The sequence below is a fragment of the Bacillus daqingensis genome, from assembly GCF_042654445.1.
Lineage (GTDB): Bacteria > Bacillota > Bacilli > Bacillales > Salisediminibacteriaceae > Alkalicoccus > Alkalicoccus luteus.
The window spans coordinates 57672-141975 of sequence record NZ_JBHSGK010000020.1 but is presented as its reverse complement, the minus strand read 5'-3'; the positions used below and the strand labels follow the sequence as shown (position 1 = coordinate 141975).

73 protein-coding genes, 7 tRNA genes and 1 rRNA gene (1 of these 81 running past the window's edge) are annotated in these 84304 nt (G+C 50.3%); 53 read left to right on the top strand and 28 right to left on the bottom strand.

Annotated features, from left to right (window positions below):
* Positions 1-407 precede the first annotated feature (407 nt).
* The 17 genes from ACFO4L_RS15495 (at position 408) to glmM (ending at position 10844) form a co-directional block, all read left to right on the top strand.
* Positions 408-1214 carry an alpha/beta hydrolase gene (locus ACFO4L_RS15495; RefSeq protein WP_377910567.1) on the top strand — a complete coding sequence of 269 codons (807 nt, stop codon included), beginning with the start codon at positions 408-410 and terminating at the stop codon, positions 1212-1214.
* A gap of 364 nt (positions 1215-1578) precedes the next feature.
* Positions 1579-2094, top strand: coding sequence for a signal peptidase I (gene lepB / locus ACFO4L_RS15490; RefSeq protein ID WP_377910566.1), 516 nt, complete (start codon positions 1579-1581; stop codon positions 2092-2094).
* 147 nt (positions 2095-2241) lie between these two features.
* The gene (locus ACFO4L_RS15485) at positions 2242-3297 is read left to right on the top strand and encodes an Mrp/NBP35 family ATP-binding protein (RefSeq protein ID WP_377910565.1); all 1056 of its coding nucleotides are present in this window, start codon (positions 2242-2244) and stop codon (positions 3295-3297) included.
* A 153-nt stretch (positions 3298-3450) separates the two neighbouring features.
* A complete protein-coding gene (locus ACFO4L_RS15480; protein ID WP_377910564.1) occupies positions 3451-4137 on the top strand; it encodes a KinB-signaling pathway activation protein in 687 nt (228 codons plus the stop codon).
* Positions 4138-4314: 177 nt separating this feature from the next.
* Positions 4315-4431, top strand: a 5S ribosomal RNA gene (gene rrf / locus ACFO4L_RS15475).
* A gap of 86 nt (positions 4432-4517) precedes the next feature.
* A tRNA-Asn gene (locus tag ACFO4L_RS15470) sits at positions 4518-4592 on the top strand.
* A 1-nt stretch (position 4593) separates the two neighbouring features.
* Positions 4594-4669 (top strand) — tRNA-Thr (locus ACFO4L_RS15465).
* A 4-nt stretch (positions 4670-4673) separates the two neighbouring features.
* A tRNA-Glu gene (locus ACFO4L_RS15460) sits at positions 4674-4748 on the top strand.
* Between the two features lie 22 nt (positions 4749-4770).
* Positions 4771-4846 (top strand) — tRNA-Thr (locus tag ACFO4L_RS15455).
* A gap of 6 nt (positions 4847-4852) precedes the next feature.
* Positions 4853-4927: transfer RNA gene (locus ACFO4L_RS15450), tRNA-Gln, on the top strand.
* A 231-nt stretch (positions 4928-5158) separates the two neighbouring features.
* Positions 5159-5234 (top strand) — tRNA-Lys (locus ACFO4L_RS15445).
* Positions 5235-5250: 16 nt separating this feature from the next.
* Positions 5251-5326, top strand: a tRNA-Ala gene (locus ACFO4L_RS15440).
* A 314-nt stretch (positions 5327-5640) separates the two neighbouring features.
* Positions 5641-6204 (top strand): RNA polymerase sigma factor SigW, encoded by a 564-nt coding sequence (gene sigW, locus ACFO4L_RS15435; protein ID WP_377910563.1) that lies wholly within the window; start codon positions 5641-5643, stop codon positions 6202-6204.
* 22 nt (positions 6205-6226) lie between these two features.
* On the top strand, positions 6227-6862 hold the full coding sequence (locus tag ACFO4L_RS15430; protein WP_377910562.1) for a zf-HC2 domain-containing protein: 636 nt from the start codon (positions 6227-6229) through the stop codon (positions 6860-6862).
* Positions 6863-7207: 345 nt separating this feature from the next.
* A complete protein-coding gene (cdaA, locus tag ACFO4L_RS15425) occupies positions 7208-8026 on the top strand; it encodes a diadenylate cyclase CdaA (RefSeq protein WP_377910561.1) in 819 nt (272 codons plus the stop codon).
* Positions 8019-9467, top strand: a complete 1449-nt coding sequence (locus tag ACFO4L_RS15420) for a CdaR family protein (RefSeq protein ID WP_377910560.1) — start codon at positions 8019-8021, stop codon at positions 9465-9467. The genes cdaA and ACFO4L_RS15420 overlap by 8 nt, the downstream gene beginning before the upstream one ends.
* Before the next feature lie 12 nt (positions 9468-9479).
* Complete coding sequence (gene glmM / locus ACFO4L_RS15415; RefSeq protein ID WP_377910559.1) at positions 9480-10844, top strand: phosphoglucosamine mutase; 1365 nt, start codon at positions 9480-9482, stop codon at positions 10842-10844.
* Positions 10845-11649: 805 nt separating this feature from the next.
* Here glmM and ACFO4L_RS15410 read toward each other — a convergent pair.
* The 4 genes from ACFO4L_RS15410 to ACFO4L_RS15395 are packed head-to-tail and all read right to left on the bottom strand — an operon-like array spanning position 11650 to position 16762.
* Positions 11650-12795 (bottom strand): mannitol-1-phosphate 5-dehydrogenase, encoded by a 1146-nt coding sequence (locus ACFO4L_RS15410; RefSeq protein WP_377910558.1) that lies wholly within the window; start codon positions 12793-12795, stop codon positions 11650-11652.
* Positions 12796-13233, bottom strand: coding sequence for a PTS mannitol transporter subunit IIA (locus tag ACFO4L_RS15405; protein WP_377910557.1), 438 nt, complete (start codon positions 13231-13233; stop codon positions 12796-12798).
* A gap of 16 nt (positions 13234-13249) precedes the next feature.
* Positions 13250-15310 carry a BglG family transcription antiterminator gene (locus tag ACFO4L_RS15400; RefSeq protein ID WP_377910556.1) on the bottom strand — a complete coding sequence of 687 codons (2061 nt, stop codon included), beginning with the start codon at positions 15308-15310 and terminating at the stop codon, positions 13250-13252.
* 18 nt (positions 15311-15328) lie between these two features.
* Positions 15329-16762 carry a PTS mannitol transporter subunit IIBC gene (locus tag ACFO4L_RS15395; RefSeq protein ID WP_377910555.1) on the bottom strand — a complete coding sequence of 478 codons (1434 nt, stop codon included), beginning with the start codon at positions 16760-16762 and terminating at the stop codon, positions 15329-15331.
* A gap of 692 nt (positions 16763-17454) precedes the next feature.
* Here ACFO4L_RS15395 and glmS point away from each other — a divergent pair.
* Positions 17455-19257 (top strand): glutamine--fructose-6-phosphate transaminase (isomerizing), encoded by a 1803-nt coding sequence (gene glmS / locus ACFO4L_RS15390; RefSeq protein WP_377910554.1) that lies wholly within the window; start codon positions 17455-17457, stop codon positions 19255-19257.
* A gap of 262 nt (positions 19258-19519) precedes the next feature.
* On the opposite strand, the gene ACFO4L_RS15385 is transcribed toward glmS, so the two are convergent.
* The 5 genes from ACFO4L_RS15385 to ACFO4L_RS15365 form a co-directional block, all read right to left on the bottom strand.
* Complete coding sequence (locus ACFO4L_RS15385; RefSeq protein WP_377910553.1) at positions 19520-20374, bottom strand: EamA family transporter; 855 nt, start codon at positions 20372-20374, stop codon at positions 19520-19522.
* Between the two features lie 120 nt (positions 20375-20494).
* Complete coding sequence (locus ACFO4L_RS15380; protein ID WP_377910552.1) at positions 20495-21349, bottom strand: alpha/beta fold hydrolase; 855 nt, start codon at positions 21347-21349, stop codon at positions 20495-20497.
* A 98-nt stretch (positions 21350-21447) separates the two neighbouring features.
* A complete protein-coding gene (locus ACFO4L_RS15375; protein ID WP_377910550.1) occupies positions 21448-22614 on the bottom strand; it encodes a hypothetical protein in 1167 nt (388 codons plus the stop codon).
* Entirely contained in the window at positions 22607-23995 is a 1389-nt protein-coding gene (locus ACFO4L_RS15370; RefSeq protein ID WP_377910549.1) for a vWA domain-containing protein, read from the bottom strand. Before ACFO4L_RS15370 ends, ACFO4L_RS15375 begins: the two co-directional genes overlap by 8 nt.
* Positions 23996-24150: 155 nt before the next feature.
* Positions 24151-24675 (bottom strand): GrpB family protein, encoded by a 525-nt coding sequence (locus ACFO4L_RS15365; protein WP_377910548.1) that lies wholly within the window; start codon positions 24673-24675, stop codon positions 24151-24153.
* 567 nt (positions 24676-25242) lie between these two features.
* Between ACFO4L_RS15365 and ACFO4L_RS15360 the strand changes: the two genes are divergently transcribed.
* On the top strand, positions 25243-25782 hold the full coding sequence (locus ACFO4L_RS15360; RefSeq protein WP_377910547.1) for a GNAT family N-acetyltransferase: 540 nt from the start codon (positions 25243-25245) through the stop codon (positions 25780-25782).
* 102 nt (positions 25783-25884) lie between these two features.
* Here ACFO4L_RS15360 and ACFO4L_RS15355 read toward each other — a convergent pair whose 3' ends face one another.
* From ACFO4L_RS15355 to ytvA, 4 genes are all read right to left on the bottom strand, one after another.
* Positions 25885-27327, bottom strand: a complete 1443-nt coding sequence (locus ACFO4L_RS15355) for a catalase (protein ID WP_377910546.1) — start codon at positions 27325-27327, stop codon at positions 25885-25887.
* A gap of 384 nt (positions 27328-27711) precedes the next feature.
* Complete coding sequence (gene katG, locus ACFO4L_RS15350) at positions 27712-29913, bottom strand: catalase/peroxidase HPI (protein WP_377910545.1); 2202 nt, start codon at positions 29911-29913, stop codon at positions 27712-27714.
* A 236-nt stretch (positions 29914-30149) separates the two neighbouring features.
* A complete protein-coding gene (locus ACFO4L_RS15345) occupies positions 30150-30458 on the bottom strand; it encodes a hypothetical protein (RefSeq protein WP_377910544.1) in 309 nt (102 codons plus the stop codon).
* Positions 30459-30565: 107 nt separating this feature from the next.
* Complete coding sequence (gene ytvA, locus ACFO4L_RS15340) at positions 30566-31330, bottom strand: YtvA family blue-light photoreceptor (protein WP_377910543.1); 765 nt, start codon at positions 31328-31330, stop codon at positions 30566-30568.
* A 145-nt stretch (positions 31331-31475) separates the two neighbouring features.
* Between ytvA and ACFO4L_RS15335 the strand changes: the two genes are divergently transcribed.
* The 4 genes from ACFO4L_RS15335 (at position 31476) to ACFO4L_RS15320 (ending at position 34557) form a co-directional block, all read left to right on the top strand.
* Positions 31476-32177 carry a class I SAM-dependent methyltransferase gene (locus ACFO4L_RS15335; RefSeq protein ID WP_377910574.1) on the top strand — a complete coding sequence of 234 codons (702 nt, stop codon included), beginning with the start codon at positions 31476-31478 and terminating at the stop codon, positions 32175-32177.
* A 4-nt stretch (positions 32178-32181) separates the two neighbouring features.
* Entirely contained in the window at positions 32182-32733 is a 552-nt protein-coding gene (locus ACFO4L_RS15330) for a hypothetical protein (protein WP_377910542.1), read from the top strand.
* A 169-nt stretch (positions 32734-32902) separates the two neighbouring features.
* On the top strand, positions 32903-33556 hold the full coding sequence (locus ACFO4L_RS15325; protein WP_377910541.1) for a vitamin K epoxide reductase family protein: 654 nt from the start codon (positions 32903-32905) through the stop codon (positions 33554-33556).
* A 188-nt stretch (positions 33557-33744) separates the two neighbouring features.
* A complete protein-coding gene (locus tag ACFO4L_RS15320; RefSeq protein ID WP_377910539.1) occupies positions 33745-34557 on the top strand; it encodes an AAC(3) family N-acetyltransferase in 813 nt (270 codons plus the stop codon).
* 492 nt (positions 34558-35049) lie between these two features.
* On the opposite strand, the gene ACFO4L_RS15315 is transcribed toward ACFO4L_RS15320, so the two are convergent.
* From ACFO4L_RS15315 to ACFO4L_RS15300, 4 genes are read right to left on the bottom strand one after another with little or no spacing between them, the layout of a single operon-like run.
* Positions 35050-36432, bottom strand: coding sequence for an ABC transporter substrate-binding protein (locus ACFO4L_RS15315; protein ID WP_377910538.1), 1383 nt, complete (start codon positions 36430-36432; stop codon positions 35050-35052).
* Positions 36433-36460: 28 nt separating this feature from the next.
* Positions 36461-37264, bottom strand: a complete 804-nt coding sequence (locus tag ACFO4L_RS15310) for a carbohydrate ABC transporter permease (protein ID WP_377910537.1) — start codon at positions 37262-37264, stop codon at positions 36461-36463.
* Positions 37264-38196, bottom strand: coding sequence for a carbohydrate ABC transporter permease (locus ACFO4L_RS15305; protein ID WP_377910573.1), 933 nt, complete (start codon positions 38194-38196; stop codon positions 37264-37266). Before ACFO4L_RS15305 ends, ACFO4L_RS15310 begins: the two co-directional genes overlap by 1 nt.
* Before the next feature lie 26 nt (positions 38197-38222).
* On the bottom strand, positions 38223-39338 hold the full coding sequence (locus ACFO4L_RS15300; protein ID WP_377910536.1) for an ABC transporter ATP-binding protein: 1116 nt from the start codon (positions 39336-39338) through the stop codon (positions 38223-38225).
* 150 nt (positions 39339-39488) lie between these two features.
* Here ACFO4L_RS15300 and ACFO4L_RS15295 point away from each other — a divergent pair, with 150 nt between their 5' ends.
* The gene (locus ACFO4L_RS15295) at positions 39489-39959 is read left to right on the top strand and encodes a GNAT family N-acetyltransferase (protein ID WP_377910535.1); all 471 of its coding nucleotides are present in this window, start codon (positions 39489-39491) and stop codon (positions 39957-39959) included.
* Here ACFO4L_RS15295 and ACFO4L_RS15290 read toward each other — a convergent pair.
* Complete coding sequence (locus ACFO4L_RS15290) at positions 39952-40653, bottom strand: class I SAM-dependent methyltransferase (protein WP_377910534.1); 702 nt, start codon at positions 40651-40653, stop codon at positions 39952-39954. The genes ACFO4L_RS15295 and ACFO4L_RS15290 overlap by 8 nt on opposite strands.
* A gap of 81 nt (positions 40654-40734) precedes the next feature.
* Here ACFO4L_RS15290 and ACFO4L_RS15285 point away from each other — a divergent pair, with 81 nt between their 5' ends.
* Positions 40735-41286, top strand: a complete 552-nt coding sequence (locus tag ACFO4L_RS15285) for a GrpB family protein (protein ID WP_377910533.1) — start codon at positions 40735-40737, stop codon at positions 41284-41286.
* A gap of 9 nt (positions 41287-41295) precedes the next feature.
* Positions 41296-41694 (top strand): cytidine deaminase, encoded by a 399-nt coding sequence (locus tag ACFO4L_RS15280; RefSeq protein WP_377910572.1) that lies wholly within the window; start codon positions 41296-41298, stop codon positions 41692-41694.
* A gap of 3 nt (positions 41695-41697) precedes the next feature.
* Here the strand turns inward: ACFO4L_RS15280 and ACFO4L_RS15275 are convergent, their stop codons facing one another.
* Positions 41698-42132: a small multi-drug export protein gene (locus ACFO4L_RS15275; protein ID WP_377910532.1), complete on the bottom strand. Its 435-nt coding sequence runs from the start codon at positions 42130-42132 to the stop codon at positions 41698-41700.
* Between the two features lie 79 nt (positions 42133-42211).
* Between ACFO4L_RS15275 and ACFO4L_RS15270 the strand changes: the two genes are divergently transcribed.
* From ACFO4L_RS15270 to ACFO4L_RS15260, 3 genes are read left to right on the top strand one after another with little or no spacing between them, the layout of a single operon-like run.
* Positions 42212-42799, top strand: a complete 588-nt coding sequence (locus ACFO4L_RS15270; RefSeq protein WP_377910531.1) for a TetR/AcrR family transcriptional regulator — start codon at positions 42212-42214, stop codon at positions 42797-42799.
* The gene (locus ACFO4L_RS15265) at positions 42796-43368 is read left to right on the top strand and encodes a GNAT family N-acetyltransferase (protein ID WP_377910530.1); all 573 of its coding nucleotides are present in this window, start codon (positions 42796-42798) and stop codon (positions 43366-43368) included. The genes ACFO4L_RS15270 and ACFO4L_RS15265 overlap by 4 nt, the downstream gene beginning before the upstream one ends.
* A gap of 38 nt (positions 43369-43406) precedes the next feature.
* Positions 43407-44066 (top strand): hypothetical protein, encoded by a 660-nt coding sequence (locus tag ACFO4L_RS15260; protein ID WP_377910529.1) that lies wholly within the window; start codon positions 43407-43409, stop codon positions 44064-44066.
* A 447-nt stretch (positions 44067-44513) separates the two neighbouring features.
* Here the strand turns inward: ACFO4L_RS15260 and ACFO4L_RS15255 are convergent, their stop codons facing one another.
* Together ACFO4L_RS15255 and ACFO4L_RS15250 are read right to left on the bottom strand one after the other, a co-directional pair.
* Entirely contained in the window at positions 44514-46298 is a 1785-nt protein-coding gene (locus ACFO4L_RS15255) for a bifunctional metallophosphatase/5'-nucleotidase (RefSeq protein ID WP_377910528.1), read from the bottom strand.
* 557 nt (positions 46299-46855) lie between these two features.
* A complete protein-coding gene (locus tag ACFO4L_RS15250) occupies positions 46856-48640 on the bottom strand; it encodes a bifunctional metallophosphatase/5'-nucleotidase (RefSeq protein WP_377910527.1) in 1785 nt (594 codons plus the stop codon).
* Positions 48641-48892: 252 nt separating this feature from the next.
* On the opposite strand from ACFO4L_RS15250, the gene ACFO4L_RS15245 reads away from it, so the two are divergent.
* The 7 genes from ACFO4L_RS15245 to ACFO4L_RS15215 all read left to right on the top strand — a co-directional run bounded on the left by ACFO4L_RS15245 (position 48893) and on the right by ACFO4L_RS15215 (position 56357).
* Positions 48893-50752, top strand: a complete 1860-nt coding sequence (locus tag ACFO4L_RS15245; RefSeq protein ID WP_377910526.1) for a sensor histidine kinase — start codon at positions 48893-48895, stop codon at positions 50750-50752.
* Positions 50712-51353, top strand: coding sequence for a response regulator (locus tag ACFO4L_RS15240; RefSeq protein WP_377910525.1), 642 nt, complete (start codon positions 50712-50714; stop codon positions 51351-51353). Before ACFO4L_RS15245 ends, ACFO4L_RS15240 begins: the two co-directional genes overlap by 41 nt.
* A gap of 139 nt (positions 51354-51492) precedes the next feature.
* Positions 51493-52944, top strand: coding sequence for a S8 family peptidase (locus tag ACFO4L_RS15235; protein ID WP_377910524.1), 1452 nt, complete (start codon positions 51493-51495; stop codon positions 52942-52944).
* Between the two features lie 306 nt (positions 52945-53250).
* Positions 53251-54744, top strand: a complete 1494-nt coding sequence (locus ACFO4L_RS15230; RefSeq protein ID WP_377910523.1) for a sensor domain-containing diguanylate cyclase — start codon at positions 53251-53253, stop codon at positions 54742-54744.
* Positions 54745-55003: 259 nt separating this feature from the next.
* Entirely contained in the window at positions 55004-55210 is a 207-nt protein-coding gene (locus tag ACFO4L_RS15225; RefSeq protein ID WP_377910522.1) for a hypothetical protein, read from the top strand.
* A gap of 281 nt (positions 55211-55491) precedes the next feature.
* Positions 55492-56169 (top strand): hypothetical protein, encoded by a 678-nt coding sequence (locus tag ACFO4L_RS15220; protein ID WP_377910521.1) that lies wholly within the window; start codon positions 55492-55494, stop codon positions 56167-56169.
* A 20-nt stretch (positions 56170-56189) separates the two neighbouring features.
* On the top strand, positions 56190-56357 hold the full coding sequence (locus ACFO4L_RS15215; protein ID WP_377910520.1) for a hypothetical protein: 168 nt from the start codon (positions 56190-56192) through the stop codon (positions 56355-56357).
* Between the two features lie 87 nt (positions 56358-56444).
* Here the strand turns inward: ACFO4L_RS15215 and ACFO4L_RS15210 are convergent, their stop codons facing one another.
* Positions 56445-57098 (bottom strand): methyl-accepting chemotaxis protein, encoded by a 654-nt coding sequence (locus ACFO4L_RS15210; protein WP_377910571.1) that lies wholly within the window; start codon positions 57096-57098, stop codon positions 56445-56447.
* 367 nt (positions 57099-57465) lie between these two features.
* Between ACFO4L_RS15210 and ACFO4L_RS15205 the strand changes: the two genes are divergently transcribed.
* From ACFO4L_RS15205 to ACFO4L_RS15190, 4 genes are all read left to right on the top strand, one after another.
* Positions 57466-57753, top strand: a complete 288-nt coding sequence (locus tag ACFO4L_RS15205) for a metal-sensitive transcriptional regulator (protein ID WP_168004467.1) — start codon at positions 57466-57468, stop codon at positions 57751-57753.
* Positions 57754-57774: 21 nt separating this feature from the next.
* Positions 57775-57984, top strand: coding sequence for a copper chaperone CopZ (copZ, locus tag ACFO4L_RS15200; protein ID WP_377910519.1), 210 nt, complete (start codon positions 57775-57777; stop codon positions 57982-57984).
* Positions 57985-58087: 103 nt separating this feature from the next.
* Positions 58088-60328, top strand: coding sequence for a heavy metal translocating P-type ATPase (locus ACFO4L_RS15195; RefSeq protein WP_377910518.1), 2241 nt, complete (start codon positions 58088-58090; stop codon positions 60326-60328).
* 393 nt (positions 60329-60721) lie between these two features.
* A complete protein-coding gene (locus tag ACFO4L_RS15190) occupies positions 60722-61816 on the top strand; it encodes an acyltransferase family protein (protein ID WP_377910517.1) in 1095 nt (364 codons plus the stop codon).
* A gap of 514 nt (positions 61817-62330) precedes the next feature.
* Here the strand turns inward: ACFO4L_RS15190 and resA are convergent.
* Entirely contained in the window at positions 62331-62867 is a 537-nt protein-coding gene (gene resA / locus ACFO4L_RS15185) for a thiol-disulfide oxidoreductase ResA (protein ID WP_377910516.1), read from the bottom strand.
* A 77-nt stretch (positions 62868-62944) separates the two neighbouring features.
* Complete coding sequence (locus ACFO4L_RS15180) at positions 62945-63163, bottom strand: hypothetical protein (RefSeq protein ID WP_377910515.1); 219 nt, start codon at positions 63161-63163, stop codon at positions 62945-62947.
* A gap of 117 nt (positions 63164-63280) precedes the next feature.
* Here ACFO4L_RS15180 and ACFO4L_RS15175 point away from each other — a divergent pair, with 117 nt between their 5' ends.
* Positions 63281-63496 (top strand): hypothetical protein, encoded by a 216-nt coding sequence (locus tag ACFO4L_RS15175; protein ID WP_377910514.1) that lies wholly within the window; start codon positions 63281-63283, stop codon positions 63494-63496.
* Positions 63497-63597: 101 nt separating this feature from the next.
* On the opposite strand, the gene ACFO4L_RS15170 is transcribed toward ACFO4L_RS15175, so the two are convergent.
* Entirely contained in the window at positions 63598-64209 is a 612-nt protein-coding gene (locus tag ACFO4L_RS15170) for a TetR/AcrR family transcriptional regulator (protein WP_377910513.1), read from the bottom strand.
* Between the two features lie 132 nt (positions 64210-64341).
* Between ACFO4L_RS15170 and ACFO4L_RS15165 the strand changes: the two genes are divergently transcribed.
* From ACFO4L_RS15165 to ACFO4L_RS15155, 3 genes are all read left to right on the top strand, one after another.
* Entirely contained in the window at positions 64342-67641 is a 3300-nt protein-coding gene (locus tag ACFO4L_RS15165) for an efflux RND transporter permease subunit (RefSeq protein WP_377910512.1), read from the top strand.
* Positions 67642-67983: 342 nt separating this feature from the next.
* Positions 67984-68229, top strand: coding sequence for a hypothetical protein (locus ACFO4L_RS15160; protein WP_377910511.1), 246 nt, complete (start codon positions 67984-67986; stop codon positions 68227-68229).
* Positions 68230-68340: 111 nt separating this feature from the next.
* Entirely contained in the window at positions 68341-70077 is a 1737-nt protein-coding gene (locus ACFO4L_RS15155) for an EAL domain-containing protein (RefSeq protein WP_377910510.1), read from the top strand.
* 24 nt (positions 70078-70101) lie between these two features.
* Here ACFO4L_RS15155 and ACFO4L_RS15150 read toward each other — a convergent pair whose 3' ends face one another.
* Positions 70102-70824, bottom strand: coding sequence for a potassium channel family protein (locus ACFO4L_RS15150; RefSeq protein WP_377910509.1), 723 nt, complete (start codon positions 70822-70824; stop codon positions 70102-70104).
* Positions 70825-70949: 125 nt separating this feature from the next.
* On the opposite strand from ACFO4L_RS15150, the gene ACFO4L_RS15145 reads away from it, so the two are divergent.
* From ACFO4L_RS15145 to ACFO4L_RS15115, 7 genes are all read left to right on the top strand, one after another.
* Positions 70950-71306 carry a SpoIIAA family protein gene (locus tag ACFO4L_RS15145; RefSeq protein ID WP_377910508.1) on the top strand — a complete coding sequence of 119 codons (357 nt, stop codon included), beginning with the start codon at positions 70950-70952 and terminating at the stop codon, positions 71304-71306.
* 694 nt (positions 71307-72000) lie between these two features.
* Positions 72001-72993 carry a LacI family DNA-binding transcriptional regulator gene (locus ACFO4L_RS15140; RefSeq protein ID WP_377910506.1) on the top strand — a complete coding sequence of 331 codons (993 nt, stop codon included), beginning with the start codon at positions 72001-72003 and terminating at the stop codon, positions 72991-72993.
* 118 nt (positions 72994-73111) lie between these two features.
* Positions 73112-74386 (top strand): ABC transporter substrate-binding protein, encoded by a 1275-nt coding sequence (locus ACFO4L_RS15135; RefSeq protein ID WP_377910505.1) that lies wholly within the window; start codon positions 73112-73114, stop codon positions 74384-74386.
* 78 nt (positions 74387-74464) lie between these two features.
* Positions 74465-75325, top strand: coding sequence for a carbohydrate ABC transporter permease (locus ACFO4L_RS15130; protein WP_377910504.1), 861 nt, complete (start codon positions 74465-74467; stop codon positions 75323-75325).
* Positions 75325-76146 carry a carbohydrate ABC transporter permease gene (locus tag ACFO4L_RS15125; protein WP_377910503.1) on the top strand — a complete coding sequence of 274 codons (822 nt, stop codon included), beginning with the start codon at positions 75325-75327 and terminating at the stop codon, positions 76144-76146. The genes ACFO4L_RS15130 and ACFO4L_RS15125 overlap by 1 nt, the downstream gene beginning before the upstream one ends.
* A 12-nt stretch (positions 76147-76158) precedes the next feature.
* Positions 76159-76812 (top strand): hypothetical protein, encoded by a 654-nt coding sequence (locus tag ACFO4L_RS15120; protein WP_377910502.1) that lies wholly within the window; start codon positions 76159-76161, stop codon positions 76810-76812.
* Positions 76809-78476, top strand: a complete 1668-nt coding sequence (locus tag ACFO4L_RS15115) for a glycoside hydrolase family 13 protein (protein WP_377910501.1) — start codon at positions 76809-76811, stop codon at positions 78474-78476. Before ACFO4L_RS15120 ends, ACFO4L_RS15115 begins: the two co-directional genes overlap by 4 nt.
* Before the next feature lie 150 nt (positions 78477-78626).
* On the opposite strand, the gene ACFO4L_RS15110 is transcribed toward ACFO4L_RS15115, so the two are convergent.
* Entirely contained in the window at positions 78627-79874 is a 1248-nt protein-coding gene (locus ACFO4L_RS15110; RefSeq protein ID WP_377910570.1) for a pyridoxal-phosphate-dependent aminotransferase family protein, read from the bottom strand.
* On the bottom strand, positions 79871-81091 hold the full coding sequence (locus tag ACFO4L_RS15105) for a M20 family metallo-hydrolase (protein ID WP_377910500.1): 1221 nt from the start codon (positions 81089-81091) through the stop codon (positions 79871-79873). Before ACFO4L_RS15105 ends, ACFO4L_RS15110 begins: the two co-directional genes overlap by 4 nt.
* Before the next feature lie 167 nt (positions 81092-81258).
* Here ACFO4L_RS15105 and ACFO4L_RS15100 point away from each other — a divergent pair, with 167 nt between their 5' ends.
* Both ACFO4L_RS15100 and allB read left to right on the top strand, forming a co-directional pair.
* Positions 81259-82839 (top strand): PucR family transcriptional regulator, encoded by a 1581-nt coding sequence (locus tag ACFO4L_RS15100; protein WP_377910499.1) that lies wholly within the window; start codon positions 81259-81261, stop codon positions 82837-82839.
* A gap of 206 nt (positions 82840-83045) precedes the next feature.
* On the top strand, positions 83046-84304 hold the 5' portion of the coding sequence (gene allB / locus ACFO4L_RS15095; RefSeq protein WP_377910498.1) for an allantoinase AllB. Its footprint extends 52 nt past the window's final position; the window shows 1259 of its 1311 coding nt (coding positions 1-1259); the start codon lies at positions 83046-83048; its stop codon lies beyond the right edge, outside the window.

Genomic DNA, 84304 nt, shown 5'->3' with positions numbered 1-84304 from the left:
AGGCCGGAGGCCCGGACTACCTGCTTCAGTACCTGCTTCCAAAATCCATCAGCCAGATGCTGTAAAGCACGAGCGAAAGAGGCTCTCCCATGCGGAGAGCCTCTTTTTTTGAGTGAGGAAGAAAGAGGCAGTGGTTTGCATCGCCTTGCTCCCTGGTTCTCAGAATGGTCTGTTCCGTTATAGTTCCCGCTGTGGCATGGCGTTAAGTCGTTCTTAGCCAACGCTGCATGGCACTTGCCTCGCGTTGGGCAGAAGCGATCCATGAATGAAAAAGGAATTTGGTAGTTAATCGATGTCTTTGCCCTTGGGCGCGCCACAACCGCCCACACGTATCGTTCCAGCTGAAAGCAGCTTTGAGTGCGCTGTGAATCGGGTAGGAGGGTATATAGAGATGAGGAGGGAGTACCATGGGAACATTGGTGAAGCTGATCCTGACTGCAGGCGGCGCAGCGGGGCTTCTTTTACTGCTCATTTACCTGTTTCAGGACCGGCTCTTGTTCTTTCCGCAGACGATGTCCGAGCAGGAGGCAGAGCAGACCGCAGCGCGCGAACCACGTGCGGAAACGGTCCAGTTTGAGATGGATGACGGAACTGAACTGCACGGATGGCTCATGCAGGCAGAAGAACAGCCGGGAGAGCAGCTGCTTGTTTATTACGGAGGCAACGGCGAAGAAGTCTCCGGCCAGATCATGGAGATGGCCGGTCCGCTGTCAGACTGGGATGTGCTGCTTGTCAATTACAGGGGGTATGGTATGAGCGGCGGCACGCCAGAGGAAGAGGCGCTCTATCAGGATGCGGAGCATATATTTGAAGAAGCTGCTGCTGGCTATGAGCGCACAGCAATGATGGGAAGAAGCATCGGGACGGCGATTGCAGTGAGAACAGCAGCCATTTTTCAGCCGGATGACGTTGTACTGATCTCTCCTTTTGATCGTCTGGAAGAAGTCGCAGCAGAAGCGTATCCTTTCCTGCCAGTGCGTACACTGCTGCGCTCAGAATTCGATACGGCGTCACGTATCAACGAGCTGGAGCACATGCTCGTGCTCGCCGGAGGCAGTGATCAGATTATAACGCCTGCCCGGACAGAGGCACTGCTGGATGAATATGAGGGAGAGGCAGTCTTTCATCTGCTCGAAGGCAGAGGCCACAATGACCTCCATCTGCACCCGGAGTTCTGGCCGCTGATTGAAGCGTATTTGCAGGAACGTTCATAGAGGAATCATCGTTTGAACTATGTAAAAAATGAGGTAACGGTTTATTTTTTTCATAAAAAAGGAATGGAGCAATAATCACTTATAAGGAGGACGTTCATTATGCTTCGAACTATTTTAATGGTTATTGGTGCGCTGGTTGTTATCAGCTTGATCCTGAGTCTGCTCTAATTGCTATCATCTCTTTATAAGCGTACATAGGGACACTATGTACAAGAAGAGCCCCTTATTCAGGGGTTCTTTTTTATGGGCTTGCAATCTTTCTGTAATTTTTCACAGACTTGAACCGTGTATTTCACGTGGAAATATGCTATTATGATGGGCGAAACTAACGACGTTCACGGAGTGAACAGAGGAGGATGCCGACGTGGCAGAAGAAAAGAAAAAAGGGTCATGGCTCGTACCGATTATTGTAGCTGTGGCTGTGGCGTTTGTTGTGCGTTCGTTTTTTATCGCTCCGTATGTAGTGGAAGGAGCTTCTATGGAACCTTCCTTATATGATAGTGACAGAATCCTGGTAAACAAAACGGCAACGTGGCTCGGTGAATTTGAACGAGGCGATGTCATCATTATAGAAGGTGAAAACAACCGTCACTACGTGAAACGAGTGATCGGCCTTCCTGGTGAAACATTGGAGATGGAAGAAGGGGCGCTGTTTGTTGACGGAGAACAGATAGAAGAACCGTATTTGGATGAGCTTTATGATTACAATGAGACGATTGACGAAGTGACGCTTCCGGAAGGGGAATACTTTGTCATGGGGGATAACCGCGGTAACAGTCTGGACAGCCGAAACGGTCTTGGTCTGATTGATGAAGAGTTTATCGTAGGTCGTTCTACGGTCGTGTTTTTCCCGTTTACAAACGTGCAGATTACAAATTAAATTCGCGTGACCTTCGTGAGCCTTCTCATGAAGGTTCTTTTTGTCAGAAGTGAACTTTTGGAGTGCGCGACACTGAAGCACGGCAGTGTCTGTGTTATAATGGCAGTTGTTGTAATCGAATTCATTCACGTAAAGGAAGGTGTCCGCATGATCACGGAAGAACAAGTCAAAAGCGTGCTCGAGGGCATAAATGACCCTCACCTGCATACATCGCTTACAGAAATCGGCGCCATTAAAGAAATCAAAATAAAAGAAAAGCTTCTCAGTCTCAAGCTGGCGATTGCTCAGCCGGGAACTGCTGAGCAGATGCAGCTTCAAAATGAAGTCGTGACGGCATTAAAAGAAGCTGGTGCTGACTCTGTCGGCCTCCGTTTTGAGAAGCTGTCAGACGACGTCATTGCCCAGTACGCTTCGGAACAGGAAGAAGAGAGCGGATCCCTGTTGGATCGTACAGATAAAACGACGTTCATTTCCATTACAAGTGGTAAAGGGGGCGTCGGAAAATCGACGGTGTCCGTCAATCTTGCTGTTTCGCTTGCTCGTGAAGGGAAAAAGGTTGGAATCATTGATGCAGATATCTACGGCTTCAGCGTGCCTGATATGATGGGAATCGAAGAACGTCCTCGTGTGGAAGGAGAACGGATTTATCCGGTGGAGCGCTTTGGCGTACAAGTCATTTCCATGGGCTTCTTCGTGGAGGACAACTCGCCAATCATCTGGCGCGGTCCAATGCTCGGGAAAATGCTCAATAACTTCTTCAATGAAGTAGAGTGGGATGATCTCGACTACTTGATTCTCGATCTGCCGCCGGGAACAGGAGATGTGGCGCTTGATATTCACTCCATGCTGCCACAGACGAAGGAAATTATCGTCACTACACCGCACGCAACAGCAGCCTTCGTTGCAGCGCGTGCCGGCGCAATGGCGCTGAAAACGGAGCATGAAATTCTTGGTGTTATTGAAAACATGGCGTATTTTGAAAGTAAAACGACTGGTGAAAAAGAATATGTGTTCGGACAGGGCGGAGGCGACAAGCTTGCTGAAGAACTGAAAACGAGCGTGCTGGCACAAGTGCCGCTCGGTCAGCCTGACATGGATCGCGGTGTGTTTGCACCATCGGTTTATGAAGAGGAGCACCAGATCGGGAAAATTTACAGCGAGATTGCGTCAAAGGTAATTGAGCAGACAAAAAAAGACAGCTGATCTGCCCCGGTGTGAGGATCCCCCTCACACCGGTTTTTCGTGGTCGGAATGTTTTGACCGTCAGATTGTGACAAGCCGGTGAAAACGGTGGCGGCGCCTGTGCGGCTTCTGCTACAATGGAGCGTGGACACATATGCGTTAGGAGGAACACGCGTGAATTCGAGAAAAGTCGTTTTTCTATTTAATTCCACGCTGTTAATCGGAACAGGCTTTGGCTTTTTAATGGGCTTTTTCCTCGATTTTCAGACACACATAAATGATCTGGCAAACTTTAATTTTGCCGGCCTGACGGTCGTAGCGATCACGGCTGCGATCTGGACAGTCATCGCTCAGATGGGCTTCTTCGCTTACTTGACGATTCACCGCTTCGGGCTTGGGATGTTCAAATCTGCCTCGTTATGGAATAAGGTGCAGATTGTTCTCATTGCATTTGCCCTGTTCGACCTGATGTTTTTCAGGTGGCTCGTATTTGCGGATGGAGAGAGCATCGTCGGCTATGCGGTTATGCCGATTCTCCTGCTTATTTACAGCTGGATTGTAGCAGTCATCAAGTCCCGTGAAACGAACTACTCCGCGTTCGTACCGACTCTGTTTTTCATGGTTGTTGTGACGACAATTGAGTGGGTGCCGGCGCTGACTCAGAATGACATGACGTTTATCATCAATGCGATTGTGCCTCTGCTCGTTGCGAATACATGGCAGATCCTCGTCCTGCACCGTCTGCACGAACAGCCAAACGGCAAGCAGCCCTCCACAAAGGCAGATCAGGAGCGGGACCGTAAAATTACGGCGGCAACAAAGCAGAAGAAAAAAGGCAAAAAGCAAAAGCGCGCGACATAACATGCGGGGAGGATGAAAACTTGATTATACGCTGGTTTTCGTCCTCCATTCCTTCCTGGAGATCAGGCAGTCATCCGGGAGAGAGAAAAAAATATAAAAAAGTATCACGAACCCCTTGCCAAGCGGACTCACTTTATAGTAATATACTAAATGTCCTGAGGGACACAAACACCATAACCTAGTGACGATAGCGGTGAGGTCACACCCGTTCCCATGCCGAACACGGAAGTTAAGCTCACCAGCGCCGATGATAGTTGGGGGCTCTCCCCCTGCGAAAGTAGGACGTCGCTAGGTCCTTTTTTTCTTTTATACCTTCACGATGATGGACGCCGGTTTCTCCCTGGAGGAGGAGCGAGTGTCAACACGTTTCTATTTTTTATTCCACAGTAGCTCAGTGGTAGAGCTATCGGCTGTTAACCGATCGGTCGTAGGTTCGAATCCTACCTGTGGAGCCATGCTTCCTTAGCTCAGTTGGTAGAGCGCATCCATGGTAAGGATGAGGTCAGCGGTTCAAGCCCGCTAGGAAGCTCCATCATGGCCCGTTGGTCAAGTGGTTAAGACACCGCCCTTTCACGGCGGTAACACGGGTTCGAATCCCGTACGGGTCACCATTTTTCTTTTTTTATGGTGTGAGCTGGCCTAGCTCAATTGGTAGAGCAACTGACTTGTAATCAGTAGGTTGGGGGTTCAAGTCCTCTGGCCAGCACCATAACGCAGGGCTATAGCCAAGCGGTAAGGCATCGGATTTTGATTCCGTGATTCGCAGGTTCGAATCCTGCTAGCCCTGCCATTTTCTTTTCATGGGTGATCGCAAAAGAAAATGGGTAAAGACAGCCTTAAGAACGTAAAAGTGAGTGTACATCTAGTACGCGACAAGAGCGAAGCAGACGAAGAGACATGCAGCTTATCTGCAATCATCAGTTGATTGGAAAGAAGCTGTAGAGATCAAGGATGCAAGGGAAAGAACGAGTGAGAGAGCGAAGCAGACGAAGAGACATGCAGCTTATCTCCAATCAAACGAGAGCCATTAGCTCAGTTGGTAGAGCATCTGACTTTTAATCAGAGGGTCGAAGGTTCGAGTCCTTCATGGCTCACCATTTACATATCACATACGGGGCCTTAGCTCAGCTGGGAGAGCGCCTGCCTTGCACGCAGGAGGTCAGCGGTTCGATCCCGCTAGGCTCCACCATACATATTGTTTGAAGCACTTCGGACGCATCTATCGTCTGAGGTGTTTTTTTGTGAGTCTTAAGCGGAACGAACAAAAAAGCTGGTCAACGAAAATAAAAATGAAACTTTCGATGCGGGTATTCCGTAAATGGACAGGACGGGCAACTCCAGCTCTGGATAACTGCTTTGTTTTTCCATAATATTAGTGATTTTGAATCCCGGTCCCTCGGTGTTTTCTTCCATTTCTCATGGTAAAATGAGAAAGGTATTTTTGAAACCTTATCAGGTTGCAGTCGTAAATGAAGTAACCGCAGCGAAGCGGAGGGTGCAGGGATGGACATAGTAGTAAAAAAAATCGTTCGTGAGGTTAAGCGCGGCAATCAGGATGCGTTCGCTGAGCTCGTGGATTTATATAAGGATAAAGTGTTTCATATTGCGTACCGCATGCTTGGAAATGCACATGAAGCACAGGATGTTTCACAGGAAGCTTTCCTGCGTGCCTACACGAACATCGAGTCCTATGATGAAAACCGAAAGTTCTCCACGTGGATTTTCCGGATTGCGACAAACTTGTCCATTGACCGGATCCGCAGAAAAAAACCGGATTTTCATCTGGAGGATCAAGTAGGCGGCACCGACAACCTGGATTACCACTCCCAGTTTGCAGCAGACATTGATCTGCCTGAAGATCAGGTTGTGAAGCTGGAAATGCAGCAGTGGATTCAGGATGAAATTATGGCACTTCCACCGAAATACCGCTCTGCTATTATACTGAAATACCTGGAAGATCTGTCGCTGAAAGAAATCAGCGAGGTTATGAATCTCCCGGTAGCGACGGTGAAAACCCGTATCCATCGTGGACGGGAAGCACTTCGCAAGCGGCTGGGTCAAGCCTAGCTGCAGAAAGGAGACAGGCGCCATGGCGTGCACACGGGATAAGCAGCAAGTGATTAATCAGTATTTAGATGAGGAAATGACGCTGCTTGAATCAAAACAATTTGAAGAGCATCTTCACTCGTGTCCGGACTGTGAAAAGCATGTTCGGGAACTGAAAAAAACAACCGCCATCATTCAAAGTGCGTCCCATTTTGAAGCGCCGAAGGACTTTACTGCGGGGGTCATGGACAGGCTTCCGAAACAGTCAAAGACAAAGCGCTGGCAGCAGTGGATCCGCAGGCACCCGATCGTGCTTACGGCAGCTGTCTTTTTCCTCGTCTTCGTAACAAGCCTTTCTGCAGGCTTTGGAGCAGAAGAGGAAATCGTCGTCAGAGGCGACGGGCATTTTATTATAAACGAGTCGGAGAGGACCGTTATTATTCCGGAGGGCAGCGCCATTCAAGGCGATTTGTTTATCCGCAATGGAGATGTCGAAGTGAATGGTGAAGTATCCGGCGACATCACCGTCGTCAACGGCCGTCATCTGCAGGCCTCCTCCGCCCAGATCAGCGGTGATATTGAAGAGATCAACCAGACTTTCGAATGGCTTTGGTTCGAAATGAAGACGCTCTGGAATGATGCGGTTCCCTTTCTAACACCAGCATCGGAAGAGGAATAAAACAGGCTGCCTCCTTACATACAGGGGGCAGCTTTTTTCAGTATAGAGGTCAAGACTGGAGAAGCGAAACGAATAGGCGTTATGAACCGGCAGCGGTTAAACGAGTTCTCAGCTGAAGTGACCGGTTTTTTTCTGCGGGTGCAGAGCTTTTTAAGAAATAGGTGCATAGAGAAAATACTGTAAAAGCAAAAGCTTGTCACTTCATTCTACATAAAGAGTGATGAGAATAACCCGCGTGATTCCGGCGAATTTCCCATGGTATTTTACGATAAGAGCCCGGATAACTATGATATAATGAGAATCGTTGGAATGTCTTGCCTGAGTAAAGGCGCTGGGGGAAACATTATGCTGGAAGATCTCACCCTGCTGCGGGCACTCGCCATCATTGTCGATGTCTCGCTGGTAGCTTTTGTTATTTATAAATTAATTATGGTTATACGCGGTACCCGGGCTGTCCAGCTCGTGAAAGGGATTACCGTTATTTTAGCTGTCTGGTTTTTAAGCGGCTATCTTGGATTGAATACGCTGCAGTGGATTATGCAGCAGGCAGTTACATACGGTCTCCTCGCGATCATTATCATTTTTCAGCCGGAGCTTCGCCGTGCCCTGGAACAGCTTGGCCGCGGCCGCTTTTTCCAGTCAACATCGTCGGCGGATGATCAGGAGGTGCGCCATTCGATTGAGCATATCATTACTGCTGCGAAGTACATGGGCAAGCGCCGCATCGGGGCCCTCATGTCGATTGAACGCGACACGGGAATGACTGATTACATTGAAACCGGTACTCCGATGCATGCAGAGCTCACATCAGAGCTTTTGATTAACATTTTTATCCCGAACGCCCCGCTTCACGATGGGGCCGTAATTATAAAAGGAAACGAAATTATGGCGGCCGGATGCTACCTGCCGCTCTCTGAAAATCCGTTTATCTCCAAAGAGCTTGGGACGAGACATCGTGCCGCTTTAGGGGTCAGTGAAGTAACCGATTCTATTACGATTGCTGTGTCAGAAGAGACTGGAGGTATATCAATTACGAAAAACGGCGAGATGCACCGAAACCTGGAGGAAGACGGGATTCGCAGCATGCTGGAGCGCGAGCTGCTGAGCCGCCAGGAAACGAATGGTTCATCCCGCTGGCAGTGGGGAGGCCGTAAAAATGGATAGGCTGTTCAGCAAAGGATGGTTCATTAAACTGGCATCCATTGTGATTGCGATCATGCTTTTCCTGATGGTAAACATGGACACACAGCCTCAGCAGGCCGGCGCAGGACTGCCGATACCGGGAGTGACCGATGGCGAGCGGGTACTGGAGGAAGTGCCGTTAAACGTGTATTACGATGATGAACAATATGTATTGACTGATGCGCCGGAAACGGTTCAGGTTGTGCTGCGCGGACCAAACAGCGCGCTGACGCTCGGCCAGGCAACTCAGGGACAGCAGGAAATCTATATCGACCTGGAAAATGAAGAAGCGGGAACGCACTATGAACGAATTCAGCACCGGGGTTTTCCGCCTGATTTAAGAGTTTCGATTGTTCCGCTTACCGTTCAGGTCTCTCTTCAAGAGAGGCAGACAGCCTCCTATCCGGTCGATATCCAGATTCTGAACGAAGAGGAGCTTGCAGAAGGCTATACGATCGGTGAACCGGAGGCATCGCCAGGTACGATTGATGTCACGGCTGCATCCGGCATGCTGGAGCAGGTTGCACAGGTTCGGGCCGCAGTTGACGTGAGCGGCCGGTCAGAGAGTTTTACTGATACCGCTTCTGTGGTATTATATGATGAGTCTGGAAACGAATTGGGCATCAATACCGATCCGCCTGCCGTAGACGTTACCGTACCAATCACAAGCCCGAATAAATCCGTTCCGCTTCGGCTGAGCCGCAATGGCGAGCTTGCTGATGGACTGGCGATTGATTCGGTCAGCCTGGATCCGGAGGAAGTAACGATTTACGGTCCAGTCGATGTGTTAAACGATATTTCCGTGATTGATCTTGATGAGCTTGACTTAGAGGAGCTCGAAGGAGATACGACGCTGACCGTTCCTGTACCGGTACCGGACGGGGTTGAACGCGTCGAACCGGGAGAAGTGACGGTTGAGATTGATACGACTGCAGAGCAAGAGCGGGAATTTTCTTCATTCTCTATTGATGTGGAGTCCCTGCCGGATGACTGGACGTTTCATTTCCCGGGAAATGAAGACGGCACGTTTACGCTTCGTGCACTAGGCAGCACGGAGCAGCTTGACCGGATCAGCCGGGATGATCTGGAAGCGTCAGTTGATGTGGACGGGCTTGAAGAGGGAACGCATATGGTACCTTTAGCAATTGGAGGCCCGCAGAACGTCCGCTTTCCACAAAACGGATCTGACGTGGAAATCACCATCGAGGACGAATCGAGCAGTGAAGCGGCGAACGATGCTTCGGAGGAGACGACTACGTCTGAGGAAGCTGACGAACCGCAGGAGAACGCGAACAATGAAGCCGCTGACGAAAATGACGAATTCAACGCTCAGGAAAGCGAAGAAGAGGAAACAACGACCGATGAAAACGAGCCGGATGAACCGGCAGACGATAATTCGACTATAAATGAAGATGAAGAATAGGAGAGATATTGGATGGGGAAATTCTTTGGTACTGACGGAGTCCGCGGTACAGCCAACACAGAGCTGACGCCCGAACTCGCGTTTAAACTGGGACGCTTCGGCGGCTACGTCCTGACGAAAGAGACGAGCAAGCCGAAGATTTTAATTGGACGGGACACCCGTATTTCCGGACACATGCTGGAAAGTGCTCTTGTAGCCGGGCTTTTGTCCATTGGAGCCGAGGTCATGCGTCTTGGCGTCATTACGACACCTGGCGTTGCGTATTTGACAAAAGCGCTCAGCGCTGACGCTGGCGTCATGATTTCAGCCTCACACAATCCGGTTCCGGATAACGGCATTAAATTCTTTGGGTCGGATGGCTTTAAGCTGCTGGATGAGCAGGAAGAAGAAATTGAAAAGCTGCTTCATCTGGAAGATGATATGGAGGACGATCTTCCTCGGCCAGTCGGCGGCGATATTGGCGTTGTCAGCGATTATTTTGAGGGCGGACAAAAATATCTCCGTTACTTGAAACAGACGGTGGAAAATGACTTCTCCGGTCTTCATGTTGCACTTGACTGTGCCAACGGGGCAGCTTCTCCGCTTGCGAACCATTTATTTGCAGATCTTGAAGCAGAAGAGATCTCCTGTATTGGTTCGTCGCCAAACGGGGTAAACATCAACGAACAGGTTGGTTCCACACATCCGGAAGAGCTTGTTGAGCTTGTGAAGGAAAAAGGGGCTGACATTGGTCTGGCCTTCGACGGCGATGCAGATCGACTGATTGCCGTTGATGAAAAGGGACAGATTGTAGATGGAGACCAGATTATGTACATCTGCGCCAAGTATTTAAATGCCCGCGGCGACCTGAAGCAGAATACGCTTGTGACGACCGTAATGAGCAACCTTGGTCTGTACAAAGCGCTGGAGCAGGAAGGGATCGCCACGAAGCAGACTGCTGTCGGCGACCGCTACGTCATGGAAGCCATGCGCAACGGTGACTACAGCCTTGGCGGGGAACAATCCGGACACTTGATCTTCCTGGATCATTCCACAACCGGGGACGGGCTGCTTTCAGCTCTCCAGCTTGTGCAAATCGTTAAAACCTGCGGCAAACCATTGTCTGAGCTTGCAGCAGAAGTACCAAAATATCCGCAAAAGCTCGTGAATGTCCGGGTGCAGGATAAGCATGCCCTTGCAGGCAATTCCGTTATCAATGCGGAGATCGAAGCGGTTGAAGCAGAGATGAATGGGGAAGGACGCATTCTGGTACGCCCATCCGGAACGGAGCCGCTCGTGCGTGTCATGGCGGAAGCTCCAACAGCGGAAACATGCGATAAATACGTCGCGAAAGTAGTTGACATCGTGAAGCAGGAGCTTGGCAGCCTGCAAAAATAATACAAAGGCCGTCCCAAATGGGGCGGTCTTTGTCAGAATGTAGACAAAGTCAATTAGGCTACATGTTTATTCATTTTTTGGTATTTCCCTTTTGCTTACCTAGCCTGCCGTGGGCTTGCCTTCAGCTATTTCTCAGGTTGCCCCCTGGTATGAAGGGAAGGATGGCGCGGCTTCACTCGGACACAGGCTTCTCACGAGAAGCCTTCAAGAGCCGGTCCGGCTCCGCTCGCGCTTTTCATGCCGTTCAAGTTCGAACGGCGATGAGGCTTCACTCGGACACAGGCTTTTTACAAGAAGCCTTCAAAAGCCAGTCCGGCTCCGCTCGTGCGTTGATGCCGTTCGCAGATCTGAACGGCACGGTATCTTCAGACTGCGCTGATTCCATAGGCGTCCCCGCCGGACACATCGGGAAATCGGCTCTGATTCTTAAAGAATAACGTTGCGACAGGCTGACGAAACTACTTTTTTACGTTTATCATGAAATTCGATGACGTACTGGCGTCCTTATTTAACACGTAAACGGCTCAACGTAAAGGTTCTATCTGTATCGAAAATCGTGTCAGCAAAAGCCGCACATATGAACCGTATTGCAAGCTGCCGACATCGAAGGACTTCGACTCCGGGAGGATCAGAACGAGGCGAAGATCCAGCGCTTCCGACGGAAGAAGGAAGCGGTTAGCTGAGCCCGTTCCCTCCGGAAAGCGAGGGTCCGCAGATACAGGCAGATGCAACGTTATTCACCTAAAAAAACTTTATCGACAGTCTGACAAAGGCCGTCCCAAATGGGGCGGCCTTTGTGTTTTTATTATGCTTGAATGGCTTCATACAAGGCGGCTGCCTGCTGTACGAGCGGACTGTCCGGATCGAGTCCGCTGACAGCTGCCAAAACGGAAGAAGCGGAACTCACAGCCAGCTGCTGATGAAGCTGGGCGGCTTCTTCGTCCTGCAGGTTATCGTAGGCGAGTGCGGCTGCAATCGTGCGTAACAGCGCTTCCGGATTCATGCCACGTTCTTCCAGCTGCAGAGCAGGGCTGATAAGACGTTCCCGAGCGCCGAGCTTTTTCAGAGGCTGTCTGGCAACCCGGTCGATAGAATCAGATAAAGCATCGTTCTCAAAACGGCTGAGCGTCGTGCGGATATAAGCGGCATGCGTGTCCGGATCGAAGCCGTACTTGGCCGTCAGCAGTTTTCCGGTTTCCTGCAGCACGCTTTCCACCTCACTGCGGACCTCGTTGTCTTTCATCGCCTCCTGAACCGTGGCATGCTGCCTCTGCCAGCCGTGATAAGCTGCAGCTGCATGACCAGTGTTCACGGTAAAGAGCTTGCGCTCGATGTAGGCGTCGAGATCATCCACGTAGTGAATCCCGTCAATAGGCGGAACCGGGCCGTGAATAGCCTTCTTCTCAACGGTCCATTCGTAAAAAGGCTCTACGAGTACGTCCAGCGGATGAGCCTGCTCCTGAATCGGAACGATGCGGTCCACTGCTGCGTTCGGCCAGCTGATGAACGCTTCTGCCTGCCTTGCCTGCTCGTCAGAAAGGTGTTCCTTTACGTGCATGCGCAGCATGTCGGTGCCGCCGACTGCGTTTTCGCAGGCGATAACCGTCAGCGGCCAGGCTGAATCCAGTCGTTCCTTAACCGCTTCTGCCAGCACAGGGGCCAGGTGCTTTAAAACAGGCGCACCGACAGCCGTTGTGACGAGATCTGCTTCCCGAAGCGCAGCAAGCAGCTCCTCTTTCTCGTGCTGCGAATGGAGGCCAGTAAAGTTGGTAACGGTTTCCGAAGGTTGATCAGGGGCCGCGAAGAAAATCTGATAACTCTCCTCCTGCTTTAACAGCTTGATCAGCTCATTATTTACATCAGCAAATGTCACCTGGCAGCCTGCCCGGTGAAGGAGCTGAGCGATGAAGCCGCGGCCGATATTCCCGGCCCCAAAATGGACGGCTCTCATTTACTCCACCTCTTGGAACATGTCGAGCAGTTCCTGTTTTGTTGTTGCGTTCAGCATTCTTTCTACGTTTGCTTCCTCGGAGCAAAGGATAGCAATTTTCGACAGGATTTCGAGGTGCTCGTTATCCTTTCCTGCGATGCCGAATACGAGCTTTGCCGTATTTCCTTCGCCGTATTCTACGCCATCAGGAATTTGCAGAACAGACAGACCAGAATAGTGAACATTGCTCTTTGCGTCGTCAGTGCCGTGCGGAATGGCGACACCGTTCCCCATGAAAGTGGAAGTGATTTCTTCCCGCTCAAACATTTTGTCAATGTAGCCGGCATCCGTATAGCCGCCGTCAACGAGAATTTGCCCAGCTTTGCGGATCGCTTCCTTTTGGTCTGTCACCTTTACGCCGAGCTGAATGTTTTCCTCTGGAAGAATTGCTTTTGTCATGATGAAACACTCCTTTTTATTCGTTCGTTATTCCACGGATAAGCTGTAAAAACTCTCCGCTCATCACATCTTTTATTTCTTTTTCGCTTCCTTCCGCAAACAGGCGGAGGTTGCGTTCATTCTTTACAATCATGCCGCTGATGCTGCTCAGAAGGCTGCTTTGGGTATCACTCATATCCAGCGGTGCGAGCATGAGCAGAATGCGCCTGACATGAATGGTGGAGCCATCCATGGCCCGGATTGGTTCTGGATGTAGGCGTTCCACGAGCAGAAACACCGGTTCACGAATGTCACTGCTCCGCGCATGATAGAGCGCAAGCTGCGTGTTCGGAAGTCCGACTCCGGAAAGCTGCTCCCGTTCCTGCAGCGCGTTTTTAACGGCGCGGGCGTCTGATACAAATCCTTTTCCCTGCAAATACAGCAGCGTATTCTGCATGCTCTGCCAAAACGGGACGGCAGTCGATTCCTGAATCAGCTCTACGTGCTGCATCAGCTGCAGAGCTTCGTTCAGCTGGGACTGCATCGATTCCAGCGTACCCGCTGCAGGCTGTTTGGAAACGGAATCTGGTGTTCTTCCCGGCTTTCGAGCCATATAGTGTTCAATCTCAGCCAGTTCATCATCGGTTAAGAACGGATTTACTTGAATGTAATCGTACGCGTCATCCAGGGCAATCGTCGAGATGATGAGATCGGCAGGATCAAGCGTTTTCTGATCCAGTTCATAAACCGAGAGTTGTTCCATCGACGTGATCTGCGGCAGCTCCCGTTTAAGGCGGGCGGCCATCATTTTGGATGAGCCAATACCAGTGGAGCAGATAACGTAGGCGTGGTATTCCCGGCCGTCATCGAGTTCCAGCGCCGATCCAAAGTGAAGCACGAGAAACCCAACTTCGTCATCCGGAACATCAAGCTCAGCAAACACGTGACGAGCGGCATCTGCCACTGCAGCAAACAGCTGCGGGTATTTAGTCTGAATCGTGTCCTTAAGCGGATTATGAATGCTCATTTGCTGCTGCATGCGATAGAGAGCGGGGCTTAAATGAGCAGTGAGGCCCTTTTCCAATGCGTGTCCGGAAAAAGCCGTGCCGTACCGGTCGGATACGTGGCGGATCAGGCGGCTGGCAAGAAAGGAAATATCCAGATCCGGGTCCGCTTGAAACGCTGTATCCCGCTGCAGCTTGGCGCCGCGAAGGTGCATCGTAATATAGCCAATCTCTGTATTAGGAATGGTTAAATCGAGCCGTTCCTCGAGCCGTGCAGCAAGAGAAGCAGCCAGCGGAAATTCCTGCGTCTGCTTTAGACGCTCCAGCAGCTCCTCTTTCATCTGTACCCGTTCACCGAGCTGAATACGCTCCAGTGCCAGCGCAAGATGGACGACGAGCGCAGCATAGGAAGAATCGGCGATAGGAACCGGAAGCCGGCGGGTGACTTCTTCGACAGCTCGTTCGACCTCCTGAATCCGATCTTCGTCGACGAAACCGAGCAGCTGGTCGGCGATTGCCTTCGTTCGTCCGCCGGTTTCTGCAAGCGTTCTGCGGCGGATGAAGCGGAGCAGATCCGTATCATTTAGATGATTGGCAAGCAGCGCGCGAATGGCGCGCCGTTTTGCCTGCTCCTCACCGGCTGCCTGAATCCCAAAGCCTCGTCGTCTCAGCAGCGTCAGCTGATGCTGCTCCATCCAGTCTGTCAGCTTATCCAGATCACTGCGGACGGTTGCTTCCGTGATGTGCAGTTCGGAGGCGAGAGCATGCAGTTTTACAGGTTCTGTTGCTGTCAGCAGCTTATATGATAAAAGCAGCTGACGCTGTTCAGGCAAAAAGTCAATACTGCGGGCCTCTGACAGGTCCTCTGTAAGAGCCTGAAGCTCTTGATCTGGTCCGGAAAGGCGCAGCCCGGTCCCTGACTTCTTTTCCAGCGTCAGCTCATACGGCTGCAGAAGACTGTCAAATGTCGTCAGATCACGGTGGATGGTGCGTTCGCTCACATCCAGCGCTTCGGCCAGATAGGCAACCGTGACTCCTTCCGGATGTGCTAGCAGCTCATCCAGAATGCGCCGGTCTCGGGCGGATACGTACATATACGTCCCTCCAGTCTGTTACTGCTTCAGTCGCTCCACGAGCTTGTCGTATTCCGGGCTGTTCAGGAAGTTTTCCACGGATACGTGATCAGCTCCTGGACGCTTTTCTTTTGCACGAGGCGTGAGGTCCTTATGGGTGATGACAATATCGGCGTCTTCCGGAAGGTTGCTAATGGAAGTATTCGTCACATCAATGTCGAGTCCTGCTTTTTTCACCTTATCACGCATGATCGAAGCTCCCATTGCGCTTGAGCCCATACCTGCGTCACAGGCAAAAATGATGCGGTTGACGTTTGACGGATCGATTCCAGCTTCAGGCGCAGCCTGCTCGCCTTCTGCAAACGTACCAGAAACGCTGCTCTTCTTGCCTTTCATTTCTTCCATTTTAGCAGCTGCCCCGGACATATCATCTTCAGCGGGATTCTTCGTCGTCTTCAGAATGATGGAAGCGACAAGGAAGGAGACACCCGTGGCTGCAAACACGCCGGCGAACATCCCGAGATAACCGCCCGGCGGCGTCATCAGCGTATACGCGATGATGCTTCCTGGTGCAGGTGTTGCGACGAGTCCGGCATCAAAGATCGAGAAGGTGAAGATGCCTGCCATACCGCCGGCGATTGCTGCCAGAATTAGAATCGGGCGCATCAGGATGTACGGAAAGTAGATTTCGTGAATACCACCAAAGAAATGGATGATCGCGGCCCCTGGTGCTGTACGCTTTGCCGAGCCGACTCCAAAGAGCATGATCGCAAGCAGCACGCCCAGTCCTGGACCTGGGTTTGTTTCAAGCATCAGCAGAATCGAAGAGCCCTGCTGGGAAGCCTGCTCCAGACCTAAAGGACTGAGAATACCATGGTTGATTGCGTTGTTTAAGAACAATACCTTTGCTGGTTCAATGAAAATACTGGCAAGCGGGAGCAGGCCGAGTGATACAATGACGTCCACCCCTGCACCGAGCGCCTGCGTCAGACCGAATACGACCGGACCGACCGTGATGACGCCGAAGAGTGCAAGCAGCATCGCAAGAATACCAGCTGTAAAGTTGTTGACGAGCATTTCAAAGCCTTGACGTACTTTCCCTTCGAGCAGACGGTCAATCTGTTTAATGAGGAGGCCGCCGAGTGGCCCCATGATCATGGCTCCGATAAACATTGGCACTTCTGCACCGACGATGACACCCATTGCGGCAGTCGCCCCAACGACACCACCGCGTGTATCATGGACAAGCTTACCGCCGGTGTAGGCAATGAGCAGCGGCAGGAGGTAGGTGATCATCGGACCGACGAGCGCTTCGAACGTCGGATATGGCACCCAGCCATCCGGAATAAAGAGCGCAGTGATCAAGCCCCAGGCGATGAACGCCCCAATGTTCGGCATGATCATGCTGCTTAAAAAGCTTCCGACCCGCTGAATTCGTGTCCGCAGTGTCGATTTTTGTTGTTCCTGACTCATGTGAAATCCCCCTTCAGGATAAAGAATAAGTAGCTTGTACCTTTATAGTAAAGCGCTCTCATCGCCTCTACAACACAATGAAAACGCAATTACGTCACAGTTATTCCTGACAGGATTTCGTTTGTCGAATTTTAAGGACGCACACGGCTTTCTTTAAATGGTCTCAGATTAGAAAAACACCGGACACGGGGCGGATGACGATTCGGCAAATTTCATGATTAACGGAGGGGGAAACAGGTTACAGAAAACAGAGGGCGAGCTGTAACACTCTTCGCTGAGCGGCGACTAACACAGCGAGTCCGGCCCATTTAGCTGACGGATACAAGTGGAGATCGAATAGTGACACAGAACATTTCCAAAATGTGCAAAAAACGATTGACCGCTGTTTTGCCGTGTAGTATGATGAGGTCATTCAAATGCGTGAAAGGGGGAAAGAAGACTGAGAAACATCATTCAAAAGCGCCTGGACTGCCGATGTGCAGTTGACGAGGAGGAGGTTATCGAACGTTCGGCGGATGCCTCCCGGCTGCCTGAAATCACAGCCGCAACAAGGAGCTAAACCAGCGAGGCGACTTGCTGAACAAAAGCTTATTGACTGATTTCCTGATACACACAACCATAAAAACGAGAAAGAGTGGGGCGGACATGCCCCCGGCGTGAACCTGCCCTGCTCACAGGGAGGACATTTAGCTATGTGCGGAATTGTAGGATATATTGGAACAGCAGATGCAAAGGAGATTCTCCTGCGTGGACTCGAAAAGCTCGAGTACCGCGGCTATGACTCTGCAGGAATTGCGATTGCGAATGAATCAGGAATTCATGTCTATAAAGAAAAGGGCCGAATTGCTGCTCTTCGGGACGTTGTGGATACGTCTGAAGACAGCGTAGTCGGCATCGGTCATACACGCTGGGCGACGCACGGCGTACCAAGCCAGCTGAACGCTCACCCGCACCAGAGTGCGACTGCCCGTTTCACGATCGTGCATAACGGGGTTATCGAAAACTATGAGCAGCTTCGCAGAGAGTATCTTGAAGGTGTGGAGATGGTATCTGACACGGATACAGAAATCATCGTTCAGCTTGTTGATACGTTCTCAAAAGAAGGCCTGTCCACAGAGGAAGCGTTCCGTAAAACGCTCAGCCTGCTCGAAGGCTCCTACGCGACGGCACTGCTCGATAACACCGATCGTGACACAATCTATGTCGGCAAGAATAAAAGCCCGCTTCTGATCGGTCTGGCTGACGGCGTAAACGTGATCGCTTCTGACGCGATGGCGATGCTGCAGGTAACAAACGAATTCATGGAAATTGAAGACAAAGAAATCGTTGTTGTTACACGTGAAACAGCCCAGGTGAAGAAGCTGGACGGCCAGGAGGTCAGCCGTGATTCTTATATCGCTGAGCTCGACTCCACTGACATTGAGAAGGGCACGTACCCGCATTACATGCTGAAGGAGATTGACGAGCAGCCGTTTGTGATTCGGAACATCATCACGAAGTACAAGGATGAGAACGAAAACATTAAGCTCGACGAAGAAATCCGCAGCGCGGTTACAGATGCAGACCGCATCTACATCATTGCGGCCGGAACGAGCTATCATTCCGGACTGGTCGGAAAAGAACTGATCGAAAAAATCGCACACATTCCGGTAGAAACGCATATTGCAAGTGAGTTCCTTTACAACATGCCATTACTAAGCAAGAAACCACTCTTTATCTTTATTTCACAAAGCGGGGAAACAGCTGACCTCCGCGGTGTACTTGTAAACGTTAAGGAGCTGGGACATCCGGCACTGACGATTACAAACGTACCAGGCTCCACATTGTCCCGTGAAGCAGACTATACGCTGCACACGCATGCAGGCCCTGAAATCGCCGTTGCGTCAACGAAAGCCTACACGGCGCAGATGGCTGTGATGGCTATTCTTGCAGTGGATGCTGCTCGTGCAGGCGGAGTAGAAATCGACTTTGACCCGCTGCAGGAGCTTGGGATCGTTGCAAACGCAATGGAAATTTTCACAGAGAAAAAAGAAGTGCTCGAAGAAGTAGCGCGTGAATTCCTCAGTGTCTCGCGAAATGCCTTCTTTATCGGCCGTTCGCTCGACTATTACGTCTGCATGGAAGGTGCTTTGAAGCTGAAGGAAATTTCCTACATTCAGGCAGAAGGCTTTGCAGGCGGGGAGCTGAAGCACGGTACGATTGCGTTGATCGAAGAAGGAACACCGGTGATCGGGCTTGCTACACAGAAAGATGTCAGCCTGAATATCCGCGGAAACATGAAGGAAGTAGTCGCACGCGGCGCGAATCCTTGTTTTATCAGCATGGAAGGCTGCGAGCACGAAGAAGATACGGTTGTGATGCCGGCGGTACACGAATACCTCACACCGCTTGTAAGCGTCCTGCCAATGCAGATTATCTCCTATTATGCAGCGCTTCACCGCGGCTGCGACGTGGACAAGCCGCGAAACCTGGCGAAGTCCGTAACAGTAGAATAACAGCTGACACCCCCATCTAGTTCTGTAAACCGGATGGGGGTGTTTTGATTGCGCACGGCTATCAGCGGTTAGTGAGAATGAACGTGTTCAACATTTACTGCAAAAGCGTTAACCTTAGCTGGAAAAGCATTAACATGGGCTTGCACCTGTTTACGAGCATCAACTTAGAACTGTTAAAACGAAGAAAGGATTAAATACCGGAGAGAAACGTTTACCTTTCTCCTCCGAACATTCACCTTTTAAAGTCAGCTGGTGTCAAAATTCAGCTCATTTGCAGCAGAAGGATCCCGATGAAGACGAGCGCAAGCGAAACCGTCTGCAGCCGGGTGAGGCGCTCCCGCAAATAGAGCACCGACAACAGCGCCACAACGAGACTGTTTGTGGAAAATACAGGGGAGACGATGCTGGCAGGCCCGCTCTGCAAAGCCCACGCGTAAAGCTGCATGCCGGCAAAGGAAAACAAGCCGGCTCCGAGTCCAAATTGGAAGCTTTTCAGCCGAAAAGGCGAATTTCTCTGAGGAGAACGAAGCAGCGCCTGCAACGACCAGAGCAGGCCAACTGCATAGCCAACTAAAAGGATAGTCGTATTTGGAAGCGCAAGCTCTTCCGTTACTTTCAGACCGCCGTTACGCAGAAAAAACAACGCAGTCGCAGCAAACACAAATACGTACCAGATCCGGTTTGGAATACTCAGTTTTTCTCGGGGGTCAAGCGGAAGCAGGCTCACGGATGCGACAATCAGAAAGATCCCGGCGTATTCTATTGCGCCGGGGCGTTCTGCGTAAACGATAACAGACATGAGTACGATCAAGAGAATATTCGTGTTCACGAGCGGGGAGGTCAGGCTCGCCGGTCCATATTCGAGCGCCCGCATGAACAGCAGATTGCCGAACGTGGAGCCGATTCCTACAATCATTCCGCTGAGCAGAATCACCGCAGAGAGATACAGCACGTTTTCCACGTACGCCGTTACAGCAAAGCCGACAGTGCCGCTGGCATAAACGCCTGCAAAAAACGGCAGGAGCGGCCAGCCTTTGAACGCGTTCACTTTAAAGCAAAAGGTAGCCAGACCAAAGATAATGGCGCTGGCTGCGGCAAGTAAAAACCAGAGTGTCATGGTGAAATCCCTTCTTTACATACAAGTGGTTACGGAGGTACCCGGATGCTTTGCAGCGCCTTTTTTATGGTAGTCCAAAAGGTCGATAGTCTGTATCTAAAGCTTCGAAAAGGCGATTATCTATTGATGCTCATGTAAAAAGGCCAGCAGCAGGCGGTCGGTAGTGCCGGCTTCTTTACCGAGCCAGATCAGATGCCCCCATGCATGCAGCTTTTCCAGTCTGGCATTCGGTATCATGGCTGCCGCGTGCTCTGCATGTGCCAACGGAACCGAGGCGTCGAACGGACTGTGCATGATCAGAACGGGGCAGGTAATCGCAGCGAGTGTCTCTGTTCCTGCTGCACATGACTGCTCAAGATCGATCATAAAGCCTTTTCCCGAGCGCTGTGAGGCCATCATTCGTGCAAATGTTTCCGCGTCGCCGGGGGCTATGCGTGAAGCTGCTTCTTGATAGGAGAGCGTGCTGAAGGAGGAAAACATCTGGCGAAAAAGCAGCTTTGGAAAACGACGGCTTATCAGCTGCAGCAGCTGCCACGTGAAGCGCTCCCGTTTCGGATGAAAGAGAACCTTCGCCGCTTTATAGGCAGGGTCTGCAGGGGTAAGCCATTCCTTGGTTACGGCAGATTGCAGCGTCAGCGAGGCAGCTTTTTCCGGATAAAGGGCGGCAAAGCGGATGCCTGCAGGACCTCCTGCGGAGGCAGCCAGCACATGAATTCGTTCCAATCCAAGGTGGGTAAGCAATCCTTCATAAAGCGTACATGCAGCATCGAGATTGCGGACGGGAGACGTCACCCCGTAGCCGGGACGTGATGGAGCAATGATGGAAAATCCTTCCTCTAGCAGCGCCTCTGTCCCGATCGTCTCGAAGCAGCTGGCATGACCGCCGTGCAAAAACAGAACCGGCGGCCCTTCGCCACGCTGTGTATACTCGACGACCATCGCGTCCTTTTCGAACGTGCCATACCGCTGAATCATGTCTGTTCCCTCCAATCGGATCGTTACGATGATTGTAGCGCAAAGCTGCAGCAATTCCTATAAGAAAAGAGCCCGTCTGGAAGCAGACGGACTTTCAGCTAGGCAGAAGACGTGTTGCGCATGCTTTTCTTTGCCACTCTTGCAGCTTGATGATGGTGAGCCGGCTTCTGCCTGCGAACGAACAGTGTGACGAGCATAAGCGGGAAAAATAAGACCGCGTAAGGAGCAAGCGTCCGTGGATCATGGGGCTGCATCATCACAATCAGAAGCGACAGAAGGAAGACGGCCGTTCCGTAAGATGCTGCGGATAGAAGCGCGATCGGCAGGAGGGTGATCGGTTTCACCCGTTCAAACCGGTAGCCGTAGAGAATGTGAAAGGCGCCGAACACAATCGTGGCACCAATTGTTCCGACGAGGCTGATGTCCCCGGCCATACTTCCCGGCTGCATCAGCACGTACCACTGATCAAGCAGCATCACCATCAGCAGCAGCGTAGTGGAGCCTATAAACAGGTGCGGCAGTCTCCATGGAAACGTGACATAGTGATGAGAATGTGTCTCCATCTCAGGCGTATATTCCGGCAGATAGGCATGGTCCTCGCGACGCTGCCGGTTGATGTAGCTTATCACGCTGCCGTTAAACGTAAACGGTTCTTTGTAAAGGTCCGTTTGAATCAGCTCGGCTGCATCAGGGTCGCGGTAAAGTTTGTTCACCGACTCATCTGTGCGGAAAAGAGACAGACCGGCGTGCTGGGCATGAGCCAGCCAGCTATTGGCCGATTCATCGTCCCGAAACGAAATATCCATCCATCGTGTCTGTCCAGCTTCCTGGAAGACGACAAGTACAACCGGAATGTACGTATAGATCGTTTTACTAGTGGAGCCCTGGCCAGTTGTATACGCCTGAAGCTGCGGTGCCAGCAGGACCGTTTCAATAGCAGAAAAGGGAATCTGGATGGCGTCAAGCGGCTCGCTGCTGCCGCTTTTTTCATGACTCATCCATATCTCCTGCTTTTCTTCATCGATGCCGTAGGCAATGAACTGATCGAGTTTCCGGATTTTATTAACCAGCAGGACGCTCGAGAGCATGAGGACAAGTCCTGTTCCACCTAGAACGATGAGGCCGGCAGCCGAACCTGTCTGGTAGGCTGCCCACACGATACCCGCACCGCCTAGAAAGAGAATGGCAGTAAGTACGTAATACATGGTGATAGCTCGTGTTGTTTCCTGCAGGTCATGCGTTTTTCCCTTCAGATTGCTACTCATTGTCATCCCCCTGGATAATATCCTGGCGTTCGTTGATGCCTTCTTCTGTGATATCCTGGCGGTTTTGAATGCCTTCATCGACTGCCTGCTGGCGGAATTGAATCATGGACTCCGTGATATAAGAGCGGATGGCGATACCCCGGTCTGTTACAGAAGAGCGAAGAGGAATGCCGGAATAATCGTCGTTCTGTTCCTCCAGCGCCCGGCTCAGGTCGGTTAATCGATCCTGTTCGGCCCGGCTCAAATCCGTAATCGTCTCCTGCAGCTCCCGGGAGCGGTCGAGATAGTCGCTTTGCTGCTCGCGGCTGACGTCTGTATTCTCTGCCTGCCACTCCCGCCAGGCGCTGATCAGCTCGCTTTGTTCCTCGCGAAGCGTCTGGCGCAGCGTTTCTGCATCGTCTGCCTGCATATAGTCACCGCCGCCGGCAGAGGCAATGTCCATAAGAGCCTGGTGCTCATCATCCTCTACGTCAAACCCGATGATGTGAACGACCGCATTAATGCCGCTCTCGTTCAGATCAGCTGCTGCCTGAACGGGATCACCGCCGCACGTTTCCTCTCCGTCACTGACAATATAGACGACAACCTCGTCCCCGTCTTCTGCATATGCCAGCAGATCGTCTCCAGCAGCTTCAATCGACGCTGCAATCGGCGTATAGCCGGTCGGTTCGAATGAATCAAGCACCTCTGTAAATGCTGCTTCCTCATAAGGAGCTAACGGATAAAGCTCTTCCGTGCCTGCACACGACTCCTCCTGATCGACAGCCAGATTGCTTCCCTGATGTCCGTATACGCGCAGCGATATGTTTGCGTGCTCCGGCAGTTCAGCCGCAAATTCATGCACGGCTTCTTTCGCCGCATCCATCTTTATCTCATCCCCGACAGACTGAGCCATGCTTCCGCTTGCATCAAATAAAACCTGAACATGAAGCCCCTGTACATCCTCTTCGGAGCTGCTTGTATCGCCGGGACGTACCGTAAGCTCCTCGTAGTCGATTTCGAGCGCCAGTGCTTCTTCGATGTAGTTCCGGTAATCAAACGCTGTCAGATCAAGCACTTGCAGAAAGAGTTCGTCATCGCTCGTGCCGGACTCGATCGAATCAGAGAGTATCGTCATCACTTCATCTTCATCGTAGTCGTCCTCACTATAGGATCCTGGCGCTGCCTGCATCCATTCCTGCGGTTCACTGCCAAACCGATCCAAATCTCCAAACGAATAAGAGGTCGAGTCATCATCCGTTTCTTCTGCCTTCTCTTCCTCTTCAATTGAGTCGTTCTGTGTCTCGGGCTCCTGCACTTCCGTTTCCTGATCATGTTCAGCGCTGCCGGAGCAGCCTGCAAGCAGCAGGAGCATAGCAACTGTTACGCCTGATGTTTTCATGTTTTCTTACCTCCGCCTGTGAATTCATACATCAGGGTACCAGAGCGAGGCGAAATTGTCCGGAATTTACACGTTTTTCCTGCTTTAGTCCAGTAAAATTTGACATTTCAACTGGGAAATAATTCGTTTGTTGTAGACGAAAAGATAGTAAACGGTTAGGTGCGCAGCTGATAAATACGGTGGACGAAGGCGGTTTTCTCTTCCGTATAGGCAGGAATACTGGTCGGATGAGCGGCAGCTGCCCGTTTTTTCAGAGCGGCGTATGCACTGTGTTCAGCAGAGTGTGTGTTCATATAATTCCGGAAAAATAGCAGGTTGTTCCATAGCTCGCCGTTGTACGTCATCAGATGGAGAATGTGAGTCTTCGTTTCATAAGAATCGTCCGTAAACGCTGCAAATACGATTTCCTCCTGCTTTTGAACGCGCAGGCGCAGAAATCCGCACTGCTTTAAGCGGCAGAATAAATCGTTGTGATCTGCGTCTAACTGATCCACACCGATAGCAAGGTCGATGATGGGCTTTGCGGGCATGTCAGCTATTGCCGTGCTGCCAATATGAGCAATACGGTTCTCAGGAATGTCAGTTACTGCAGAAAGCTCCTTTATCCGTTCGTCTGCCATCTGGCTCCACTGCGGATCGTACGGTACAAGCCTTACATCATTACGTTTTAGTCCAAGCATATTTCCCCTCCTTCTCTCAGTATCAGTGTGAAGAAAGAAGGGGAAAAGAAACAGTATGGCAGGCTGTTGACAAAGCGAATCTGTTAACATGTTTATAAATTTTGGTACAGCCCTTCTTCGCGTATCGCCAGAAGCTTGCCGTGGGCTTGCCTTCAGCTATTTCTCAGGGTGCCCCTGAGAAAGGATCTTCAGTCTGCGCTTCCCACCGGCGTCCCTGGCAAATGCTGCAAAGTACTGGCATAATCATTCGTATAAGAAGAGTCACATAGGGAAGGACCAATCAGTATCGAACAAGCTCGTGCCAATAGAGATAAGACGTTTCAACCATTCTACCAGTTGACGAAATTGGAGTGCCTCGACTCCGAGAGGATCAGAACGAGGCGAAGATCCAGCGCTTCTGACAGCCGGAGGAAGCGATTAGCTGAGCCCGTTCCCTCCGGAAAGCGAGTGCCCGGAGATGCAGGCAGGTGCAATATGGTTCACTTAAACCGACTTTTTCGCCACTTTTATTATGGTTTTATATTCCATAAAAGGATATAATAGATGTGGAGAAAGAGGGGTATGACCATGGAGCAACCGCCAGAATTACGAGGAGAACGAGTGCTGCTCAGGCAGCCGGCAGAGCAGGATCATACGGACTATATGCGAGTCGACTTTGATCCGGAAATGCTGCACATGTATGGAGAAGACCGGCATCGGCGCCTTTTAAAAACAGAAGCGGATGCGACAGCTTTTCTGGAAGCAATCAGCCGCCATCCCCATGAATGGTGTGTCGAATATGAAGGCCGTCTGATCGGACAGGCGAGACTTACCGTCCGCTGGGAAGACGAAAAAGCCAGATTTGCGATCGGTCTGTTCGACCCGTCCGTCTGGGGGCAGGGTCTCGGCACAGAAATTACGAAGCTCGTACTCGGCTATGCCTTTGAAACGCTTCGGCTTCACCGGGTGGAACTGAAGGTGCTCGCGTATAATACTCGTGCGATCCGCTGCTATGAAAAGAGCGGCTTTATTAAAGAAGGGATCGAGCGCGAGGGAGCGCTGGTAGAGGGAACGTTTCACGATGATATTCGCATGAGTATCCTCCGTAAAGAGTTTGAAGATCGGTAAAACCAGTAACGATGAATCCGTTTTTTACACGAAAAAGAGGTGCCGGCCGCTATGGCTTGGCACCTCTTTTGATCATAAGAGATCTTGCAGAGCTACGGTTATTTACCGGTAGGCGCTGATGTCGACAGACAAATTCTCTGCGAGCTTTTCCCCTAATGCAGGACAGCCGCGGTAGAAGTTGCAGATTTGCAGTAATTGTGTGTCTTCCCGTACGTCCTGCAGCGCATTCGTCAGGTTGGAGACGAGCGCTTCTTTGTCAGCATCGGAATAGTGATCCCACACCTGCTGCGGCTGCAGAAAATCGGCTTTTTTGTCGATTGGAATCCTGCCTGCCGGACCGGAAACAGGAGCGACGTGGTCGATTTGGGAACGGTCCTCTTTAGGTGTCTCTTCATACCGGTTAGGCTCGTAGTTCACCGGGTCTGTCGGCTGATTTACCGGCATGAAACCGTCGCGCTGATAGTGATTTACTTTCGCAAACGGACAGTTAACAGGCAGCTGCAGGTAGTTCGGGCCGATCCGGTACCGCTGTGTGTCTGAGTACGAAAACAGTCGTCCTTGCAGCATTTTGTCTTCAGAAGGCTCAATGCCGGGAACAAGAACGCCGGGATTGAAGCCGACTGATTCTGTTTCAGCGAAATAGTTGTCCACGTTTTTATTTAGTTCCAACGTACCGACGTGATGATATGGAAAATCCGATTCGAACCAGTCTTTCGTAGCATCCAGCGGATTAAACTCGTAGTCATCAACGTTTTCAGGATCCAGAAACTGCACATAGAGGTCCCACTGAGGGAAGTCGCCGCGTTCAATCGCCTCATATGCATCCATGGTGGCATGATTAAAATCCTCTGCCTGAATCTCGGATGCTTCCGATTCGGATAAATTTTCAATTCCGAGCTTCGGTACCCAGCGCAGCTTCACGTAGACATATTCGTCGTGTTCGTTCACCCATTTAAAGGCATGGACGCTTGAGCCGCGCATATGCCGGTAGCTTCTGGGAATCCCTTCGTCCGAAAACAAGTGCATGAGCATGTTCGTCGATTCCGGCGTCAGGGACATGAAGTCAAAGAAGCGGTCCGGATCCTGAATGTTCGTACGCGGGTCAGGCTTCAGGGAGTGAATCACATCAGGGAATTTCATGGCGTCGCGGATGAAGAAAACAGGAAGGTTGTTGCCGACGAAGTCGTAGTTTCCTTCTTCCGTGTAAAATTTAACTGAAAATCCTCGTGGATCTCGGAGCGTTTCCGGCGAATGGTTACCGTGAATCACGGTGGAGAAGCGTGCAAAGACCGGTGTTTCCGTGCCTTCTTCCTGCAGAAAATGAGCCTTTGTATAAGGTTTCATGCTCGCAGCTGTGCGAAATGTTCCGTGTGCACCAAACCCGCGCGCGTGAACGACGCGCTCCGGAACACGCTCCCGGTCAAAGTGCGCCATTTTTTCGATCAGCTGATAATCCTCTAATAACGTCGGGCCGTTTTCGCCGGCCGTGCGGGAGTTTTGATTATCCCGAATCGGTACACCTTGCCCAGTCGTCAACTTCTTCATGCACAACACTCTCCTCAGCAAATTAGTTGCCAGCAGTCATCCAGGCGCTTGCGAATCCCGCAGCACTCATAACCCATTGCGGTGTCTGGAACCGACATTTTCAGAACAGCCGCGGAAAAAAAAGCCCGGCCGGAGGTTCTGTTTACCTGTTCCAATTGAACGATTAATCAAAGAATGATTATGTACAGCTTCACAACGCAAGCGATCGGATTCGTCTGGCTTGTCAAAAGAACGCACGTTCTACATTTTCCCTGAGAAACGAAGGCATAAACGACAATCAGCCTAATCCGTGAAAAAAGATCCAGGAAAGAAGCAATGGCGGGAAATCAAACAGAAAAACCGCCTGCCGGAATGAATCCGGACAGGCGGCTGACATACAGCTGTTTATTTTTTGACGTCGAAACGGTCAGCGTCCATGATCTTCACCCATGCGTTGATGAAGTCGTTCACGAACTTCTCTTTGTTGTCATCCTGTGCGTAAACTTCAGATACGGCACGGAGAACGGAGTTGGAACCGAATACGAGATCGACGCGTGTTGCCGTACGAACGACGTTGCCGTTCTGACGGTCACGTGCTTCATATACACCATTATCGGCAGGAGCCCACTCAACGCCCATGTCCAGCAGATTCACGAAGAAATCGTTCGTCAGCTGGCCAGGACGGCTTGTGAAGACGCCGTGCTTTGTTCCGCCGTGGTTTGCACCCAGTGCACGCATACCGCCGACAAGAACGGTCATTTCCGGTGCAGTCAGGTTCAGAAGCTGTGCTTTATCAACCATGAGCTCTTCCGGGCTGACAGCGAATTCCTTGAGCTGGTAGTTGCGGAATGCATCTGCAACAGGCTCCAGTACTTCAAAGCTTTCCTGATCGGTCTGCTCCTGTGTCGCGTCACCGCGGCCTGGAGTAAATGGCACCGTTACATCAAAGCCGGCATCCTTCGCAGCTTTTTCAATCGCCGCGTTACCGCCGAGAACGATCAGATCAGCAAGGCTGACGTTGATGCTTGTTTCGTTCTTAATGCCCTCAAGCACATCGAGTGCTTTCGCAAGCTGTTCCGGCTCGTTTGCCGCCCAGTCTTTTTGAGGGGACAGGCGGACGCGGGCGCCATTGGCACCGCCGCGCATATCGGAAATACGGAAAGTGCTTGCAGAAGCCCAGGCAGTTTTCACGAGCTCGTCTACAGATAGACCGGAGTCAAGGATCTTGCTTTTCAGCTCGTCGATTTCTGCATCCGTCAGATCATAGTTGCCGCGAGGTACCGGATCCTGCCAGATAAAGTCTTCTTCCGGCACTTCCGGTCCGAGGTAGCGGTCTTTAGGACCCATGTCACGGTGAAGCAGCTTAAACCATGCAGATGCGAAGGCGTCAGCAAACTCGTCTGGATTCTTGTGGAAACGACGGGAAATCTTCTCGTAGTCCGGATCCATACGCATTGCCATGTCGGCCGTCGTCATCATGATCGTGCGCTTCTTAGAGGAATCTTCCGCGTCAGGCGCATGGTCCTCATCCTTCAGCTCTTTCGGCTCCCACTGGTAGGCGCCGGCCGGGCTCTTCGTAAGCTCCCACTCATAGCCGAAGAGAACGTCAAAGTAAGACATATCCCACTTCGTTGGTGTCGGAGTCCAGGCACCTTCGATTCCGCTTGTAATCGTGTAGGCACCGTTGCCTGTTTCGTGGCTGCTCTTCCAGCCGAAGCCCATGGATTCAACCGGAGCAGCTTCCGGAGCATCTGCTACCGCATCTTCAGGACCGGCACCGTGTGCTTTACCAAACGTGTGCCCGCCGGCAGTGAGTGCCACTGTTTCTTCATCGTTCATTCCCATACGCTTGAACGTTTCACGGATGTCTCGTCCGCTTCCGAGTGGATCCGGCTCGCCGTTAGGACCTTCCGGATTCACATAAATGAGACCCATCTGAACAGCAGCAAGCGGGTTTTCCAGCTCGCGGTCGCCCGAGTAGCGCTCATCGCCGAGCCACTCGGTTTCAGGACCCCAGTTCACGTCTTCTTCCGGGTGCCAGATGTCAGGACGTCCTGCACCGAAGCCAAGCGTTTTACCGCCCATGGATTCGATCGCAACGTTTCCGGCAAGAACGAGCAGGTCAGCCCAGGAGATTTTGTTTCCGTACTTCTGCTTAATTGGCCAAAGCAGACGACGGGCCTTATCGAGGTTACCGTTGTCCGGCCAGCTGTTCAACGGTGCGAAACGCTGGGAGCCGCTTCCGCCGCCACCGCGTCCATCGCCTGTACGGTAAGTACCGGCTGCATGCCAGGACATGCGGATAAAGAACGGGCCGTAGTGACCGTAGTCTGCAGGCCACCAGTCCTGACTGTCCGTCATAAGCTTGTGAAGGTCTTCCTTCATTGCTTTATAGTCGAGCTTCTGGAACTCTTCTGTGTAATCGAAGTCTTCACCAAGAGGGTTGGTCTTCGTATCGTGCTGTGCAAGAATATCAAGGTTCAGCAGGTTCGGCCACCAGTCTTTGTTCTTCGTGCCGCCTGTCGGACTGCTTGTCGGAATACTTGCCGTCAAGCTTTGACCAGTAACCGGGCACTTGTCCATGTTTTCGTTGTTATCCATGTTCATAACTACCCCTTTCCATTTTTAGAAAAGATTCAGAGAGCGATTGTTCCTTCGCACATAAAAAAGTGAGAAAGATACAATATTCATTCTCAGATTATAATTATAATAAATTATAAGCAAAATAAAAAGTGAAACGCTGAAAAATAATGCATTTAGTTGATTTATCACGAAGGAGAATCGGTGAGATAAAAGGTTTTCGACAGGGAAAAAGAAGGATTCTCAACGGGTACAGCTGATTCTCAGGCAGCGATCTGCCAAAAGAAACGAACCACAATAAAAAGGATCAGCAGTCCGCCTGCGCTGAAGAACACGGCCCGGCCGATTTTCTGCTTCCGGGTCGGATTTTGGGGACGCTTTTTAGTAAGCAGCTTTGGAAAAAAGAGTGCGGTGATGAGCGGCGCGGCAAACAAGCCGGTTGTGATGCCAATCATAATCGGCCAGTCTGGTAAACCTGCTTCCAGCAAAAAGAGCGTTGCAATAGCTACAAGCGTCATAACTAGCGGACGAAGCAGGAATATGTTCCATTTTTCCGTACGGCTGAGTTCCATATGAATACACCCCAGTTAGTGCTTTTCCCATTTCGGGACATCGATAAACCGTCTCCCGGCAGTCGGTAAGAAAAAGTCGTCCAGCCTGATACAGCTGGACGACCTGGCTACTGCTGCAGCGATTCGTAGGCCTGTTTAACAGAATGAAAAGAGCGAAAGTTGGAAAGGCTCTGGTCGAGTTTGCGGTATTTCATAGCTGTTTCGGGCGTAATACCGGTTACGATCAGCTCAATACCTTGAAGCTGAAGAATTTCGCCGAGGCGGATGATGCTGTCGGCAACCCCTTCATCCTCCATTTGAAAGCCGGTTAAATCAAGAATAAGGGTTTCCACTCTGGTATCGGCGAGCCCTGTAGTCAGGCGTTCTGTGATCATCTCAAGGCGTCGCTCATCGATCTGCCCGATCAGAGGAAGCACCGACGCACTAGCTGTAATAGGAACAATGGGCGTAGAAAGCAGGTCCAGCTCTGTCTGAGAGGAATCGGCCCGCGACTGCTTATCCTTTAAGTCAGTGATATCTTTTTGGATGCCGACGAAATAATACTGCCCCTCATCCTCCACATAGACCGGGTCAATGTGAAGCAAATTCCAAAAGGGCGTTCCGTTTTTTCTATAGTTCAGCAGTTCTACCGTAAACGGATCTTTTTGCTCAATAGCACGGCGCATAGCAGCGACTGCCCGGCGGTCTGTATCAGGTCCCTGAAGGAACCGGCAGTTTTGGCCGATCACTTCTTCTTTTGTATATCCTGTCAGCTCATAGAAGCCATCGTTTGCGTATATAATAGGATTATCAGGCTGCTTCGGATCTGTAATGAGGAACACGTGCGACGTGTGATCCAAAATAATCTCTTTCAATCTGTCGACGCTTGTCACAGTCGAATTCGCTCCTTCCGGAAGTTCATGTGCTAATGTAAAGGATACCTTTCGGGCACCTAACAATCAACTGGTTTGCTATGAAAAACTGTTGAACAAATAGAGAGAAAAAGAGGTAAACGAACAGAGGGGGGGGAATGAAGTGATGCCAATCAATCCGTATGATGATCCGGAACGGTATGACGTGCGCTATGACCACATTCAGAAAGAGGCTGAGTTTCTAAAAGGTGTCATCAAGGACGGAAGCATTGTGATAGACCTCGCCTGCGGAACGGGTAGAACAACTCTGCCTTTGGCACAAGCAGGAGCTTTTGTGACAGGCATCGATATCAGTCAAGCAATGCTTGATCGTGCTATCGCAAAAGCAAAAGCAGCAGGCATCGAAGCCTCATTTATTCAGCAGGATGCTGCTTCCTTTTCACTTCCCTTTCAAGCTGATTTTATTATTATGACAGGTCATTCCTTTCAGCATCTCCTGATGGAAGGGGAGCAGAACAGCCTGCTGGAAGCAGTTTTTCACCATTTAAAGCCCGGAGGAAGCTTGTATTTCGATACGCGGACACCGCCGCATTCAGGAACCGAGACTGAAATAGATGAGGTAAACGGCACACGCGAAGTTGACACATACGATCCGCAAACAGGCATGCTCCACTCCAGCTTGTACGACGCCGACGAGCGCCTGATAGAATCACTCACCATCCGATACACAGAGCCGGAAAAACTGCGTCCGCTTCTCGAAAAAAACGGATTTACAGATGTTCAGCTGAGGCAGCATTGGAGCACCATGCCTTATACGGGTACTGGCACGATCGTCGTTTATGGCAAAAAAACATACAGGAGGGGGTAGTAACATGATGAATCCGGATGTGCGTAAATGGTTTGATGATTCTGCTCACGGTACAAAGGAAGCACGCTATGAGGCTTACACGGTTATTATGGAACAAACGAAGCAGGAAGTAGACTGGACCTATGAGATCTGGGAGGAGCTGGTGGATGATCTTAAGCATTCGGATCCGCACAGACGGGCCCGGGCCGGCCAGTATCTCGCTCAGCTGGCAATCAGCGATCCGGAGCAGCGGATTCTCGACGTATTCCCGGATCTTTGGAAGGTGACAAAGGATGAGAAGTTTGTGACAGCCCGGCATACGCTGCAAGCAGCCTGGAGAATTGGCTTGGCAGGGGAAGAACAGCGGAATACGCTGCTTCCTTACATGAAAGAACGCTTTGAAGAAGCAGAAAGCGAAAAGAATGGATCGCTCGTTCGCAGTGACATCATCGAGGGGCTGAAGCGGCTCTATCAGCATAGTAACGATGAACGCTCAGCTGAAACCGCCCGGATCCTGATCGCATCGCTGGATGATGGAAAAACGAAAAGGAAGTGCGAAAAAATCTGGAAAAGCTGAGCGGTTTTCAATAGGATATAACGGAAAGAAAACGCCCCGTCTGCCGCTGGTGGACGGGTTTTTAATATGTTCAAACGAAAATAAACAAGAAGGGTTGACATACCCATTTGGGTATATTAATATATCTAACAGATACCCCATTGGGTATATAACAAGGAGGAATGAAACGATGAGTGAAATGGTACAAGAGCAAATGTGGATGAATGAGAAAAACAGCGACAGCGCTTCCGCTGATACAGGATACGCGTATGGAAAAGCGGTGCCGAAGCTGTTCGCACTATTTACAGCAGTCGCCGCTATCGGCTGGGCTGTCAGTGTTTTTCTGACGGGTATTCATTTCTGGGTGCTGCCGCTGCCGGCAGGGTTTGATGTGACGGGAACACCGTGGGCGGTCATGACGAGTGAATGGGCTTATGTGATGGGCATTCCGCTTGCAATGCTTGGAGCTTTCTATTATTTGACGGTGCTTTTGTTTGCTGGTCTCTGGTATCATACGAAGCATCCGCTCGTTCTGAAGGTGCTTACCCCGATTACGATTGCAGGCGTATTTTCATCCGCTTTCTTCGTTTACCTGCAGCTGTTCGTGATCGAAGCGATCTGCCCGTTCTGCATGGTTTCTGCTGCTGCAACGACGATCCTGCTGGGACTTGAACTGCTGATGCTGAAAATGAGCAAGCTCCCTTCCGTAAGCGCGATGTTTAAAGACATAAAGCTTGTATTCCATCGTCAGACACTGACGTGGATGCTGATCATGTTTGTTAGCTCGTCCGTCGTCATTCTAAGCTTCTGGCTCGCAACGGTTGTACCTGCGCCAGGAACGTAAGTATGGAAAAGCCCTCAGCGATGGCTGAGGGCCTTTGCTCATTTATTGAAATAAGTCATTTTTAGGGTCAGGAGTACTGTTGGAGGTTGACGATTTTTTTTAAAATCAAGTGATAATTTAAAAAGGAAATATTTTCTTTGAAAACGCTCTGTGCTATTGTGAGTAGTGAACAGAGAAGGGGTCAGCATATGTCATTGGAAAACATCGTGAACAAGTCAAACGAATTGCAAACCGTACATACGATAAAGAGAGATTTAAGCGTGATCGGAATTGAATCAGGGAGCACAGTTCTGGTGCATAGTTCATTATCCAGCATCGGCTGGGTAAACGGAGGAACACAGGCCGTGATTCAGGCGCTGATGGAAACGATAACGGATGCTGGTACCATCGTCATGCCGAGCCAGTCCGGGGACTGGAGTGATCCTGCTGACTGGAGCAACCCGGCCGTTCCCGAGCAGTGGTGGGACGAGATCCGCACGACGATGCCAGCGTACGATCCAGCGGTGACACCGACAAGAGGGATGGGGAAGATCCCAGAGCTGTTCCGGACGCTGCCGGACGTGAAGCGGAGCGCTCATCCGGCTGTATCATTTGCTGCATGGGGAAAGGATGCTGAAAAGCTGACGGCAGGCCATCAGCTTAGTTGGAGCCTTGGGGAGGCCTCTCCGCTTGGAAAGCTTTACCGAACAGATGCCGACGTACTGCTGATTGGGGCGGGCTACGATTCCTGCACGGCGTTTCATCTCGGCGAATACCGGGCGCCGGGCGGAAAGCGAATCCGGGCAGGCGCGTCGATTCAAACCGATGCGGGTTCACAATGGGTCACATATGAGGATATCGAGGTGGACAACGAGGAGTTTGAACAGGTAGGGAAGAAGCTTGAAGCAGAAAAGCAGGTGCATACCGGTAATATTGGTCTCGCACCGGTGAAGCGCTTTTCCGTTCAGGACGCCGTGGATGTATCCGAAGCCTATTTTTCAGAAATGCGAAGCCAACCATAAACCAATCGCTTCTGAGATGCTTTCCACACCACACGTGATGACGAAATAAGAGCGCTGTGAGCTGTAAGCATTTAATGCTGAGAGTCCGTCTGCGGAAATCAGAAAAGTTGAACGTTTGAACGGGAAAGTTGATCATTTGGTCAGACAGGATGAACGTTTCTTCGTTATAGCAGTCCTAAGTTGATGCTCGTGAACAGTTGCCGGCGAATGTTAATGCTTTTGCGGCGAAAGTTGAACATCTCATGAGTCAGGTTAATGATTTGCCGGTAAAAGTTGAATACTTTCACAAGCGCTGGATTTTGAAGAATGTGGTCTGTTCACAATAGATGTCATATACCAGATAGCCGTCTGCTGAATCGCCTCTACAGCAAAAAAATCCAGCCGGAAACATCCGGCTGGATTGAAAATCACGTTGGAGAGAAAAGTCGTATGGTGACGAATCGAGTTTTCAGCTCTTTTTTGCAATGCATTGAAACCATGGAAGGCTGACGTTTATTCAGCTGCTCTGCCGGACACTTCGATCGCCCGGTTTGAGCCCTCGACTGCCTGCTGCAGTGCTTCCTCCGGAGAGGTTCCTTGATAAAGCGCCTCCAGCGACGTGACGACCTGTTCACGTGACTCAGGGAATACCGTAATCAGGGCGCCCTGCGTAGCCGTTGATGGAACGGTTTCCTGAAGCTGGTCGATCGGAACGGTCAGCTGCGGGAACTGCTTGTGCTCTTCTGCAACAATTTCCTCATCGTAGGCGTCCGGATGAGTAGAGAAGTAGCCGGTGTTGACGTGCCATTCAGCCTGTACGTCAGGCTCATTGAACCACTTCATGAATTCCCATGCACCGCGCTGTTCCTCTTCGCTGATGCCGCTGCCCATCCAGACCGAAGCACCGCCTACGACCACACCGTTCGGATCGATGTCATCGGCGTGGGGCACAAAGGAGAGATCAACGTCAAACGGTGCGTCTTCCACCGCTTGTTTCGTTCCGGCAGAGGAGTCCATGTACATGGCAACGTCCCCGTTTTGGAACGCAGCCCGCAGGTCATCCCAGTCGCGTCCGAAGTACTCGAATGTGCCTGCTTCGTTCATGCTGTCCAGCCATTCGTACACCTTCAACCCTTCCTCACCGCCGAAGGTCACTTCCGTCGCATCACCGCTGCGACCGTTATCCATGTCTACATACTCCTGGCCCTGAGTCGCAATAAGCTGCTCAAAAAACCAGCCGTGACCGAGCATCGAGAATCCGTACGTATCGTCATCGGTCAGTGCTTCCGCAGCTTCTGCAATTTCAGAGAAGGTGCGCGGCGGGTTGTTCGGGTCAAGTCCGGCTTCTTCAAATTTATCGACGTTAAAATAGAGGGCCGGCGTGGAGGAGTTAAACGGCATCGAGTACAGCTGGTCATCCACCGTATAGTAACTGAGAATGTTTTCTTCCAGCTGATCGACGTCATAGCCCTCTGCGTCGATCCATTCCTGAACCGGGGTGATGTAGTCGCTTTCGATCATATACTTTGTGCCGACTTCAAACATCTGAACGAGAGCCGGAGCCGTTTCCGTGCCGCCTACGGTACGAAACTGTGTGAGCAGCTCCTCATACGAGCCTTGATATTCCGGCTGAATATAATAATCATCCTGGGAGGCGTTGAAATCATCGACGAGAGCCTCCAGCGTATCGCCGAGTCCTCCTCCCATGCCGTGCCAGAACTCAATTTCAACCGTGTCATCCGAAGCTTCTTCGCTTGTATCATCCGCTTCTTCTGTATTTTCCGGCTCGTTTGCCTCGGCAGCCCCGCCATTTTCTTCACTGTTGTTCTCCGCATTATTGCCGCAGGCGGCTAAAAACAAGAGCGGTGCGCTCCATAGCATGATTGATTTTTTCATCGTAAAAACTCCCTTTCCCTGAGTCATTTTATTTGATGGCACCCTTCGTCAGTCCTTTCTGCAGCTGTTTTTGGCCTGCTGCAAGCAGAATGAGCGTCGGAATGATCACAAGCACAACGCCTGCCATAACGAGCCCCCAGTTGGTGGCGACTTCATCAGCCTGTAATCGGCGCAGGCCGATCTGAACGGTACGGACCGTGTCATTTGTTGTAACGAGCAGCGGCCAGAGATACATGTTCCACGTCGTTAAAAAGCCGAAAATACCGAGTGTGACAAAGCTTGTTTTCGCGTAGGGAACGACAACTTTATAAAAGAACTGAAAGTGGGATAACCCTTCTACCTGTGCCGCTTCATATAGTTCGTGCGGCACGGTTTTAAAATGCTGGCGCAGCAGAAACGTTCCAAAGGCGAGAGCGAAAAACGGCACGGTGAGTGCTAAATAGTTGTTCATCCAGCCGAGCGACTGAATCGTCAGAAAGTTTGGGATCATCGTCGCTTCCCAGGGAATCAGCAGCGTCGAAATAAAGAGCAGAAACACGGCCTGTCTCCCTTTAAATGGAACAAAGGCAAAGATAAACGCTGCGAGGGCACTGACGAGCAGCATGCCGAGCGTAGCCGTTGAGGCAACGATGAAGCTGTTCATTAAGTAGTGGAGAATCGGTACGGATTCCAGCACACCGCGGTAGTTATCAAGCGTTGGCGCTGAAGGAATCACCTGCCGGTTTAAAATATCCTCACTCGTCATGAAGCTCACGGAAAACGCATAGAGAATCGGAAAAAACATCACCAGCGCCGCAAGGCTTAAGAGCGTATACAGAATCGTTTTGCGCATCACTGATAGTGCACCTTCCTTTCGCCAAACTTGAACTGAAGCAGCGTCAAGACAAGTACAGCAGCAAACAGGACGATCGCCATCGCACTGGCCGGGCCAAACTGATAGTAAATAAACGCTTCGCGGTAAATCGAATAAATAATCAGGTTTGTCGCTTCAGCTGGACCGCCTCCGGTCAGAATATCGACCTGACCGAACGATTGAAATGCATTAATAAACGAAATGGTAATAATGAAGAACAGCGTCGGTGAGAGCATCGGTACGGTAATCCGCCTGAGCTGATAAAAGTAGCCGGCGCCATCGATCCGGGCACTCTCATACAAATGTTCATCTATATTTTGCAGCCCGCCGAGCAGGATCAGAAACGAAAATCCGGTGTTCATCCAGATCGTGGTGATCGCGATGGAAACGAGTGCCATCGTCGAATCCTGGAGCCAGGAAACCGCTGGCAGATTCAGGCCAAGCAGCATAGCGTTCAAAATACCTGCAGTCGGATGAAACATAAACAGCCAGATGACAGCAGAGGCTGCGACGCTCATCCCGAGCGTTGAGGCGAATATCGTCCGGAAAAAGCCGATGCCGCGCAGTTTCTCATTTGCAATCAGCGCCAGAAACAGGGCGAGCACGACGCCTGCAGGCACAGTCATCGCAACAAACAGGAGGGTGACAATGACGCTGCGCCGAAAGGAAGCCGATTCCCACAAGTAGGCATAGTTTTCGAGACCGACAAATAACGCGGGGGACCCTTGTGCATCCGTAAAGAAAAAGCTTAAGTACAAGGAATAGATCATCGGATAAAACATGAAGACGCCGAACAAGACGAGCGAAGGCAGCAGATACAGCAGAGCAAGCCGGTAGTTTCGCGATTTCTGCCAAACGGACTTAGCTGACGGAACGCGGTATCGTTCAACTGCCTCCTGGACCGATTCCACCCGGTGAGGGAGTTCTTCTGCCTGCTTCACAGCGACGCCTCCTCCTGCATTTGCGCTCTCACCTGTCCTGGCATCGCAGTGCCCGTTTCAGCATGAAAGACGTGCAGATCGGCGCTGTTTAAGTAAACGGTCGCCTCGCTCTCCTGCTTAAAGTCCCACTGGCCGGGCAGCTTCGCCTTCCACCGGTCAGGTCCGGCACTCATCGTGAGCAGTGTCTCATTGCCGAGTATTTCCACCGTCCGTATTACAACAGAGAGCGCCCAGTCTGTTGAGGCGGAAGGTTCAAGATGCAAATGCTCCGGCCGGATACCGAGACGCACCTTCCCGGGCCGGTTCCATGCTTTATCCGGAAATAAGCCGCGGGTGCCGTGCACGTGGAGCTCTCCGGCGCCGTCTATAACCGCTTCAGTGAGGTTCATGGGCGGCGCTCCGATAAAGCCGGCGACGAACTCGTTAGCGGGACGGTTGTATAAGTCAAGCGGACGCCCGATCTGCTGAACTTCACCGTCCTTTAGTACCATCATGCGGTCGCCCATCGTCATCGCTTCCACCTGATCGTGGGTGACATAGATCATTGTAATGCCGAGCTTTTGCTGCAGCTGGCGGATCTCCGTCCTCATCTGTGCCCGCAGCTTCGCATCCAGATTCGAAAGCGGCTCATCCATTAAGCAGACCGGCATTTCACTGACAACCGCGCGAGCGAGCGCAACACGCTGACGCTGTCCGCCGGAAAGCTCGCGCGGCTTCCGCTTCAGATAATCCGTCATGCCGAGCATGTCGCAGGCTTCAAGGCAGCGCTTCTTCCGCTCCTGTTTCGAGATGTTACGCACCTTCAGTCCGAATAAAATATTTTCCTCAACCGATAAATGCGGATAAAGTGCATAATTTTGAAATACCATCGACAGTCGCCGTTTGCTTGGAGCCGTGTCATTCGCAGGCTCTCCGTGCATAACAATTTCTCCTGCAGTAAGCTCTTCAAGACCTGCAATCATGCGCAGCATCGTACTTTTCCCGCAGCCGGAGGGACCGACGAGCACGAAAAATTCACCAGGTTCAATTGTCACGTCTGCATCGCGAACGGCGAACGTCTCGCCGTTGTAGCTTTTTGTTACGTGCTTGAGCTGCACGCTTCCTTCTGCCATCACACATCCTCCTTCTTTCCTGATTCCTGTTCCATCGTACCGGCCGGATGTTAACGTCATATGAAGCACATGTTAGGAAGGTGTAAAAAAATGTAAACGTTTCTTGAAGATCATGAAGCGGTTTATACTGAAGAAAAAGGAGGAGATAGCTTGAGTGTCTTAATAGAAGAAATGAAGGGGCCGCTCGCGATTAAACAGGCGGCCGAGGAAGTACTGCGAGATTTGCCGGAGTGGTTCGGAATCGAGGAGGCGCTGCAAGCTTACGTTCAGCGGTCTGCGGAGCTGAAAAGCCTGAGAGCTGTCCGCGGCAGCGAAACGCTCGGCTTTATCAGCATCGAAAGCCATAATCCGCAGTCAGCGGAAATATATGTAATGGGCGTAAAGAAAAGCAGCCACCGTCTCGGGATCGGACGGAAGCTGCTTGAGACGGTGGAGACAAAACTTACGAAAGAAGGGTACCGGATGCTGCTTGTTAAAACGCTGTCAGCCGCTCACCCGGACCCGGGCTACAAGCAGAGCAGAGCGTTTTATACGGCGAACGGTTTTATCGCGCTGCATGAATTTCCTGAGCTCTGGGGAAAGGAGAATCCGTGCCTGTTGATGGGGAAACCGCTCAGCTGAACGGTTTTTGTACGACATATGTTAATGCCTGCGACTGAAAACCGTCGTCATTCATGTCGTCAGGGTCGGTGGAAAAAGAAAGTGTTTTCACTTTTTCGTGCAGCTTTTCCCAGTCGGAATAGCTGTTATTCAGCAGCTCCAGGGCTTCATTCGTGCTCATGTTTACCTCCACCGACAGATCCTCTTCGCCATCGACTTGTTCATCCTGGGTGCGTGTATTCATAATAAAGCAGTGAATGCCGCCCGGCTTCGTGCCAAGCTGCAGCTGATCAAGAAGCCGGCGCAGCTCCTCTTTTGACTTCACGTGCTCAATACTGGAGACACCAATGATATAATCATACGTACCGGCTTCAATCGGAAATGCTTCAATCTCAGACTGAACGGCCTGGATCCGCTCTGCAACGTCATACTTCTTTGCATAGTGCTTCAGCTCGGAAATGGCCCGCTCTAAAAAGTCGACGGCTGTTACTGACCCGTTTTCCGCCATTTGCGCGAGCGGAATACTGTTGCGTCCTACACCGGAACCAAGGTCGAGGATTCTTGCCGTGGGAGGTGCGGGAAGCTTATGAAAGTAAGTTTCCACGACGCCGGCGGGCTTAGCGAGCCACGAGCCCTCTTCAAACAGCGGCGTTTTTTTATACAAATCATCGTGGTAGTCAATCTCTTTTTGACGAATGCGGTCAATGCGGTCCATAGGCGTACTCCTTTCGATGATCGTCTGTAAGACCCTTTAGCCCTGAAGCAGGTAAACTAAACGTAGAAAGGATGATTGCCAGTGCGTACGGATAAAGAAATGAATGAGATAACCGTCGGCGAACGAAAGCCGCATAACGCCCAGGTTTTTCTGCAGGAGTATACGCCGGAGTGGCGCAGGCTTTACGAGCAGGAAGCGGCATGGATCAACAGAGCGCTGGCGGACCGGGTGAAGCTGCTGGAACATGTCGGCTCTACATCCGTGGAAGGACTTCCTGCAAAGCCGGTGATTGATATCGTACTCGAGGTGGCAGATGCGGCCGATGAAGAAGCGTATGTGCCTCCGCTTGAGCAGGCAGGATTCCGTCTGCATATAAGAGAACCGGACTGGTATGAGCACCGTCTGTTCAAAAGCAGCCGGACAGACGTCAATCTGCACGTATTTTCGCAGGGGGAAGAGGAGACAAAGCGAATGCTCGCCTTTCGGGACAGGCTTCGCAGCTCGGAAGATGACAGGGAGCGCTATGCGGCGGATAAGCGCCGGCTCGCTGCAAAGAAATGGCGCCACATTCAAGATTACGCTGATGAAAAAACCGCCGTCATCCAATCCATTTTAACAGGGGCGGCGCGATGAGTAAGCTTCATACGAGGCCGCTCGCAGCGGCTGATTGATGCAGCACAACAGGTGATTCAGCAGAATGATGCATATGGACGGCATCACGTCGGGGCAGCGGTACGAACGAGTTCGGGGAGCATCTTTACCGGCATTCACCTGGAAGCGAATGTTGGCCGCATTGCGGTGTGCGCGGAGGCAGTGGCGCTGGGAAAGGCGCTTACAGCCGGAGAGAGGGGGCTGGAGGCAGTCGTTGCCGTAGCTCATCCGCATCCGCATGAAGAAGGCGGATGCTGGGTCGTTGCGCCATGCGGGATGTGCCGGGAATTGATCAGCGACTATGCCGCAGATGCCGAAGCGATTATTCCGTATCAATCTAAAACGGTTGTCTGCAGCATGCTGGACCTGCTGCCGGAAAAATATTCGTAACATTTACTGCACGAAATCAATACCGAAGCGGGTCAGCACGGCGATAATGAATCCAAAGACGGCGATACTGACAGCAGCAGACGTAAATAGGCGGCCTCTATCCATACCGATAACTTTACCGGCAACGCCTACCGCCCAGGCACCGATCACCGGAGTGGCGAGCAGCACCATCGCGAATCCTCCTTTGTTCATACGCCTGGCCGAGCGGGAGGAAGCAAGTCTGGTGAAATACCGATTTATTTTTGGGAAGCGAGTCAGCCAATCGTAAAAATAAGCAATGAACGGAATCACGAGAAAATTACCGAGCCAGGACCAGAAAAGCGCGGAATACATATCCAGTCCCATCGCCATTGCGGCAGGAACCGCAATGTAAATTTCAAACAACGGAAAAAAGCCCATAAACCAGGCTGTAAAAGCAAGCCATATATAGTCAAACATCACGGCACCTCCTAAGGACAGTAGACTACCTACCGTTCGTTAGGTAGATTATAGCACAGCTTTTAAAGGAAGTGAAATGATGAAAACCCGGGAGAAGATTTTGGAAGCGAGCATAGAGCTGTTTACGGCCTCAGGCTATGAGGGAACTAGCCTCGGAGCGATTGCGGATAAGGTTGGAATTAAAAAGCCTTCACTTTATGCCCATTTTAAAAATAAAGAAGCGATCTTTTTAGAGGCGGTCGAAATAGGGGAAGCAGGGTATCATGACTTGTTGAAACGAATGATCAATGAACAGAAGGGTACAGCGGCTCATATTTTGCGCTCACTGCTGGAAGAAGCGGTCGCAGCGTTTGAAGAGGAGCATCTGCTCAGTCAGTTTTATTACCGGTTTCTCTTTTTTCCGCCGTCAGGGCTGGAGGAAAAAATAAGCAGCATTACCACGCAGGGAACCCGCCGGCTGGACGCCCTCCTGGCTGACATTATTGAACGCGGGCAAGAAGAAGGCGAGCTGACGACGGAGCTGACGGTTGAGCAGATTTTACGAAGCTATTTATGCATGCTGGGCGGCACGGATTTTGATATCCGCTACTACCAGCACAGCTCGGTCGACCGGAAAGCGTATCTGGAGATGATCTGGAGCGTGTTCTGGCGCGGAGTAAAAGCATGAGCAGGCTGAAGCTGCGTCCAGTCTCAGAAGAAGACGCTCCCTTGTACCATCGCTGGCGCACGGATTGGGAAGTGATGCAGCATACGAGCATGACCACGGCCGTTCCCACCTACTCGGAGACCGTTCAATTTGTGCAGGAGGTTCTCATCGGGCAAAAAGCAGCGGAAAGCTGGATGCTGGAGCTTTCCACCGGCAGAACGATCGGTATCGCCTCACTCATTCAGATCGACGTTGAGAATCAGTCGGCAGAATGTATTCTTGATATTGGAGAAAAGAATTGCTGGGGACAAGGATTCGGTCAGGAGGCGATGCGGCTGCTGCTTTATCGTGCCTTCGAGGATCTTACCCTGCACCGGGTTCAGCTCCGAGTGTTTGCAGATAACGTCCGTGCTGTCGGTTTATACAACAAAATGGGATTTTTGGAAGAGGGGCGAATGCAGGAAGCGCTGCTGAGAAACGGCAGACGGCATGACATCCTGCTCATGCGGCTGCTCCGGCCTGAATGGGAAAAAATAGCTTTTTTTCAGTCTGAAGCACCAGGAAGTGTTGATTCCTCACCGGAAGACTAGTACCATCAAACTAGTGTTTACATGAGGGGGAGTCAATGATGAAGAAGTGGGTAGCTGCAGGTGCGGCAGTATGTGCAGCCGGCGTAATGGCAGCAGCGGCGGTTTTCGGACTGGATCTGTGGGGAGAGCCGCGGGCGGCAGGACAGGCGCCGGAGCGGCAGGCAGTGGAAAAGCCGGATGGCATGGCGGAAGAGGCGGAAGCAGCTGTACGTGAGCTGGAAGAAGTCTATACCGAGCTTGATCTGTCTTTTTCTGATGCAGATTACAGCGTCGGCATTCGGGACGGCAAACAGGAGGATGCACTCGCCGCTCTGTATGATTTGCACGAAGCGTTTAACAATATCACCGGCTACGGTGCGGTTGAGGTGTTTGCCTATGACGATATTCAGGATAAAGACGCAGGCTACGAAGGTGAATACTACGGAGACATAACTGAAAATATGTATTACATGAGTGAGCATCTACTTGAGCCGTCGCTGTTGCAGCACGACATCGATAAAGGGGCGGAGCTGTTCATTTACGGCGTGCAGCAGGAAAATCAGCGGGCACTCCGCTACGCTCACCGCATCTTTCACGATCTGGACGTTCATTTAAATCACGGCGGTGAAGAATCTGGCGAAGACATCTGGCACGTTACCGAAACCTTCGGGAAAGAGTCTGTCGTGGAGACGATGCACAGTGCTCTAAATGGAAATTGACGAGCAAAAAAGCGCCGGATGGGCGCTTTTTTTATGAAACAAGGAAAATAAGCGGGTGGCCGGTTAAGGATTTAGACGGTAAGGCGCTGAAAACAACACAAGGAGCGGCTGCTGAAAGAAGCGTTTTACGCGCAGGCAGAGGAGACATAACTTTTGAGCTGTCTTAAGAAATGATGGCAGTCGGATGGCTTTCGTCAGCCGTTAGCAAGTCTGGAGGAAAGTTTTCATTCTTACTGCTGAAGTTATCAAACCGAGGTGCAAACATTTCAAGCTCGATGCTCAACTTATCAACCTCAGGCTGAAACTTATTACGGTTATCAACTTTCGTTCTTGATAGCGAAAATCTTATCAAACCGATACCGAAAGTTTTCATTTTCCACGCCCAACTTATCATTTCAACGCACAATAAAAAAAGCCGGCGGGAAAAACCGCCGGCTGCTCCTTCAATTAGTCTGCTTGTTCAATGGAAATGCGGCCTTCGCCGTCTTCGTAGTCAACTGCGCCTTCTGTTTCCATAAGGAAATCAAGGTGCTGGAACATCGCCATGGTCACATAGCCTGCTTCCGGCTGCACGATATCGGCGTTAGAGAAATCATAGCCGTCGCCGCCTTCAGCCATAAAGTTATTTGTAATCAGCGTGTACGTTTCATCTGACTGAACAGGCTCGCCGTCAACGAGGAGTTCAGCTTCAACCACTTCGTCTTCTTCATCCACGTAGAATGTGAACGTCAGACCAGACGTCTGCAGGTCGTTGCCCTCATCGTAAGAGTCCTCAATCAGTCGCTGAAGCTCGTCACCGGAAATTTCAATTTCGCTGAGCTCGTTCTGGAACGGCTCGATCACGTAAATGTCGCCGGCGGTAATGTCGCCCGGTTCAATGCTGGCGCGGATGCCGCCGTTGTTCGTGATCGCTATGTCACCGTCGAGCGCTTCCTTCATTGCATCCGTCCAGAAGTTCCCGAGAGACGTGTCGCGTTCCCAGCGGCCATCGCGGCTGAGACCGGTGTTGGTAACACCGACAACTTCACTGAGGAGTTCTTCTGCCTCTTCATTATACATATCGATCAGATCCTGCACGGATTCGTTCGTTTCTGACAGATCGTTAACATCCTGCAGGTAAAAATCGTTGAAGCTCACGTCGCCGTTATCATACTCCAAATTGAAGTGGCCGACAAAGTTGGCATCAGAACCAGCCTGTACGACCGGCGTGCCGTTTACAACTGCTTCCTCAAACGTTCGCGTATGCGAATGGCCGCCAATGATCACATCAAAGAAATCAACGTTTTCTGCAAGGTGTCTGTCGGCGCTGTGTCCAATGTGGGTGAGTGCGATCAGCACGTCCGTTTCATCTTCCAGATAGGCGTACTGCTCAGCTGTTTCCACGTAATCATGGAAATCGATGCCTTCGATACCGGCAGGACGGGTAGCCGGAGGGTTTTGCGTCAATGCGAAGACGCCAACCTCAACGCCGTCGACCTCGTAAATTTCATACGGCTCCGGCTGCTCGATCGGCACATTCGGATCGACGATTTCTGTGTTCGCACTGAGCCAGTCAAACTCCGATTCATTTACACGATCAGCAAATGCCTGCTGGCCGTAGTCAAATTCATGGTTTCCGATCGCCATCGCATCCAGATCCATTTCATTCAGAATATCAATGATCGGAGCGCCGTCCTGCAGATCAACGACGGCATTGCCACTGAAAATGTCGCCGGCATCTAAGTAAAGATGGTTATCTGCCGCTTCTCCCTGATCGTTAATAAACTGGGAAATCAGCCCAAGATTATCGATCTTGGAGTGGATGTCATTCGTATGGAAAATATCGATAGAGACCGGCTCTGCTGTGTAATCGAAGTCAAGCGTCACATCGTTTACAGAGAGTGTACCGGAAAGGCCATCCAAATCATCATCTGCGTGCTCCACGGTCACCTGAGAGCGGTCGCTTTGCACGACATCAAAGTCGGTCAGCTCCGGCTCAACCACTGTTCCGTCTTCTAGCACGACCTCCACATCAATCATGCGCTCGATATGAATACCTGCTGGATATGTTTTATCAAAGTCAACAGTAAAGCTGGTGCTGTCTTCAGCAGACACTCCTTCAACGGTGCGGTTCGGACCCTGGCCATTGCCATTGTTGGCCAAAGCGGTAACTGATCCGATGGTTCCTGCCAGCATCACGGCACTGATCGCAGCGATCGAAAGCTTTTTAGAACGCTTCATCCCTTTGCTCATTATGTATATTCCTCCCCAAAATGAATTCCAAGCTTTCAGAAAAAAAGCTCAATTTCAGCGTATATATACCGGAAATCGAAGTAAACGTTTTAGGTGGAGAAGAGTATAATAGGCGCGCAGGTTGTCACATTACCGGAAGAATTAGGTGAAAAGGCTGTATCCTTTACCTGAGGCCTATTGTCGACTATTTTAGAAAGATAAGGCATAGCATACTAACACATCCAGTTATAAGAAAAAGTCGCCGTATATATGTGAGAGCTGAACAGAGGACAACGAAAGCAAATCAGTACGGCTCCTATCAGAAACTTTCTCATGGATACGGGGAGGAAAGTTTCCATTTGGACTGCTGAAGTTATTAAGTCGAGGCGCAAACGTTTCAACCTCGACGCTCAACTTATTAACCTCAGGCTGAAACGTATTACGGTTATCAACTTTCGTTCTTGATAGCGAAAATTTTATTAAGCTGGTACCGGAAGTTTTCATGCTCGACCACCAACTTATCATTTCAACGCACATATAAAAAACCGGCGGGGAGATCCCGCCGGCTGCTCATACAATTAGTCTGCTTGTTCAATGGAAATGCGGCCTTCGCCGTCTTCGTAGTCAACTGCGCCTTCTGTGTCCATGAGGAAATCCAGGTGCTGGAACATCGCCATCGTCACATAGCCTGCTTCCGGCTGGATGATGTCCGCGTTGGAGAAATCGTAGCCGCTGCCGCCTTCTGCCATAAAGTTATTTGTAGCAAGGGTGTATGTCTCATCCGGATCGATCGGTTCGCCGTCTACGTAAAGATCCGCATCGACGACTTCGTCCTCATCGTTCACATACAGCGTGTACGTGAGACCGGATGTCTGCAGGTCAATTCCGCCATCTGAGCGAAGCGAACCTTCGATCACATTCTGCATTTCTGCGCCGCTGATCTCGATTTCGCTCAGCTCGTTCGCAAACGGCTCGATCACATAAATATCGCCGGCAGTAATATCGCCCGGCTCAAGGCTGGCACGAATGCCGCCGTTGTTGGTCACCGCTATATCTGCATCAAGTGCTTCCTTCATTGCATCCGTCCAGAAGTTCCCGAGAGAGGTGTCGCGCTCGTAGCGTGCTTCGCGGTAAAGTCCGGTATTCGTCTCGCCGACCACTTCGCTGAGAAGCTCTTCTGCATCCTCATTGTACATGTCGATCAGTTCCTGCACGGATTCATTCGTTTCTGACAGTTCGTCGACGTCCTGCAGGTAAAAATCGTTGAAGCTCACGTCACCATTATCGTATTCCAGATTAAAGTGTCCGACAAAAAGGGAATCGGCACCTGCCTGCACGACCGGCGTATCATTTACTACGACTTCCTCAAACGTCCGTGTATGCGAGTGTCCGCCGATTATCACATCGAAGAAATCAACTTCTTCAGCAAGGGAGATGTCCGCGCTATGCCCGATATGCGTGAGCGCAATCAGTACGTCGGTTTCCTCTTCCAGATAGGCATACTGTTCGGCTGTTTCTACGTAATCATGGAAATCAATACCTTCAATGCCGGAAGGACGGGTGGATGGTGGATTTTGCGTCAATGCGAAGACGCCGACTTCAACGCCGTCGACCTCGTAAATTTCATACGGCTTTGGCTGCTCAATCGGCACATCCGGATCGACGATTTCGGTGTTGGCGCTGAGCCAGTCAAATTCAGATTCCGCAACACGGTCCGCGAACGCCTGCTGGCCGTAATCAAATTCGTGGTTCCCGATCGCCATCGCATCCAGATTCATCTCGTTCAGGATATCAATAATCGGTGCGCCCTCCTGCAAATCAACGACGGCATTTCCGCTGAAAATATCGCCGGCATCTAAGTAAAGGTGGTTATCCGCGGCTTCTCCCTGCTCATTAATAAATTGGGAAATCAGTCCGAGATTGTCAATCTTCGAGTGGATATCATTGGTATGGAAAATATCGATCGTCACCGGCTCGTCGGCGTAGCTGAAATCAAGCGTGACATCGTTTACAGAGAGCGTGCCGTTAAGGCCGTCCAAATCATCTTCTGCGTGCTCCACCGTAACCTGGGATCGGTCACTGCTGGATACGCTGTAATCTGTTAATTCAGGCTCGATTACTGTGCCATTCTCCAGCTCTACTTCTACTTCAATCATCCGGTCAATGTTAATGCCGGCAGGATAGGTTTTGTCAAAATCAACCGTGAAGCTGGTGCTGTCTTCAGCAGTCACCCCTTCCACCGTGCGGTTTGGCCCTTGGCCGTTGTCAGCGGCAGAAGCACCTGTGCCGAATGCTGCAGCCAGCAAAGCTGCGCTGATCACCGACAGGGAAAGCTTGGTGGAACGTTTCATCGTTGTTTGCATATACGTACCTCCTCGAATAATCAACATGACGGGTTCAGCGTAAATTACTAAGGGAGGCGAAGTAAATATGGGGAGGCGTTTTCCATTCATACGATGCAGTGATTTTTTCTTCAGCAGATAATCCTTTCCAATCCGCGTGACGAAAAACCCGCACCTTTCTAAGTCGTATTATGTGATAATCTAAAATCAGTCTGAAACATAGCGGAAGCAGGATATGATTTTCCCGGGATTACGCAGAAAGGAGGGAGCCTATTGATTCGTCCAGCTGTAAAAAGAGAAAAAGTTTCTGCCTTCTATTTAAGCACGGTAACGGCAGCAGGGCTGATCGTCTTTTTAAGCTATTTGCCAGCTGTAGACATGCCGTTTTCGCTGCCGATTTTACTTTTGTTTATGCTGTTTTTATTTATCACTGAATATTCGGCTATTCCTGTTTTTAAAAGTTCGACGACGCTTGGATTTCCGCTGGTCTTTGCCATGGATTTATTCTTTGGTATCGGCACCGCTTTACTCGTGTACGGTATCGTTGTATTTGCTGTTCACGCTAGTTATCAGCGGCCGCTTCGGGTTCAGCTGTTTAACCCGGCTCAGCTGATTATCAGCTATGCAGCCGCGAGGGCAGCGGCTGAACAGTTATTGCCGATGGAGGAGGTTTTTTCTTACGCGCTTGCAGAACAGCTGGTCTTCGGCCTTGTTCTGACGCTGGTATTCTACATCACCAATAATTTGCTCGTAGATGCGGCTTTATGGATTCGGCCGCAGCCCTTTAAAGCAAAGGAATGGAGTAGCAAAGCGTTAGTGGAAAGCGTCGGCTTTTTGCTTTCCTACAGCTACCTCTGCCTGTTCTTTATTCTCAGCGCTGAGACCGATACGACGATTAACTTTACAAGCTTCTTCTTCTTTTTCTTCCCGCTCGCCGCTATTTCATTAATTGGGGGCAGCAATACCCGCCTCCGTAAGGAAAAAAGCCGGCTTCAGAGCTTGATTCGGTTAAAAGAGCATTATTACAGCAGACTATCGGACGAAGACTGGATGGAAGGGTCGGAGAGTATGATCCGGGAACTATTTGATTTTGACAGTCTGCAAATCTGGGTGACAGAAGCTCAGGAATGGAAAAGAAAGCTCTCGGCCGGCTTGGAATTGGCGCTGACAGAGAAGGAGGCTGAGCAGCTTTCTATTTTAATCGGCGAAGAGCGCCAAGCAGTGGAACGCACAGATAAAAGCAGTCTGAAAGAGGCGTCCTATGTGTCGAACGTCTATCGGACCGCTGTTTTTCTTCCCATCATGAATAACTCCCGCCGCCAAGGGCTGATTGTCGTCTCCTTTATTCGAAACAGGCGCGTTCCGGCTGAAGAGCTGCAGATGATGGATGCTTTGAAGGATCAAATTGAAACAGCTGTCCGGGACCGCATGTACCGGGAGGAAGCGGACAGACGCGTGCTGCTGGAGGAAAGAAATCGTATTGCCCGGGAAATACATGATGGCATCGCGCAGTCTGTTGCAGGTGCCGTGTTAAAGCTTGAAGCGGCCAACAAACATTTTGGTCAGGCACCGCAAACGGGTCATAAGCTGGTAGAGGAAGTGCTCCCCGAGCTGCGGGAGAGTCTGAAAGAAATCAGGGAATCGATCTTTTCGCTTCGGCCTGATCCATTAGAAAGCCGGGAAACAGCTGATGTCGTGCGGGAAGAAGTGAAAAAAGCAAACGAGAGATTTCCTGAGCTGGATATGCAGTTTGAAGGGGAGACCTGTACTTTTTCTCTGACACCGCATGAAAAAAAGGCAGTCTATCACATCCTGCGCGAAGCACTGCAAAATGCAGGCAAACACAGTCGCGCACGTACGGTGCACATTCGACTCCGGGAACGGCGTGCAGGCCTGGAGCTGACGATCAAGGATGATGGGAGCGGATTTTCACTGAGTGAAGCACTTGTAAAAAGCGGAAGCGGGCGTCACTTTGGGATCAGCCAAATGCATGAAGAGGCCGAGAGAGCAGGCGGCCGTCTGGAGCTGATATCGGAAAAGGAAGAGGGCACGACAATACAGCTGCTGATGCCGGCAGAGGAGGAAGATGTAGATGAAGGTAATGATTGTGGAGGATCATCGGGTCCTGCGTGACGGGTTGCGGACGATTTTTTCTCTGGAGCAGGATATTGATCTGATCGCAGAGGCGGATTCAGCGGAAGAAGCGTTTCGTCAGCTGGAAAAAGGAAAACAGCCGGATATTGTGCTGATGGATATCAACCTGCCGGGCATGGACGGGATTGAAGCCGTGAAAAAAATGAAAAAGCAGCAGCCGTCTATCAAAATTCTCATGCTGACAATGTATAAACACGATGAATATTTTATCTCGGCTATTCAGGAAGGGGCGGACGGCTACCTGCTTAAAGACACGCCATCGGACCAGGTGGTCCACGCCCTGCGGTCGGCGATGAAAGGGGAGGCAGTCGTCCACCCGTCATTAACGAAAAAACTGTTTGATTTGCATCAGAATCCCCCGGCTGAGAAAGCAGAGGGTGCTTTAACTGCAAGGGAACAAGAGGTGCTGGAGCTGCTGGTTGAAGGAAAGACGAATAAAGAAATTGCGGAAGCACTGGTAATCAGCGATAAGACGGTGAAAATACACGTCAGCAATATGTTTAAAAAAATGGGTGTAAAAAGCCGCTCCCAGGCGATAATTAAGGCGATTCAGGAGAAGCTTGTTCACATAGAAGACTAGCTCCTTTGCAGGGATGCTGCTAGACCATTGGTAGTAGTATCCGGCAAAAAGATATATCCTTTGCTGAATAGATGAAATAGTTTGACAAGTTCATACTTAAGTCATTCATTACCATTTCAGCAAAGGAGAGGGATACTTTATGAAACAACGATCCGTGCGTCAAACAGCAGCAGCATTTGTTCTTTCGTTTCTGCTCGTCCTGCCGGCCGGCATGCAGGGAAAGGCGCTGACAAGCAGCCTTCCTGTTCTGGATACAGTCATTGAGGACGGCCTTCTTACATATGTAGAAGAGGCCGGTACTGCCGAAGTCGTCATTACATTTGATGAGGAAGGGCCTTTAGCAGACAGCAGCCTGTCATTACTGGAGGATCTCGGCCTGTCAAACGTGGTGACGATGGAAGCTCTGCCGATGGCGGGAGCGATTGTCACGAAAAGCCAGGTGGAAGCTTTGAGCGAAGCCGATGATGTATTATCAGTATATTTGAATGAAGAGCTGGACTACTTCAATGAGGAATCAACAGACCTGACAAGAGTGGATGAAGTACGAACGGATGATGATTTCCGCCAGAAGAACGGCGGACTGCCTGTCACCGGAAGCGGCATTGGAGTCGTCGTCAATGACAGTGGTGTTGATGGCACGCACGAGGATCACAAATTCGGTAACAACCTCGTACAAAATGTGTTAGCTAATACAAATCTGAACAGCATTGAAAGCAGTCTTTTCCCGATTGTGTATCAGGAGGATGTGGTGAATACCGATACTAATTCCGGTCACGGCACGCACGTAGCTGGAACAGTCGGTGGGACCGGGGCTAAATCTTCGGGTAAATACGAAGGGGTTGCACCCGGTGCTGACCTGATTGGTTACGGATCCGGCGCTGTGCTGCTCATACTCGACGGTATTGGCGGATTTGACTATGCGATTGCCAATCAGGAACGCTACAATATCCGTGTGATCAATAATTCATGGGGCGGCTCCGGCGACTTTGATCCGTACCACCCGATCAACATTGCTTCGAAAAAAGCATATGACCGCGGCATTGTGACTGTCTTTTCTGCCGGTAACAGTGGTCCGGAAGAAAACACCCATAACCCATACGCAAAAGCACCGTGGGTCATTTCCGTCGCTGCGGGAAATAAGGACGGCACCCTTGCTGATTTCTCTTCACGTGGTACAGAAGGGAAGGGAGGCTCCTTTGAGATAAACGGAGAGGAATGGGAGTGGAAGGATGAGCCAACGATCACTGGACCAGGAGTTGATATTATTTCAACTCGCGTCATCGCTCCGCTTTCAGCTCTCGCACTGGAAGATGATGCCGAGTACATCGATCCGGCCTATCTGCCTTACTATACAACACTAAGCGGCACGTCCATGTCAGCTCCACACGTTGCCGGTATTGCTGCTCTGATGCTGGAAGCAGATCCGACACTTTCTCCGCAGGAGGTAAAGGATATTCTTCAGGATACAGCTTCTCCAATGGAAGGACTTGCTTCATGGGAGGCTGGAGCTGGCTACGTAGATGCATATGAAGCTGTAAGCGCCGTATTTGAAGAAGAAGTTAGTAACCAGGGACGAGGAAATCAGCGGTAAATGAATGAAAGCATCAGACAGGCACAGCCGGTCTGATGCTTTTTTAATGCTAGAGGCCTTTATATAAAACAAATACATTTAACGAGATAAAAACTTCTAAAAGATAGAAAAGCCTGCGTCTTTCATGTAAGCTCCATCATACGTATGAATCAAACATTTATCACTTATCTTATTCAACTGTAAAGCAGCATGCATCTTTAAACTTAAATTCATAAAAAATTGCATAAATAATAATCTTTAGGCCTAACTCTTTTGTCTTAAGCTGTCGATATAATCAATAAAAAAGATAGAAATGAGGGGCAGACGATGAAAATTCGTACGTGGGCATTTCTCGTCGTCAGCGGACTTTTGGCAGGGGCTGTCATGATTATGCAGTTGATTATTGCACCGATGCTTTTAACAGAAGCAAACGAGGCCGATCGCAATGCGGTGGAAGAAAACGTACTTCGAACGGCAAATTTTCTCGAGAAGGAAAAGGACGATCTGCTTCGGCAGACGATCGACTGGGCTGAATGGGACGATTCGCATCAATTTATTACCGGTGACTTTGAAGGCTACGTCGAGCTTAACCTCGATGATGAGATGCTTTCTAACATTCGGGTGCAGCAAATTGTGTTTCTGGACCAGGACGGGAAGCTTTTTTATGAAAAAGGGATTGATCAGGAGGGTGATCGGCTTAGTCAGCCTGAGACGTTTTTCCAACTGATGGAAGATCATGTGGAGGAAGGAGAGACGTCTTTCTTTGAAGAATCGAATCACGGTCTGATGATGATGACGAGTCATCCGATTACGCGTAATGATGGATCCGACCCACAGGGGACGCTGCTGATGGGCAGGCTCGTGGACGAGCCGTATACGGCCATGCTGGCAGATACGCTTTCTGTTGATCTGGCGCTGCTTTCGGATGAACGTGTGGCTTATCTCGAGGAGGAAAATAAAATAAGCGGCACCTATACCATCACAGAGGGAGCGGTGCTGAGCGTTGCGGGCGACCGGTTTTACTACGATTCCCAATCAGCTAACCTTGTTCATCTTCAGGTTGCGGCCGGAGCTGCGCTGCTTATAATTGCGGGGCTCTTTTTCGCCGCTTTTCGTTACTTTATCGGCACCCCGATAACAAAGCTTGCCGAACAGGTAAAGCAAATTGACCCAGCTGTGGGAGGAGAGGTAATAGCGTACGGCAGAAACGCTGAAACCATCCAACTGGAGCGTGAGATCAATACGATGCTCGCAAATATCCGGGAGGCTAATCAGGAAATTTCCAGAATGGCCTATCACGATCAGCTGACCGGGCTCGGGAACCGATTTTACCTGACTAACCAGTTTGATTTATTTTTGGCAAAACATGATGGACGAGCAGCACTGCTGTTTTTTGACTTAGACGGCTTCAAAAAAGTAAATGACACGTGGGGACATGATACGGGGGACAGACTGCTGCAGCAAGCTGCCTGCCGGCTTGAGGAGCATTTTGCAGCCTCCCGGTTTATCACCGCTCGTGTCGGCGGAGATGAATTTGCGGTGCTGATGGCGTATGACCGCGAGGAGGATATCCGCCAAGCAGGAACGGCGGTTATCAAGCTGATCGAACGCGCGTACAGCTTTGGCACATACCGTGCGAGCGTTTCTGCTAGTGTCGGTATCAGTACGTTTCCGGACGATGCCGCGTCACTGTCCGAACTGTTAAAAACAGCGGATGCTGCTATGTATGAGGTGAAGCAGTCGGGTAAAGGTCGGGTGATGCTCTATCGGGAGCTGATAGCGCAGAATGAGGAGAAGAAGCCGGTCGACAGAAATGCCTGAATGCAACACGCAGATAAATAAAAAGGTAAGTGTAAACGGAGTGTAGCTGGCAATAAGCAACTGGGACGATCGGGAGGACCGCCTCTTTCGATCGTTTTTTTCTGGAAAAACGCCGGTGCCGCAGTTCAATCGACGAACAACAGGACTTTTAACTGCTGAATTTGCCGAAGTTTTGACGAATGAGCTATTTTCAACTGCGTCTGAAAAGAGGATACTTACATTATTAGTATTATTACATAATAATGGAAGAGAGGGCGTTATGTTTAAAGAGTATCTTCATGATCGGAATAAAGAGCTGAAATGGAACTGGCGGGCAGATGAGCTGATTGACAGAAAGGAAGAGATCGACCTTTATTTTAAAGGGGAGTTTTATGGCCGATGCAGCAGTTATGAAGAAGCGTTTCATTTGCTCGACAAGCAGAACGCGTTTATCGACGTGTGGACGAATCAAAGCCGTTTTGAATGAGTTGATCGATGATTAAAAACGATTTTTCCATTATAAGGAAAACGACCATGAGCAATCAATGTACTGGGGCATTTAAAAGGACTCTTTTTAAATATATTGAAAATGAGTGGTACAAAGGTTTTGCGGAGAGAACGGGTCCTTTGTATAATCAACGTACACGTTAAACGCGTTGTACAACCCGGACATCACTTGAATCGTACGCAGCACGATCAACAGGAAGGTCCGGACTGCCTTCACGGCAGTCCTGTTTTTGCGGTTGTTTCACGGTCAGGAGGTAAGGTATGAAAGAGGGGTATGTCATACATGAGCAGCACGAACACGGGGTTCTGTCTGAAATGCCGGGCTGGAGCATGCAACAGGGCAACTTTCAGCAATATGCTGCAGAACGTCGTCCATATGACGCGGTTTTCCTGTTTATGGATCAAGCCGACAGCGCGATCAAAATCCTTGCTGAGGACACGGGACATTGCATTCTCGATAATCCGCTTCTCCTGATTGTACCGAAAGAAGCAATCGTTTCCTTTTTACCGGCGCTGCAGTTTCCGATCGCGGGAATATTCAACCGGGAATATTTCTTCACCAATACGGAGAGTATTCTACAGGACCTAAACACGTATCCGGCCGGACTTTGTCCGGATGGGCATTATGGACTGGTTACAAACATGTATGCGCTGCAGGCACCCGGGACGCCGATTGAATACTTTGTATTAGAGGAGTCCAATCTTCCGGAAAGAATGAATCCGCAGGCCAGGAAGCTGCTGTTATTTTTACTGAATGGTGCCGACAGTCGGACGCTGCGCCTTGAGCATGGGTACACACAGGCTGCATTACAGCATGCGAGACAGAAGCTGATGGAGGAAACGGCTTCAGACAGCGTTACAAAAGCCGTAGTCACCGCCATTCGAAACGGATGGACCACCCCGGTGCGTGCTCCTGCCCCAGAAAGGGTGCTGCTTTGACACTGCAGGAGATCAGGCTGTTGCATGAGAGCGGTTCATATCGTCTGTCTGCTTCCATTCAATCGTCAGATGCCGGTAAAAAAATGTATTACATTGTCTTGACACCGATGCGGGAAGACCTGCCGCCGCACTTGTACAACACAGAAAATTGGACGGTCTATCTATTTGTTCAGCGTCTGCTGAGCTGACAACATACGATGAATATAAAAACCGAGCGATCGCGGAACCTCCTTGACGAGTCTCCAGATCGTTCGTTTTTTTAAGCCGGGGGCTCTTTATGCCTCCAGCAGGTAGTGCAGAGATTTCGTCATGGATTCGTTAATCGACGTCAGCTCGCGGTTGATATCTGCAAATCGTTCAATAACGCGGTTGTTCTCTTCCACGGAGCGATCTACCTGATCAAATGAGGTGCTCAGGCTTTCCGAGGCAGTCCGGATTTCAGACATGTGCGAGTCAATCAAGCCCGATGCTTTCGACGTTTCCTCAGCCAGTTTTCTTACTTCTTCTGCAACAACGCTGAATCCTCGGCCGGCTTCACCTGCTCTTGCTGCTTCAATAGAGGCATTGAGCCCGAGGATATTCGTCTGGGAAGAGACCTTATTAATCATCGTCAGCACAGCGTCAACGCTGTTAATGCTTTTTTCCACCTGCTCCATACGAATTTCGAGACCCTCACTTGAACTGCTGAGCCCTTCAGCTGTCTGTTCCAGCCGTTTTGTATAGTCGGTTACCGACTCGAGAACAGTTTCTGTCTTTTTAATATTTTCCTCGATTTGAATCAAGTGCTCTATGTTATAGCCGATCCCGAGAGCGCCGATTATTTCACCGCGCCCGTTGTGAACCGGCCAGGTGCGTCCAAGAAAATGCACGCCGTACGCTTCAAACGGAGGACGTCCGGATTGAGGCGTTCCACGCAGTGCCCCCTGCATCACTTCGTCATCAGACGGAACCGGATCCCCTGCCTGAATCGGAACATCAATTGTCTTTCCGGGAAAGTGGGCGAGAAACCGTTCCTTTGTAACAATATCCATCATAAAATCATCTTTTGAGATTTGCTGGAATATCGGCGCCGCTACGACCAGCGCCTGTAAAATCTCTTCATCGGTCATTTGAGCGAGCTGATCCTTCTGCAACACATCCATCATGGCCATCACGTCCTTCGTCAAATCTGTCCTCTTCTCTAATCGGCAGAAAGACCTATTTCGTGAAGAAGAACAATATATTTTGCTATAAAGCTTGAAATACTATACAGGGGTATTGTATAGTGGAATCAAATACAAAAAGGGAGGGATCGGTATGGCCGCTCCAGAGAAGAAAGTCGTGCAGCCGAACAAGCAGCAGCTGTTGAACCGTCTCAAGCGGATAGAAGGCCAGGTCCGCGGAATTCATAAGATGGTGGACGAAGACCGTTACTGCGTGGATGTGCTCAATCAAGTGTCTGCCGTGAACTCCGCGCTTCATAAAGTGTCGATGGCGCTTCTCGCGGATCATACGCACCACTGTGTGGCGAGAGCCGTGCAGAATGATAACGGAGAAGAAGCGATCGACGAAGTGCTTGATGTAATGGAACGACTGCTCAAATAAATAATGAAGGAGGAAGAAAGTATGCTGAATAAAACGATAAACGTAAAAGGAATGACTTGCGGGCACTGCGTATCATCTGTTGAGGGAAGCGTCGGAAGTCTGGAAGGTGTCGATAAGGTAAAGGTAGACCTTGATCAGGCAACGGTTGATGTTGTATTTAACCCGGATCAGGTAACGGAAGACCAGATTAAAGAAACGATTGATGATCAGGGATTTGACGTTGTTTCTTAAAAGGAGGCCGGGCTGACATGGGAAAACCGTGCAGCCCTGCTTTTTACCTGCTTAAATACTCCTTGGGGGTATAAGTATCTGGTGAAAGGAAGGTGAAGCTCTCATGAAAAAAGTGAATATGTCGGTTTCCGGGATGTCCTGTGCTTCCTGCGTGAATCGGGTGGAAAAATCGCTGAAAAAAGTGGAAGGCGTGGAAGAGGCTAACGTGAACCTAGCCTCACACAGTGCGCAGGTTCGCACGAGTGATGCCGTCACAACCGAACAGCTGATTCAGGCAGTGGAAAAGATCGGCTTTGGTGCGGATGTGGATGAAGATGGATCGGTGAAGGACCGCTCGGATAAACAGGAATCGGAAGCCTCCTCGCTGAAAAAGAGCGTGCTGTGGAGCAGTATTCTCACGGCGGTCGTCTTAGTCGGAAGTATTCCGCACATGATGCCCCACTGGGGTACATGGGTCCCGGCGTTTCTGGCCAGCCCTTACGTTTTGCTCATCTTAACGACGTTCGTGCAGCTCGGGCCTGGACGCCGGTTTTATACGAAAAGCTATCAAGTGCTGAAAAACGGGTCCGCAGATATGAACGTGCTCGTCGCGATGGGAACAACTTCTGCCTGGCTTTACAGCGGGGCGCTTACGCTTTTCCCGGCTTATCTGACAGGTCTTGGCTTCCCGAATGAGCTTTATTATGATGTGACAACCGTTATCACCACGCTCATTCTTGTCGGACGCTATCTGGAAGCGAAGGCTAAAGGCCAGACATCCACAGCGATTAAAAAGCTGATGAACCTGCAGGCAAAAACAGCTCGTGTTGTTAGAAACGGCGAGCAGGTAGAGATCCCGCTTGAAGACGTACAGATCGGCGATGAGCTGATCGTGCGGCCGGGTGAACGGATTCCGGTGGACGGTATCGTATTAAAAGGCGCTTCGACAGTAGATGAGTCGATGCTTACCGGTGAATCCATTCCTGTAGAAAAGCAGCTCGATGACCCGGTTATCGGTGCGACGATCAATAAATCCGGCAGCTTCACGATGCAGGCCGCCAAGGTCGGGAAGGATACGGTTCTGTCTCAAATTATCCGCATGGTCAATGAAGCTCAGGGGTCTAAAGCACCGATTCAGCGAATTGTTGACGTAATTGCGGCCTACTTTGTGCCAGCTGTAGTTCTCATTGCGCTCATCAGTGCTGCAGTCTGGTTCTTTATCGGACCAGAACCAGCGACGATCATGGCGCTGACCACCTTCATTGCTGTGCTGATCATAGCCTGTCCGTGTGCGCTTGGCCTGGCCACGCCGACCGCGATCATGGTCGGTACGGAAAAAGGAGCAGAAAACGGCATTTTAATCAAAGACGCGACGAGTCTTGAGCGGGTTAAGCACGTTGATACGATTATTTTCGATAAAACTGGCACGATTACGGAAGGCAAACCGGTGGTCACCGATTTGCTGCCGCAAGGTGCTTTCACAGAAGAAATGTTGCTTCGCGCAGCAGCCTCTGTGGAAAACAGCTCGGAGCATCCACTCGGCGAAGCGATTGTCGCTGCAGCCAGAGAGCGCGGCTATAAGCTGGAAGAGCCGGAGCGCTTTCAGTCCATTACGGGCCACGGCATCGAAGCCATTCTGAACGGTCAGACGATTCTGATCGGCAATGACAAGCTGATGCGGGAGCGCGGCGTCGATACGTCTGCACTTCAGGGTGACGCGAAGAAGCTGGCCGAGAATGGTAAAACACCGATGTTTACGGCAATCGACGGCGAAGCTGCAGGGCTCGTAGCTGTAGCAGATACGCTGAAGCAGGATGTGAAAAAATCCGTGCAGGCACTGCAGGACCTTGGCATGAAAGTACTGATGCTGACAGGGGACCATGAAGGAACCGCGGCTGCGATTGCCAGAGAAGCCGGCATCGATGACTACATCGCGGAAGTACTTCCGGAGCACAAGGCAGATGCCGTGAAAAAGCTGCAGGCAGAAGGTCGGGTCGTCGCAATGGTCGGGGACGGCATTAACGATGCACCGGCACTGGCACAGGCAGATGTCGGCATGGCGATCGGAACCGGCACAGATGTTGCTATGGAAACGGCGAACATCACGCTGATGAAGGGTGACGTCGCAAAAGTAGTGACGGCAGTGAGGCTCTCTCGTTCGACGATGCGTATGATCTGGCAGAACCTCGGCTGGGCATTCGGCTATAACGTCGTGCTCATCCCGGTAGCAGCTGGTGTGCTGTTCCCGGTGTTCGGCATCCTGTTGAATCCGATGCTCGCCGGTCTTGCAATGGCACTCAGCTCCGTATCTGTTGTGCTGAACACCTTGAGACTGCGAAAATTCAAATCAATTCCGGCTGCTTAGCTGGACCGGGCACCAGAGGACGAACTCTGGTGCCCGCTACGTTTAGCTGATGATGCTTCTGATCAGGAGGATGTGTTGAAGCTGCGTCTTACCAATCGGCTGCCCCATGTAGATTAGAGATGCTTACAGTAAGGGGTATACAGCTGAACGCTTTGCGGACTCGTACCAAGCAGGGAAATGATTCTCATTAAAATGGCACCGCAGCTTCTTTACATCGAGGCCGATGGTGCGGGCGAAAGGTTGATTCGCTGAACGATTTCAGTGGTGCTGAAAAGTGACATGATCGTGTAATCTCTTTAGAGATTTATCTGTATGTTTTCTACTTCTGCTTCACACTTTCTTCATACACATATGATTGAATGGGGGAAGTGAATGGACAGGGGATGATACATAATGAGGCAAAGCCCTGTATTATATGAGGCATACTGGCTGCGTACGATCGCCTGTCTGGCGGTAATGATGACGCATACCGTCGACGTGACACTGCTTCATTATGAAAATCAGATTGGCTGGCTGGAAGAAAATCTGCTAATTTTAATGCGGTTTATGGCGTACTTTGGGACACCGGCATTTGTGTTTTTATCCGAATTTCTAATTGCAAGAGCTTACCGGGAGCAGGTTCCGGCCTCTTTTCTCCGGAAAAGAGTACGGTACCTGCTTATTCCGTTTGCTGTGATGGGAGTGGTTTTTGCCGTTGCACTTGCACCGTCATGGTCGGCCGTGCCGGATCGAGCGGCGCTTCACATTTTGGCAGGAGGCTATACTGGATATTTTGTGCTGATCATTTTTCAATTTTATTTGCTTCATCTGCTGGCAGCCCGCTGGCTCAACTGCAGGAAACCATGGCCCGTTCTCGGCTGCAGTCTGGTGATCAGCGCCCTTTATCTGCTGTTTTTTAATGTGACCGAGCCGCCGGCAGGAGCGGTCGCGGAATACATCTGGCAGCGCGGATACTGGCTTCCGTTCATCGGATGGCTTTTTTATTTCACGCTTGGCTTTTATGCAGGCATCTATTATGATCAGCTGAAACAGCGGCTTGATGAACATCGTTGGCTGATCCGAATCCTGCCTGTTTTTTCTATCCTGCTGTTGATTGTGCTCGTTCGGACAGATACAATCCTTGTCGTTTCCTCTAAGCGTATCGACATGCTGCTGTATACAACCGCAATGATTTTTTTAATTTTCTATCTGGCAAGATTTACAGAAAAGGCACCGCCTCCAGTGCTCTGGATCAGCCGCTATTCCTTTAATATCTATCTTCTTCATAATCTGTTTCTGCTGCATGCCCCACCAATTCCGGGACTGCCGCCGCTAGTATATGCAGCAACTGCGCTTACGGCTGCCCTGCTGCTTTCGATCACTGCAGCGGCTATTCTTGCAAAGCTGCCCGGCAGTGATTACATCATCGGCAAGCAGCTTCCTGTGCCACATGATAAGGCTGCTAAAAAGGAGCGGCTGCGTCCGCAGGGCAGAACGGTCTCCCGATAATAGATAAGCCGCCGGAAAAGCGGAGTAAGCTTTTCCGGCGGCTTTTAATAGTGGCAGTGAATTCGTCGTTGAAAGCAGTCACGAGGTTGATAAGATCAGGTTCAAGCATGAAACGTTCATGCAGGAGAATGAAAACTTGGTGCTTCTGTTTGATAACGCCAGCTGTCACTTAAATAACTTTACCCAACTTCATAAAGAAGCTTCCGGCCGCCGGAAGCCATCCGGTCTGAAGTTCCAGAAAAGTTGAGCGTTTCAGCAGAGAAATTAATCATTTGCTTGATCTGGGTGAACGTTTATTCGTTATAGCAGTCTTAAGTTGATGCTCGTAAACAGTTGCGAGGCGAGGTTAACGCTTATGCGGTCAGAGTTGAACATCTTGCTGCCGAAGTTCATGCTTTCAGCGGAAAAGTTAAACACTTTCATTCGAAGAGGTGCGGAGACCCGTCGGATTTCTGTTACACAAAAAAGGTACTGAAGCCGCCAAAGCTGGCTTGTTCAGTACCTTTCAGTGCGATTAGGAAGCGGATTGATCCGGCACGAGACTTTCCAGGGACTCTACCACCTGTTGTTCCGTTTTGCCGCCGACATGATGCTCCTGCACCTCACCGGTTTCGTCAATCAGAAAAACAGATGGAAGAACGCCGACTCCATATGCGCTGCTCACAAGCATATTGCGGTCGATATAAAGCTCGTAATCAAGCTGAAAACGCTGCTCGTGGCGCTCGACCTGAAGCTCCGTTTCATCTACATTTACGTTCAGCACCTGTACGCCGCGCTCTTCATACTCCTCAAAATGTTCATTTAAATAGTCCATCTTATCGCGGCAGTATGTGCAGTAAGTAGCCCAGAAATTGAGGTAAACTCCTTCGCCTTCAAAGTCCTCCAGGTACATTTCTTCGCCGTCCATGTTTTCGAGCACAAAATCAGGTGCTTCATCTCCTTCGGCGACGAGACCCTGATCCTCTGAAAAATGATTATAAAAGGTATAGCCAATCGCAAGCATCATGACAAGCAGAATGCTGGAGCGGATAAGAAGCCGTTTCTTTTTCATGCTGGTTCCTCCTCGAACAAAACATCGTTCGTGCAAGCGTACCAGCTGAAAAGCAAGCATTCAACAGGCAGAAAGCATCAGTGCCTGATCACTTCGACCACGGCCAGCGCAGCTGTGGAAAGCAGAAAAATTGCACCAAGCAGCACGAAGGTAAGCAGGCGTTCTTCCAACAGGAATGCATAAGCATCCGGAGCGGCGAACGCTGCCTGAGGGAAAAAGAGAAACAGAGTGAATACCAGCATAAGAAGAAGCGAGCCGTACTTCATCCAGATCAGGTGCTGAAGATGCGATGTCATAAGCGTCAGTCCTTTTTCTTTTTACTATAGCTTGGAATGGGAAAAAGTGCCACATGAATGTCGGAGGAATGTTTTCGAAAACGGGTATAGGTACATATATGAAAGGAGGAGGCGAATATGGGATTCGTATCTAAGCTGATGGACGGGGCAAAGAATTATTCTGTTGCGGATTTTGCCGTATTAAAGACAGGGCTGCTCGCGCTAGGTGTCATCACAGGCATGTCCTTTCCACGCAGGCTGCAGGCGTTTTTTCCGCTTTTCATGGCTGTCTATCTGGTAAGCCTCGTCTATATTATCGTACGCACCTTTTCACTGGCGGAGCAAGATGAGTAACAGGCTGGCGCAGTCCAGGTGAGATGGCGGCCAGTCAGCTGCGATTTTTTCCGCGTCTGCTTCAGGCTGTCTCTGTCAATCTGCTGAGACAGCCTCCGCTCTTACGAATCCTGATTTTTCGACTTGTCGTACAGCTCAGCGGATGTTCGGAGAGAGCCGTTTCTCGTCAGGCTGTAGGTCAGCTGATGAAACTGCTCCAGCGTCAGATCTTTGCCGCGGCTGAACCACAGAGTGAGCATGCCGAGACGGGAGGCCATTTCCGCTTCGACGATGTATTCCATTTTCAGGCGATCCTGCGCGGACAGCCCTGCCAGTTCGGAGGCAGAATAATACAGCAAGTAATGACGCATTCTGTCTTTGAGCCTGTGAGCGAACGTCGGATCGCCATTCGGGCCGAGCAGCACTCTTAATTTATCACCGTGCGTTTCATAAAAAGAGGTGAAATGCTCCATGCTCGTATAAAAATCAATTCCTTCATGATGAAGTTTCATCATTTGTTCAAATTCTGCTTCATCGGGTATAATCGCTTCTTCAATGGTGCGCAGAGCATCGTATACATCGGTGAAGTATACATAAAACGTTCCGCGGTTAAAGCCGGCTGCATCAGTAATTTCACGGACCGTGATCCGGTCAATCGGCTTATCGCAGTAGATCTGCCAGAAGTGATCGAGAAGTGTCTGCTTCGTTTCTTCTGGTTTTGGTCGGCGTGGCATAGGTCCAGCTCCTTTTCGTTACCCGACAGATCCCATCTGATTGTTGATTGATAGGGAAATCGGCGTATGATAGCGTAATCGTACAACACGTTGTTGGGTAACGCAACCAGATGAAGGAGCGGATTCAATACAATGAGAATATGGGATTTTTCTATCAGACGACCGAAATTTACGGTCGTCATTATGATTGTGCTGCTGCTTTTGGGCACCGTCTCGCTGACGAGGCTTCCTGTGCAGCTGCTGCCGGACGTCGAGGCACCTGCTGCTGCAGTCGTCACGAGCTACCAGGGCGCAGGACCGAATGAAGTGCTGGATGATGTAACCGAACCGCTGGAAAACGAGCTTTCCAACATTTCGGGATTGAATCAGCTTTCCTCCCAAACGCAGGAAGGCAGCTCGATCATCATCATGGAGTTTACGTTCGATACATCAATTGAAGATGTCGAAAATGAGATCATTACGACGATTAACCAGGCAGACCTGCCCGATGACGCCGGACAGCCGAACTTCCTGCAGTTTGATCCATCGATGTTCCCGAGCATGCAGCTTGCGATTTCATCGCAGGGGGATGAGGTATCGGCGTTTCAGGACGACGTTGCCGACCTGCAGCGGGAGCTGTCCCGGGTCAATGGTGTCGCCTCCGTTGACGAATCCGGTACGATTGATGAGCTTTATGAAGTAGAGCTGGATCTGGACGTACTGGAAGATAACGGCCTTACGCAAAACGATATTGTCGACGTGATCCAGGGCAGCAGCATGTCGATGCCCGGGGGAACGATTGTCGACGAAGAGGAAGAAGAACAAATGACGACACGGCTCCTCAGCGATATTTCCACGCTGGAGGAACTGGAGGATCTGGTCATCACGGAAGATCCGGAAACCGGCGATGAGCTGACGCTTGCCGATGCAGGTGAGGTGTCGTTAACAGAAGAAGACCAGGATGTCATTACTCGTTTGGATCAGGAAAATTCTATTCAGCTCGATGTGATGTTTGAGTCAGAAGCAGACACCTCCGGAACCGCACAAGACGTGCGTGACGAGCTTGACAGCCAGCTTGAAGAAGACGAGTATGAGGATTTGACCGCAGGCTTTCTGTACGATGAAGGAGAATTCATCGATCAGGCGATCAGCAGCGTGATGATGTCGCTGATTGGCGGGGGAATCCTCGCAATGGTGCTGCTGTTTGCCTTTTTGCGCAACTTGAAAACACCGTTTATTATCGGGATTGCCATTCCGTTTTCGGTGATTACGACGTTCGCGCTGTTTTTCTTTACGAATATCAGTCTGAACATCATGACGATCGGAGGATTGGCTCTCGGGATCGGGATGCTTGTCGATAACGCCGTCGTCGTCATTGAAAATATTTACCGGCACCTGTCGATGGGCAAGGCATCCCGGCAGGCAGCGGCTGACGGAACGAAGGAAGTAGCCGGTGCGATTACCGCCTCTACGCTGACAACCGCCTCGGTATTTTTGCCGATTGTGTTTGTTACGGGACTTGTTGGCGATCTTTTCGCACCGCTTGCGATCACTGTTGCGTTCAGTCTGCTTGCTTCGCTGTTTGTTGCGGTCACGGTTGTACCAATGATTGCAAGCCGCATCCTCTCACCGCCGGATGAAGATTTGGAAGCGAAGCGGAAAGAAAAGCCTTATATGAAGAGGCTTGGGTCGGCTGTGAGGTGGACGCTCCGCCACCGTCTGACTGTGATCGGGATCACGCTTGCGTCGCTGGTTATCGGCGCTGTCGGACTAGCAGGAACAGGTGTGGATCTGCTGCCGGACTCTGATGAAGGAACGTTCCTGATCGAAGTGGAGCATGATGAAGGAACGCTTCTAAGCCGTACGGAAGAAACGGTAGAGAGAATTGAAGATGAGTTGGACGAGTATGCAGAAGTGGAGATGTATTTGAGTACAATCGGGTCGAGCTCGATGGAAGGTGGAATGACAAGCTCCTCTCACACAGCGGAGATCATTGTTACCATGGTGGAGGCCGCCGATCGGAACGTCTCTTCCTTTGAATTCATTGAAGAAATCGAATCAGATATCGAAGGGGTGGATGATGTACCGGAGATTGACGTACTCGCCTTTGCCCAAGCTGGTTTTGGCGGTGAGCCGAACACGTACAGCTTCAGTCTTCAGGATGAAGACGAGGCGCGGCTGACAGAAGCAGCGGATGAGATTATGGAGCTGTTGGAGGATGAAGCAGATATCCGTCAGGTTTCTTCCTCTGAAGAAGAAACCTCTCCGGAGCTTCAGGTCACCATTGACCGGGATGCTGCGAGAGAAGAGGGACTCATTCCTGCTCAGGTCGGCCAGGCGGTGTTGGATGCGACAGGCGGAATTACAGCCGGAACGCTGGAGTTGGATGATGAGAGCCCGCTGCCGCTGAGCGTGCGCTACCCCGCAGACGTTCTGAGCAGCACCGACAGTTTCGGCTCTATTTTGATACCGGATCAGCAGGGAGGCTTTATTGAGCTTTCCGACGTGACGGAATTCGAAGATGGGGAAGGGCCGGCCATGATTAACCGGGCCGATCAGGAACGCACCATTGATATCGACGTCGGGTATGTATCCGATATTTCCTTGCAGGAAGCAGGCGTGCTCGTTATGGATGCAGTCGATGAAGCTGATTTAGACGACAATACGTCCTTTATTGTCGGAGGCGATCAGGAGCTCTTGGATGATATCTTTCTCGATGTAGCTCTGGCATTCGTTCTAGGTATCACCTTTATCTACTTGGTGATGGTTGCACAGTTCGAGTCGTTTAAATATCCATTCATCGTCATGTTCACGGTGCCGCTGTTCGTCATCGGGGTGATGCTGTCTCTAACAGTAACGCAAAACCCGCTGAGCGTGATGGTGTTTATCGGAATCATCGTACTGGCCGGTATCGTCGTCAATAACGCGATCGTGCTCGTGGACTATATCAACCAGCAGAAGGAAAAAGGCATGCCTGCAGCGGATGCGATCGTAGCTGGGGTGCAGGACCGAGCCCGTCCGATTCTGATTACAGCACTCACAACCATTTTTGGTGTTGTGCCGCTCGCCATCGGTCTTGGCGAAGGTGCAGAACTGATACAGCCAATGGGTATTGTCATTATCGGCGGATTGATCAGCAGCACGCTGCTGACACTGTTTGTCATACCGGTCATCTACAGCTTTTTTGACCGGTCAACAAGAAACATGAACAAGAAATACATGACTCCGGATGGACAGGTGGTGTACGGCCGTGATCTGGAATCGATGCAGACGACCGGAAATGAACCGTTCCGCATCGAAGCACGGCTGCTGCCTGACGAAGTAGAGCCGGACAGTTACGCATCAAAGCCGGACAGCCGCACGGAGGCAGACGAAGATGATGAACTTGTCGAAGAAATGGAAGATCTGCTTGAGCGCTTGAAAGAGAACCGGCGCCGCAGAGAAGAGGAGTAACGCTGGAGCACCGGGTAATGAGCCCGGTGCTTTCGTCTGTAAAGAAAGAATGGCAGGTGTCATAACCGTGATTTGGCTTTTACCATTCGCGACCGCTGAGCGGACACGGATTATTTGTTTCGGGGAAAAAACGTTCATATTGAAAAAGGTTTTTACAACTTTATTTTAATGTTTGTATAATGTTAATTTTGGGTAGATAGGCTATAAGCTATTCAACGTAACCATGGAATGGGACACCTGCTTTGACATGTAAACGCGAGACGTCCCTGGAGCACTCGGAAGCGCACCGGCCGCTTCCGGTTGTTTATGAGCTGCCGGAATCGGCTACAGGGAGCAACGCTTATGAGAAGAGAAGCCGAGTATAAGAAACGCAAAATACTGGAGGCGGAAAAAGAAGTGGTGGTACTGGAAATACAGCAGCTGGAGAAAGAGCTGTCGATTATTCAGTGCCGCAAAAGCCGCTACACAAGTCGTCACATGCTGAAGAAATACGACGATAAGCTGTTCACGATTCGTACGAAAATACGTCGTCTGGAAAGCCGTCTGATGAAAATCGAAGCTGCTATCGCACATACAGAACCGTCGTAAACTAAAACGACGGTTTTTAAATTATCTGGAAATATAAAGAATAGACCCATGCAAGAAGGGGCATAAACCTCTATGATTAAGGTACTAATGAATCATAGAGGGGGTAGTCAAATGTATATTTCTCCTGAAGAACTCGATGCGTTGGAGGATTTTCGGCCAGCAGTGCAGCGTGCGCTCTATTTAGCAGAACGTATAAATGGAACATGTATGCGCTATGTGTCCCATCATTATAATGATGCCTATACGATTATCGATGGAGTCAAAACAGACGGTACCCCTTTTCCACGGCACCTGTCGTTTGACTTTAACGATACATACTGTGCCTTAACGGACCGCTCTTCTGCAGAGGTGCTTCACATTCAAGACGCCCTCAGCTATGATAAAACGGCCGGGCTGGAAGTGACGAAGCAGCTTCAGATTCGTTCGTACCTCGGTGCGCCGATCCTGCTGAACGGCAGTGTTTTTTTTGGAACGATCGGGATGGCAGCTCCGGAGCCAAATGCCTTTTCAGATCAAGATGCGAAAACACTGAAGGTGATAGCAGCGTTTCTTGCTGCTGCAATCGAGCTGGAGTATGAGCACTGCAGGAACGTGAAAGCAGGCACTTATAAACGGGCAGCGCTGTCTCTGCTTCCGGCGGAGATTCCCGGTCTGGTCTGCTACAGCATTCGGTTGGATTTGTATCCGGACTGGAACGGCATGCTGGAGGAAACCGATCAGGCACACGTGGAGCACGTACTGACCACCCGTTTGAAACAGTATACGCAGCGAGAGCTGACGCTGTTTCAGCTGGAGCCGCTCAACTACCTGCTGCTCCTTTACGATGATGAGAAGCCGCTCGACAAGCTTTATGCGGCGCGCCAGCTGCACGATCATTTAACTGAACCGGTAAAATCCGGCGATCGTTTCATCAAGCCAGCAGTGGCAGTAGGGGTATCGGAATATGGGGAGGAGACCAATACCGAGTCGCTGATTCAGAAAGCCTACATTGCCTCTGTGCGCTCCAAAGCGACACACCGGGCAAAGACGGTTTTTACGCCGCCGGCAGCTAAAGCAGCCTCTGAAACGAAATCGATTATCGCAAGAGATCTGCCGCACGCTCTTGAACAAGAAGCATTCTCTTTCGTATATCAGCCGCAGTTTCATACGGTAACAGGCGCATTTTCCGGCGTAGAGGTGCTGCTGCGCTGGGAGCATCCGGACATTGGCTTCGTGAATCCAGAATGGGTGTTTGAAGTAGCCGAGCGTACAGGGATGCTTCTGGAAATGGACCGCTGGATTATGCAGAAAGCCGTCGAGGAGCTGAGTCCGCTTTATCGGATCCAGCCGTTTCAAGTATCGATTAATTTATCTTCTTTTCACGCCGATCCGCACGAACTCGCAGCCGTCATTCGCCAAACGGCTGAAAAAGGTCTTATCTCAGCCGAACACTTGACGTTTGAACTGACCGAGAACCCGGAGCCGGAATCAACCGAGCAGCTTCATTTGTTTCTGGAGTCGCTGAAAGAGACAGGAGTGCGAATCGCACTGGATGACTTCGGCAAAGGATACTCTTCAATGAGCTACATTCAGCGGCTGCCGATCCATACGTTGAAGCTGGACCGGACGTTCATTCAGGATTTAGACACGGACAGCGCCCACCGCTGGCTCGTCAAAGCGATGGTGACGATGGGGCGGCGTTTCCAGCTGTCAGTGATTGCAGAAGGAGTCGAGACGGAGGAGCAGCTGGCGTTTTTAAAAGAGTGCGGCTGTCCGTTCGTACAGGGTTATTACTTTGCACGCCCAATGCCGCTTGAATCTCTTAAGGAAAAACTGAAGCTGAATACCTACCGACGTGCAGGCTCTTAACAAAAGGATGAGCTTAAATACGTCTTACAGCTTCTTTTTTTCAGCCGTCTGCTCGTCTTTAAGCGAGCTGAGCATATAAATCAGACGGTCATACTCGTAAGCGGAGAGCGTCTCATACTGCTGCAGCTGACTCTGGATAAACTGGACCGTGTCGTTATCGACAGGGTCCTCTTTTTTGTCGAGAAAATAGGTCGCAATGGAGCTCGTGACCATTCCGATCAGACCGATTCCGAACACCATCAGAAGCACGGCAATACCCCGGCCCGTGGTGGTCACCGGCGCAATATCACCGTAGCCGACGGTTGTAGCCGTGACGACTGACCACCATACGCCGTCCATAAAGGTTTCGACACCCGGTTCAAGGTAGGTGACCGGGATGGCAGAGAGAAAGATTAAGATGCCGACTGCAGCGAGTGTTTTCATCAGACCATTCGTCCGTAAAATGGTATAAATCGGCGTCCGTTTCAGCAGCAGAGCGACCCGGATCAGACGGAAAAGCCGGATCAGACGGGCGAATTGAAAGATCGAATCAAGCGGGATGGCAGCAATAAAATCAAACGGATTCCGCTTGATAAATGCAGCTTTGTTATCTGCACGGAAAAGACGTATAAGGACATCTGTAAGCAGCACGATCCAGACGAGATGATCGAGAAAAACGAGATTCGATTCATAAAAAACAGTAGAAGCTGACCAGAGAATCAGCAGGACGAGCATCACTTCATAGGCAATTTGCAGCTTCTGCTTCATACATGAATACCCCCTAAGCATCTGACAAAAAGTATACAGGAGAGAAGGCAGGATGACACGGGCAGAAAGGCGGTGAGGTTTATATGGAGCACGGCGGTGATACAGACTAGAAAGGAGGGATTCGCATGATTCATATGCGTCCGCAAACGGAAGGTAATTACGTGGAGTATGAGGCGGAGGGCAAGCTGACGGAGGAGGAACATGAGCGCGTTTTTACAGAGTTAAAGGAGCGAATTCACAAATATGGAACCATTAGACTGCTTGTCGTGCTCCCGGAGTTTCCATCGATTGAAGCATCGGCTGTAAACGACCGGCTGCGCTTTGCTAAAGAACACCTCAGCAGCATCAACAAGTACGCGCTTGTGACGGATTCCAACACAGCCGCCGCAGCGGTGACACTCTACGACAAGCTCGCACAAACCGATTTTCAGACCTTCTCACCAGACGAGCTGAAGCAGGCGAGGACGTGGGTGAAGGAGTAAGGGAAGATGCATCAATGAATAGAATAGCTTTCGGCATGACGCCGGAGGCTTTTTTCTTCACCGTACCCGTGAATATCTAATGCTGCTTTCGCCTCAAGTTGTGTTCCTTTCGCAGGTAGTTGTGCAGCTTTCGCCGGCTGTTAAGTTGTTTTTGAAAGAGGAGGAAGCTGCCTGATTCTCTTTAATATATAGGCTCTGATACTATTCATTGTTGTTAAAAGGACATGTCACTGCAACTCGGCAGGCTTGCCGTAGACGAACTCCTCCGCTTCCTCGCTGCGCTGCGGGATCTTCCCGGTTCATTGGCGTCCGCCGGTTTCCGCTTCGTTCTAGCTTTGCAAAACAAAAGACATAGATGGTCTCTTTCTCCAACGTTCCTAATCTTAATAATGGAAAACAAGGCGACTTTTCAAGACGCCTGCGGAAAAAGAAAGCACGACGATCATCCCGGTCGAAAGGAAGGGAGAGCGGAAGGGTTTCTCCGCGGCAAGCGAAGAAAAAGGAGCCGCAGGCATACGTATTTCATCTCAACACCAGGCTTTAACAGAGCTAATATATAAAGGCCGGGTCTGCTATCATGATAAGATGGACTTTCGGACACAGATAAGCTCTCCGCCTCTGGATAAAATGTGATATAGTAGAGTCAGTTATGAAACCGGTACCAACTTTTAAGAAGTAAGGGGAGGCAGATGGTATGGCTACTATTTCAGATGTCGTGAAGCAGTCCGGTATTTCCAAATCGACCGTTTCACGTGTGATCAATAACCATCCTAACGTATCAAAAGAAAAACGGGAAAAAGTACTCCGGGCGATGGAGGAGCTGTCTTACACTCCTAACCTAGCGGCTAGAAAGATGCGCGGAGAGGTTAAATCCTCTATTGGACTCATTATTCCCCGGGTAGTAAATCCATTTTTTTCATATTTGATGGATGCGATCGAGCAAAAAGCGTCGGAGCATGGGATGCAGGTTGTATTTTTACAAACGAGAGAGCAGCCTGAAAAAGAGCTGGAATTTCTGAAGATGCTTGAACTAAAGCAAATTGACGGGCTGATTTTCACTTCCATTGAAAACGATCTGCCTGTACTTCGGTCTTTTAAGGAGTACGGCCCCCTCGTATTTTGTAATGAATACCTGGACGCTCCGGACATTCCAGTTGTACGGATTGATAATGAAAAGGCTGCATATGATGGAACCACCCATCTAATTGCCCGGGGGTATTCCAATATTGCCTATTGTACCGGGGGGCTGTTTGCGGAAGAAGGAAAGGACCGGGACCGGAATAGAGGCTTTCAGCGAGCGCTGAAAGAGGCTGGCTTATCCGTAAACCCGGAGTGGGTATTTACGGATAAGCACACAATGGAAGACGGAGCACAAGTTTTAGGGAGAATACTTGCAATGACAAGCCGTCCAGACGCGATCTTCACAGGAAGTGACGAAGTGGCAGCTGGTATAACAGCTGCGGCACGCGAGCATGAAATTCGCATTCCAGATCAGCTGGCTGTCCTTGGTTTTGACAATCAGCCGCTCTCACGATTGACGTTCCCCCAGCTGTCGACAGTGGAACAACCAGTCAAACAAATGGGGGAGCTCGCGGCTGAACTGATGATTGATTTATTTGAAGGGAAAGAGCTTCGGCAGGCAGTATATGAGCTTCCGGTCAGCATTATACAAAGAGAATCCACCTAATAATAAATTGTACTTGAAACCGGTTCCAAAACAATGTATACTCTGATTAACGTTTTGGAGCCAAATTTTTTTAATAATAATTGGGACCGGTCTCAAAAATAAAAAGGAGTGAGTAAAGGTGAAAAAAGTAAAAGCGGCAGGAATGTTGATGGTTGGAGCAGTGGTACTTAGCGCGTGCGGGGGTAACGAAGGAGAGTCTGGTGCTTCGGGTGATCAAATCACCATCGATATTTTTCAAGGAAAAGTAGAGTTCAGAGATCAGTTTCTTGCGCTTGCTGAGGAATATGAGTCGCAAAATCCGGATGTAACGATCGAATTTGGAGCAGTGGGAGGCGGCACAGATTACTTCACATCACTTCGATCGCGCTTCTCATCCGGAGATGCACCGGATGTTTTCAGTCTGGCTGGACCTTCAGAACTTGCTGACTACGAAGACTACGTGGAAGATCTGTCCGATTTAGAGGCAGTGGGAACGGCGCTTGAAGGAACACTCGACGGTATTACGATTGATGAGACGGTTTATGGAATTCCTTTTAATCAAGAGGGCTATGGCTTCATTTATAACAAGCAGGTATTTAACGAGGCTGGCATTGATGCTGAAGCGATCCAGTCATTCGAAGATTTAGAAGAAGCTGTGGAGACGCTGGACAGTCAAAAAGAAGAACTTGGAATTGAAGGGGTGTTTGCTCTTCCTGGTGCAGAGGCATGGGTGATGGGAAATCATCTGGCAAATGTTTACCTGGCAACGGAGTTTAATCATGACGTCATGGAAGCTTATGAGTCTGATTCAGTCGCGTTTGAGCGTGGAGATGAATACCAGCGCGTACTGGATCTGCAGGCAGAATACTCCATACAGCCGGTGCTGAATATGGACTATTCCCAGCAGGTCGAGCAGTACTTTTCGTTAGGCGACGCGGCTATTATTCAGCAAGGGGACTGGATTTATCCGACCCTGCAGCAAATGGATCCGGAATTTGCAGATGAGCATGTTGGAATTATGCCGATTCCATTGGAAGGCGAAGAGGGAAAGCTTCCCGTCGGAGTACCGAACTATTGGGTTATCAATAACGAGGCAGAGCCGGAAGTGATCGACGCCGCAAAAGACTTTTTCAATTGGATGTACGCGTCCGAAGAAGGGATTGAGATTGTGCAGGAGCAGCTGAACTTCATTCCGGCCCATGAAAACTTTGATCCGGAAGCCATCGCTTCGTCTCTTTCCAGGGACATCTATGAGCACGCGCTTGATGAACAAACTATCGGATGGGTGTTCCTTGGCTATCCAACGGCCTGGGGAGATGATTTGGGGGCTCATGTTCAGGAATACCTTGCCGGTGAAAGATCCTGGGAGGAAGTGCTGGAAGAAGCTGCACAGGATTGGGAAAGCCGGAGGTAGTAGAAGGGAGCGGAGGACAGGTGTGCTCGAGCCTTCGCATATTTATGACTGATTTTGATACAGGTGAGGAGTTTTTAAATGGAGAATAAACATCTGTCGTTCTGGCTGTTCCTGGCTCCGGTTTTGCTGGCGCTGAGTGTTGTCGTGCTGATTCCGCTCCTCTTCGGCGTATTTTATTCCTTTACCGACTGGAATGGACTCGGCTTTTCTGCCTTCGTTGGACTGGAACACTATACACGTCTGCTGCAGGACGGGCGTTTTCTGAGCTCGCTTTGGTTCACGATTCAATTTGCCTTTGTGACGGTTATACTGCTGAATGCTCTGGGACTCGGTCTGGCGCTTCTTGTGACGCAGAAACTGCGATCGAGCAACCTGCTGCGGACCATTTTCTTTATGCCGAATCTGATCGGCGGGCTGATTCTAGGGTTTATCTGGCAGTTTATTTTTATCAGTGTCTTCGCGGATCTCGGCGATCTTTTTGGGATAGCAGGATTGAATGGCTGGCTGACAACTGCGACCACCGGCTTCTGGGGACTCGTCATTTTAACAAGCTGGCAGCTGGCTGGCTACATTATGATTATTTACATTGCGTATTTGCAGAGTATTCCGGAAGAGCTCCTTGAAGCAGCGAAAGTTGACGGGGCTAATGCTTTTCAGCGCTTTCGCAACGTGACGTTTCCTCTGGTGGCACCTGCATTTACGGTGAGCATGTTTCTCACCTTGTCGACATCGTTTAAAATCTATGACCAGAATCTGTCATTAACAGACGGAGGACCGTTTAACTCAACGGAGATGATCGCGATGAATATCGTGTATACAGCCTTCAGCAGCAACGAAATGGCCTACGGTCAGGCAAAAGCGATCATTTTTTTCCTGTTCGTAGCGATCATTGCTGTCACGCAGGTTTACTACAATAAGAAAAAGGAGGTGGAAATGTGATGCCGCAGTCAAAAAAGAAGCGACTTCCTTTGCTGGAGATGTTTGGAGTTCTGCTGGCGCTCATTTGGCTCTCTCCTTTCTATCTGATGATTGTGAACGCGTTTAAAACAAACCGGGAAATCTTTCAGGATGTGCTCGGCCTCCCGTCAGAGGCGACTGTCGATAACTTTGTACAGGCATATATTGACCTGAATTTTTTACAGGCGCTATTCAACTCGACCCTCATTACGGCCATCAGTATTCTAGTTATTATCTTCTTTTCATCAATGGCAGGGTACGCACTTGCTCGAAACAAGAGTGTTATAAGCGGGATTCTTTTGCTGATTTTCGTCGCAGCGATGCTGATTCCGTTTCAGGCGGTTATGATCACGCTCACGTCACTGTTTGGTTCCTTTCATGCGCTGAACACCGGCGGACTGATCTTTATGTATTTAGGTTTTGGCTGCAGCCTGGCCATTTTCCTTTATCACGGAGCGATGAAAAGCATTCCGATTACGATGGATGAGGCAGCAAAAATCGATGGTGCCAACCGTTTACAGACATTCTGGTATATCATATTTCCGCTATTGAAGCCGATTTCTGTGACGGTGGCGATTTTAAATGTCATCTGGATCTGGAACGATTTCCTGCTTCCGTCACTCGTGTTGAGTACGTCAGAAGCAACGATTCCGCTTCGCATGTTCTCTTTTTTCGGTGAATACACAAGGCAATGGCATTTGGCTCTTGCAGGACTGACCATCGCCATTATCCCGGTTATCATTTTCTACTTCTTTGCACAGAAGCAGATTATTAAGGGAGTCTCTGAAGGAGCAGTGAAATAAAGGAGGGTGATGATGGAGAGAATGATGTCGTTCTTCAGCTGGACAGCAGCATTTGCCGGAATGAATGTGATTTGGCTGTTCGGAAATGCCCCGCTTCTTTTTGGGGGATTTCTCTACGTGCATGGATATGCAGGTCTCCCTTTCTTTCTCATGCAGGTGGTGCTGGCAGGGACCTTCCTGACACTGCCACTTACGATCGCCCTGTTTCGGGCGGCGGGGAGGATGATGATAGAAAAAGAAACAGATGGCGCGGGAAAATGGATGATCGCAGATTCATGGTCAGCTGCAAAACGGGGGATGTATATGCTGCCGATAACAGCAGCGTGGGGTCTGTGGATCATCCTTTATACGGAAACATCCTCTGTTACAGCCGGGGCAGCCCTGCTCGTCCCGCTGGTATTTCTGCTCGCCTTTACAGTGTCTTTTTGTATGATGGAAGCGCAGCGGGTTACAGGCAGCACCTACCAACGGGCGTTTCTGCTGACCTTCGGGAGACCCGGATTATCCGCTTCGTTTGCTGGCACGGTGCTGGTAGCGGTCTATGTATCCGTTAACGGCTACCTCTTTTTAGCGCTGTTTTTCAGCGCTTCGCTGACCGCGTGCGTCCTGTACAGCTTATATGAACAGCTTTATAGAAGATTCGAAAAGACAGGAGGGATTGTATGACGCAAAAATGGTGGCAGGACGCCGTTGTTTACCAAGTCTATCCGAAAAGTTTTCAGGATTCTAACGGGGACGGTATCGGTGACTTGCAGGGTGTCATTCAGAAGCTGGATTATTTACAGGATCTGGGTATTCGTATTATCTGGCTCAGTCCGGTATATGCATCTCCAATGGACGACAATGGGTATGATATTTCTGATTATCGAGCGATTGCAGCAGAATTTGGCACGATGGCTGATATGGAGGAGCTGCTGACAGAAGCAAAGATGCGTGGAATGGAGATTCTCATGGATCTCGTGATTAATCATTCTTCGGATGAGCATGCCTGGTTTCAAGAATCCCGGCAAAACCGGACAAACTCGAAGCACGACTGGTATATTTGGTGCGACCCAAGGGAAGATGGCACAGAGCCGAATAATCTTCGTTCGATCTTCGGAGGCTCCTGCTGGGAATTTGATGAAGCCCGGGGGCAGTATTATTTTCATTCCTTCTCAAAAAAACAGCCTGATTTAAACTGGGAGAATCCAGAAGTGCGGAAAGCGCTTTATGACATGATTAACTGGTGGCTGGAAAAGGGAATTGCGGGTTTTCGAGTAGACGCTATTACCTTTATTAAGAAAAACGATCATTATGCGGATGTCGTACCCGACGCGCCGGATGGAACAGCTGTTGTGAAGCCGAATAATCCAGGTATTGGAGAATTTCTGATGGAATTAAAGCAGGAAACGTTCGACCGCTATGATGCCTTAACTGTAGCGGAGGCACCGGGTGTACCGCTGGAACAGATGCCTGAATTTGTTGGGGAGGAAGGCTACTTCAGTATGCTGATTGAGTTTGATCACGTTGACCTCGATATTGATGAAAGCGGCAGGTGGTACCGTCTCCAGGATTGGAATCTCCTCGATTTTAAGCGGGCAATTGCCGGCAGTCAGGAAATGATCAACCGAATCGGCTGGAGTGCTCTTTATTTAGAAAATCACGATCAGCCTCGCTCGCTGAACAAATTCATCCCGGAAGCCGATCACGGGGTAAGGACGGCAAAGCTTTTGGCGGTCACGTATTTTCTACTGAGAGGGACACCGTTTATTTACCAAGGGCAGGAGCTTGGCATGACGAACGTATCCTATACCTCAATTGAGGATTACAACGATTTATCTACTATCGACCAATATCAGGCTGCTGTTCGGGAAGGAATCGCAGAAGAAGAGGCCTTTGCACTTGTTGCAAGACGCAGCCGGGATAACTCCAGGACGCCGATGCAGTGGTCGGAAGAACAGCACGGTGGATTTTCGTCCGGACATCCATGGCTCGCAGCCAACCCGAATTATGCAATAATAAATGCGGAGCAGGCTGTATCAGATGAGGCATCTATCTTTCACTTTTATAAGCAGCTGACTGCGCTCAGGCGGGCGTCTCCTTATAAGGAAATACTCGTGCATGGTACATTTGAGCATGTGAATGAACATCACCCGTATGTGTTCAGCTATAAGCGGATTCTGAGGGGGAAAGTTGTTATGGTTATTTGCAGTTTTTCAGCGAAAAGCGAGAAGCTGAAATTGCCGCACAATCCTGTAGTAAGAATAATAGGAAACGATGAAAAGACAGAGGCAGAGGGACGCAAGATCACGCTGAAACCTTACGAAGCGGTTGTTTTTGAATGTGAATAAAGAGGTGGATGAAAGGATTAACAGTTAACGGGAAGCTTTACTCGATCATGTATCTGTCTCTTCCACAGAAGCAGCTCTATAAAAAAGCCGGCGATGATTTGATATCGCCGGCTTCTTTACTTGTCTAGCACGATCTTTGCTTTATCTGGTTCAACGGGATAAAGAAGCGGCAGCTGCATGCCGGTATACTTCCATTGCAGCAGCGGCGGCGCGCCCGGTGATGACAGGTGCTTCAAAAAAGGAAAGAGCAGACTCCAGCGCGAAGAGTACGTGATACACATTTTCTTTACGTGCAGAATAGCCCATAGACCCGATGCGCCAGATCATCCCTTTCAGCGGACCGAAGGAAGAGGCGATTTCCACGCCAAATTCATCAAGCATCAGCTGTCGGACAGCTTCTTCATCGATCCCCTCCGGTACACGGATGCAGGTAACTACAGGCAGTTTAGCTTCATGGTTATTATAGACCTCAAGCCCCATCGCTTTCACGCCTGCGATAATGGCTTCCTCATGAAGCAGGTGGCGGGAAAAACGTTCCTCGAGTCCCTCAGTCTGTATAACACGAAGAGCCTCATAAAGGGCATACAGCATGGAAGTGGCTTCCGTATGATGGTTTAAGCGCCGCGGACTCCAATAGTCCTGAAGCTGTGTCAGATCAAAATAATTGCTCCGAACAGGAGGAGCTTCTGATTCTGCGTCATGCTCTGTACGGATCCCGCGTTCCACTTGTTTACGCGGATTCATTTTAGCAGCCGCCCGGCTATTAAATGAAACAGGCGATGTGCCGGAAGGGCCGGATATACATTTTTGTGTTCCGCCCGCGACGGCATCTACATACCAGTCATCCATACGGAATTCGACCCCGCCAATCGTCGCCGTTGCATCTACTAGAAAAAGAGACCCGTGTTCGCGGCAGGCTGCACCAGTTTTCAGCAAAGGCTGCATGCAGCCAGTCGAGGTCTCGCCATGAACGACGGCCGTGATAACCGGGTTGATGTCATGAACAGCCTGAATGATCGTCCTCTCTTCAAACACAGAACCCCATTCCGTTTCAATTATACGTACATCAGCTCCGCAGCGCTCGGCGATTTCAGCAAGCAAGTAGCCAAATCTGCCATAGATGGGGACGAGAACCCGGTCTCCCGGTTCGATCAAACTGACCATCAGGGCCTCCATTCCTGCTCGGGAGGTGCCGTCGATGGGGAAAGACCACTCATTATCTGTCTGGTACAAATTCCGAACAAGCTTCATCGTCTGATTCATTAAATCCGTGAACATCGGATCGAACTGGCCGATGATCGGTGAACTGAGTGCTTGAAGCACTCGTGGATCTGCTTCTACGGGGCCTGGTGTCATAATGGTTCTCTTTGGGGGAATAAATGATTGATTCATGGTCATTTCTCCTTCCAGGCCCATGACGAAAGGGCCTTCTCTAATATCGCGATTCCGTTTTCCAAGTACTGCGGCTCTGTATATTCATCTGGATGATGGCTCAAGCCGTGACGACTTGGCACGAACAGCATTGCAGCAGGAACGCTCCTCCCTACTACTTGCGCATCATGTCCAGCCCCGCTGTACATCAACTTATGTGTGAGCTGTTCCTGCTCACAGATTTCATGTAGATCGTTTACCATCTGTTCATCCATCGGAACAGCCTCAATGGTTACAAATCGCTGCACGTCCAGCTTGACGTTATGCTCATCGGCGATGGCAACACATGCTTTTTCGAGCTGTAAAACGTGGGCGGTGAGTTTTTCATCTTCAGGATGACGAACGTCAAGTGTGAATGTTACCTCTCCAGGAATCACATTGACCGATCCCGGTGCTGCTTCAATCGTGCCTACTGTCGCAACAAACGGATCGCCGGCTTCTTTCGTCAATCGGTTTATGGCTGTGATCATCAAAGCAGCCGCTTCAAGTGCATCCCGGCGCATGTTCATCGGCGTGGTCCCGGCGTGATTAGCACTTCCGGATATCTGATAGGTAAATCGCTGCTGACCCACGATTGCTTTGACAATGCCGAGATGGTCACCGCTTTGTTCCAGCTGCTGCCCCTGTTCGATATGAAGTTCAATAAAACGCTCAATATCAGAGCGTCCGGTAAATGATAAAGATGCTGTCAGTCCCAGCGCTTCCCTCGCTTGATTGACAGAATGACCGGCAGCATCTTCTGCTGAGAAATCTTCTTCAGAAGCATCGCCTACTATATAGCGGGAACCAATATAAGCAGTTTTAAAGCGACTTCCTTCTTCTTCGCAGAAGATTGCTGCTTCCAGCGTTTTGTAAGGAGTTCCGTACGTTTTCCATGTATGATAGACGGCGTGTATACCTGCTAAAACACCGTATGCACCGTCATATTTACCGCCATTTTTTACTGTATCAAGATGGGAGCCGGTTAAAATAACGTCATCTGTTTCGCCTTGTATCCGTCCAAATACATTACCGGCGGCATCTTCGTAAACGCTGAAACCAAGGGATTTCATATAGGCAATCAAGGCTTCACGTGCGTCCTTCCATGCTTTTGAATACAAAAGGCGTGTGACGCCAAGCGTGCTTTCTGAAAAAGTAGCCAGCCAGTCCAGTTTTTGATGGACATTTTCTCTCGTTGACAGCATCATATCTCCTCCTACACATCGATACCTTCACATTAGCGGGGCCAAATCGAATTGTCATTATATGAACTGTACAATACTCGTGGCATCATTGTATGATATGTCTAATAATAAAGAGGAAAGCAGCAAACCAAGCAGTTAGAATATCTGACATAAGGGTGTGAAAAAAATTGGATGTAAACACATTAAGAACAAAATCCCAGCTCGGAAAAGGCGAAATGGCAGACCTGCAGGCTGATGGTTCGGTAGAGGTGCGTTCTGTGAACATGATGGATGCTCCCGATATTGAACGCTATTTAAAACCGGGACAGCTCCTGCTTACTACCGGCTATTCACTGAAAGATGAACCGGGCAGACTGACTGACTTAATCCGCCACATGGCTTCGGTAGGCTGTGCTGGTCTTGGTATCAAATCTACAAGGTTTTTAGGGGGCTTGCCGCTCGAAGCGATCCAAGCTGCAGCTGAGGAAAGGCTGCCTTTAATCGACTTACCAGAAGAAATTGCTCTAGGTGACCTTGTCCACGAGATCATGGCCCTGATTTTACAAAGTAAAGAAGCCGAGCTCCGGGAATCGAAGCAGTTTCATGAACGACTCAGCAAGCTGCTGCATCAGGAGGATGGCTTAACACTTGTTATGAGGGAGCTGGAACGAAAGCTGCAGGGGGATGCCGTTTTAATGGATGGTATGGGCCAGCTGCTTTATCTGCGGCACGAAGCTGATGGCCCGGTTGTCCGGGCGCTTCGTCCCGAACCGCCGCTTACAAAGGAAGGGGTGAAAACAGAAGGGTGGACCATCTATCCAATAGAAGCCGGGCATGGCAGAAACGGGTATTTTTTCATCCGGCATTCAGGCCGTCTGTATGAGATAGATACGCTGCTTCTTTCACAGGCTGCTAATGTAGTCTCGTTTGAATTGTTAAAGAGGCAGGCGCTGCAGCAGCATGAACGCATGATGAAAAACGCCTTCTTTAATGATGTGTTGGAACGAAGGTTTCAAACAAATGCAGAAATCATGTCCCGGGGAAGGTACTACGGCCTTCAGGAGGACCTGCTTTACCTTTCTGCTGTCGGTCAGGCAGGATTGGAGAGACCTGGAAGCAGCGAAAAGGAGATGTACGAGCAGCGCAATCGAATCCAGGATTTACTGGAAGAAGCACTGCCGGAACAGCTTTCGCATTATGTGTTGTTCACAAAAGGCGGTCTCTTCGTACTATTAGCGGGAACGCCGTTTTATCACGAAGAAGTGGAGCAGCAGTTTACCGATACATTGGCAGATATTCAGACGATGGTGAAGCGGGCTCTCCACACCGACCTTTCCTTTGGGATTGGGAGCGGAGCCTATCAGCTGACTGATTTACCAAAAACGTGGCAGGATGCTGTAGAAGCTCTGCATGCTGGGATGCATGCCTATAATGGACCATTTATTCAGTCCAGTCGAACAAAGGGAATGCGTCAGCTGCTTGCGATGATCCCGGAAGAAAACCGCCAATCCTTTATTCAGGCTGCGCTCCAGCCACTGCTCAGCATGGAAAATGAAAAAGAAAAAACAGGACTTTTGGATACGTTGGACAGCTATCTTGCCAGTCAAACGAACATTGCGAAAACCTCGGAGATGCTTGGTGTGCATCGCAACACGGTCTTGTTTCGACTAAAAAAATGCAGAGAACTTTTAAATCGGGATATAAAGGAAGAAACCGCTTCCTTAGAGCTTCGCATTGCCCTGTACCTGCTTGACTTTTCAGAAAAATAAATTAGTTCGTCAGGAAAGCTGACACTTGCATCATACTTATGAAAAAGAACAGATAAGCAGAAGCGTCCGTTATAACGACGGTGTTTCTGCTTTTTTATTGTGCATTCATGCTAATAAACAGCCAAGGGGTTAGATGCTGTGCATAATGATGGAGACCTTGCCTCGGATTAGACTGAACTCATTCACTTATTCAGGAGGCGTACACGATGAATTACATTTTACGGAGGGCAGCCGTTCCGACAGAGCATGGCTGGCAGCAGAAAGATATTGTGATCTCAAATAAATCGATTCGTGCTATTTCTCCGCCAGGGAGCGAGTCCGGAGAAGGAATGGATGCAAAAGGACTGGCAGCTTTCCCAGGGCTGATAGATGTGCACGTTCATTTAAATGAGCCGGGACGCACAGACTGGGAAGGGATGCACTCCGGATCTAAGGCGCTTGCGGCGGGCGGTGTCACCACCTATTTTGACATGCCGCTGAACAGTGCGCCGCCGACATCCACCGCAGCGAGGCTGAAGCAAAAGCAGCAGCTGGCTGAAGTAAAATCCTGTATTCCCGGGAGATTCTGGGGCGCACTCATGCCGACAAGCGTGGAGAGCCTCCAGGAGATGCACGAAGCAAGAGCAATTGGATTTAAAGCCTTTATGTCGAGAGCCGGCACGGATGATTTCCATCACGCAGATGATGAAACGCTCTTGAGGGGCATGGAGAAGATCGCTGCATTGGGCAGTATTCTCGCTGTGCACGCTGAATCGGATCACTTGATCAACTGGCTGACCACGAAAGCGAGGGAAGAAAGCCGTGAATCAATGAAAGATTATGAACAGACAAGACCGATTCAGGCCGAGGTAGAAGCGGTGGAGCGCGTGCTGCTCTATGCCGAATGGACGGGCTGCCGTACTCACATCTGTCACATCAGCTCAGGAGCAGCTGCAGAGGATGTCCGGCGGGCAAAAGACCGCGGAGTGGCAGTGACTGCTGAAACGTGTCCGCATTATTTAAGTATTTCTCTTGAAGAAGCGGAAGAGATCGGGACGCTTGCGAAATGTGCACCGCCACTGAGAACAGAGGCTGAGCGGGAAAAGCTCTGGCAGGCGCTGGAGGATGGGACACTTGATTTAATTAGCTCAGATCACTCGCCGGCGCCGGCTGCCATGAGAGATGGAACGGTTTTACGTGCCTGGGGCGGAATCGCAGGTGCCCAGCAGACGATGGATGTCCTGCTGACAGAAGGGTTGTATAAACGGGGAATCAGTCCGCAGCAGCTGATTCAGTGGACGCACACAGCTCCGGCCGCTATTTTTGGTCTTCATGAGAAAAGAGGACTGACGGAAGGTTCGTCTGCGGATATTACCCTGGTGGATCTGTCGATCAGCAGAGAGCTTCGTGAAGCAGAATTGCTCCAAAAGCATAAGGAAAGTCCTTATATCGGAAGAACGTTTCGAGGGAAAGTTGTATGGACGAT

Excerpts from the sequence above, each read along its gene's own strand:
- ACFO4L_RS15400 (WP_377910556.1), bottom strand. The coding sequence starts at position 15,310 with ATGTACGTATCCGCCCGAGACCGGCGCATTCTGGATGAGCTGCTAGCA.
- glmS (WP_377910554.1), top strand. The coding sequence starts at position 17,455 with ATGTGCGGAATTGTAGGATATATTGGAACAGCAGATGCAAAGGAGATT.
- resA (WP_377910516.1), bottom strand. The coding sequence starts at position 62,867 with ATGAAAAAGAAACGGCTTCTTATCCGCTCCAGCATTCTGCTTGTCATG.
- ACFO4L_RS15160 (WP_377910511.1), top strand. The coding sequence starts at position 67,984 with ATGAGAAGAGAAGCCGAGTATAAGAAACGCAAAATACTGGAGGCGGAA.
- ACFO4L_RS15220 (WP_377910521.1), top strand. The coding sequence starts at position 55,492 with ATGAAAGAGGGGTATGTCATACATGAGCAGCACGAACACGGGGTTCTG.
- ACFO4L_RS15370 (WP_377910549.1), bottom strand. The coding sequence starts at position 23,995 with ATGAAAACATCAGGCGTAACAGTTGCTATGCTCCTGCTGCTTGCAGGC.
- ACFO4L_RS15255 (WP_377910528.1), bottom strand. The coding sequence starts at position 46,298 with ATGAGCAAAGGGATGAAGCGTTCTAAAAAGCTTTCGATCGCTGCGATC.
- ACFO4L_RS15365 (WP_377910548.1), bottom strand. The coding sequence starts at position 24,675 with ATGCTTGGACTAAAACGTAATGATGTAAGGCTTGTACCGTACGATCCG.
- ACFO4L_RS15335 (WP_377910574.1), top strand. The coding sequence starts at position 31,476 with ATGCCAATCAATCCGTATGATGATCCGGAACGGTATGACGTGCGCTAT.
- ACFO4L_RS15125 (WP_377910503.1), top strand. The coding sequence starts at position 75,325 with ATGCCGCAGTCAAAAAAGAAGCGACTTCCTTTGCTGGAGATGTTTGGA.
- ACFO4L_RS15290 (WP_377910534.1), bottom strand. The coding sequence starts at position 40,653 with ATGGACCGCATTGACCGCATTCGTCAAAAAGAGATTGACTACCACGAT.
- ACFO4L_RS15180 (WP_377910515.1), bottom strand. The coding sequence starts at position 63,163 with ATGACATCGCATCTTCAGCACCTGATCTGGATGAAGTACGGCTCGCTT.
- ACFO4L_RS15115 (WP_377910501.1), top strand. The coding sequence starts at position 76,809 with ATGACGCAAAAATGGTGGCAGGACGCCGTTGTTTACCAAGTCTATCCG.
- ACFO4L_RS15210 (WP_377910571.1), bottom strand. The coding sequence starts at position 57,098 with ATGCAGGGGGCACTGCGTGGAACGCCTCAATCCGGACGTCCTCCGTTT.
- ACFO4L_RS15410 (WP_377910558.1), bottom strand. The coding sequence starts at position 12,795 with ATGAGAGCCGTCCATTTTGGGGCCGGGAATATCGGCCGCGGCTTCATC.
- ACFO4L_RS15165 (WP_377910512.1), top strand. The coding sequence starts at position 64,342 with ATGAGAATATGGGATTTTTCTATCAGACGACCGAAATTTACGGTCGTC.
- ACFO4L_RS15395 (WP_377910555.1), bottom strand. The coding sequence starts at position 16,762 with ATGAGTCAGGAACAACAAAAATCGACACTGCGGACACGAATTCAGCGG.
- ACFO4L_RS15325 (WP_377910541.1), top strand. The coding sequence starts at position 32,903 with ATGAGTGAAATGGTACAAGAGCAAATGTGGATGAATGAGAAAAACAGC.
- ACFO4L_RS15380 (WP_377910552.1), bottom strand. The coding sequence starts at position 21,349 with ATGATTCAGCGGTATGGCACGTTCGAAAAGGACGCGATGGTCGTCGAG.
- sigW (WP_377910563.1), top strand. The coding sequence starts at position 5,641 with ATGGACATAGTAGTAAAAAAAATCGTTCGTGAGGTTAAGCGCGGCAAT.
- ACFO4L_RS15205 (WP_168004467.1), top strand. The coding sequence starts at position 57,466 with ATGGCCGCTCCAGAGAAGAAAGTCGTGCAGCCGAACAAGCAGCAGCTG.
- ACFO4L_RS15140 (WP_377910506.1), top strand. The coding sequence starts at position 72,001 with ATGGCTACTATTTCAGATGTCGTGAAGCAGTCCGGTATTTCCAAATCG.
- ACFO4L_RS15300 (WP_377910536.1), bottom strand. The coding sequence starts at position 39,338 with ATGGCAGAAGGAAGCGTGCAGCTCAAGCACGTAACAAAAAGCTACAAC.
- ACFO4L_RS15190 (WP_377910517.1), top strand. The coding sequence starts at position 60,722 with ATGAGGCAAAGCCCTGTATTATATGAGGCATACTGGCTGCGTACGATC.
- ACFO4L_RS15265 (WP_377910530.1), top strand. The coding sequence starts at position 42,796 with ATGAGCAGGCTGAAGCTGCGTCCAGTCTCAGAAGAAGACGCTCCCTTG.
- ACFO4L_RS15225 (WP_377910522.1), top strand. The coding sequence starts at position 55,004 with ATGTTTAAAGAGTATCTTCATGATCGGAATAAAGAGCTGAAATGGAAC.
- ACFO4L_RS15105 (WP_377910500.1), bottom strand. The coding sequence starts at position 81,091 with ATGCTGTCAACGAGAGAAAATGTCCATCAAAAACTGGACTGGCTGGCT.
- ACFO4L_RS15250 (WP_377910527.1), bottom strand. The coding sequence starts at position 48,640 with ATGCAAACAACGATGAAACGTTCCACCAAGCTTTCCCTGTCGGTGATC.
- ACFO4L_RS15495 (WP_377910567.1), top strand. The coding sequence starts at position 408 with ATGGGAACATTGGTGAAGCTGATCCTGACTGCAGGCGGCGCAGCGGGG.
- ACFO4L_RS15420 (WP_377910560.1), top strand. The coding sequence starts at position 8,019 with ATGGATAGGCTGTTCAGCAAAGGATGGTTCATTAAACTGGCATCCATT.
- ACFO4L_RS15320 (WP_377910539.1), top strand. The coding sequence starts at position 33,745 with ATGTCATTGGAAAACATCGTGAACAAGTCAAACGAATTGCAAACCGTA.
- ACFO4L_RS15175 (WP_377910514.1), top strand. The coding sequence starts at position 63,281 with ATGGGATTCGTATCTAAGCTGATGGACGGGGCAAAGAATTATTCTGTT.
- ACFO4L_RS15260 (WP_377910529.1), top strand. The coding sequence starts at position 43,407 with ATGAAGAAGTGGGTAGCTGCAGGTGCGGCAGTATGTGCAGCCGGCGTA.
- ACFO4L_RS15120 (WP_377910502.1), top strand. The coding sequence starts at position 76,159 with ATGGAGAGAATGATGTCGTTCTTCAGCTGGACAGCAGCATTTGCCGGA.
- ACFO4L_RS15270 (WP_377910531.1), top strand. The coding sequence starts at position 42,212 with ATGAAAACCCGGGAGAAGATTTTGGAAGCGAGCATAGAGCTGTTTACG.
- copZ (WP_377910519.1), top strand. The coding sequence starts at position 57,775 with ATGCTGAATAAAACGATAAACGTAAAAGGAATGACTTGCGGGCACTGC.
- glmM (WP_377910559.1), top strand. The coding sequence starts at position 9,480 with ATGGGGAAATTCTTTGGTACTGACGGAGTCCGCGGTACAGCCAACACA.
- ACFO4L_RS15405 (WP_377910557.1), bottom strand. The coding sequence starts at position 13,233 with ATGACAAAAGCAATTCTTCCAGAGGAAAACATTCAGCTCGGCGTAAAG.
- ACFO4L_RS15275 (WP_377910532.1), bottom strand. The coding sequence starts at position 42,132 with ATGTTTGACTATATATGGCTTGCTTTTACAGCCTGGTTTATGGGCTTT.
- ACFO4L_RS15430 (WP_377910562.1), top strand. The coding sequence starts at position 6,227 with ATGGCGTGCACACGGGATAAGCAGCAAGTGATTAATCAGTATTTAGAT.
- ACFO4L_RS15170 (WP_377910513.1), bottom strand. The coding sequence starts at position 64,209 with ATGCCACGCCGACCAAAACCAGAAGAAACGAAGCAGACACTTCTCGAT.
- ACFO4L_RS15385 (WP_377910553.1), bottom strand. The coding sequence starts at position 20,374 with ATGACACTCTGGTTTTTACTTGCCGCAGCCAGCGCCATTATCTTTGGT.
- ACFO4L_RS15130 (WP_377910504.1), top strand. The coding sequence starts at position 74,465 with ATGGAGAATAAACATCTGTCGTTCTGGCTGTTCCTGGCTCCGGTTTTG.
- ACFO4L_RS15230 (WP_377910523.1), top strand. The coding sequence starts at position 53,251 with ATGAAAATTCGTACGTGGGCATTTCTCGTCGTCAGCGGACTTTTGGCA.
- ACFO4L_RS15150 (WP_377910509.1), bottom strand. The coding sequence starts at position 70,824 with ATGAAGCAGAAGCTGCAAATTGCCTATGAAGTGATGCTCGTCCTGCTG.
- ACFO4L_RS15485 (WP_377910565.1), top strand. The coding sequence starts at position 2,242 with ATGATCACGGAAGAACAAGTCAAAAGCGTGCTCGAGGGCATAAATGAC.
- ACFO4L_RS15310 (WP_377910537.1), bottom strand. The coding sequence starts at position 37,264 with ATGCGCAAAACGATTCTGTATACGCTCTTAAGCCTTGCGGCGCTGGTG.
- ACFO4L_RS15155 (WP_377910510.1), top strand. The coding sequence starts at position 68,341 with ATGTATATTTCTCCTGAAGAACTCGATGCGTTGGAGGATTTTCGGCCA.
- ACFO4L_RS15360 (WP_377910547.1), top strand. The coding sequence starts at position 25,243 with ATGGAGCAACCGCCAGAATTACGAGGAGAACGAGTGCTGCTCAGGCAG.
- ACFO4L_RS15330 (WP_377910542.1), top strand. The coding sequence starts at position 32,182 with ATGATGAATCCGGATGTGCGTAAATGGTTTGATGATTCTGCTCACGGT.
- ACFO4L_RS15345 (WP_377910544.1), bottom strand. The coding sequence starts at position 30,458 with ATGGAACTCAGCCGTACGGAAAAATGGAACATATTCCTGCTTCGTCCG.
- ACFO4L_RS15235 (WP_377910524.1), top strand. The coding sequence starts at position 51,493 with ATGAAACAACGATCCGTGCGTCAAACAGCAGCAGCATTTGTTCTTTCG.
- ACFO4L_RS15145 (WP_377910508.1), top strand. The coding sequence starts at position 70,950 with ATGATTCATATGCGTCCGCAAACGGAAGGTAATTACGTGGAGTATGAG.
- ACFO4L_RS15195 (WP_377910518.1), top strand. The coding sequence starts at position 58,088 with ATGAAAAAAGTGAATATGTCGGTTTCCGGGATGTCCTGTGCTTCCTGC.
- ACFO4L_RS15110 (WP_377910570.1), bottom strand. The coding sequence starts at position 79,874 with ATGACCATGAATCAATCATTTATTCCCCCAAAGAGAACCATTATGACA.
- ACFO4L_RS15355 (WP_377910546.1), bottom strand. The coding sequence starts at position 27,327 with ATGAAGAAGTTGACGACTGGGCAAGGTGTACCGATTCGGGATAATCAA.
- ACFO4L_RS15240 (WP_377910525.1), top strand. The coding sequence starts at position 50,712 with ATGAAGGTAATGATTGTGGAGGATCATCGGGTCCTGCGTGACGGGTTG.
- ACFO4L_RS15315 (WP_377910538.1), bottom strand. The coding sequence starts at position 36,432 with ATGAAAAAATCAATCATGCTATGGAGCGCACCGCTCTTGTTTTTAGCC.
- cdaA (WP_377910561.1), top strand. The coding sequence starts at position 7,208 with ATGCTGGAAGATCTCACCCTGCTGCGGGCACTCGCCATCATTGTCGAT.
- katG (WP_377910545.1), bottom strand. The coding sequence starts at position 29,913 with ATGAACATGGATAACAACGAAAACATGGACAAGTGCCCGGTTACTGGT.
- ACFO4L_RS15375 (WP_377910550.1), bottom strand. The coding sequence starts at position 22,614 with ATGAGTAGCAATCTGAAGGGAAAAACGCATGACCTGCAGGAAACAACA.